Below are 115343 nucleotides of genomic sequence, written 5' to 3'. Positions count from 1 at the left end.
GATCAGGATGAACAGCGGCCCGTACGGCGCCGGCGTGTTCTGCCAGAAGTAGTGGACGTTCTCCGCCACGACGCCGGGCATGACCTCCGGCCCGACGGCGTACGGGTCGAACCCGAACAGGGGCAGCGCCCCCTGCGCGAGGTAGCTGTAGACGTCGCGGGTGAACAGCGGCGGGCCGAACAGCAGCGGGAACGTCCACACCAGCGAGGTGGTGAGCACTGCCCGTCCGCCCGTGCGGCCGGCGAGGACCTCGCGGCCCAGCCGCACCCAGGCCCACAGCATCAGCCCGACCCCCGCGTAGACGAGGATCGCCGCGAGCTGGTAGCCGTGGCCGTACCGCCAGAAACCGAGCGGGGAGTTCGTCAGGATCGGGTCGCGGACGAGCACGCCCCCGGCACCGAACGAGCCGAGCAGCATCATCACGGACGCGACGAACCCGAGCAGGAGCGGACCGCGGGCGGGCCGTCCCAGCCGGTCGTGCCAGGTCCGCGCGACGTCCACCCTGGGCGGCGCCGGCTCGTCGACCGGTGGTGAGGGGCTCATGGCGTGGTCCATGCTGCCACGTCCGCTTTCGGCACCTTTCCCCTGGGGCCGTCCGGCGGTCACCGCCCGGTGATGCGCTGCGCAGCCAGCCTGCCGGAGATCAGCACCGGCGGGATGCCGACGCCCGGGGTCGTCCCGCACCCGGCGAGCACGACGTTGGGCAGTCGCCGCAGCAGGTTGCGCGGCCGGAACGGGCCGGTCTGGGTGGCGGTGTGGGCGAGCGAGAACGGGGTGCCCGCGGACATGCCGACCGCTGCCCAGTCGTCCGGGGTGACGATCCGCTCCACCTCGACGGCGTCGACGACCGCGCCCAGCCCGGGATGGTCGCGCTCGGCCAGGGTGGTGAGCAGGTGGTCGCGGTAGGTCCGCGCCCGGTCTGCCCAGCCGTGCGGCCCGACGGCGGTGTTCGGGCACGGCGCCAGCACGTACAGCTGGTCGGCGCCGTCCGGGGCGAGGCTGGGATCGGTCGCCGTCGGGCGGGTGACCAGCAGCGACGGATCCGACATCGGCCGCCCCTCGGAGACGATCTCGGTGAACGTGCGCTCCCACGCCCGGCCGAAGGAGATCGTGTGGTGGGCGGTGCTGCGCGGCTCGCGCAGCCCCAGGTGCAGCACGACGGCGCTCGGCGCGTAGCGCAGCGGCACCGCACGTCGCGGGGCGCCCCCGGCCAGCGCGTAGCTGGTGGCCAGCTCCGCGGTGAGCACGACGGCGTCGGCCGCCAGCACGTCGGTGTCCGCGGCAGGATCGTCGGAGGGGCGGTGCCGCACCCCGACGGCCCGGCCGTGCGCGCGGGGCAGCCCGACGGCGGTGCGACCGTAGTGGATCACACCGCCGGCCGCCACGACCGCGTCGGCCAGCGCCGCGGCCACGGCCCGCATCCCGCCGCGCGGGAACCACACGCCGGCCACCGTGTCCATGTAGGCGATGACGCCGTACGCCCCGAGCGCGCGGGCCGGCGGCACGCCCGCGTACAGCGATTGGAAGGAGAAGATCCGCTGCAGCCGCTCGTCGGGCAGGAAGGCGGCGATCCGCGGGCCGAGCCTGCCGAACCCGCCGAGCGCGGCCAGCCGCACCAGGTCCGGCCCGAGCAGGCCGAGCGGGGAGTCGTGGTTGGCGCCGATGAACCGGTCGATCTCCACGCGGTACAGCGAGGTCAGCCACTCCCGCAGCCGCCGGTAGCCCGCCACCGCTGCGGCACCGCAGGTGCGGCCGATCTCGTCCGCCATGGCCGCCGGGTCGGTGTGCACGTCGATCGTGCTGCCGTCGGCGAAGTGGGCCCGGTAGGCCGGGTCGAGCCGGACCAGGTCCAGGCGCCGCTCCAGGCAGTCGCCGACGGCGGCGAACGCCTCCGCCAGCAGGTCCGGCATCGTCAGCACGGTCGGGCCGGGGTCCATGCGCCAGGTCCCGCGCGGGCTGATCAGGTCGAGTCGGCCGGCGCGGCCGCCGGGATGGTCGGCGCGCTCCAGCACCGTCACGCGACGGCCGGCACCGAGCAGGTGCAGGGCGGCCGACAGGCCCGCGTACCCGGCGCCGACGACCACGACGTGATCGGTGCGACCCGGAACCCGCCTCACCGCCGCCGTCGAGTGGCCGAGACGGCGAGCTCCGCCAGCCGGGTCGCGGCCGGCTCGGCGACGCGGGCCGCCGAGAGGCAGTCCAGCGCCGACCCGGTGAGTGCCGCGATCCGCTGCTCGACGGCCTGGACGGCACCGAGCTCGGTGAACAGCCCGCGCAGCCGCTCGACCGCGGCTTCGTCCAGGTGCGGGTCGCCCACGGCGCGCACGACGGCGTCGCGGGCGGCGGTGTCGCCGCGCTTCTCCGCCCGCTCGACGGCGAGCGCGACCAGCAGGGTCCGCTTGCCCTCGCGGAGGTCGTCGCCCGCCGGCTTGCCGGTGACGGCCGGGTCGCCGAACGCCCCCAGCAGGTCGTCGCGCAGCTGGAAGGCGACCCCGATCTCGGCGCCGAACCGGCGGTACGCCGTGATCAGCTCCGGCGGGGCGCCGGCGATCGCGGCGCCGAGGTGCAGCGGTCGCTCGACGGTGTACGCCGCGGTCTTGTACCGGTCGATCTGCAGCGCGGCCCGCGTGGAGAGATCGCCCCTGGCCTGGTGGAAGACGTCGAGGAACTGCCCGCCCAGCACCTCGGTGCGCATCGCCTGCCACGGCTCAGCGGCCCGCTCCAGCGCCACCGGGGGCAAGCCGCTGGACCGGAACAGGTCGTCCGCCCAGGCGTGCGCGAGATCTCCCAGCAGCACGGCCGCGGCGGCGCCGAACCGCGCGGGCCGGCCTTCCCAGCCCTCGCGGGCGTGCCGCTGGGCGAACGCGACGTGCACGGTCGGGCGGCCCCGGCGGGTCGCGGAGGCGTCGATGAGGTCGTCGTGCACCAGCGCGCACGCCTGGATCAGCTCCAGCGCGGCTGCGGCGCGCAGCACCGCCTCGGCCTCCGGGGAGTCCTCGGCGCCGCCGGCGCCGCGCCAGCCCCACCACAGGAACGTGGGCCGGATGCGCTTGCCACCGCCCAGGACGAAGCCGGTGAGCTGGTCGACCGCCTCGGCGAACGCGGGGTCGATCGCGGCCGCGCCGCGCCTGCGCACCTCCAGGTACTCGGCGAGGACCGCCTCGATGCGACCGGTCAGCTCGGTGTCCAGCGGGGCGGGCGGATCGGCCGGAGCGGGCTGGTGCCCGGCGCCGACCTGGCCGGCGCGGGTCACCGCCGGGTCTCCGGATCCGTGCCGGTGGGTCGGGGTGCCACGGGCCGAGAGTAGCTGCTCGTGCCGCTCAGCGCGTTGCCGGAAAGCCGCATTCACGCCATGAGCTGGCGCGAGGGCCGTGTTCCTGCCGCGGCGCGCAGCGGCGCCTGTCCTGGGCAGGGCGCCGCACATCATCACTAGGCTGGACCTCTGTGGGGAGGAACGACGACATGACCGTGGACGGCGGCCCCGGGCGGGGCAGACGCGTGACCGAGCGGATCGCGGTCGCCCGGCCCACGTTCTCGGTCGAGTTCTTCCCGCCGAAGAACGCTGCGGGCGAGGTGGAGCTGTGGCAGGCGATCCGCCGCCTGGAGGCGCTGGATCCCGCGTTCGTCTCCGTCACGTACGGGGCCGGCGGGTCCAGCCGCGACCGCACCATCCGCGCCGTCGAGCGGATCGCCACCGAGACCACGCTGGTGCCGATGGCGCACCTCACGGTGGTGTCGCACTCGGTGGCCCAGCTGCGTCACGTCATCGGCTCGTACGCGGCGGCGGGCGTGCCGAACGTGCTGGCGGTGCGGGGTGACCCGCCCGGTGACCCGCTCGGCGAGTGGGTGCCCCACCCCGAGGGCCTGCAGTACGCGAGCGAGCTGGTGGAGCTGCTGCGCGAGCTCGGCGACTTCTGCGTCGGGGTCGCGGCTTTCCCGTACGGGCACCCGCGCTCGCCCGATCCGGAGAGCGACCTGGCCCGGCTCGTCGCGAAGTTCCGCGCGGGCGCCGACTTCGGGATCACCCAGCTGTTCTTCGAGCCTGAGGGCTACCTGCGGCTGCGCGACCGGTTGGCGGCCGCCGGCTGCACCGCCCCCGTCCTGCCCGGGATCATGCCGCTGCTGTCGGTGCGCACCCTGCAGCGCGCCCCGGAGCTGTCCGGCGCCCCGGTGCCGCCGGAGCTGACGGCGGAGCTGGAGCGCTACGCGGACGATCCGGCGGCGTTCCGCGCGGCCGGTATGGAGGCCACTGCCCGGCTGTGCGCCCGGCTGCTCGACGAAGGCGTGCCGGTGCTGCACTTCTACACGCTGAACCGGTCGGGGGCGACGACCGAGCTGGTGCGGATGCTCGGTCTCGCACCGGCCACGGCCGCCGCGGCGGCGGTCAGCGGATAGGCGGACTGACCGGCGGGTTTCGGGTTCGCCGCGCGATCACGACGACCGCGACGCACGCGGCCACGACGAGCAGGGCGAGCAGCAGCGTCCAGTTGAGCGGCGAGGGCGCGTTCGGGTCGGCGAAGGCCACGACGGCGCTCACGTCACCGACCTGGCCGGGGGTGAACACCCAGCTCACGGTGGTGTCGTCGATGTCGCCGTTCGCGTCGACGACGTCACCGGGGAAGCCCATCTTGAGCTGGAAGTCCGCGCGGTCGACGGTGATCGTGGTCAGATCGACCGCGCCGGTGATCAGCACTCGGCCCCCGACCCGGCGGATCTGGAAGTCGACCCGGTCACCGGCCGGGCCCGCCGCCTTCGCCAGCTCCGCCACCTGCTCGAACGTCAGCTTCGAGAACCGCAGCACCGAGCCGGTGTAGCCGTCCTGCCGGTAGCCGGACACGTCGACGCGCTCGGCCAGGTCCTCCGGCAGCGTGATCGACGGACCCTTGTCGTCGGGCGACGCCTCCGGGGTGGCGACGACGATCTCCCCGGTCACGGTGTCGTCGGGCTGCACCGCGAGCGCCGCGCGCACCCGCGCGCACCCGCTCAGCACACCCACGGCGAGCAGTACGACCAGCAGCAGGACGCCCAGGGAGCGACGGTGGTGCGGGGTGGCCGGGGACGGGGGACGCACGGCCACATCGTGCCATCCCGATCAGCCGGTGCTGCCCGGGTCCGGCGGGTCCAGCGGGAGGGTGCGCCCGAGCACGGCGAACGGGCGGGTGTCTCCGGTGAACCGGTGCTCGCGCAGCACGTCGCGGAAGCCGAGCCTGCGGTAGAGCCGCCAGGCTCGGCCCGGCGCGGATCCGCCGTACTCCGGGGTGGACAGCAGCACGTGCGAGCGGTCGGTGCCGGCCACGAGAGCGCGCAGCAGCTGCTCGCCGAGGCCCGCGCCCTGCGCGTCCGGGCGCACGTGCAGCTCGGTCAGCTCGAAGTACTCGTCGAGCCAGCGCAGGTCGCCGCCGGGGGTGCCGCGCAGCCCGCGGCGGACCTCCTCGAACCACCACTGGCCCGGCGCTCCCGGGTAGCCGTAGGCGATGCCCAGCAGCGCCCCGGTCGCGTCGATCCAGCCGACCGCCCGCCATCCGGGCCTGCGGATGTGGTCGAGCCACAGCGCCCGGCGCTGCCGCGCCGTGCTGGGGGGGTAGCCCATCGCCGACACGTAGACGGCCAGCGCCTCGTCGAGCCGCGCGATGAGGTCCTCGGGCCCGAGCTCGACGAGCCGTCGGGCGGGTGCCGTGGTCATGGCGCCACCCCCGGGTCGGCCGGCTCCCGGCGCGGCGCCGGTGCCCTCGTCAGCTCGGTCACGTACCCATCTCACCACGCTTGCGGGGTGTCGGCACGGACGCGTTCGACTTGACCTCGTCCGACCCGGCCGAACACACTTCTTCGAACATTTTTTCGAACTCGTCTTGACGTCCTCGCCCCTGTCGTGGCCTACTGGATGCGTCGAACGTTAGTTCGATCGATGCGGTCCGGTGGGCGGGTGGGGGAAGCGCCCGGCCCACCGGACCGCGTCACCGGAGCACCGGAGAGAGGAAGAGCTGGCCGTGGATGCGTGGGCGCGCATGTTCGGGTCGCGGGGGCCGGTCCCGATCCAGGTCCGGTACCAGGACGGCGAACCTGTGGAGTTCGAACGCCGGCCGGTGCGGCGGGGATCGCGGTTCCTCGTCACCGACGTCCGGCGCCGCTGGATCGAGACCTCGCCGTGGCCGTTCCCGTCGCCCGAGCCGGTCGGGGGCGACCAGCTGCGCTGCTGGCACGTCGTCGCCCGGGTGGCCGACGATCCGAGCGCCGATCCCCGCGAGTTCGTCCTGCGGATGCGTGCGGGGCCGGGGGTGTGGGACCTCGTCCGGGTCCCCGAGTGAGCCGAGTTCCGCCGCCGACGCCCGTCAACCGTCTCCGAGCCTCCCGGAAGGAGGGCCAGATGACCGTCATCGCCTACCGCTCCGCAGTGCCGTCGGCCCAGCCGGCGCCGGTGCCCGCGCCGCGTCGGGCGCCGGCCTCCCCGGTGCGCTCCGGGTCCTCGTCGGCGCGAGCGCCCGCGGCAGCGCACCGGGGCAGCCGGGCGCGGCCGAGCGCACCGCCGGTCTCCCGCAGCGCGCTGGCGTTGCTGCGGCAGGCCGCGGAGGGTCTCGCCGAGGCGCACCGCGACCCGTCACCGCTGGTGCGCTACCCGGCGGCGTACCTGTCGGCGCTGCGCGCGGCCGCCGCCGTCCTGGCGGTCCGGGCCGCCCCCGCCGGGCCGGGGTCCCGGCGCCGCAACCGCAACGTGTGGCAGCTGATGGCGGAGGTCGCGCCGGAGCTGGGGGAGTGGGCCGCGTTCTTCGCCGCGTGCTCGGCCACGCGGGCCGCCGCCGAGGCCGGGATCTCCCGGCTCGTCGGGCAGCGGGAGGCCGACGACCTGCTCCGGCAGGCTGAGGAGTTCCTGGAGCTCGTGCGGTCGACCCTCATCGGGTAGGGCTCGCTGACGACGGCTCACCGGAGATCGGCCATGAGCGGCGGGCCGCGGCCGTGGTCAGCGGGTGTGCGGCGGTGCAGCGACCTCGGCACGGCGCGCAGACCGCAGCAGCCGCCCGAGCAGCCCCGTGAAGATCGCCGAGACCTCACGGGCCCCCGGGGTGTCCCAGCGCTGGATCGGCATGCAGGCGCCCTGTGCCTGCTGGATCGCAGAACGGTCCGGCAGCACCCCGGTGAACACCAGCGGCCCGAACAGCTCGCGCAGCTCCTCCATGCGGAAGGCGTGCTCGGTGTTGCGGGGCCGCACCCGGTTGATCAGCACCCCGAGCGGCTGCAGGTCGGGGTTGCCGCGGGCGCGTTCGGCCTGCACCGCGTCGAAGGCCCGCTGCACCCCGGACACGGCGAACATCGTGGGATCGGTCACCAGCACGGCGCGGTCGGCCGCGGCGAGCGCGCTGCGCGTGAGCTGGCCGAGGGAGGGAGGACAGTCGATGATCACGAGCCGGTAGGGCTCGGAGTCCTCGTCCGGCCCCTCGAGCCGCTCGAGGGCCCGGCGCAGCCGGGTGAGCTGAGTCCCGCTCGGGTCGGGATGGTTGTGCCGCTCGGTCTGCTCGGCGCCGACGAGCACGTCGACCCCCTCGCCCCAGCCGCTCGGGGCGATCGCCCGGCGCACCACCGATGGGCGGGGATCGTCGAGGACGTCGGCCACCGTGGCCGCCGTCGGACCGACGTCGAGCGCGATCGTGGCGTTGGCCTGCGGATCGAGGTCCACCACGAGTGCGGGGACTCCGTGGTGCTGGGCGGCACCGGCGAGGCCGAGCGCGACAGTCGTCTTCCCCACACCGCCCTTGAGGCTCAACGTGGCGACCACCAGCACATGGTCAACGTACTCTGCGGCGATCTGCCCGGGGAGCGCCAGGGCGGGGTACCCGGGCTCCGCCGAAAGCGGCCCACGGCCAGCGGCTCACGCCCTCAGCGGGCGGAGCGACCGGCCAGCTCGTCGAAGCGAAGCAATACGACGGAGCAGCGCCACGAAGCAGCAACACCGTGCGCCTGCCGTCGTCTGTACGGTCGTCTGCCCTAGGCTGCCGCTGTGCAGGCAGGTGAGCACGCCGGGAGCGGCCAGGTGTTCCGCGCGGTGGCCGCTGCCGTGGCATCGGTGCAGGAGCGCAAGCCGGACACGGCGCCGCTGGTGCTCGACGTCGGCGGGGGCAGTGGGGCGTGGGCGGTTCCGTTGGCCCGGCTGGGCTGCGCGGTCACCGTCGTCGACCACAGCCCGAACGCGCTGGCTGCGCTGCAGCGGCGGGCTCGTGAGGCCGGGGTGGCCGAGCTGGTCACCGCTGTCCAGGGCGACGTGGACGCGCTGGCCGACGTCGCCCCGACCGCCGGCTTCGACCTGGTGCTCGGGCACGGCCTGCTGGAGGTCGTCGACGACGCCCGGGCCGCGGTCGCGGCGCTGGCCGCGGCGTGCCGGCCGGGCGGGACGGTGTCGGTGCTCGTCAGCGGGCGGCTGGCGGCCGTGCTGGCCCGCACGATCGCCGGGAAGCTCACGGAGGCGCTGGCGCTGCTGTCGGATCCGGAGGGGCGGCTGGGCGACCGCGACGGGGTCCGGCGGCGCCTCGACGTCGAACCGCTGCGCGCCCTCCTGACCGATGCCGGGCTCGAGATCGAGCTGCTGCAGGGTGACGGGGTGCTGGAGAGCTGGGTGCCCGGGTCTGTCCGCGAGGAGGGATCAGCTGCGGCGGGGCTCGTCACCGAGCTGGAGGCACTGGGCGCCGCCGAGCCCGGGCTGCTCGCGATCGCGCCCCGGCTGCATGCCCTGGGCAAGCGTCCGTGACGGAGGACACTCGTGGCGGCGACGTGATGCCGATCACTGACTGGTGGCGTCATAATGACGTCCGGCGGGTGCCGGCATGACCGCCAGGACCCCGGAACCGGCCACTCGACGAGTCCGGGTAGTCGCATCGCTCTCTGGCTCGTATCCTCTGAAGTAGCCGCCCGTCCGGGGCGGTCGTCGCGTCGTTCCGGCACCAGGGATGATGACCGACTGGACGACACAAGTGCCGGAGGCCAAGCGATGCCCCTCTCCGAGCACGAGCAGCGACTGCTCGAGCAGATCGAGCGCGCTCTCTACGCCGAAGACCCCAAGTTCGCCTCGACCGTCCGCGGGAAGGGGCTCGGCAAACCCACCCGCCGCCGCCGCCTTCAGGGCGCGGCGATCTTCGTAGTGGGGTTGGTCCTGCTCGTCGTGGGTGTGGCGGTCCGTCAGTTGTGGCTGGGCAACCTCCCGGTGCTGAGCATCGTCGGATTCCTCGCGATGCTCGGGGGAGCGGTGCTCGCGGTCACGTCCATCGGCTCCGGCGGTCAGTCGGCCGAGGGCAAGTCGTCCACGGGCAAGGAGCGCGGCGGTTTCACCAACCGCATGGAAGAGCGCTTCCGCCGCCGCTTCGAGCAGGAGTAGCGAACCCCCCAGATCATCGGCAGCGGGCCGTCGCACCGGGAATGACCCGGGTGGCGGCCCGTCGCCGTGCGCCGTGCTCGTGACGTGAGCCCGCGACTGGTCGGGCCCTATCCGGTCGGGCCCTGTCCGGTCGGGGAGGCCTCCTGCGCCGGGTCGTCTTGCGGTGCGGGGGTTCCCCGGCGTCGCATCGACCGGGGGAGCAGCCGTTCGCGCAGCGTCAGCGGCGTGCCGGCGGCGATGCCCTCCCGCACGATCCGCAGCGGCTCGGCCAGCTCGCCGGGCGCCGGGTGCCCGCCGCCGTACCAGCTGGCCTCCACCGCGGTGACCAGGTGCCGCAGCGCCTCCTGGGCCGGCGTGCCGAGGCGATGCTCGCGGATCATCATCCGGGCGGTGCCGCGGACGGTGTCGCTGGGCCGGGCGGCGACGCCCCGGTCGGTCGACTCCGCGAGCAGCTCCTCCCACGCCGCGGCCGCCGCCCCCGGGCCGCCTGCGTCCACGGCGGCGAGGCGGCGAGCGCGCCGGCTGCGGCGCAGGGCGGCCGGCGCCAGCGCTGCCAGGCCGAACCCGCCCAGGGCCAGCAGGACGACGAACGGCCACAGCGGTACCCCACCTCCGGTGTCCGCCGAGACCGGCTCCTCGGGCGTCTCCGGGGTGGGCGTCTCCGGCACCGGCGCGGTCTCGGGACCCTCGTCCGCCGGGAGCTCCTCGATCTCCGGCGCCGATCCACCGCCCGACCGCTCGGCCAGTGCCTCCGCGACGTACGGCGGGGTGGTCGTGCGCCCGTCGGTCAGCGGCGTCGGGTCGAACGCGGTCCAGCCGATCCCGGGGAACCACGCCTCGACCCACGCGTGCGCGTCGGAGGTGCTGATGATCCGACCGTCCCCGTCGGGCACACCCGCGGTGAACCCGACCGCGACCCGCGCGGGCACGTCCAGGGCCCGCAGCATGATCGCCATCGCCGAGGCGTACTGCTCGCAGTAGCCCCGCCTGCCGACGGTGAGGAACTCCACCAGGGCGTCGTCACCGCCGCTGGGTGCGGTGGCGAGGTCGTAGCGGAACTCGCTGCCCGGGCCGGTGAAGAACTCCTGCAGCGCGATCGCCTTGTCGAAGTCGGTCGGCTCGTCGCCCGCGACCTGCTCGGCGATCCGCACGACCCGCGGGTCCAGCCCGCCGGTGGCGAGGAACTCCCGGCCCGGCCCGCGGCCCTCGGCGGCGCGCAGCTGCTCGATGGTCGGCTGCGGGAAGAGCGCACGCTGGGTCCACCCGTCCTCCTGCCGCGGCCGGGCGGTGTAGGCGATGCCGTCGCGCACGTCGAACGACCAGCGACCCGCCTCGAGCCCGTCGACGGCGAGCGGCACCCCGTAGAGCGGGAGCCAGTAATCGCGGAACGCCAGGTTCTCGACCGTGATCTCGGCGACCTCGCCGGGTACGTCCGTACCGGCGGGGACCGAGCCGGGCAGGGCGGGTCCGGAATCGGGCGGGGCCACCGCCCAGCCGGACCGGGGCTGGAAGTCGCGGAGGGTCAGTGCGCGCAGGTAGGTGGGCTGGGGGAGCCCGGTCACCTCGAACAGCTCTGTGGGCGTGCGCTGGGTCAGCTGCCCGCGCAGCGCGGCGAACGGGGACAGGCCCACGCCGGTGGCGGCGCCGGAGCCGCCCGAGCCCTCCAGGTCGGCGAACCGGCCCGCGGTGCCGACGAACCCGGCGGCCTCGCCGACGCCGAGCGCCGTGACCCCGGCGACGGTGACGAGGGCGATGCCGCCCACGAGCTGCCGGCGGGCCCCGCGCCGGGCCACGAGCAGCAGGCCGAACCCGCCCGTTGCGGCGGCCATCGCCCACCACGGCAGCAGCTCCGCCGCGAGCGCCGCGGGCACGGCGAACGTCGCGAGCAACGGGATTCCGGCTGCGGCCGGCGCGCCCAACCCCACCGCGGCCAGGTGCACCGCGGTCGCGACGATCCCGAAGGCCGCGGTGATCAGGAAGAGGATCTCGGGCGTGGCCGGCACCGGGGCGACCGTCGTGCTGATCTGCTCACCCGCCCCGGCCAGCAGCGCCCCCATCCGGCCGAGCGCCGCCGGCCCGGGCAGCACCCCGAACACACCCTCGCCGGAGTACCGCCCGGTGATCAGCAGCAGCACTGCGGCGAGCTGACCGAACACCACCACCGCCGGGCCGGTCCGGTGCAGCACCAGTCCGGTGGCCACGACGATCAGCACGGCGACGACCACCGCGCCGAGCCACGACCAGCCCTGCACGATCGCGGCGAGCGGGGCCGAGGCGAGCACGACCGCGAGGCCCGCGCAGAGCGCGACGGCCCACGGCACGCCCGGCCGCGGCGCGGCGGGCGTCCCGACCGGCGGCCGGGGCTGGACCGCCCGCGTCGACGACGGAACCACCGGGGGAGCGGTCGGGGCGCTCATGCCCGCCCTCCCGCGACGAGGTCGTCCCACACCCGTTCCATCGGGTCGCCGAACCGGGCGACCGCGACCCGCCAGCCCGCGCGGCGCAGCGCTGTTGCCGCCGCTGTGGCCACTGCACCGCCGCTCCCGTGGGCCGCCGGGTCCCACGTGTCGACGTCCAGCAGCACGGCGTGCCCGCCGGTCGCCCTGCGGGCGAGGAACGCGTCGAGCTGGCCGGGCTGCACCGCGCCGAGCACGGCGACGACGTCGCCGGTGCGGTCGAACGCGGGACCGACCAGGTCGGTGCGGGCGGACGCGCGCAGCGAGGCGAGCGCGTCGAGGAGGGGATCGAGGGCGGTGACGTGCCCGACCCCCGCCTCGCCGGGTGGCCGCCCCGCCCCGAGCACCTCCACACCGTCCTCGGTGACGAGGGTGACCGGTTCGCCCGAGCCGATGAGGTGAGCGCAGATGCTGGCGGCGAGGCTCACCGCGTACTCCAGGCTGGAGTCGGCGCCGCGGCCGCGGTGGGCCTCGTCGCGGCGGTCGAGAAGCACGGTCATGCCGCCGCGCCACGGCCGCTCCTCCAGCCGCACCATCAGCTCGTCGTGGCGGGCGGTGCTGCGCCAGTGCACCCGGCGCAGCTCGTCCCCGTACCGGTAGGGCCGGACCAGGACGTCGGAGGTGCCCTGGCCCTGGTGGGCGAGCGCGGCCCCCGGGGTGCCTTCGCCGGCGCCGAGCGCGAGGGGCAGGCCGCGCAGCGGCACGGTGCGGGGCAGCGCGAGCACGGGGGTGGCGCCCGCGAGGTCGCGCTCGAACTCGGCCAGCGCGAGCGGGTCGGTGATGGTGCAGGTCAGCGGGCCGATGCGGTGCACGCCGCGCAGCGCCGGCCGGATCGGGTAGCGCAGCTCGGCGCGGCCGCGGGAGGACAGTCGGTGCACGGTGAACCGGGGCGGGGCTGCGGGGTCCGGCCCGGCCGCGTCGGGCACGGTGTCGATCAGCCGCAGCGCGCCGACCAGGGTGGGCCCGCGCAGCCCGAGCACGACCTGGGCGTCGCCGCCGACGGGCAGGCGCGGGGGGTCGATCATCCGGGTCACGACCACCACCCGCCGCACGCGCGCCGCGAACAGCACGGCGAGCAGCGGCAGCAGTCCCACGAAGGCACCGATGCGCAGCAGGTCGCGCTCGTCGAGCACCAGCCCGCACGCGGCGGTGGCGATACCTCCGGCCACGAGGCAGCGGCCCCGCGTGGTCAGGCCGGTGAGCCGGCCGCGCCGGCTGCCGGCCATGGCCCGCCGGGCCGTGCCGCCCGCGCCCGCCTCGGCGGTCACGTCAGACCGGCCTGCCCGGGGCGGGGACCGGCGCGCGCCCGATGAGCCCGCGGACCAGGTCGGCCGCCGAGCGACGGGCCGCGATCGCCTCGGGCGTGAGCAGCAGCCGATGAGCGAGCACCGGCACGGCGATGGCCTGCACGTCGTCCGGCACGACGAACGTGCGGCCGGAGAGCGCCGCCTGGGCCCGCGCCGCGCGGACCAGCTGCAGGGTCGACCGCGGGGAGGCGCCCAGGCGCACGTCCGGCATCCGGCGAGTGGCGGCGACCAGCTCGACGCAGTACTGGCGCACCTCGGGGCCGATGTGGATGCGCCGCACCAGGTCGACCACGGCGGCGACCCGCCGCCCGTCGGTGACCGGCCGGATCGCGCGCAGCGGGTCGGCAGCGGCGTGTTCGTCGACCATGGCCAGCTCGGCGGCCATGTCCGGGTAGCCGACGCTGACCCGGCAGGTGAAGCGGTCCCGCTGGGCCTCCGGCAGCGGGTAGGTGCCGTCCATCTCGATGGGGTTCTGCGTCGCCACCACCATGAACGGCGTGGCCAGCGGGTAGGTCATCCCGTCGACGGTGACCTGGCGCTCGGCCATCGACTCCAGCAGCGCCGACTGCGTCTTCGGCGACGCCCGGTTGATCTCGTCGGCGATCACGATGTTGGCGAAGACCGGGCCGGGGCGGAACTCGAACTCCGACGTCTGCCGGTTGTAGATCGACATCCCGGTGATGTCACCGGGCAGCAGGTCAGGGGTGAACTGCACCCGGCTCACCGTGCAGTCGATCGCGCGGGCGAGCGCCTTGGCCAGCGTGGTCTTGCCGACCCCCGGCACGTCCTCGACGAGCAGGTGTCCCTCGGCGAGCAGCGTGATCAGCGCGATCCGCACGACGTCGGGCTTACCGACGATGACGCGGCCGACGGTCCCGGCGATGCGGTTGGCCAGGTCGGCGACCTCCGCCAGTGCGCCAGGGGCCAGACCCGCGTCGGGGCCGCCGTCGGTTCCGGCACGGCTGCTCGTCGCGGTCACCCGACCTCCTCGCGTGTCTCCGGTGGCGACACCGGGCCCGGCTCGGTGGTCGGCACACAGCCGGCGTCGCGGTCCAGTCTGTCAAACGGCGGAGGGGCCGGGATCGTCCCCACGTTCCCCCACACCGCCTCGTCGATCCTCCCCACTTCGCCCCACCCCACTGTGCCCCACCCGGCCCCCACGGCGCCCGTGCCGGGGCTCGCCGGTGTCCCGCTGCGTCGATCACGCGGCCGTCGGCCGCCGGCGCGGCACGCCGTCCCCCACTCTCACCCACCCCCTCTGACCTGCGGTTCCGTGCCACGACCGGGGGAAAAGGGGGGAGCTCGTGGTTTGACCGTGGTGGGAAGTGGGGTAATGTGGAGATCGCTGGGGGAACGAGGGGCTCCCAGCCGGCCCGGGGGAGGTGGGGCGGGTGTTCCTCGGCACCTACACCCCCAAGCTGGACGACAAAGGGCGGCTCACGCTGCCCGCGAAGTTCCGGGACGAGCTGCGAGGCGGACTGATGATCACGAAGGGGCAGGATCACTGCCTGTACGTGTTCACCAGGGAGGCCTTCGGCGAGCTCGCCCGGAAGGTCGCTTCGGCTCCGCTCACCAGCGAGTCGGCGCGGGCCTTCCAGCGCAGCCTCTTCTCGGGCACCGACGAACAGGTCCCCGACGGCCAGGGCCGCATCACCATCACCCCGGAGCTGCGGCGCTACGCCGGGCTGAAGAAGGAGTGCGTCGTGATCGGTGCGTACACCCGCGCCGAGATCTGGGACGCCCAAGCCTGGCACGAGTACCAGCAACGGCATGAGGACACCTACGCCCAGGCGCAGGAGGAGGTGTTGCCCGGGCTGATCTGACGGCGGTACGGGCGAACCCGACGTGATGGCGGTGCCTCGACCCGGCAGCCCTGGCGCACCTTCCCCGGTGCCAGGTCTGCCGGGTGGGGGCATCGCCGCACCTGCCGGGTCTCGGCCCCGGCGGATCAGGCATCGGGGGTGACGGCGACACGGGGCTAGGGAGGTAAGGGTGGGACAACACCCTGACGACGGGGCCGTGCCGGCTGGGGCCAGGCACGTACCGGTCGCCCTACCCCGTGTCGTCGAGCTGCTCGGTCCGGCCCTCGAACCGGAGGGGGCGGTGCTCGTCGACGCGACCCTCGGGCTCGGCGGGCACTCGGCGGCGCTGCTGGCGCGCCATCCCGGGCTGAGGCTGGTCGGGCTCGACCGCGACCCCGAGGCGCTCGAGATCGCCCGCCGCCGGCTGGCCGCGTTCGCCGACCGGATCCACCTCGTGCACACCGTCTACGACGGCATCGCCTCGGCACTGGCGCAACTGGGGCTCGCGCAGGTGCAGGGCGTGCTGTTCGACCTCGGCGTGTCCTCCTTGCAGCTGGATGCGCCCGCCCGCGGTTTCTCGTACGCCCGCGACGCCGATCTCGACATGCGGATGGACCCGTCGAGCGGGATGACCGCCGCCGACGTCCTCAACACCTACTCGGTCCCGCAGCTCACCCGGGTGCTGCGCGACTACGGCGAGGAGCGGTTCGCCGCCAAGATCGCCGCTGCGGTCGCGCGCCGCCGCGAGAAGCAGCCGTTCCGCCGCAGCGCGGAGCTGGTCGAGCTGCTCTACGAGGTGGTGCCGGCGGCGTCCCGGCGCACCGGGGGACACCCGGCCAAACGCACCTTCCAGGCGCTGCGCATCGAGGTCAACGGCGAGCTGGACGCGCTGCGCACGGCCCTGCCCGCCGCGCTGGACGCCCTCGCGGTCGGCGGGCGCATCGTCGTGCTCGCCTACCAGTCGCTCGAGGACCGCATCGTCAAGCGCGAGCTGGCCGCGCGCACGACGTCCACCACACCGCCGGGGCTGCCCGTGGAGCTGCCCGGCCACGGACCCGAGTTCGGCCTGCTCGTGCGGGGGGCCGAGCAGGCCAGTGAGGAGGAGATCGCCGAGAACCCGCGGGCCGCACCGCTGCGGCTGCGGGCCGCCGAACGGATCGCCGCGCGCCGCGCGTGAGTGACCAGCGACGACAGGACCAGTAGCCGGACGACCGATCGGGGGATTGATGAGCGCGCCGGTGAGTGAGCGGCCGCGGACGGGGCCACGGACGGTGGCACGGACGGCGACGGTCCCTGCCCAGCGGACCTCGCCGCGCCGGGCCCAGCAGCGCACGGCCCAGCAGCGGGCGGGGCAGCAGCGCGTGGGCCGGCCGAGCACCGCGACGACCCGCGTGGGCGGCGATGCCGCGCCGAAGCCGAAGAAGCGGGCCGCGGAGCGCGCGTACCAGCGGCGCGACGACCGGCTGCGTCGGCTCGGCAACCGCTGGTCGGCTGCGCGGGCGAATGCCGCGCCGGGACGCGCCCCGTTCGTGCTGCTGGTGATGGTGCTGCTGGCCGCCGGGCTGGTCGCGATCCTGTGGCTGTCGACGGCCGCGGCCGCCGACTCGTACCGGCTCACCGATGCCCGGGCCGCCGCTCAGCGGCTGCAGGAGCAGAGCGAGGCGCTGCGGCGCGAGGTGGCGGCCATGGAGTCGGCGCCGGAGATCGCCCGCCGCGCCGAGCAGCTCGGGATGGTGGCGGTGCGCGACCCGGCCCGGCTCGTCGTCGCCCCCGACGGGGCGGTGACGGTGGTCGGGCAGCCGCGCGCCGCCGTCGCCCCCGCTCCGCCCGCACCGCCCGCCCCGGCGGGCGACGACCAGCCCGCGCCCGGTGCGGAGGGCGCGACTGAGGGCACCGAGGGGCAGCCGCCTGCGGAGGGCGGCGAGAACGCCACCCCCGAGAACGCCACCCCCGAGAGCGCCGATCCTGAGGGCGCCGGGGCAGGCGGATCCCCGGCCCAGGAGCAGGCCCTGTCGGCTCAGGAGGGGCAGCCGGACCAGGCCCGGCAGCAGGCACCGGAGCAGCAGGCCCAGCAGCCCCAGGAGCAGCCGCCGGCGGGGGCGGGTACGGACTGATGCCCACCGTCACGACCCGCCGGAGGCCCGTGCGTGCACCGGCTCCGCCCGCGCGCCGGCCCGCTCCGCGCCGCCCGAGCAAGGTCGCCGTGCTGCCCGCGCGGATGCGCGTCGGCCGGATACTGCTGATCGGTGTGCTGCTGGCGGCGACGGTCAAGCTCGTCACCGTCCAGACGATCCAGGCGGGGGAGCTGACCGCGGCGTCGCAGCGGCAAGCCAGTACGGCCATCACGATCCCCGCCGAGCGCGGCGCGATCCTCGATCGCGACGGCAGGCCGCTCGCGTTCAGCGTCGACGCCCGCGCGATCGTCACCAACCCGCTGACGATCGCGAAGGGCCATCCGGACGACCTGCACGAGTACGCCACCCGCATGGCGACGGCCGTGGCCGAGGCGACCGGGCAGGACCAGCAGGCCCTCTACGACCTGATCACCAGCAACCGCGGCTACGTCGTGCTGGCGCGGCTGGTGGACCCGGCGGTGGCGCGGCGGTTGAGCGAGGAGTTCGTCGAGATCGCCGAGGAGCGGCGGGAGGACCGGCAGTACCCGGCTGGGACGCTCGCCTCGACGGTGATCGGAGCCGCGACCTGGGACGCCGACGGGCGCCGGCTGGCCGGCCGGGTCGGGCTGGAGAGCTCGCAGGAGAACGTGCTGGCCGGGTCCGACGGTCTGCAGGTGGTCGACACCGCCGAGGGCAGCAACACGGTGATCCCCGGCAGCACTCGGTTCGAGCGGGCCGCCGTGCAGGGCTCGACGATCCAGCTCACGCTCGACTCCGACCTGCAGTTCACCGTGCAGAAGGCGCTCGCCGACCACGTCGCGCGCACCGGGGCGAAGGGCACGTCCTCGGCGGTGGTGCTGGATGCGAAGACCGGGGAGGTGCGGGCGCTGGCGACCGGGCGGTCGTTCGATCCGCGCAACCTCTCCGCCGCGCAACCGGAGGACCTCGGCAACCCGGCGGTGTCCAGCCCGTTCGAGCCCGGGTCGGTCAACAAGGTGGTGACGATGGCGGCGGCGCTGGAGCACGGCATCGCGCAGCCGGACGACGTGCTCGCGGTGCCGGACAGCATCAAGGTCGCCGATCGCACGATCCACGACGCCTGGGAGCACGGCGTCGAGAACTACACGCTCACCGGTGTGCTGGCGAAGTCGTCGAACGTCGGCACGATCATGACCGCGCAGCGGGTGGGTGAGGAGCGGTTCTCCGAGATGCTCGCCAGGTTCGGCCTCGGCCAGCGCACCGGGATCGAGCTCCCGGGCGAGTCGGCCGGGCGGGTGCCCGCGCGCGAGACGTGGTCGGGCTCGACGTTCGGCAACCTGCCCATCGGACAGGGCCTGTCGATGACCGTGCTGCAGATGGCCGGCATGTACCAGGCCATCGCCAACGACGGGGTGCGCATCCCGCCGCGGATCATCGCCTCGGTCACCGGGCCGGACGGGGTGCGCACCGTGCCGCAGGCCCCGGACGCGGTCCAGGTCATCTCCCCGGAGACAGCGGCGAAGCTGCGCACGATGCTGATCGCCGTCACGCAGAAGGGGCCGCGTGGCCAGTCGCAGCAGACCGGCACCGGCCCGCAGGCGGCCGTGCCCGGCTACGAGGTCGCCGGCAAGACCGGCACGGCCCAGCAGGTGGACCCGAACTGCGGCTGCTACTCGTCGTCGACGTACTGGATCACCTTCGCCGGGATGATGCCCGCGGAGAACCCCCGGTACGTGATCGCGATCATGCTGGACGCCCCGCGGGGCGGCACCAGCGCCGCGCCGCTGTTCCACGACATCGCCAGCTACCTGGGGCAGCGGGACCGCCTGCCGGTCACCGACACGCCGCCGCGCATGCAGACGCTGGTGGTGCCCTGATCCCAGCCGGGGAACGCAACGAACGGCCCTTTCGTCCACCCCGAGTAGACGAAAGGGCCGCTCGTTGCACATCAGGGTTGGTGCAGTCGCGATGACCGTCACCCTTCGCTGTCCCCTCACCACACCGGGTCACCGCGCGATCGCCGGTGCGCCCGAGGGTGCCGAGGGGGGCCTCGGTAGCCTTCCGCCCGTGCCACCCGCGAGCCCGACCACCGTTCCGGCGGCGATCACGCGGCCGCGCACGGTGGTCCCCGCGACGGCTGCCGAGCTGGCCGCCCTGACCGGCGCCGAGGTGCTCGCCACGACGGGCGGGGACGCTGCCCGGGCCCGGGTCCTCGGCGTCACCCTCCGCGCCGCCGACGCCGCCCCCGGTGACCTGTTCGCGGCCCTGCCCGGCACCCGCGCCCACGGCGCCGACTACGTCGGCGACGCGCTCGCCCGCGGCGCCGCCGCGGTGCTCACCGACCCGGCCGGGGTCGAGCGGCTGCCCGCGGACCTCGGTGTGCCGGTGCTCGTCCACGACCGCCCGCGCCGGGTGCTGGGCGTGGCCGCGGCCCGCGTGTACGGCGACCCGACCCGCCACCTCGGCGTCATCGGGGTCACCGGCACGAGCGGCAAGACCACCGTGGCCCACCTGCTGGAGGCGGGCCTCGTCGCGGCCGGTCGGGTGGCGGGCCTGATCGGCACCGCCGGCACCCGCATCGCCGGGCAGCCGGTGCGCAGCGCCCTCACCACCCCTGAGGCACCCGATCTGCAGGCGACCTACGCGGTGATGCGCGAGGCCGGGGTGACCGACGTGGCGATGGAGGTGTCCAGCCACGCGCTGGTGCAGGGCCGGGTCGCCGGCACCCGCTTCCGCGTCGTCGCGTTCACCAACCTGTCGCAGGACCACCTGGACTTCCACCGCGACATGCAGGACTACTTCGAGGCGAAGGCCACCCTGTTCGACGGGCGGGCGCCGCACGCGGTGGTCTGCGTGGACGACGAGTGGGGCCGGATGCTGGCCGAGCGGGTACCCGACGCGATCACGATCACCAGCACTGCCCCGACCACCAGCACTGCCCCGACCACCAGCACTGCCCCCACCACCAGCACTGCCGCGCCCGGCGACGCCGACTGGCGGGCCCGCGACGTCGAGCAGGCCGCCGACGGCACGCAGCGCTTCGTCGCCGAGGGCCCGGACGGGGTCGCGGTGCCGGTCACGCTGCCGCTGCCGGGCCGCTACAACGTGGCCAACGCGCTGGTGGCGCTCGCGTGCCTGGCCGCGGCCGGGATCGACCCGCACGTCGCGGCCGGCGGGTTCGCGCAGGTGCGGGTGCCGGGCCGGATGCAGCGCGTCGACGAGGGCCAGGACTTCCTCGCGGTCGTCGACTACGCGCACAAGCCGGCCGCGGTGGCCGCCCTGCTCGACACGCTGCGCGCACAGGTGCCGGGGCGGCTGCTGGTCGTGCTGGGCTGCGGCGGCGACCGCGACCGCGGCAAGCGGCCGCTGATGGGGGCCGCCGCGGCGGCCAGGGCCGAGCTGCTGGTCGTCACCGACGACAACCCGCGCTCCGAGGACCCGGCCGCGATCCGGGCGGAGATGCTGGCCGGTGCGACGGCCGAGCCGGCGGTGGTGTCGGGGGAGCACGAGGTGCGCGAGATCGGCGACCGGCGCGCCGCGATCGCCGCGGCGGTGGCCGCCGCCCGCCCGGGCGACGCTGTCGTGGTCGCCGGGAAGGGGCACGAGACGGGCCAGGAGGTGCACGGCGTGGTGCATCCCTTCGACGACGCCGCCGAGCTGGCCGCGGCACTGCGGCGCGCGGTGGCACCACAGGAGCACCAGTCATGATCGAGATGCGGCTGGCCGACGTCGCCGCCGTGACCGGAGGCCGGGTGCACCGGGCGAGCGGGGACGAGCTCGTCACGGCCGTGGAGTTCGACTCGCGGTCGGTGAAGCCCGGCGCGCTGTTCCTCACCCTGCCGGGTGCCCGCGTGGACGGGCACGACTTCGTGCCGGCGGCGCTGGCCGCGGGCGCGACGGGCGTGCTCACCGCCCGCGAGCTGGACGCGCCCGGGGTGATCGTCCCGCGCGGGCCCCGCGCCGCAGACACCTACCTGGGTGCCGCCGATCCCGACGGCTCGGGCGCCGGGGTGCTGGCCGCGCTCGCCGCGCTGGCCCGCCACCAGGTGGCGAGCCTGCCCGGGCTGCGGACGGTCGGCATCACCGGCAGCGCCGGGAAGACCTCCACGAAGGACCTGGTCGCCGCCGTCGCAGCAGCGCGCGGGCCCGTGGTCGCGCCGCCCGGATCGTTCAACACCGAGCTGGGGCTGCCGTGGACGGCGCTGCGCGCCGACGCCAGCACCCGCACCCTCGTGCTCGAGTACTCCGCCCGCCGGACCGGGCACATCGCGGGCCTCGCCCGGGCCGTCCCCCCCGACATCGCCGTCGTGATCAACGTCGGCACGGCGCACCTGGGCGAGTTCGGCTCGGTGGCGGGCATCGCGCAGGCCAAGGGCGAGCTGGTGGAGGCGCTCGGCCCGGACGGGGTCGCAGTGCTCAACGCCGACGATCCGCACGTGATCGCGATGGCGGAGCGCACCGCCGGGCGGATCGTCCGGTACGGCCGCGGCCCGGAGACCGAGGTGCGCGCCGCCGACGTCCGCCTCGAGACGGGCCGGGCCCGCTTCACGCTGGTGACGCCGGCCGGTGCGGCGCCGGTGGCGCTGCGGCTGGTGGGCGAGCACCACGTCGCCAACGCGCTCGCCGCCGCTGCCGTCGGCCTGGAGCTGGGCGTGGACGTCGCCGGGATCGCCGAACGGCTGTCCGCGGCCACCGCGGCGAAGTGGCGGATGGAGGTCGGCGAGCGCCCGGACGGCGTCACGGTCGTCAACGACGCCTACAACGCCAACCCGGACTCGATGCGGGCCGGGCTGCGCGCGCTCACCGCGCTGGCCGAGGGCCGACGCACCTGGGCGGTGCTCGGACCGATGGGCGAGCTGGGGGAGGCGGTCGAGGCCGCCTACGCCGAGGTCGCCGCCACCGCGCGGGAGCTGCACGTGGCCGAGTTGGTCGCCGTCGGCGCGCCCGGGTACGCAGCCGGGTTCCCCGGGGCCCACCAGGTCCCCGACGCCGCCGCCGCCGTGGCGCTGCTGCGCGGGGCGCTCCAGCCCGGCGACGTCGTGCTGGTCAAGGGCAGCAGGGCGGCCGGCATGGAGCGGGTCGCCGCCGGGCTGCTCGCCGAGCAGGCACCGGGGGAGGGCGCCGCGTGAGGGGAATCTTCATCGCGGCCGGGGTCGCGCTGGCGGTCGCCATCCTGCTCACGCCGTACCTGATCCGGTTCTTCGTGCGCCAGGGCTTCGGTCAGGAGATCCGCGCCGAGGGCCCGTCCAGCCACCAGGCCAAGCGCGGCACCCCCACGATGGGCGGCGTCGCGATCCTGCTGGCGATCTGGCTGGGCTACCTGGTGGCGCACCTGCTGTCCGGCGAGCCGATGTCGGCCTCGGCGCTGCTGGTGCTCTTCCTGACCACGGCGCTGGGCGTGGTCGGGTTCCTCGACGACTTCATCAAGCTGCGCCGCCAGCGCAACCTCGGCCTGAACAAGACCTCGAAGCTGGTCGGCCAGCTGCTCACTGCGGTGATCTTCGGCGTGCTGGCGCTGCGGTTCGCCAACGCCGACGGGCTCACCCCGGCCTCGACGAACCTGTCGTTCGTCCGGGACATCACGATCCTGTCGTTCGGCGCGGTCGGGTTCGTCGTGTTCGCCTACCTGGTCATCGCGGCGTGGTCGAACGCGGTCAACCTCACCGACGGCCTGGACGGCCTGGCCGCGGGCACGTCCGCGATGGTGCTGGCCACCTACACGATCATCGCGTTCTGGCAGTTCCGCAACAGCTGCGCGATCGTCGCGGCGGCCGGCTGCTACCAGGTCCGCGACCCGCTCGACGTCGCGATCGTCGCCGCGGCCGCGATGGGCGGCTGCATCGGCTTCCTGTGGTGGAACGCCGCCCCGGCGCGGATCTTCATGGGGGACACCGGCTCGCTCGCGCTCGGCGGGCTCATCGCGGGCCTGTCGATGGTCACCCGCACCGAGCTGCTGCTCGTGGTGATCGGCGGCGTGTTCGTCGTGGAGATCCTGTCGGTCGCGCTGCAGATCGCGGTCTTCCGCACCACCCGGCGGCGGGTGTTCCGGATGGCCCCGTTCCACCACCACTTCGAGCTCGCCGGGTGGGCCGAGACCACGGTGATCATCCGGTTCTGGCTGCTCGCCGCGATGTGCGCGGCGCTGGGCCTGGGGCTGTTCTACTCGGAGTGGCTCACGGAATCGGCAGGGTTGTGATGGCTGCGCCGATCTCAGCACCGCAGATCGCAGGCGCCACGGTGCTCGTCGCCGGTGCGGGCGTGTCCGGGCTCGCTGCGGCGGAGGCACTGGTCGCGGCGGGCGCACAGGTCGTCGTCACCGACGCGAACCCGGCCGCGCTGGCCGACCTGCCCGCCGGTGCCGTCCCGGGCGACGACCCGGACGGCGTGCCGCCCGGCACCGCGTTCGTCGTCACGTCCCCGGGGCGGCGGCCCGACCACCCGCTGGTCGCCGCGGCCGCGGCGGCGGGCGTGCCGCTGGTGGGGGAGCCGGAGCTGGCGTGGTGGCTCGGCGCGGCCCGGCCGCAGCCGCCGGAGTGGCTCGTCGTCACCGGGACGAACGGCAAGACGACCACGGTCGGCATGCTGGAGTCGATCCTGCGCGCGGCCGGCCGGGACGCGGTGGCCTGCGGCAACATCGGTCTGCCCGTCGTCACGGCGGTCGCGGCCGGGCACCGGGTGCTGGCGGTGGAGCTGTCGAGCTTCCAGCTGCACTGGTCGCCGTCGATCGTCCCGGCCGCCGGGTGTGTGCTCAACGTCGCCGAGGACCACCTCGACTGGCACGGCGGGATGGCCGCCTACGCCGCGGCGAAGGCCCGGGCGCTGACCGGTCCGGTCGCGGTCGCCGGGGTGGACGACCCGGCCGCCGCGGCGCTGCTCGCCGAGGCGCCCGCGCCGCGCCGGGTCGGCGTGACGCTCGGCCCCCCGAAGCCCGGTCAGCTCGGGATCGCCGGCGGGGAGCTGGTCGACCGCGCGTTCGCCGACGGGGTCGCGCTGGCCGACGCCGCGGCCGTCACCCCGGGCGGCGCGCCCGGGCTCACCGACGCGCTGGCCGCGGCCGCGCTGGCCCGCGCCCACGGGGTCGCCCCGCAGGACGTGGCCGCCGGGCTGGGCGCGTTCCGCCCGGGCGGGCACCGCGGGGCCGTGGTCGCCGAGGCCCGCGGCGTCGTCTACATCGACGACTCGAAGGCCACCAACCCGCACGCCGCCCGCGCCGCGTTCCGCGCCGTCGAGGGCTCCCGGCCCGGCCGGCGCGTGGTGTGGGTGGTCGGCGGGCTGCTCAAGGGCGCGTCCGTCGACGAGCTGGTCGCCGAGGTGGCCGGGCAGCTGCGGGCCGCCGTGGTCATCGGCGTCGACCGATCCGCCGTCCTGGCGGCACTGGCGCGACACGCGCCCGAGGTCCCCGTCCACGAAGTCACCGCGGGTGACGATGGGGTCATGATCGGGGTGATGGAAGCAGCCGTCCGCGCCGCCACGGAGCTCGCCGAACCCGGCGACGCGGTCCTGCTCGCCCCGGCGGCAGCGTCCATGGACCAGTTCCGCGACTACGCCGAGCGCGGTGACGCGTTCGCCGCCGCGGCGCGCGAGACCGCCGCGCGGCTCGGGGTCGGCGCATGACCGCCGCGCCGCCCGCCGCGCGGGAGGGCGTGCGCAAGGCCCGGTACGGCATCGGCCGGGCGCTGCTCGCGGTCCAGCAGTGGCTGCGCCGCCCGCTCACCTCGCTGCACCTGGTCCTGGGGATCTTCGCGATCCTGACGCTCGTCGGCCTCGTGATGGTGCTCTCGGCGTCGTCGGTCGAGGCCTACACGGTCAACGGCTCGTCGTACAGCGTCTTCGTCAAGCAGCTGGCGTTCTGCGTGCCGGGGCTGGCGCTGTTCTGGCTGGGCCTGCGGGTGCCGCCGCGCACACTGCGTTCGTGGGCCCCCGCGCTGCTGGTGATCTCGGTGCTGCTGCTGGTCGCCGTCCTCGTCGTCGGTGTGGAGCGCAACGGGTCGAAGGCCTGGTTCGGCTTCGGATCGTTCACCTTCCAGCCCTCGGAGGGCGCGAAGGTGGCGCTCACCCTGTGGGGCGCGCACGTGCTGGCTGCGCGGCGGGCCGTCATGCACCGCTGGAAGTACGCGCTGTCGCCGGTCGTGCCGGTGACCGTCGTGATCCTCACCCTGCTGGTGCTGCAGCCCGACCTCGGCATGACGATCTCGATGGGCATCGTGCTCATCGCCCTGCTCTTCTACGCCGGGGCGCCGAAGCGGCTGCTCGCCGTGCTGATCGCCGGGGCCACGGTCGGGGCGCTGGCGCTGGCGTTCTCCGCCAGCTACCGGCTCGCCCGGATCACCGCGTTCTTCAGCGACGACACCGAGGAAGCGCTGCGCAGCCGCTACCAGATCAACCAGTCGCTGTACTCGCTCGCCGACGGCGGCCTGTTCGGGGTCGGACTCGGTCAGGGCCGCGCCAAGTACTACCTGCCGCAGGCGCACAACGACTTCATCTTCGCCGTCATCGGCGGCGAGCTCGGCTTCGTCGGCGCGTTCTGCGTGGTGGCGCTGTACGCGTTGCTGGCCTACACCGGCTTCCGCATCGCCGCCCGCAACACCGACCCCTGGCTCAAGCTCGTCGTCGCGACCTGCACGACCTGGCTGGTGGCGCAGGCGGCGATCAACATCTGCTACGTCGTCGGCCTGCTGCCCGTGACCGGCCTGCAGCTGCCGCTCATCTCCTCCGGCGGAACGTCGCTGATCGTGACGATGTTCGTGTTCGGTGTGCTCGCCAACGCGGCCCGGCACGAGCCGGAGGCGATCGCGGCGTTGCGCCAGCAGGACGGCGGGCGCTACACCGGTCGTCTCACCCGGTTGCTGCGGCTGCCCGCGCCGCAGCCCTACAAGGCACCGCCGACCCGGCAGGCGGCCCGTCCGACCACCCGGCGGCAGGCCCCGCGTCCGCCCGCCCAGCGAACGAGTTCTCGGAGGTAGCACCGACATGCCCGTCTCGGTGGTGGTGGCAGGCGGAGGCACCGCCGGCCACATCGAACCCACCCTCGCCGTCGCCGACGCGGTGCGCCGGCTCGTCCCCGACGCGCGGGTGACGGCGCTGGGCACCGAGAAGGGGCTGGACACCACGCTCATCCCCGCGCGGGGCTACCCGCTGGAGCTGATCCCCCCGGTGCCGCTGCCCCGCAAGCCGACCGTCGAGCTGCTGCGGCTGCCCGGCAAGGTGCGCCGCGCCGTCGGTCGGGTGCGGCAGGTGCTGCGCGAGGTCGACGCCGACGTCGTCGTCGGGTTCGGCGGGTTCGTGGCGCTGCCCGCTTACCTGGGTGCCCGTGGGCGGGTCCCGATCGTCGTGCACGAGGCCAACGCCCGTCCCGGGTTGGCCAACCGGATCGGCGCCCGGTTCGCCGCCCGGGTCGCGACCGCCACCCCGGACACCGGGTTGCCCCGCGCCGAGCTGGTGGGCATCCCGCTGCGGGAGTCGATCACCTCGCTGGACCGGGCCGCGCTGCGCGCCAAGGCCCGCGCCGAGTTCGGGCTGCCCGACGAGGGTCCGGTGCTGCTGGTGTTCGGGGGGTCGCAGGGCGCCCGCACGCTCAACACCGCGATCGCGCAGGCCCTGCCCGGCCTGATCGACGCCGGCATCGCCGTCCTGCACGCCTACGGGAAGACGGGCACCCCGGCCCCGGCCACCCCCGGGTACGTGCCGCTGCCGTACATCGACGACATGCCGCTGGCCTACGCCGCCGCCGACGCCGTGCTCGGCCGCGCCGGCGCGATGACCGTCGCGGAGGTCTCCGCCGTGGGGCTGCCCGCGATGTACGTGCCGCTGCCGATCGGCAACGGCGAGCAGGCGCTCAACGCCCGGCCCGTCGTCGCGAAGGGCGGCGGGATCCTCGTGCCGGACGCCGAGTGCGACGGCGACCGGGTGCTCGCCGAGCTGGTCCCGATCCTGACCGATCCGCAGCGGCTCGCGGCGATGGGCGCGGCCGCGCGCGCGTCCGGCCACGCCGACGCCGCCGAGCGGATGGCCCGCATCGTCCTGGAGGTGGCGGGAGCGTGAACGCGACCACGACGCCCGTGCAGCTCACCGACCGCGTGCACCTGATCGGCATCGGCGGGGCCGGGATGAGCGGCATCGCCCGCATCCTGCTCGCCCGCGGGCACACCGTGTCCGGCTCGGACGCGAAGGAGTCGCGCGCGGTGGTCGCGCTGCGCGCCCTCGGCGCCGACGTGTCGGTCGGCCACGACGCCGCGCACCTGCCGCCCGCCCCCGCGACCGTGGTGGTGTCGAGCGCGATCCGCGACACCAACCCCGAGCTGGTCGGTGCCCGCGAGCGCGGCCTGCCCGTGGTGCACCGCGCCCAGGCGCTCGCCGCGCTCACCACCGGTCGGCGGCTGGCCTGCGTCGCCGGCACCGCCGGCAAGACGTCGACCACCTCGATGCTCACGGTCGCGCTGCAGCACTGCGGGCTCGACCCGTCGTTCGCGATCGGTGGCGACCTGACCTCCGGCACCGGTGCGCACGAGGGCAGCGGCGAGATCTTCGTCGCCGAGGCCGACGAGAGCGACGGTTCGTTCCTCGCGTTCACCCCCGAGGTCGCGGTGGTCACCAACCTGGAGCCCGACCACCTGGACCACTTCGGCACGCCGGAGGCGTACGCGGCCGTCTTCCGCGACTTCGCCCGCTGCATCGTGCCCGGCGGCGCGCTCGTGACCTGCACCGACGATCCCGGAGCCGCGGCACTCGCCGAGGACGCCGAGGCCGAGGGGATCCGGGTGCTGCGCTACGGGCGCGGTCCCGGCACAGACGCGACGCTGCTGGCGCACCGCCCCGACGGCACCGGCTCGCGGGTGCTGCTGCGCCACGCGGGGGCCGAGCACCGACTGCGGCTCGCGGTGCCCGGTGAGCACATGGCGCTCAACGCGCTCGGGGCGTTCCTGGCCGGCCTCGAGCTCGGCGCGTCCGTCGAGGGGATGCTCGAGGGCCTCGCGGTGTTCGACGGCGTGCGGCGGCGGTTCGAGTTCCGCGGCCGCGCAGGCGGGGTCGCCGTCTACGACGACTACGCCCACCACCCGGCCAAGGTGGCCGCGCAGCTGCGGGCCGCCCGCGACGTGCTCGGCAGTGCGCGGGGCCGGTTGATCGTCGCGTTCCAGCCGCACCTGTACTCGCGCACCCGTGACTTCGCCGACGAGTTCGGGCGGGCGCTCGGCCTCGCCGACGAGGTCGTCGTGCTGGAGGTGTACGGCGCCCGCGAGGACCCGATCCCGGGGGTGAGCGGCAAGCTCATCGCCGACGCGGTGCCGCTGCCGCCTGAGCGCGTGCACTTCGTGCCCCGCTGGGCCGACGTCCCGGCCGTCGTGGCCGGCCTGGCCCGCCCCGGCGACCTGGTGATCACGATGGGCGCCGGGGACATCACCGTCCTCGGCCCGGAGATCCTGCTCCAGCTGGAGCAGCGCGAGTGATGGCCCGCACCGCCCGCACCTCGGCGCGGGCCTCGACCCGCCCGACCCGCGCCGTGGGCGACGCTGCCGCGGAGGCCGGCCGCGGCGCCGGTGCGCGGCAGCACCGAACCGGGCGGGGCAGGCGGCCGCGACGCGAGGTGCACCCGGGCGTGTTCCGGCGCCGCCGGGTGACCGCGCTCGTGGTGGCGGTCCTGGTGCTGGCCGGGCTGAGCATCGGCGGGCGTGCGCTCGTGTACGACGCCGGCCTGTTCGACGTCGAGGGCGTCTCGGTCACCGGCACCGTCACGCTGTCTCCGGAGGAGGTGATCGCGACCGCAGCCGTGCCCCACGGTGCTCCGCTGGCCGAGATCGACACCGCCCGGATCGCGGCCCGGGTCGCGACCCTGCCCGCCGTCGCGACCGCCGCCGTGGAGCGGTCGTGGCCGCACACGGTGGCGATCGAGATCGTCGAACGGGTCCCCGTCGGTGTGGTCAGCAACGGCGGTGAGGACGCGCTCGTCGACGCGACCGGCGCCGTCTACGCCGGGGTGCCCGCCCCGGACCTGCCGCGGTTCGCCTTCGCCGGGGTCGGCCCCGACGACCCGGCCACCCTCGCCGCCGTCGCGGCGCTCGCCGCGCTGCCCGCCGAGGTGCGCAGCCAGGTGCGCGCGGTGGAAGCAGCGCGGGGCGCCGGCTCACCGCAGATCACCTTCGAGCTCACGGAGGGCCGCCGGGTACGGTGGGGCTCGCCCGACCGCGCAGCGGCCAAGGCGGCCGTGCTGGTGCCCCTGCTGACCCAGCCGGGGCGCGTCTTCGACGTCGCCAGCCCCGATCTGCCGACCGTCATGCGGTGATCGGGCAGCACGTCGCAGGTCGTCGGGACCGGGGGGACAGGGCCGGGAAAGCAGACCACAGAACACGGCTCGCACGGCGCGCCTGGTGGACCCGGGACGGGTCGCGCACCTAGCGTGCGAGTCGGTGGACCGGCCTGCCCCGGGTCGGACATTCGAAAGCGGAGCTGGAAGGTGCCCTCATGACACCCCCACACAACTACCTGGCCGTGATCAAGGTCGTGGGCATCGGTGGCGGCGGTGTCAACGCCGTCAACCGGATGATCGAGGTCGGCCTCAAGGGTGTCGAGTTCGTCGCGGTCAACACCGACGCACAGGCGCTGCTCATGTCCGACGCCGACGTCAAGCTCGACATCGGCCGTGAGCTCACCCGAGGGCTCGGCGCCGGCGCCAATCCCGAGGTGGGGCGCAAGGCCGCCGAGGACCACCGCGAGGAGATCGAGGAGGTCCTCAAGGGGGCCGACATGGTCTTCGTCACCGCGGGCGAGGGCGGCGGCACGGGCACCGGCGGGGCACCCGTGATCGCCTCGATCGCCCGCAAGCTGGGTGCGCTCACCATCGGCGTGGTGACCCGGCCGTTCACGTTCGAGGGGCGGCGGCGGGCCAACCAGGCCGAGGAGGGCATCCAGGCGCTGCGGAACGAGTGCGACACGCTCATCGTGATCCCGAACGACCGGCTGCTGCAGCTCGGCGACGTCGGGGTCTCGCTGATGGACGCGTTCCGCTCCGCCGACGAGGTCCTCCTCTCCGGTGTTCAGGGGATCACCAACCTGATCACCACCCCCGGCCTGATCAACCTCGACTTCGCCGACGTCAAGTCGGTCATGTCCGGCGCCGGCAGTGCGCTCATGGGAATCGGGTCGGCGCGCGGGGAGAACCGCGCGGTCACGGCGGCCAGCAAGGCGATCAACTCGCCGCTGCTGGAGGCGTCGATGGACGGTGCGCAGGGCGTCCTGCTGTCCATCGCGGGCGGCTCCGACCTGGGCCTGTTCGAGATCAACGAGGCCGCGTCGCTGGTGCAGGAGGCCGCGCACCCCGAAGCCAACATCATCTTCGGCACCGTGATCGACGACTCGCTCGGCGACGAGGTGCGGGTCACCGTCATCGCCGCCGGGTTCGAGGCCGGCGGGCCGACGCACAAGAAGCTGGCACCAGAGGCGTTCGGCCGCCGTTCCGGCGGCATCGCACCCGGTGTCGGCGACACCACCGGTGGGCAGTCGTCCGACGCCTCCCGGCCCGCGGGGCAGGGCACGACGACCGGGCAGACCGGCTCGAGCGCGGCGGCGTCCCAACCGAGCCAGAGCACGCCGGGCGCCGGGCCGTCGACGCCGACGGCGAGCACGAGCACGCGCTCGTTCCAGACCGGCACGCTGCCGCCGCCGTCGTACTCGCCGCCGGAGCCGCGCCGGCCCGACCCGAGCCAGGCGGCGCAGTCGGCGCAATCGGCGCAGTCCGTGCAGACCACGCAGGCCTCTCAGCCCGCGGCGGCCACGTCGACCACCTCGCACCCGACCCACTCCGCGACGACCACCGCGCCGGGGTCCGGCACCGGGAGGGTCGATCTCGACGATCTCGACGACGACGTGGACGTGCCGCCGTTCATGAAGCGGTGACCGCGGCGCGCGTGCGCCGGGTGGTCACCACCCGGGTCGGTGGCCGGTCGCGGCCGCCGTTCGCGAGCTTCAACCTGTCCGCGGGCGTGGGCGACGACCCGGCAGCGGTCCGCGCGAACCGGGCTCGGCTGCGCCGCGAACTCGGCGTGCCGGTGACGTTCCTGCAGCAGGTGCACGGCACCGTCGTGGCGACCGTGAGCGAGCCGTCCGCGCTCGACGACCCGGACATCCCCGGCACCGACGCGGCCGTGACCGCCACGCCCGGGCTCGCGCTGGCCGTGCTGGCCGCGGACTGCGTGCCGGTGCTGCTCGCCGACCCGCAGGCGGGCGTCGTCGGCGCGGCCCACGCCGGGCGGGTCGGCGCCGCGGCGGGCGTGGTGCCCGCCACCATCGCCGCCATGACCGAGCTGGGCGCCGACGTGCGCCGACTCGAGGTGCTGCTCGGCCCCGCGGTGTGCGGGGCCTGCTACGAGGTCCCCGCCGCCATGCAGGCCGAGGTGGAGGAGACGCTGCCGGGCAGCGCTTCGCGCACCCGGCGCGGCACCGCGGGCCTGGACATCCGGGCCGGCCTGCACCGCCAGCTCGCGGAGCTGGGGGTGGCGCGGATCGGCGTCGATCCGCGATGCACGATGGAGGACCGTGACCTCTACAGCCATCGCCGCGAGCAGCGCACCGGCCGGCTCGCCGCCGTCACCTGGTTCGATCCGGGCGGGCCGGCGGGGACCGGGGCGGTGAGCCGGGCGTGACGCAGTCACCGGTTTCGGCGTCCCCGGAACGGGTGGCGGAGCTCACCGAGCGCCTGGCCACCGTCCGGGCCCGGATCGCCGACGCGTGCGCCGCCGCGGGCCGGTCGCCGGACTCCGTGGAGCTGGTCGCGGTCACCAAGACGGTGCCCGCTCAGGACGTCGCCGCCCTCATCGACCTGGGCCTTTCCGCCTTCGGCGAGAACCGGATCCAGGAGGCGACGGCGAAGGTCGCACAGGTCGCGCAGCTGCGTCCGGCGGCCCGGGTGCGCTGGCACGTGATCGGCGGGGTGCAACGGAACAAGGTGAAAGCCCTGGTCCATTGGGCCGAACGGGTGGAATCCGTGGACTCCGTGCGGTTGGCCGATGCCCTCGACACTGCCGTTCGGCGCGCCATGGACACCGGTCAGCGCCGTGACCCGTTGTCCGTGTTGATCCAGTACAGCGTCGACGGCGATCCGAACCGCGGCGGGATCCCCCGAGCGGACCTGCTGCGACTCGCCGAGCACGTCAGCGGGTGCGCCGGGCTGCGTCTCGACGGCCTCATGGCGGTCGCCCCGCTCGTCGGGACGCCCACCGAGGAGGCCTTCGCGGACATCGAGAGCGCGGCTGCCGAACTGCGTTCCGAGCACCCGTCGGCGACGGTGTTGTCGGCCGGGATGAGCGGCGATCTGGATGTGGCGATCCGTCATGGTTCGACCGTGGTGCGTGTCGGAACGGCCCTTGTGGGGGAACGCCGGTTAACCTCGCGGTGATCGCTGGCCACCTCGCGGGGGTGGTCGGCCGGCGAGGCGTCGATGATGGGAGCGCAATGGGCGCGATGTACCGGCTCAAGGCTTATTTCGGCATGGTTCCCGCCGACGAGATGGGGGAGTACGTCGACGGGGAGTACGAGCCGGGGTACGCCCACTCCCGCCACGACGAACGGTCGACGCGGGACGGCGCGGACGGCTGGGACGAGCGTTCCGACCGTCGCTGGGCCGACGACGAGCGGGCGTCCTACGACGACGAGTGGGACCGCCGGCCGGCCCGCGGAGGGCGTTCCGAGCGCGGCGGGGAGCGTGCCGGGACCACCGTCCGCGACCACGTGCGGGCGGCCGGTGCGGGGGCGGGCTCCGGTGGTGGCGGGACGAGCACCCGCGGGGCGCTCGCGATCGACGGCGACAGCCCGCGGGACCGGGAGTTCTCCCTGCACGAGGGCGGTTCGCGGGAGGTCGGCGGCCGCCCGGTCCCGGTGGCCGCGGTGCCCGAGCAGCGCGACCAGCCGACGCCCCGCGCGGCGGCCTCGCCCGCCCGGATCGTGACCCTGCACCCGCGCAGCTACACCGAGGCGCGCGCGATCGGGGAGCGGTTCCGCGACGGCATCCCGGTGATCATGAACCTCACCGAGCTCGACGCGGCGTCCGCCAAGCGGCTGGTCGATTTCGCCGCCGGACTCGTCTTCGCCCTCCGCGGCGGATTCGAGAAGGTGACGAATAGGGTGTTCCTGCTCACGCCGGCCAATGTGGAGGTCTCGGCCGACGACGCCCGCATGCTGGCAACTCGATCGGTGAGCAGCAGCGTGGGTGCGACAAGGGTGGATGCGGATCGCGTCTCGTTCCGTCAGGATTGAGGCGTGCCGCTGCCCCTCCAGTTCGCGATCTACTACGCGCTGTTCTTCTTCTGGTTGCTGCTGACCGCGCGCATCGTCGCGGAGCTGGTTCGTGCGTTCGCGCGTCAGTGGGTGCCGGCCGGGCCCAGCGCCGTAGCTCTCGAGCTGATCTTCACGATCACGGATCCTCCCGTGAAGCTGTTGCGGAGAGTGATCCCCGTCGTGCGGATCGGGGGCGTCGGACTGGACCTGTCGATTATGGTTCTGTTGCTGGTCGTGTTCATACTGATGAACGTTGCCCAGCCGGCTTAGTCGCGAGCCCCAGTCGCACCAAGCCGCCGCCGAGGACTGCATGAGGTGATCCGATGCCGCTGACTCCCGCCGACGTGCACAACGTGGCGTTCAGCAAGCCCCCGATCGGGAAGCGGGGGTACAACGAGGACGAGGTCGACGCGTTCCTCGACCTGGTCGAGGCCGAGCTGGCCCGGCTGATCGAGGAGAACGAGGACCTGCGCGAGCAGGTCGCCGACCTCGAGCAGCGCCTCGGAAACGCCCAGGCAGACCTCGAGGAGGCGCGTTCGCGCGCCCCGCAGCAGGCCCCGGTCTCCCCGCCCACCCAGCAGATCCGCTCGGTGGACGGCCCGCGGCCGATGGACCAGCGCGGCCCCGGCGCGGACGGCGAGTCGGGCGACCACCACGTCCAGGTGGCCAAGGTCCTGTCGATGGCCCAGGAGATGGCCGAGCGGCTCACCGCCGAGGCCAAGTCCGAGGCCGACGCCATGCTGACCGAGGCGCGCACCAAGTCGGAGCAGCTGCTCTCCGAGGCCCGCACGAAGGCCGACGCCCTGGTCAACGACGCGCGCTCGCGCGCCGAGACGATGCTCAACGACGCCCGCACGCGGGCCGAGACGCTCGAGCGGCAGTCCCGCGAGAAGGCGGCCTCGCTGGTGGGCGACGCCGAGCGCAAGCAGGCCGAGATCATCGGCTCCATCACGCGCGACAAGTCGGTGCTCGAGAAGAAGATCGACGAGCTGCGCACGTTCGAGCGTGAGTACCGCACCCGCCTCAAGACCTACCTCGAGTCCCAGCTGCGCGACCTCGGGGAACGCGGCTCCGCCGCGCCGACCGAGACCCGAGCGAGCTCCAACGGTGGCTACGCGGCCTCGGGCTACGGCCCGCGTGCCGACGCCGGCAGCTGACAACCGCCGCCCAACCACATCCGGCGGCCGGGCCGGCCACGGTGAGGTCGTCGCGCCGCCGCACCCGGAGTGAATCGTGCTGCTGCTGGTCCTGATCCTGGTCCTGGTCGCGTTCGGCCTGCTGGTGTTCGCGCTGCAGGCGCAGAGCGTGGTCTGGGCCCTGGTGTCGGTGGGGGTCAGCGTCGTCGCCGGTCTGGTCCTCCTCGTCGACTGGCTGCAGCGCCGGGCCGAGACCCGGGCGGGCGTGGCGTCGCTCGAGGCGGCGGGCACCCGCCCACCCAGCCCGGACCAGCAGCCCGAGCCGGAGCCCGCCACCGAGGTGCTCCCGGTGGTCCCGCCCGCGGGAGCCCCGCCGGGTGCGGAGGCCCCGACCGCCGTCGCCGCCCGGCCCACCGCGGGTGCGGCCGACGACGTCGACGACAGCGAGCAGACGGTCCTGATGCCGGTCGTCGAACCGTCCGGCTCACCCGCGCGACCGTCCGGCGCTCCCGACGGAACCACCGGATCGAGCGAATCTTCGTCACGCAGCGTGACCGACGGTCCGTCGCGGGCCGGTGCCGACATCCCGGCCGGGAGCACTGGCGCGGCGTCGGACCCCGCGGCCGGTGACACCGACGGCGACGGTGAGGTCGCTGCCGAGGACGCTGGGCCGGAAGGCGGCGCGGCCGGCGGTGAGCCGGCTGCGGGCAAGGTCGACATCCGCAAGCGGCCCTCCGGGGAGAAGGCGGCCGAGGAGGACGAGACGGCCGAGGAGGCCGCAGCGTCGGCCCCGGCCGCGGCGGAGGCGGGGGAGGAGCCCGCCGACAGCGGTTCCGGGCAGCCCGCCGCGGCGAAGGACGAGCCCGCGGTCGCAGCCCAGCAGCCGGGCGCCCGGTCCGGCGACAGCAACCTGTCCGGCCCCGACCTCTTCGGCTCGGGGGAGCTGCCGCAGCAACCGGCACAGCACGCGCCGCAGCAGCCGGTCGAGCAACCCCCGCAGCAGTTCGCCCAGCAGCCCCCGAACGGCCAGTGGGGTCAGCCGCCCGCGGGCGGCTGGCCGCCGCAGCAGCAGGCAGCTGCCGAGGTACCGCTCGACCCGCCACCCCCGTACGTGCCGGAGCCGCCGCTCGAGGTGAGCGAGCCGGCCGAGGCCGCGCTCGTGGCGACGCTGGAGGACGAGGTCGTCGTCGTCGACGAGCAGCCCCGCTACCACGTTCCCGGCTGCGAGGCGCTGAACGCGCAGGAGCCGATCCCGCTGCCGGCCCGCGAGGCCGTCGAGCTCGGGTTCACCCCGTGCGGCTGGTGCCGTCCGGACCACACACTGGCCTCCCGCTACCCCGCCCACACGCGCTGACCCCTGCGGTCCGGCGCGTCCGACGTGGGCCGGGGAACAAACCGGTCGTGCTCGGCGCTACCCTTGTGCGCACAGGCACTGATCCGGCCATCACCGGGGAGCCTCCGGAAGAAACGGGCCCGTCGGGCCCGGAGTAGAACCGGACGGGTGGGCCCGTCACAGCCCTAGTCGAGTGGCCGCGTGGAGCACACCCCGCGCGGCAAGCGGGGTGGTACCGCGGCGACCCTGAGTGTCGTCGTCCCCGTGCAGGCAGGAGCTACGAGCCGCACGAGGAGCGCCATCGCATGGCCAGCACCGATCCCGAGCACCGGTACCCGCAGGTCCCCGCGCACCCGTCGTTCCCGGCGCTGGAGCGCGAGGTCCTCGACTTCTGGGCCGCCGACGACACGTTCCGCGCGTCGGTCGAGGCGCGGCCCGCGGGGGAGAACGGCAGCAACGAGTTCGTCTTCTACGACGGGCCGCCGTTCGCGAACGGGCTGCCGCACTACGGGCACCTGCTCACCGGCTACGTCAAGGACGTGATCCCGCGCTACCAGACGATGCGCGGCAAGCGCGTCGAGCGCCGGTTCGGGTGGGACACCCACGGCATGCCCGCCGAGACAGAGGCGGAGCGCCAGCTCGGGCTGAAGGACAAGACCGAGATCGACAAGATGGGCGTGGCGGCGTTCAACGCCGCCTGCAAGGAGTCGGTGCTGCGCTACACCGACGAATGGCAGGCCTACGTCACGCGCCAGGCCCGCTGGGTCGACTTCGAGAACGACTACAAGACCCTCGACCTCTCCTACATGGAGAGCGTCATCTGGGCGTTCAAGCAGCTCTACGACAAGGGCCTGATCTACCAGGGCTTCCGCGTCCTCTGGTACTGCTGGCACGACGGCACGCCGCTGTCGGCCACCGAGACCAAGATGGACGACGTCTACCAACCGCGGCAGGACCCGGCGGTGACCGTGGGGCTGCGGCTGTCCGCCCCGGGCTCCCAGCTCGACGGTGCGCTCGCCCTCATCTGGACCACCACGCCGTGGACGCTGCCGTCGAACCTCGCGATGGCCGTCCACCCCGAGGTCGCGTACTCCCTGGTGTCTGCCCGCGGCGAGAAGTGGCTGCTCGCCTCTGCCCGCGTGGCCGCCTACGCGCGCGAGCTGGGCAACGCCGACGGCGAGGTGGAGGTGCTCGCCGTATTCCGCGGCAGTGACCTGGTGGGGCTGTCGTACACGCCGCCGTTCGACTTCTTCGTCGGCCACCCGAACGCCCACAAGGTCCTCGCGGCCGACTACGTCACCACCGACGACGGCACCGGGATCGTGCACATCGCGCCCGCGTTCGGTGAGGAGGACAAGGTCGTCACCGACGCGGCCGGCATCGAGGTCGTCGTGCCGGTCGACTCGGCCGGCAAGTTCGACTCGACCGTGCCGCCGTACGAGGGCATGCAGGTCTTCGACGCGAACGCGCACATCATCGAGGACCTCAAGCACGGCTCCAAGCCGTACGTGCACGGCGTGCTGCTGCGCCGGGAGACCTACGACCACCCGTACCCGCACTGCTGGCGCTGCGGCAACCCGCTGATCCAGAAGGCGGTCGACTCCTGGTTCGTCAAGGTCACCGCCATCCGCGACCGCATGGTCGAGCTGAACCAGCAGATCACGTGGGTGCCGGAGCACATCAAGGACGGCCAGTTCGGCAAGTGGCTGGCCAACGCCATCGACTGGTCGATCTCCCGGAACCGGTACTGGGGCAGCCCGATCCCGGTGTGGGTGTCCGACGACCCGAACTACCCGCGCATCGACGTGTACGGCTCGCTCGACGAGCTGGAGCGCGACTTCGGGGTGCGCCCGAAGGACCTGCACCGACCCTACATCGACGAGCTGACCCGGCCCAACCCGGACGACCCGACGGGCCGCTCCACGATGCGGCGGGTGCCCGAGGTGCTCGACTGCTGGTTCGACTCCGGGTCGATGCCCTACGCGCAGGTGCACTACCCGTTCGAGAACCGCGAGTGGTTCGAGCACCACTACCCGGGCGACTTCATCGTCGAGTACAACGGGCAGACCCGCGGCTGGTTCTACACGCTGCACGTGCTGGCCACCGCGCTGTTCGACCGACCGGCGTTCTCGTCCTGCGTGGCGCACGGCATCGTGCTCGGCGACGACGGGCAGAAGATGTCCAAGTCGCTGCGCAACTTCCCGGACGTCAACGAGGTGTTCAACCGCGACGGCTCCGACGCCATGCGGTGGTTCCTCATGTCCAGCCCGGTGCTGCGCGGCGGCAACCTCATCGTCACCGAGCAGGGCATCCGCGAGGGCGTCCGGCAGGCGATCCTGCCGCTGTGGAACACCTGGTACTTCCTGTCGCTCTACGCCGGGGCGGCCGGGACCACCGGGCGGTTCCGCACCGACTCGCAGCACGTGCTCGACCGGTACATCCTCGCCCGCACCGCGGCGCTGGTCGACGAGCTGACCCGGCGGCTGGACGTCTACGACATCGCCGGTGCCTGCGAGGCGGTCCGCGACCACGCCGAGACGCTGACCAACTGGTACGTGCGCCGCTCGCGCCAGCGGTTCTGGGACGGGGAGCAGGACGCGATCGACACCCTGCACACCGTGCTGGAGGTGACCGCCCGGCTGGCCGCGCCGCTGCTGCCGCTGACCATGGAGAAGCTGTGGCAGGGGCTCACCGGCGGGCGCTCGGTGCACCTCACCGACTGGCCGGAGCCCGATCTCCTGCCGCACGACGCCGCGCTCGTCGAGGCGATGGACCGGGTGCGGCAGGTCGCGTCGGCGGCGCTGTCGCTGCGCAAATCCGCGGGCCTGCGGGTGCGGCTGCCGCTCGCATCGCTGACCGTCGCGGCGCCCGAGGTGGAGTCGCTGCGGCCGTTCGCTGACATCCTGCGCGACGAGGTCAACGTCCGCGAGGTCGTGCTCACCACCGACGTCCAGGCACACGGCCGGTTCGACGTGGCCGTCAACGCCCGGGCGTGCGGGCCGCGGCTCGGTCCCGACACCCAGAAGGTGATCCGGGCGGTCAAGGCCGGCGAGTACGAGCGGACCGAGGACGGGCTGGTCGCTGCCGGGATCGCCCTGCTGCCGGAGGAGTACACGACCAAGCTGGTGGCGGTCGACCCGAACTCGACCGCAGCCCTGCCCGGCAACACCGGCCTGGTGGTGCTGGACACCGACGTGACGCCGGAGTTGGCGGTGGAGGGCACCGCCCGCGACGTCGTCCGCGTGGTCCAGCAGGCCCGCCGCGACGCCGACCTCGACGTGACCGACCGGATCACGCTCGTCGTCGACGGTCCCGCCGCGGTGCTCGACGCGATCGCCGCGCACGAGGACTTCGTGAAGGGCGAGGTGCTCGCCACCACGCTCACCCGGGGCCCGGTCGAGCAACCGACCCGCACCGGCTCGGTGATCGACCCGTCGGGCACGTCCACCGAGATCCGCGTGGCGGTCGCCCGCGTCTGACCCCGCGAGTCCCGAGGCCCGCGGGCCCGGAGTCGCTGAACCGGCGGATCCGGACCCGCGGGCCGTTCCGCTGCAGGAACGAGGTGCCATGCGGTTCGCCATCCACGTCCGGCCCGGCGCGGGCAAGGACCAGGTCGGTGGCTCACGCCCGGGCCGCGGCGGCCCGGCGCTGGTCGTCGCCGTGAAGGCCCGGGCGGTGGACGGGGCGGCCAACGCCGCCGTCGTCCAGGTGCTGGCGAACGCCCTCGGCGTGCGGCGCAGCGACGTCGAGATCGTGAGCGGGCACCGCGGGCGGGACAAGATCGTCGAGGTGGACGGGGCGGATCCGGAGCTGGTGGCCCGGCTGCGGGACGGTTGACCCGGGCCGCCGCCTCCGTCCGACGCGCGCGAGCTGCTGGACTGCGCTCTGCTCCTTCGGCGCGGAGCGCGGCTCGTGCGCCGTTGAGCCGACAGCAGTGCACCCGATCGGGCTCGCGGCCTGGTGAGTCGTCCGCTCGCGCGGTGCTCACACCCTCGTTCCTCGGGCGCTGCGCGCCTCCTCCGCCGTCGTCGACGCGCGCGAGCTGTGTGGGATTGCGCTCGGCTCCTGCGTCGCCGAGCGCGGGCTCGCGCGCCTCGGGTGTCGACGACGGCTCATGCGGTGCTCGCGCCCTCGTTCCTCGAGCGCTGCGCGCCTCCTCCGCCGTCGTCGACGCGCGCGAGCTGTGTGGGACTGCGCCGTGGCCACCGTGCGGTGGTGCTCGGTCGGGGGCGGTGGGGCAGTCCGGGGACGAGGCCGGGGCCGCGGTTGAGGGGGACCCGCGTCCGCAGGCGCAGCTCTCCGTCGTCACCGGCCGAACCGCGGACCCGGACTCACCGGCACCGAGCTCCCGACCCGCGGCTACCGTGACGATCGTGGGGGAGGCTGCGACGCGCTGGGCCCGGCTGCAGGCGGGCCGGGACATCCCGCCGGAGATCCGGGCGAAGGCGGCGGCCGATCCGTGGGCCTTCGACCCGGACGCGTTCCGCGCTCCTGCCGTCCCGGTCGACACCCCGTCCCGGGCGGCCGGGCTCGCCCTGCTCGGCGCCGGCGGCACAGTGCTCGACGTCGGCTGCGGCGGCGGGGACGCGGCGTTCGCACTCGCCGAGCGGGCCACGCACGTCACCGGGGTCGACGCCCGGCAGGAGATGCTCGATCTCTTCGCCGCCGATGCCGCGGCCCGCGGTGTCCCGCACCGTGCGGTGCTCGGTGCGTGGCCGGGCTCGGCTGCTGAGGCGGGGCGGGCGGACGTCGTCGTCTGCCACCACGTGCTGCACAACGTCGTGGACCTGCCGCCGTTCCTCACCGCGCTGACCGCGGCCGCCCGCCGCGGCGTCGTCGTGGAGATGCTCCGCCAGCACCCGATGGCGTGGCTGGACCCGTTGTGGGAGCGGTTCCACGGCCTCGTCCGCCTCCCGCCCGCCACCGACGAGGACGCGATCGCGGTGCTGCGCGAGCTGGGCATCGAGCCGGAGGTCCGGCGCTGGGAGCGGGTGCCGCGGCCGTCCGCCGACCCGGTCTGGGTCACCCGGCGGCTGTGCCTGCCCGCCGATCGGACGTCGGAAGTGGCTGCCGCGCTCGCCGGCCTGCACCGTCCCAACGATCTCACGACGATCACGTGGACGACCTGACCCGACCGTCTGCGGGCCGCCCGACCTGCGCCGATAGAGTCGTGTCCTGAGCTGAGACGCTCGGGCCGACGCCCGGCGCCCGGGCGGCGGTGCGTCGTCGCCCTGTGCTTCCCGCCAGGACGGATCCGTCTCAGCCCCGTCCTCCCGGGAGGTGGAATGACGAGCTTGGCGGCGACCCTCGGGATCGCTTCCGCCGTCGTGCTCGTCGGGGTGTTCGCCGTGCGGGCCTCCGTCCGCATCGGACTGCCCTCGCTGCTGATCTACCTCGGGATCGGGGTGCTGCTCGGCGAGTCCGTGCTGGGCATCGAGTTCTCCGACACCGAGCTCGCCGAGTCGCTCGGTTGGGCCGCCCTGGTGCTGATCCTCGTCGAGGGCGGGATCACCACGCGGTGGAAGGCGGTGCGCCCGGCCCTGCACATCGGGGTCGCGCTCGCCACGGTCGCGGTCGCGGTCAGCATCACGGTCGTCGGGGTGTGCCTGCACGTGCTGCTCGACCTCGACTGGCGCACTGCGTTCCTGTGGGGCGCGGTGCTGACCTCCACCGACGCGGCCGCCGTGTTCAGCGTGCTCCGCAGCCTCGGTGTGGGGCGGCGGCTGGTCGGGGCGCTGGAGCTGGAGTCGGGCCTCAACGACGCACCGGTCGTCATCGCCGTCGTCGTGCTCGCTTCCGACGAGGCGATCACCTGGGTGCAGCCGCTGCTCGTGCTCTACGAGCTGGGCGCCGGTGCGGTGATCGGGATCGTGCTGGGCTGGGTGGGCGGCTGGGCGCTGTACCGGATCGCCCTCCCCTCGACCGGCCTGTACCCGCTGGCCGCGATCGCCGCGTGCGTGCTCGCCTACGCCACCGCCTCGGCGGTGCACGCGTCCGGGCTGCTGGCCACCTACGTGGCCGCACTCGTGCTGGGCAACTCCCAGCTCCCGCACCGCGACGCCGTCCGCTCGTTCGCGGAGGGCACCGGTTGGCTCGCCCAGATCGGGCTGTTCGTGATGCTCGGGCTGTACGTCTCGCCGTCCCGGCTGCTGCCGGCACTGCTCCCCGCCCTGGTCGCCGGGGCCGTGCTGCTGTTCCTGGCGCGGCCGATCTCGGTGTTCTTCGCCACGGCTCCGTTCCGCGTGCCGTGGCGGGAGCAGGCGTTCCTGTCGTGGGCCGGGTTGCGCGGGGCCGTGCCCATCGTGTTCGCGCTCATCGCGCTGATGCAGGGAGCGCCGAGCGGGCAGACCCTCGTCGACGTCGTCTTCGTGCTGGTGGTGGTGCTCACCGTGCTGCAGGGCACGACCCTGCCGTGGGTCGCCCGGCTGCTGGGGATCGCCCGGCAGGCCGAGCCGCGCGAGGTGGATGTCGACGCCGCCCCGCTCGACGAGCTCGGCGCCGATCTCCTGCAGGTCACCGTGCCGGTCGGCTCTCGGCTGCGCGGCGTCTACCTGCGCGAGCTGCGGCTGCCGCCCGGAGCGACGGTGAGTCTGGTGGTGCGCGACGGCGAGGCGTTCACACCCACGATGGAGACGCGGTTGCGCGAGGGTGACCAGTTCCTCGTGGTGACCACGCAGGCGGTGCGGGAGGCCGCGGAGGACCGGATCCGCGCCGTCGACCTGCACGGACGCCTCGCCAGGTGGAAGACCGAACGGCCCGGGCCGGACGGGGGTGACCGGCGGCCCCGCGGAGGAGGCCGGGGTGGATGACCGCCGGTACGGGATGATGGTCCGGTGACGACCGATCCCCCCGCCACCACCACCGCTCCCGGACCGACCAGGGTCGTCCTGCTCTCCGTGATCGCCGCAGTGGTGCTGGCCCTCGACGTCGTCACCAAGGTGATCGCCGTCGCCCAGCTCGAGCACCGCCCGCCGGTGGAACTGCTGGGCGGGCTGGTCTACCTGCAGCTGATCCGCAACCCCGGCGCCGCGTTCTCCCTCGCCACCGGCTACACGTGGGTCCTCACGGTCGTTGCGATCATCGTGGTGGTGGTGATCGTGCGGGTGGCGCGGCGGCTGCGCTCGGTCGGCTGGGCCGTCGCGCTGGGGCTCGTGCTGGGCGGGGCGCTGGGCAACCTCGGCGACCGGCTGTTCCGCTCGCCCGGGCCGCTGCAGGGGCACGTCGTGGACATGGTCTCGGTCTTCGCCCCCGACGGGCGGGTGTGGCCGGTGTTCAACGCGGCCGACTCGGCGATCGTCTGCGGCGGGATCCTGCTCGTGCTGCTCGCGCTGACCGGCCGCGAGCTGGACGGCCGCAGAACCCAGGAGAAGGCGCGCGACAACGGGGAGGACGAGGATGCCTGACACCCGGAGCCTGCCCGTCCCCGACGGGCTCGACGGGATGCGTGTCGACGCCGGTCTCGCCCGCCTGCTCGGCCTGTCGCGCACCGTGGTCGCGGCGCTGGCCGAGCAGGGCCGCGTCGAGCTGGACGGGCGCAGCGCGGGCAAGTCGGACCGGCTCACCGCAGGTGCGTGGCTCCAGATCCAGCTGCCCGACCCGGAGCCGCCCGCGCCCATCGCCGGCGCGCCCGAGAAGGTCGCCGGGCTGAAGGTGCTGCACGCCGACGACGACATCATCGTCGTCGACAAGCCGGTCGGCGTGGCCGCCCACCCCAGCCCCGGGTGGACCGGTCCCACGGTCACCGGCGGGCTGGCCGCGCTCGGCTACCGGGTGGCCACGTCCGGGGCCGCCGAGCGGCAGGGGATCGTGCACCGCCTCGACGTCGGCACCACCGGCGTCATGGTCGTCGCCGCCTCCGAGCACGCCTACAGCGTGCTCAAGAAGGCGTTCAAGGAGCGCACCGTCGACAAGCGCTACCACGCCATCGCACAGGGCCACCCCGACCCGACCCGCGGCACGATCGACGCCCCGATCGACCGGCATCCCCGCCACGACCACCGGTTCGCCGTCGTCGCCGGCGGAAAGCCCAGCATCACCCACTACGACACGATCGAGGCGTTCCCGGCTGCGACGCTGCTGGACGTGCACCTGGAGACCGGCCGCACCCACCAGATCCGGGTGCACTTCTCGGCGATGCGGCACCCGCTCGTCGGCGACCTCGTGTACGGGGCCGATCCGACGCTGGCCGACCGGCTCGGGCTGACCCGGCAGTGGCTGCACGCGCGGTCGCTCGGGTTCGCCCATCCCGCCGACGGCCGGTGGGTCGAGTTCACCAGCGAGTACCCGGCGGACCTGGCCGAGGCGCTGGACAGGCTGCGGGTCCACTAGGGGGTCAGGTGCGCGGGTGGCGAACCGCCGTGCTCGTCGCATGCGTCGTGGTGGCGCTGGTGACGGCGTGGTTCGCGGGTGCGGAGGCCGGCGGTCCGAGTGCGGCCCCCCCTGCGGGATCGGTGCGGCTCGGTCCGGAGGCGGGGGAGGAGGTCGCGGCCTACCTGGGGCGCGTCCCCGCCGATCTTCCCCCGCCGGGCACGAGCACGCTCGCGCTGGTGCAGTACGCGGAGCACCTGCCGGCCGCCGGTGCGCTGGCCGCCACGGCCGGCACCGAGGCGGTGACGGCCGTGTTCCAGGTGCCCATCCGGCGGGTGCAGACCGCGCTCGCGTTCGAGGACCTCGAACCCCGGGTCCCCGCCGGCGCCGCGATCCGGTCGGCCCAGGCGCGGGCGGCGCGCGCCGCGGCCGCCCGGGAGACCGTCGGCACCGACCGGCAGCGCGCGATCGCCGCCGCCGAGCGCGCCGCCCTCGACCACCCGGACTGCGCCTGCGTGGTCGCGGTTCTGGTCCGCGGTGATCGGGCGGCGCTCGAGCAGGTCGCCGCGCAGCCCGGGGTGCGGGCGGTGCACGCTGCACCGGCCGGCACGACGCGGGTGGAGCTCGCCCTGGCCCCGCTGCTGCCCGGGCAGACGGAGCGGGTCGACCCCCTGCCGGACGACGGGCCCGTACCGCCTTGATCCCCGGCTCGGGGTGGCCGGAGGACCACGGCGTTGCTCGCGCGCTCCCCGCGCCGACGTCGGCTCTGCACCGGATCGCTGCTCACGGCCAGCGCTGCGCGTCTCCTCCGCCGTCGTCGACGCGCGCGAGCTGTGTTGATTGCGCTCGGCTCCTCCGTCGCCGAGCGCGGGCCCGCGTGCTCGTGCGTCGACGACGCGCACGAGCGCTGTGGCCACCTCGCGGTAGTGCTCGGCCCGGCGCGGTGGGGCGCAGCTCGGAGCGCGAGGTCCCGGGCGCCGTGGAGGTGGATCACCGTCGCGGCTTCCCTGCCGAAGATCCGCGCCCTCCCACCACCCCTACCGCCCACCCCGGATCGGGGTTGGGGAAAACCCCCGCCCTTCTGGGTGGTTCACCTGATTTCCGCGGCCGGTGCCGGCTGGCACGGTGAGTCCATGGCACAGGGGGTGGGGGCGAGCGCCGGGGGCGTGGAGAGCGCGGTCGTGGCGGCCGCCGTGGGGGTCGCCGCGGTCACCGCGGGGGTCCTGCACGTGGCCGGATCCGGCCCTGTCGATCCACTGCGCACGGTGATCAGCGATTATGTCGTGGTGCCCGGGGGATACGCGATGCTCGCGCTGACCGCCGCAGCGCTGGCGGTGGCCTGCGTCGCGTTGGCCGCCGGGTTGCACCGAGCAGGCCTGCCACGGCCCGCGTTGCCGATGACCGCGCTGGTCACGGCCGCGGTGGCGCTCGCCGTCGCGGGCGCGGTACCCACGAACCCGCCCGACGAGCCGATCGACCTCGCGGCTGTGGTGCACCGGATCGCCGGCGGGGTCGCCTTCGTGGCGCTGCCGTTCGCGGCCTGGTGGATCGCCCGCCGCGCCGTCGCCGGACCGGGGGAGTGGGCGGCCCGCGCGGCGGTGCTGCGCCGGTGCGCGCTCGCCTCAGCCACGCTCACGGCGGGCTTCCTCGCCGTCCAACTCCCGATCGTTATCGGGGCTTCACCGATATTTCCTTTTGTCGGAGGCGCAGAGCGGCTCGTCTGTGCCACGGTGATGGTGGTGTTGGTGACGACGGCGCGGGTGATGCGGACGGCCACGGCCGGTACCGCAGGTACGCCGCGTCCCCGTACACCGGACGCGTTGCCGGTCGGGCTGGGGCAGGCGGCATGAACACCCTGCACCAGGCGATGGCTCATCCCGGCATCGCCATCGGCCTGGCCGCACTGGCCGCGGTCTGCTTCGCCGGCGCCGCGGTCCTGCAGCACCGTGCCGTCACCGCTGAGCACACACCCGGCGGGCACGTCGATCCGCACTCCCGAGACGGACTGACGCGGGCCGGGCTCGTCGCCGCGGCCCGGACACCGGGCTGGCTGTTCGGGCTCGCCCTGGCGGCGGGCGGCACCACCCTGCACGCGCTGGCCCTCGTGCTGGCACCGCTCTCGGTCGTGCAGCCGATCGGGGTGCTGGCCGTCCCGATCGCGGTCCTGATCAGCATGCGCCGCACGCACCGCAGGCCCACCGCAGGCGTGGTGGTGGGGGTGGTGCTGGCCGTCACCGGCGTCGCGGTGTTCGTGCTCACCGCGGCCGGCAGCGCCACCAGCACCCCGGCCGCCGACAGCGCCATGGCGCTCGCCGGGGCGATCGTCGCGCTGGTCGTCGTCGCGTTCGCCGCGCTGGGGCTGGCCCGCAGCGGCTGGGTGCGCTGCGTCGCGCTGGCCACCGGAGGGGCGGTCGCGTTCGGCCTGGTCTCCGCGCTCATGCGGGCGGTCTCGCAGCTGGTCACCACCGGTGCGTCCGCGATCATCTCCCCGGCGGTGCTGACGGCGCTGGGTGGACTGGTCGCCGCGCTGCTCGCCGGTGGCTGGCTCGTGCAGCAGGCGTTCGCCGCCGGCGCCCCGGAGGTCGTCGTCGCCTGCATGACCGTCGTGGACCCGATCGTCGCCGTCCTGCTCGGTGTGGTGCTCCTCGGTGAGGGAGCCTCCACCCCCGTCGTGATCTGGTTGCAGCTGCTCGTCGCCGCCGGCCTCGCCGTCGTCGGCGTCGTGGCGCTGGCCAGCCACCACCCCGACGCGCTGGCCCGCCGGGAGGCGGCCGCGCTCGCGGGCGTGCCGGCCACCCGGCCCGCTCCCCGTTCCGCCTCGCGTTCCTCGGTCGGGTCCGGGAGCCGGCGCGAGCACGTGCTGCACCGCCGGTGACCGTCGCGCTCGTCGGCACCGGACGACCGCCGTCCCCTGCAGAGAGGACCGTTCCGTGAGCTCGCTGCGCATCCTGATCGGCGCCGAGACCTATCCGCCCACCGTCAACGGGGCCGCCAACTTCGCCGAGCGGCTCGCCGTCGGACTGGCCGGTCGCGGCCACGAGGTGCACGTCGTCGCCCCCTCGCACGCCGGGCGGCCGGCCGTCGAGGTCCGCGACGGGGTGACGGTGCACGGCGTGAAGTCGGTGCGCTACCCGTTCCACCCGGACTTCCCGATCAGCATGCCCTGGCGAGCGCTCCCGGCTACCCGCCGGCTCGTCGAGGCACTGCGCCCCGACGTGATCCACACGCAGGCGCACATGGTCGTCGGCCGCGGCGTGGTGAAGGCCGGGAAGCGGGCCGGGCTGCCGGTCGTCGCCACCAACCACTTCATGCCGGAGAACCTCACCGCGCACGTCCCGCTGTCGAAGTACGTGCTGGGCCCGGCGTCGAAGCTCGCCTGGCGCGATCTCGGTCGGGTGTTCGGGAAGGCCGACGCAGTCACCGCGCCCACCCCGCGCGCGGTCGAGCTGCTGGTCCGCGGGGCCGGGCTGACCGACGCGTTCCCCGTCTCGTGCGGGATCGACGCCGACCGCTACGCCGTCCCCGCTCCGCCGCACGACGTGCCATCGGTGCTGTTCGTCGGCCGGCTGGACCAGGAGAAGCGGGTCGACGACCTGATCCGGGCGTTCGCGGCGCTCCCCGCCGGGCTGCCCGCGCACCTGGACATCGTCGGGGACGGCGCCAAGCGCGGGGAGTGGACCGCGCTCGCCGCCGGGCTCGGCATCGCCGGCCGGGTCACGTTCCACGGGTTCGTCTCCGAGGAGGAGCTGATCACCCGGTACGCGACCGCGGACGTGTTCTGCATGCCCAGCATCGCCGAGCTGCAGAGCCTGGCCACGCTGGAGGCGATGGCCGCCAGCACCCCGGTGGTGCTCGCCGATGCGATGGCGCTGCCGCACCTGGTGCGCCCGGGCCGCAACGGGTGGCTGTTCCCCCCGGGGGACGTGGCCGAGCTGAGCAGGCGGCTGGCCACCCTGCTCGCCGACGCCGCTCTGCGCGCCCGCATGGGCGCGGTGAGCCGGGAGCTGGTGGCCGAGCACGCGTTCGACGCCACGCTGGACCGGTTCGAGGGCATCTACCGGCAGCTGATCTCGGGGGAGCAGCCGCAGGCCCGCGCCGCGTGACTCAGCGTCTCGCGAGCTCTTCCAGCAGCTCCAGCAGCACCTCGGCCGAGCGCTCCCACGTGTAGTGCTCGGCCCGCCGCCGGGCGGCCGCGCTCGCGGCGTCCCAGCGCTCCTCCAGCTCCCGCACGGCCGCGGCGAAGCCCTCGGCGTCGTCCGGCGGCACGTAGACGGCGGCGCCCTCGGACCCGCCCACCTCGCGGAACACCGGGATGTCGCTGACCACCAGCGGGGTGCCCACGGCCATCGCCTCGACCAGCGGGATGCCGAACCCCTCGTCGCGCGACGCCGACACCAGCGCGGTCGCCCCGCGCAGCACCTCGACGTAGGTCTCGTCGGTGGCGCCGTCGTGGAAGACGAGCGTGCCCGGCCCGGCGGCCGCGCGCAGCCGGGCCCGCTGGGCGTCGGAGACCCGGCTCATCAGGTGCAGCTCGTGATCGGGCAGCAGCGCCATCGCCCGCGCCAGCGTCTCCACGTTCTTGTAGGGCATGAACGAGCCCATGTAGACCAGCGCCTTCGTGCGCGGCAGCCGCGACGGGTCGGGCACCGGGTCGGGCGCGTTCGGCACCACCGTCACCGGGCGGCGGGTGAGCCGGTGCTGGGCGATCAGCGCCTTCGTCGTCTCCGACACGGTGACGACGGCGTCGGCTCGGTTGAGCAGCACCCGCTGCGGCCACCAGGCCGTGTGGTAGAGCCGCCAGAGCAGCCGGACCGGCCAGGCGAACTCCGGTGGCGGGGTGGGGTGGCGGTAGTAGATGAGGTCGTGGACGGTGAGCACCAGCGGGTAGGTGCGGCCCCAGCTGCCCATCGTCTGCATCGGGGTGAACACCACGTCCGGGCGCAGCCGGTTGACCTGCCGAGCCACGAACGGTTCCCGGATGCTCGTCGGCGCGCTCACCAGCACGTGCGGGCACGGCGGCAGGTGGGCGAGCTGGCGCTCGTCGCTGATCAGCATCGTGAGCGGGCGGCGCTCGGCCAGCGCCGTCACCAGCCCGGCGGTGTAGCGGCTGATCCCGTCGTGGCGCTCGATGCGGGTGTAGCGGCAGTCCACGACGATCTTCACGGAACCACCTCGGCCAGTGCCGCCGCGATCTCGGCCGGCTGCTCGTAGTGGGCGAGGTGCCCGGTGCCGGGCAGCAGCACCAGCCGGGCGTCCGGGAAGAGGGGGAGCAGGGCCCGCTGCGCGTCGGCCGGGGCGAGGTCGTCGCGCTCCCCGGCGATCAGCAGCACGGGCACCTTCACCGCGGGCGCGTACTGCGCCACGTCGTGACCCACGGACGCCTCGAACGCCTCCAGCAGGACCGCGCGGTTGGCGAAGCCCGCGAAGTACCGACCGTGCTCGGCGTGGATCCAGCGGCGCAGGTCGCGGTCGCGGGTGGTCATCAGCGCCAGCCCGGAGATCCGGCCGACCAGTGGGTGGCGCAGCAGGGCCTCGCCCACCGGCTCGGGCAGCGCTCCGGCCAGCCGGTGGAACGCCGCGGTGATCCACCGGCTCGCCGCGCGCGGGCCTTCGAGCGCGCGGCTCGCGATCGGGTTGACCAGCACGAGCGCCGCGATCCCGGTGGCGTCCTCGGCCGCGGTCGCCGCCGCCACGATCGAGCCGAACGAGTGCCCGGCCAGCACGACGTCGCCGTCGAACGCCGCCATGAGCTCGCGGGTCCAGCGGGCGTAGCCGTCGACGTCGTGGCGCTCGCTCGGCAAAGGCGGCGTGGCGCCGAACCCGGGCAGGTCGGGGACGAGCACCCGCAGTCCCGCGTCGGCGTCGACGAGGTGCGCGACGATCGGCTCCAGGCCGTGGTGGTCGCCGCGGAACCCGTGCAGGAACACGATCGTCGAGCGGGGCTCGACCGCGCCGTAGCGCCACACCGTGGTGGGCGTACCGCGCACGGTGACGGTGATGGCGTCGACGGGCGCGCGGGCGACGATCTCGCCGTACGGCGTGCGGTCGGCGGGCACCTCAACAGCCTAGGGCAGCCCTGGTCCGGCGGCGGTCGGCGACGGTCCGGACACCGTGGGTACCCGCCTTCGGCGCACGGTCGCGGCGTGTCGGCGAAGCCACCGCCGGAGTCGGCGTGCCGGGTTCGGAGCGTCGCGGCGGGAGGAGCACGATGGGGACCTCCGGACAACCATCGGCGCCCCGCGCTCGTTGGCCCCTGCGGGCCGCGGGCGTGGCGAACGTCGGTGCGCCGGAGTAGAACGGTTGTTCGAAGCTCGACCAGTTTGGGGGCGACGTGGCGGATTCCTTCGTCCACCTGCACGTGCACACCGAGTACTCGATGCTCGACGGCGCGGCGAAGGTCAACGCGCTGTTCGACGAGGTCGAGCGGCTCGGTATGCCTGCGGTGGCGATGACCGACCACGGCAACATGTACGGCTCTGCGGAGTTCTTCCGGCGCTCCCGGAAGAGCAGCGCCAAGCCGATCATCGGCATCGAGGCCTACCTCGCGCCGCTGTCTCGCCACCACAAGAAGCCCGTGTTCTGGGGGCAGTCCAACCAGCGCGGCACCGACGAGTTCGGTGAGGGCGGCGACGTCTCCGGCGGCGGCGCCTACACCCACATGACGATGGTCGCGCGCAACGCGCGCGGGCTGCGCAACCTGTTCAAGCTCTCCAGCCTGGCCTCGTTCGAGGGCTACTACCGCAAGCCGCGCATGGACCGCGAGCTGATCGCGCAGTACGCCGAGGGGATCATCGCCACCACCGGGTGCCCGTCCGGCGAGGTGCAGACCCGGCTGCGACTGGGTCAGCCGGAGGAGGCCCTGAAGGCGGCGGCCGACTACCGCGACATCTTCGGTCCGGAGAACTTCTTCCTGGAGCTGATGGACCACGGGTTGTCCATCGAGCGCAGCGTCCGCGACGGGCTGCTGGAGATCGCCCGCAAGCTCGACCTCAAGCCGCTGGCCACCAACGACTCGCACTACGTCACGAAGGACCAGGCCGACACGCACGCGGCCCTGCTGTGCGTGCAGTCCGGCAAGACCCTCGACGACCCGAACCGGTTCAAGTTCGACGGCGACGGCTACTACCTCAAGAGCCCCGAGGAGATGCGGGAGTACTGGGACACCGCGGTGCCCGGGGCCGCCGACAACACCCTCCTCGTCGCGGAGATGGTCGAGCCCTACGACGAGGTGTTCGCCGAGGTCGACCGGATGCCGCGGTTCCCGCTCGAGCCCGGCCAGACCGAGAACGACCTGCTGCGGGCCGAGGTCGAGAAGTACATCCCGTACCGGTTCCCGAACGGGCTCACCCAGGAGTACCGCGACCGCATCGAGCACGAGCTCGCGGTCATCGCGAAGATGGGCTTCCCCGGCTACTTCCTGGTCGTCGGTGACCTGGTGCGGTGGGCGAAGTCGCAGAAGATCGCCGTCGGCCCCGGCCGTGGCTCGGCCACCGGGTCGCTGCTGGCGTACATCCTGCAGATCACCGACCTCGATCCGATCGAGCACAGCCTGCTGTTCGAGCGGTTCCTCAACCCCGAGCGCGTCAGCCCACCCGACATCGACCTCGACTTCGACGAGCGTCGGCGCGGGGAGGTCCTGCGCTACACGATCGACAAGTGGGGCGAGGAGAACGTCGCCCAGGTCATCACGTTCGGCACCATCAAGACGAAGGCCGCGATCAAGGACGCTGCGCGCGTCCTGCACGGCCAGCCCGGCTTCGCGATCGCCGACCGGATCTCGAAGACGCTGCCGCCGCCGATCATGGCCAAGGACATCCCGCTCTCGGGCATCTTCGACCCGAGCCACGAGCGGTACGCGGAGGCGGCCGAGGTCCGGGCGCTGACCGAGTCCGATCCCGAGGTCGCGCGGATCATGGACACCGCGCGCGGGCTGGAGGGCCTGATCCGCAACGCCGGCGTGCACGCCTGCGCGGTGATCCTGTCGTCGGAACCGCTGCTCGACGTCATCCCGCTGTGGAAGCGCGAGGACGGCGCGATCATCACCGGCTGGGACTACCCGTCGTGCGAGGAGGTCGGCCTCCTCAAGATGGACTTCCTGGGCCTGCGCACGCTGACCGTCGTCGACGACACGATCAAGGCGGTCAAGGCCAACCACGGCATCGAGATCGACACGGCCACCCTGCCGCTCGACGACAAGAAGACCTACGAGCTGCTCTCCCGCGGCGACACGCTGGGCGTCTTCCAGCTCGACGGCGCGGGCATGCGCACGCTGCTCAAGGCCATGGAGCCCAGCCACTTCGGTGACATCGCCGCTGCGCTGGCGCTGTACCGACCGGGCCCGATGGCGGCGAACGCGCACATGGACTACGCCGAGCGCTCGAACGGTCGGCAGAAGTGCACCCCGATCCACCCCGAGCTCGAGGAGGCGCTCGAGCCGATCCTCGGTGAGACCTACCACCTGCTCGTCTACCAGGAGCAGGTCATGGCGATCGCGCAGCAGCTGGCGGGCTACACGCTCGGCCAGGCCGACCTGCTGCGCCGCGCGATGGGCAAGAAGAAGAAGGAGATCATCGAGAAGGAGTTCGAGAACTTCAAGGCGGGGATGCTCAGCAAGGGCTTCTCCGAGGAGGCCTGCCAGACGCTGTGGGACGTGATGCTGCCCTTCTCCGGGTACGCGTTCAACAAGTCCCACACCGCCGGGTACGGGCTCGTCTCCTACTGGACGGCCTACCTCAAGGCGAACTACCCGACCGAGTTCATGGCCGCCCAGCTGACCTCGATCGGGGACAACAAGGACAAGTCGGCGGTCTACCTGGCCGAATGCCGCCGCATGGGCATCCGGGTGCTGCCGCCCGACGTCAACGACTCCGACCAGTGGTTCCGCGCCGTCGGCAAGGACATCCGCTTCGGCCTGGGCGCGATCCGCAACGTCGGCGCGAACGTCGTCGAGTCCATCATCGCCACGCGCGAGGCGAAGGGCCGGTTCACGTCGTTCACCGACTTCCTCGAGAAGATCGACCTGGTCTGCTGCAACAAGCGCATCATCGAATCGCTGATCAAGGCGGGCGCCTTCGACTCCTTCGGCCACCCCCGCCGGGCGCTGATGGAGATCCACGAGGAGGCCGTCGACGCGATCACCGGCATCAAGCGCAAGGAGGCTGAGGGCCAGTACGACCTGTTCGGTGCCGTCGACGACGAGCCGGCCGCGCCGGAGCACTCCCCGCTCGCCGGCATCAAGATCGGCACCGAGGAGTGGCCGATGAAGCAGAAGCTCGCGTTCGAGCGCGAGATGCTCGGCCTCTACGTCTCCGCGCACCCGCTCGACGGCGCCGAGAAGATCCTGCGCAAGCACGCCCCGAAGTCGATCGCCCAGCTCATCGACGAGCAGCAGAAGGAGGGCGAGATCGTCGTCGCGGGCATGATCTCGTCGGTCGACCGGCGGGTGAACAAGAAGGGCGAGCCCTGGGCGATCGTCACGATCGAGGACCTCGACGCCTCGATCGAGGTGCTGTTCTTCCCCAAGGCGTACGCGATGATGTACGAGGAGCTCGTGCCCGACTCGGCGGTCGCCGTGAAGGGCCGGGTGAACTGGCGCGACGAGCGGATGTCGGTGTTCGCGTCCGGGATCATCACGCTCGACATCTCCGCGGCGCAGAACAACCCGGGCGCCGAGCCGCCGCTCGTGCTCAAGGCCGACGCCACCCGCATCGACGAGGCCGTCGTGGCGGAACTGAAGTCGGCGCTCACCGCGCACCGCGGCGACACGCCGCTGCAGCTGGTGCTCTGCTACAAGAACCGGGAGACGGCGCTGGCCGTCGACGAGAAGTTCTCGGTCAAGGTCTCGTCGGCGCTGCTCGGCGAGCTGAAGAGCATCCCGGGGATCGCGGTGGCCAGCTGATCAGGTGCCCGTCGGCATGCGGGGGAGCGCGGCGGCGGTGGCCGCTGCGGTGAGCACCGCCAACGCGACCGCGGCCGCCGCGAACCCGGCGGCTCCGGTCGCGGTCCCGCCGACGAGCGGGCCGACCGTCATGCCGCCGGCGTAGGCGGCGTTGAACACGGCGTAGGAGCCGCCGAGCGCCGGCGGCACGGCCCGCTCGCCCTGGTGGCCGATGAGCGTGGTGGCCGGCGCGAGCAGCAGCGCGTTCGCGATGCCGAGGGCGACCAGCGCCGCGACGACCACCCACAGCGGCGCGGGCAGGCCGAGCGCGGCCAGCGCGACCGCCGCGAACGCACCGCCCGCGCCGATGAGCAGGCGGGCGTCGACGCGGGTGACGAGCGCCCCGGCGAACGGGTTGGCCACCGCCCCGGTCAGGACCAGCACGCCGAACAGCACGCCGATGCCGAGCGGACCGACGTCGTGGACCAGCTGCAGGTGCAGCGGCAGCACGGGTTCGATCGCGGCCAGCGTGCCGGCCCCGATGAGCACGGCCGCCAGCACGCTCCACGTGCCCGGCACGCGCAGGACGGCGAGCGGGCCGGCGGCGTCGTCGGCGGCCGGCGGGTCCGTGCGGACCAGCACCCAGCGGGCGATCCCGTCGGCGATGGCGAACGCAGCGGCGACGAGGAACGGGGCCCGTGGGCCGAACGCCTCCACCAGCACCCCGCCCAGCGGTGGGCCCACGAGGACGCCGATCGACACCATGCTCATCGCGATGCCCATCGACCGGCCCCGGGTGGCCATCGGGGTGCTCGCCGCGATGAGGGCGAGGCCGGCGACCCAGGAGAAGCCCGCGGCCACGCCCTGCAGCGCCCGCGCGACCAGCAGCAGCGCGAACGTCTCGGCGAACGCGAACAGCAGGGTGGCGGCGGCCAGCCCGAGCATCCCGTAGAGGAGGGGGCGGCGCGGGCCGGTCCGGTCGACCAGTCGGCCGGCGAGCGGGGTGACGGCGAGCGTGGCCAGTGCGTAGGCGGCGAACAGGAAGCCGGTCGCGGCGGGCCCGGCCGCGACGGTCGTGGGCAGCAGCGGCAGCACCGGGATGGCGATGCCGTAGACGAGCATGTCGGTGAACAGCGCGATGCAGGAGACGACGACCGCCGCCCGCGGGCTGGTGGTCCGGCTACCGGTCACGTGCGCTCCGGGGAGTCGGGGTGGTGGGGCCGCGTCGGGAACGACGCTGCTGGTGGTCGAGACGCCTCGCGATCACGGCGACGGCGTTCTCCACGAAGGGAGCGCGGGGGAGAGCACGGCGCGGATCACGACGAGGCGACCATGCGCTGCCACTGCTGCTGGGCTGCGCTCTCCCAGCGCTGGTGCAGCCGGTCGAACAGCTCCGCGGCGCGCGCGCCCACCCACTCATCGGGCAGCAGCTCGCCGGGCAGCTTCGGGTCCAGGAACGGGAACCGCCGCCACGCGTGCACCAGGTGGATCTGGTGGGTGAGGGTGTCGGCGGGCCCGGTGGGCTCCGCGTCCTGGAACTCCTCGAGGAACGCCACGTAGGCCTTCTCCACCTCGGCGAGGTCCCACGCCTGCTCCACCACCTGCTGCGGGTTTCCGATGTCGCCGAACTCGCCGACGAACGAGGAGGCGACCCCGGACAGGCCGAGGTCGGAGATGACCTCCGCGACCTCCGGCTGCTTGCTCGGGTCGGGGGTGAGCCACACGCCGGGCGCGGGGGAGCCGAGGCCGGCCCACGCCAGCCGCGTGCGCAGCCGGTGCCGCAGCTGCCGGCGCGACTCCGGGACGCTGACCAGCAGCACCAGCCACCGGCCGTCCCACGGGCGGGCGGGAGCGCTGAACCCGTAGATGCGGGCGGCACCGTCGGAGAGCAGCCGCCTGCCCTGGTCCGACAGCGACCAGCGCACTCGCCGGCCGGACCGGTCGGACACCAACAGGCCCTCGGCGGCGGTGCGGGCCAGCGCCTGACGCGCGGACTTCGACTCCACCCCCAGCCCGCCGAGCACGTCGAGCAGCACCTGGGTCCACACCGGTTCGCCGTGGGGAAGCACGAATTCGCCGAGGACGGTCAGCAGCAGCGACCGCGCGCTGGTGGCACCGAGCCCGCGCCGGCGCGACAGCGCCGGATGGGCGTTCGCGACCTCGGCAGCGGACATGACCGGAGCCTATACAGGCAGGTGACGGTGACCGAGGGTGGACGCACCGGTGTGTGGATCTTGCCAGGAGGTCGGGTCGGCCCCCACTCGATCGGGTAGAACCGCCGAAGCGGACGGAACGGACGAACGGTGTGGAACCGTTCGGAGCATTGTGATCTTGACGACCGACCCGCCCGCGGTCCCGCCGCAGACCGCCGCCCGCGCGCCGCGCCGCCGACCCCCCTGGACCACCCTGCGCGCCGATCTGGCCGCCGATCTCGGCGCGTCGCTCGTCGTCTTCCTCGTCGCCGTGCCGCTGTCGCTCGGCATCGCGCTGGCCTCCGGCGCGCCGATCATGGCCGGCCTGATCGCCGCGGCCGTCGGCGGCGTGGTGGCCGGCGCCCTCGGCGGCTCCCCGCTGCAGGTCAGCGGGCCGGCGGCCGGCCTGGCGGTGGTCGTCGCGGAGCTGGTCACCCGCTTCGGGTGGGGCGTGACCTGCGCGATCACGGTCGGCGCCGGGCTGCTGCAGATCCTGTTCGGCGTCACCCGCGTGGGCCGGTTCGCCCAGGCCGTGCCGCCAGCCGTCGTGCACGGGATGCTCGCCGGCATCGGCATCACGATCGCGCTGGCGCAGCTGCACGTCGTGCTCGGCGGCAGTCCGCGCGCCGGGGTCGTCGAGAACCTGCTGGCGCTGCCGGCGCAGGTGGTGGCGCACGTGACCGGGGCGGCGGCCATCGGGCTGCTCACGATCGTCGTGGTCGTCGCCTGGCCGCTGCTCGGGCTGCCGCGCGCGGTGCCCGCCCCGCTGGTCGCGGTCGTGCTCGCGACGGCCGTCGGTGGGTTCTTCCCCGCCCTCGAGCGCGTCGACCTGCCGGGCGGGATGCTGGAGTCGATCACCCCGCCGCTGCTGCCGCGAGGTGACTGGGCGGGCGTCGCCGGGGCCGTGCTGACGGTGGCGCTGATCGCGAGCGCCGAGAGCCTGCTGTCGGCTGTCGCGGTGGATCGGATGCAGCCCCGCCTGCGCACGGACGTGGACCGCGAGCTGGTCGGGCAGGGCGCCGCCAACGCCGTGTCCGGGCTGCTCGGCGGGCTACCGGTCACCGGGGTGATCGTCCGCAGCGCGGCCAACGTCGCCGCCGGTGCCCGCACCCGGGCGGCCACGGTGCTGCACGGCGTGTGGGTCGCGGTGTTCGCCGCCGCCCTGGTGGCGGTGATCGAGCTGGTCCCGCTCGCCGCGCTCGCCGGGCTGCTGGTCGTGGTCGGCGCGAAGCTCGTCCGGCCCGAGGACGTGCGCACCGCCCGTCAGCACAGCGAACTGGCCGTCTACCTGGTGACGCTCGGTGGGGTGCTGCTGGTGAACCTGCTGGCCGGCGTCGGGGCGGGCCTCGCGGCCGCGGGCGTGCTCATGCTGCGCCGGTCCGCACGGTCGCGGGTGCGCCTGGAGACGCCGCCGGACGGGCCGCGCCGGGTCGTGGTCGGCGGCACGCTGTCGTTCCTGTCCGTGCCGCTGCTGGCGCGGGTGCTCGCGCGAGTTCCCCCCGGGGTGCCCGTGCACGTCGATCTCGTCGTGGACTACCTCGACCACGCTGCGTACGACCACCTCGACGCCTGGGTGCGCCGGCACCGCGCCACCGGGGCGTGGGTGCGGGTCAGCGAGCCCGGGGACCGCGCCGAGCCCGTCGCGGGCCGGTTCGCGACGTGGAGCCACTGGCAGGCCACCGACGCCCACCACGCGCCGCGGGTGCGGGAGCCGGCCGGCCTGCTGTTGGGCTGCTCCGACGCCCGCGCGGTGCCGGACGTGATCACCGCCGGTGCGTCGGGGGACCTGTTCACCGTGCAGAACGTCGGCAACCTCGTCACGGACACCGGGGCGCGGGCGGCCGTCGAGTACGCGGTGGACGTGCTGGGTGTCCCGGTGATCGCGGTGTGCGGGCACTCCGGCTGCGGGGCGATGCAGGCGCTGCTGACCGGTGCGGCCCCGGACAGCTCGCTCGAACGCTGGCTCCAGCCCGCCCGGCGCAGCCTCGCCGCGCTGCGGGAGGGGCACCCGGTCGGGCGGGCGGCGCTGCGGGCCGGGCGGTCCGAGGTGGACGCGCTCTCGATGGTCAACGTGGCCCTGCAGCTGGAGCAGCTGCGCGAACTGGGCGTGCCCGCTGAACTCACGGGTGTGTGGTTCGACGTCCCCGCCGGGACGGTGCACGTGCTGGAGAACGACGAATTCCGGTCGCTGCGGTGACGCGGTGGCTCTACCGTGCCCCGCATGGTCGCGACGGCCCTGTTGACCTGGCGCCCGCTGCGCGTCGACGACGTGCCGGCGTGGGCCCGGCTGTTCGCGGCCGCGGAGGAGGTCGACGACACCGGCGAGCTGTTCTCCGAGGAGGACCTGCGGGACGACCTGGCCGACCCGGCGCTCGACCTAGCCGCCGACTCGGTCGCCGTGCTCGACGGGGACGAGCTCGTCGCCTACCAGATCACGCTGCCCCCGGCCGACGCCGCGGGCGTCGGGCCGGTCGTGGCGAGCCACGGGGTGGTGCACCCGCGCTGGCGGCGGCGCGGCATCGGCACCTCGCTCCTGCGCCGTGGGCTGGAACGGGCCGGGGACGCGGGCGCGGCGCTGATGGTGCGAGTCCCGGAGCGCGACGCCGGGGCGGCCGCGGTCTGCGCCGCGGCGGGCATGCGGCCCGCGCGGTGGTGGTCGGACCTGCGGCTCGACCTCGCCCGCCCGCTCGCCCCGGCACCGGCGCCGGCGGGTGTGGAGATCGTCGCGCTCGGTCCCGGCTACGACCACGGCCGCTGGGACGAGCCGCTGCGCGCCGCGCACAACGCGGCGTTCGCCGATCACTGGGGCTCGGCCGCCGTCGGCGCCGACACGTGGCGGGCCATGCGCACCGGGGCGGCGGCGTTCCGCCCGGCGCACTCGGCAGTGGCCTGCGCCGACGGGGAGATCGTCGCGTACGTCCTCGGCTACGAGTACCCGTCGCCCGGGCCGGGGCGAGAACTGTACGTGGGGACCGTCGGCACGCTGCCGGCGTGGCGCGGCCGGGGCCTGGCCCGGGCGCTGCTGACGCACGTGCTGCAGTCGGCGCAAGCCGCCGGGTTCGCCACGTCGGTGCTCACCGTCGACAGTCAGAACGCCACAGGGGCGCTCGGTGTCTACGAACGGGTGGGATACGTGCCGCACCGCCGGTCGGTGACGTGGCTGCGCTGATCCCGGTGCGACGATGACGGGCATCCTGCGCAGGACCGTCGTCCCGTTCCTCTCCCGCGCCGCTCGCGCGTGGGCGCAGTCGACACGGTCGTCGTCCCGAGCGCCCGCCGCTGGAGGCGTGTGCAGCGCCCCGACCCGTGCGCGGGCCCGGCAGATCGTCTACCAGCCGGATCTCGACGGCGCCGCCGATCCGGGCGAGATCGTGTGGGCGTGGGTGCCGTACGAGGAGGGCGACGGGCGTGGCAAGGACCGCCCGCTCCTCGTCGTCGGGCGGGACGGGTCGGGGACGCTGCTCGGCCTCATGCTGTCGAGCCAGCGGGACCGGGCTGACGACCGCGACTGGGTCTCGGTCGGCACCGGTGCGTGGGACCGGCAGGGCCGGGAGTCGTTCGTCCGGCTCGACCGGGTGCTGGAGGTCGCCGAACGCGGCATCCGCCGGGAGGGCGCCGTGCTGCCGCGGGATCGGTTCGACCGGGTGGCGAGGATCCTGCGGGAGAGGTACGGCTGGACCTGAGCCCGCGAGTCGCGGTTTCACGACGGCGGGTCGGGGTTCGCGTGACGGCGGGTCGCGGCACGGGCCGCCGAGGTGCGGTTCCGGCGACGCGAGTTGCCCCGCGCGGCAGGGCGAGTTGCCCCGCGCGGCAGGGCGAGTTGCCCCGCGCGGCAGGGCGAATTCCCCGCACGGGGAGGGCGAGTTGTCCCAACGGGGCCGGCGAGTTCTCCTGGCCGGGGCCGTGAGTCGCTCGAGCGGGACGGGCCACGACGCTCACCCGTGACCCTCGCTGACCCGCCTGGGGCAACTCGCCGACCCGCGCGGGGCAACTCACCCTGCTGCGCGGGGCAACTCGCCGATCCGCGCGGGACAACTCGGCCTGCTGCGAGGGGCAACTCGCCGATCCGCGCGGGACAACTCACCGGCCTGGATGGGCAACTCACTGCGGTGAGAGCCACGACTCGCCGTCGCGGAAACCGCGACTCGCCGTCGTGGCGACCGAGACCCGACGGGGTCCGAGCTCAGTTGTGCCCGTGCTCCACCCCGTACGCGGTGAGCGGGGCGGGGACCGCGCGCAGCTTCGTCAGCAGCCCGGTCTCGCGCACGAGGAACCGGCGCACCATCTTCAGCCGCTCGGCGGGGGAGACCTCCTCGAGCAGGGCCTGGCGGTCGGACATGGGCAGCAGGCAGTCGGCGGCCAGCAGGTGGGGGAGGACGGCCGGGTCGATGTCGTCGGTCGGCTCCACCCAGTCGTCCTTGTGCCACGCCGTCGCGCAGTAGCGCCGGTGCGCGTCCCGCGCGGAGGCGGCGAGCGCGTGCAGGTGGTCGGGATCGTCCGGTTCGGTGTCGGGCAGGAACTCGACGGCGGCCATGAAGTACGGCTTGCTGGTCGCGTCGATGTCGAGCAGCCGGAAGCGGCGCGCGCCACGGGTGACGATGTCGTAGCGGCCGTCCGGGAGCCTGCGCACCTCCCGCAGCTCGGCGGTGCAGCCGACGGGGTGCAGCGCGTCCGGCACGTCGTCGGGGCTGCAGCCCTCGCGCACCGCGATCACGCCGAACTGCTTGTCGGGCACCGCGCCGGTGATCAGGTCGACGGTCAGCTGGCGGTAGCGCGGTTCGAAGATGTGCAGCGGCAGCGGCGCCCCCGGCAACAGCACCGTTCCCAGCGGGAACAGCGGAACGGTCTCGGCCACCGCACTACGGTACGGCGGCGCGCGGCTCGTCGCTCTCCATGTTCCCGCCGGAGTCCTTCGCCGGTCGCGTCTCCCCGGGCGGGCGCAGCACCGCGAACGCGTCGGTGACGCGCAGCGACCGCTCGGCGAACCGGAACAGCGCCGCCGGCCGCCCGCCCGACGGCCCGGGCGGGGCCAGTTCGCCGGTCGGAGCGAGCACCGCGCGGCGGGTCAGCACGCGCTGCAGGTTGGTCGCCGAGACCGGGTGGCCGAGCGCCGCCACGTAGAGATCGCGCAGCGCCGAGATCGTGAACGTGCGCGGGGCCAGCGCGAACCCGAGGTTGGTGTACGACAGCTTGGCGCGCAGCCGCTCGCGGGCCGCCTCGACGATCGCGGCGTGGTCGAACGCCGTGGGCGGCAGGTCGGACAGGGGGTGCCACGCCGTGTCGGCGGGGATCGCGGGATCGACGTCCGACGGGACGAGCCCGAGGAACGCGGTTGCGATCATGCGCCGCGGGCCGGGCACCCGGTCGGGGCGGGAGAACACCGCGATCTGCTCGACGTGGGTGACCTCCCGGACGTCGACCTTCTCCGCGAGCTGGCGCAGGACGGACTGCTCGACGTCCTCGTCGGGGCCGAGCCGGCCGCCGGGCAGCGCCCACTTCCCGGCGTCGGGCGGCAGCGCCCGCTGCCAGAGGAGGGTGGAGAGGGTGCCGTCGCGGACGGCGAGCACGGCCGCGAGGACCTCGTGGTCGGTGGCGGTGGTGCTCACGCAGACGAGCCTAGTGTGCGCACCAGGTGAACGGCGGATGTCGTGCAGGTCACGAGAAGGGTGTGCCGGACGGGGTCGCACTGATAGCATCCGGCCTGTTTACGACTCATAGTCGAAAACAGGAGGACGGGATGACGGTCATGACAGCGGCCCCCGAAGGACTGCAGGCGTGGGCCGAGGAGGTGCGCGACCTGGCCCGTCGGCGCGACGCGGTGCTGCTCGCGCACAACTACCAGCTGCCGGAGATCCAGGACGTCGCCGACCACACGGGCGACTCGCTGGCCCTCTCCCGGATCGCCGCGGCCTCGTCGGCGTCGACGATCGTGTTCTGCGGCGTGCACTTCATGGCCGAGACTGCCAAGATCCTCGCCCCGGACAAGACCGTCCTCATCCCGGACGCCGCGGCCGGGTGCTCGCTGGCCGACTCGATCACCGTCGACCAGCTGCGCGCCTGGAAGGCCGAGCACCCCGGCGCGGTCGTCGTCTCCTACGTGAACACGACGGCGGCGATCAAGGCGGAGACCGACATCTGCTGCACGTCGTCCAACGCGATCGACGTGGTGGCCTCGATCCCGGCCGACCGCGAGGTGCTGTTCCTGCCCGACCAGTTCCTCGGCGCGCACGTGCGGCGCACGCTGAAGCGGGAGAACATGCACGTCTGGGCCGGGGAGTGCCACGTGCACGCCGGCATCAACGGCGCGACGCTCACCCAGCAGGCCAAGGAGCACCCCGACGCCGAGCTGTTCGTGCACCCCGAGTGCGGGTGCGCCACCTCGGCGCTCTACCTGGCCGGCTCGGGCGCGGTGCCCGAGGACCGGGTGAAGATCCTGTCCACCGGCGGGATGGTCGACGCCGCGCGTGCCAGCAAGGCCAAGCAGGTGCTCGTCGCCACCGAGGTGGGCATGCTCCACCAGCTGCGCCGGGCCGCCCCGGAGATCGAGTTCCGGGCCGTCAACGAGCGGGCCTCCTGCCGCTACATGAAGATGATCACTCCCGAGAAGCTGCTGCGCGCGCTGCGCGAGGGCCGCGACGAGGTGCACGTCGATCCCGAGCTCGCCGCCCGCGGGCGCGCGGCCGTGCAGCGGATGATCGAGATCGGGCAGCCCGGGAGCGGGGAGTGACGGGCCGTCCGGCCGGAGAGGAGGGGCGATGACCGCCTCGGGATGGTCGGCGGAAGCTGATCTCGTCGTCGTCGGCTCCGGCGTCGCGGGGCTCACCGCGGCGCTGGAGGCCGCCGAGCTGGGCCTGCGCGTCGTCGTCGTGACGAAGGACGCCGCGGACTCCGGCTCCACGCGCTGGGCGCAGGGCGGCGTCGCGGTCGTGCTCGGTGACGTGCCGGGCGACTCGGTCGACGCGCACGTCGCCGACACCCTCACCGCGGGCGCCGGGCTGTGCGATCCCGCCGCCGTCGCGTCGATCCTGGCTGACGGACCGGCCGCGGTCGCGGCGCTGCGGGCCCGTGGCGCGACGTTCGACGCCGACGCCACCGGTCGCCCGGAGCGCACCCGCGAGGGCGGGCACTCCGCCTTCCGCGTCGTGCACGCCGGGGGCGACGCGACCGGCGCCGAGATCGAGCGCGCCCTCGTGGCGACCTCGGTCGGCGCGGGCCTGCCGCTGCTCACCGGGCACGTCGCCGTCGACGCGCTGCGCGACGAGCGCGGCGCGGTCGCGGGCCTCGCCGTGCTCGACGACCACGGCCGCCCCGGTGTCCTGCGCGCCCCCGCGGTGCTGCTGGCCAGCGGCGGTTACGGCCAGCTCTACGCGTCCACCACGAACCCGGAGACCTCCACCGGCGACGGGATCGCGCTCGCCCTGCGCGCCGGCGCGAGCGCGGCCGACCTGGAGTTCGTGCAGTTCCACCCGACCGTCCTCTACGACGGCCCGGCCACCGGCCGCCGCCCGCTGGTCACCGAGGCCGTCCGCGGTGAGGGCGCGGTGCTGCTCGACCGCGCCGGACGCCGGTTCATGACCGACGTCCACCCGCTGGCCGAGCTCGCCCCGCGCGACGTCGTCGCCGCGGCGATCACCCGCAAGCTCGCCGAGACCGGGGCCGAGTGCGTCTACCTCGACGCCCGCGGGTTGGACGGGTTCGCCACCCGCTTCCCGACCGTGCACGCGGCGTGCCGCGCGGCGGGCATCGACCCGACCCGCGAACCCATCCCCGTCACGCCCGCGGCGCACTACGCGTGCGGCGGCGTGGTCACCGACCTGGCCGGCCGCACCGCCGTCCCCGGCCTGTACGCGGCCGGTGAGGTCGCCCGCACCGGGCTGCACGGCGCCAACCGGCTCGCCTCCAACAGCCTCCTCGAGGGGCTCGTGATGGGCACCCGGGCGGCCCGCGCCGTCGCCGCCGATCTCGCCCAGCTACCCCCGCCCGCCCCGGTCGTCGCTCCGAGCCCGGCGATGCGGACCGCACCGCGGTCCGTCGTGCAGCGGGCGATGAGCAACGCCGCCGGCATCGGGCGCGACGCCGCAGGCCTGGCCGCCGCGTCCGACGCGATCGAGGCCGCGACCGAGCTCGGCGTGCCGCTGGATCGGGCAGGCGTCGAGGACGCGGCGCTGACGCTGCTCGCGCAGGCCGTCCTCGCCGCCGCGGGGACCCGCACCGAGAGCCGCGGCAGCCACATCCGAACCGACTTCCCGGAGCGTGACGACGTGTGGCAGGCGCACAGCATCGAGATCGTCCTGAACGACGCCGACCAGCCCGTGGTGCGGCAGGAGTCCGCGGTGGGGGCGGCATGAGCACCGCCACCGGAGCCACGGACGAACAGGCGATCGCCCCGCCCGATCCCGAGGACCTGCAGCGCGTGGTCGACACCGCGCTCGACGAGGACCTGCGCTACGGCCCGGACGCGACGACCGCCGCGACCGTGCCGGCCCACCTCGTCGCCACGGGCACCTTCGCCGCACGCGCGCCGGGCGTGCTCGCCGGTCTGCCCGCGGCGCGGAAGGTGCTCGACACGGTCCTCGGCGCCGACGGCTACCAGGTGCTCGCCCAGCGCCGCGACGGCGACCGACTCGCCGCGGGCGATGCCGCGCTCGTCGTGCGCGCGCCCGTGCGGGGCCTGCTGACCGCCGAGCGGACCGCGCTCAACCTGCTCTGCCACCTGTCCGGAGTGGCGACGGCGACGGCCGCGTGGGTCGACGCCGTCGCCGGCACCGGCGCCCGTATCCGTGACACCCGCAAGACGCTGCCCGGGCTGCGGCTGCTGGAGAAGTACGCGGTGCGCTGCGGTGGCGGGGTCAACCACCGGCTCGGGCTCGGCGACGCGGTGCTGATCAAGGACAACCACGTGGCCGCGGCCGGGTCGGTCTCGGCCGCGCTGGCCGCCACCCGCAAGCTGGCGCCGCACCTGCCGTGCGAGGTGGAAGTGGACTCGCTGGACCAGCTCGACGAGGTCCTCGCCCTGGACGCCGAGCTGGTGCTGCTGGACAACTTCACCGTCGAGGACACCGCTGAGGCGGTGCGGCGGCGGGGGAACCGGCCGACCGAGCTGGAGTCGTCCGGCGGGCTCACCCTCGACGTCGCCCGTGCCTACGCCGAGACCGGGGTCGACTTCCTGGCGGTGGGTGGGCTCACCCACTCCGTCACGGCGCTGGACATCGGGCTCGACCTCGAAGCGAACCTGCAGTAGCGGTGCGCCGGGACTCCGGCTCCGCCACGAACGGCCCTTCCGTCAGCACCGTTCCTGGCGAAAGGGCCGTTCGTGGCGAACAGCGTCGGGGTGAGGGCCGTCGCACGGGATATGCGCACGTCGGTGCGCTGCCGCCGTCTACCCTTGCGGCATGCTCCGCCGTCTCGACCTGCGCTCCGGACTGCCTCGAACCGCCGAGCTGCGAGGCCTTCTGCCTCGTGCGGCGGTGGACGTCGACGCGGCGGTGGAGCAGGTGCGGCCCATCGTCGAGGCCGTCCGAACCGGCGGTGCCGCGGCGGCGCTGGACCTGTGCGAGAAGTTCGACAAGGTCCGCCCCGAGCAGGTGCGCGTGCCCGCGCAGGCGCTCGCCGACGCGCTCGCCGCGCTGGACCCCGCGGTCCGCGAGGCGCTGGAGATCTCGATCGAACGGGCCCGGAAGGTGCACGCCGACCAGGTCCGCCGCGACGTGACCACCAGCGTCGTGCCCGGTGGCACTGTCACCGAGCGGTACCTGCCGGTGCGCCGCGTCGGTCTCTACGCGCCCGGCGGCCTGGCGGTCTACCCGTCCAGCGTCGTCATGAACGTCGTGCCCGCGCAGGCGGCGGGCGTGGAGTCGTTGGTGCTGCTCTCGCCGCCGCAGGCCGAGCACGGCGGCCTGCCGCACCCGACCGTGCTGGCCGCTGCTGCGCTGCTCGGCGTGGACGAGGTGTGGGCCGTCGGCGGGGCGCAGGGCGTCGCGCTCGCTGCGTACGGCGACGGCGACGTGGAGCCGGTGGACATGGTCACCGGCCCGGGCAACATCTACGTCACCGCCGCGAAGCGGTTGCTGCGCGGCCTGATCGGCATCGACGCGGAGGCCGGCACCACCGAGATCGCGGTGCTCGCCGACGACACGGCCGACCCGGTCCACGTCGCCGCCGACCTGATCAGCCAGGCCGAGCACGACCCGAACGCCGCGTCGGTGCTGGTCACCGACTCCGAAGAGCTGCTGGCCGCGGTCGAGGCCGAGCTGGAGCGCCAGGTCGCGGCCACGAAGCACCACGAACGGATCAAGATCGCGCTCACCGGCCCGCAGTCCGGCGTGGTGCTGGTCGAGGACATCGACGACGGTGTGCGGGTCGTCGACGCCTACGCCGCCGAGCACCTGGAGATCCAGACCCGCGACGCCCGCGACGTCGCCCACCGCGTCCGCAACGCCGGCGCGATCTTCGTCGGGCCGTGGTCGCCGGTGTCGCTCGGCGACTACTGCGCCGGCTCCAACCACGTCCTGCCCACCGGCGGCTGCGCGCGCCACTCCGGCGGACTGTCCGTGCAGACGTTCCTGCGGGGCGTGCACGTCGTCGAGTACACCGAGGAGGCGCTGCGCGACGTCGCCGACGCGGTGGTCACCCTCGCCACCGCCGAGGACCTGCCCGCGCACGGGCAGGCGATCACCGCGAGGTTCGGCCGGTGACCATCGGCGACTCCGTCACGCTCGACCAGCTGCCCCTGCGCGACGACCTGCGCGGCAAGAGCCCCTACGGCGCCCCGCAGCTCGACGTCGCGGTGCGGCTGAACACCAACGAGAACCCGTACGCGCCGCCGCCCGAGCTGGTGGCGGACCTCACCAAGGCGATCGACGAGATCGCGGGGGAGCTGCACCGCTACCCGGACCGCGACGCCGTCGCGCTGCGCGAGGACCTCGCCGCGTACCTCGCCGGCAGCACGGGCGTCCCGCTGACCAGGGAGAACGTGTGGGCGGCCAACGGGTCCAACGAGGTGCTGCAGCAGATCCTGCAGGCCTTCGGCGGCCCCGGCCGCACCGCGCTCGGGTTCGAGCCGTCGTACTCGATGCACCCGATCATCGCCAGCGGCACCCGCACCGAGTGGGTCCCGGCGCCGCGGCGCGCCGACTTCGCGATCGACGTCGACGCGGCGGTGGCGCTCCTGGCCGAGCGCAAGCCCGACGTGCTGTTCCTGACCAGCCCGAACAATCCCACCGGACAGTCGCTGGAGCCCGTTGAGCTGTCCCGGCTGGTCGCCGCGGCCCCCGGCATCGTCGTGGTCGACGAGGCCTACGCCGAGTTCTCCGACCGGCCCTCGGCGGTCACGCTGCTCGCCGAGCACCCGCACAAGCTGATCGTGTCCCGCACGATGAGCAAGGCGTTCGCGTTCGCCGGCGGCCGCCTGGGCTACCTCGCCGCCGCGCCCGCCGTCGTCGACGCGTTGCTGCTGGTCCGGCTGCCCTACCACCTCTCGTCGCTCACCCAGGCCGCCGCGCGGGCGGCGCTGCGGCACGCCGCCGCCACCCTCGGGTCGGTCGCCACACTCCGTAGCGAACGCGCCCGCGTCGTGGCAGCATTGACCGATCAGGGCTACGACGTGGTGCCCAGCGACGCGAACTTCGTGTTGTTCGGCCGATTCACGGATGCAGCGCGGGCGTGGCGGGCGTTCCTCGACCGCGGCGTGCTGATCAGGGACGTGGGCATCCCCGAACGGCTCCGGGTCACCGTGGGTACACCGGAGGAGAACGACGTGTTCCTCGACGTCGCGGCGTCCCTGGTGCCGGGTGAGCTGAAGAGGGAGCAGAGCGCGTGACACGAGTCGGCCGGGTGGAGCGGATCACGAAGGAGACGAAGGTCTTCGTCGAGATCGACCTCGACGGGACCGGGGTCACCGACATCTCCACCGGGGTGCCGTTCTACGACCACATGCTCGACGCGTTGGGTAAGCACGGCGCGTTCGACCTGACGGTGCGCGCCTCGGGCGACGTCGACATCGACGTGCACCACACCGTCGAGGACGTGGCGATCGTGCTCGGCCAGGCCCTGCGCGAGGCGCTCGGCGGCAAGAAGGGCATCCGCCGCTTCGGCGACGCCCTGATCCCCATGGACGAGTCGCTGGCCCAGGCCGTCGTCGACGTGTCCGGCCGCCCCTACACCGTGCACACCGGCGAGCCGGAGTCGATGGTGGGCTTCGTCATCGGTGGGCACTACCCGACGGTGCTCAACCGGCACGTGTTCGAGTCGCTGGCTTTCCACGGCCACCTCGCGCTGCACGTGCGCGTGCTCGGCGGGCGCGATCCGCACCACATCACCGAGGCCGAGTTCAAGGCGGTCGCGCGGGCGCTGCGCGCCGCCGTCGAGCCGGACGGTCGGCTGGCCGGGATCCCGTCCACCAAGGGCGCGCTGTAGTACCGCCGGGTCGGTCTGCGCCGCCCCGTATCCTGGCTGCATGCCGCGCATCGTCGTCCTCGACTACGGGTCGGGGAACCTGCGCTCGGCCGAACGGGCGCTGCGCCGCGTCGGGGCCGACGTGACCGTCACATCCGATTTCAAGGCCGCACTGGATGCCGACGGCCTCGTGGTGCCCGGGGTGGGCGCATTCGCCGCGTGCATGGCCGGGCTGAAGGCCGTCGACGGCCCGCGGATCATCGGCCGGCGCCTCGCCGGTGGCCGTCCCGTGCTCGGCATCTGCGTCGGCATGCAGGTGATGTTCGACGAGGGTGTGGAGTGGGGCGAGCGCACCGAGGGCTGCGGCCAGTGGCCCGGCACGGTGGAGCAGCTCAAGGCCGACGTGCTGCCGCACATGGGGTGGAACACCGTCCGCGCACCCGTCGGGTCCACCCTGTTCGCCGGGCTCGACGCCGACACCCGCTTCTACTTCGTGCACTCGTTCGCCGTGCGGCACTGGGAGCTGCCCGACAGCGAGCACCCGGGGAACTCGCCGATCCGCCCGCCGGTGGTGACGTGGGCGCACCACGGCGAGGACTTCGTCGCCGCCGTCGAGAACGGCGCGCTCGCGGCCACGCAGTTCCACCCGGAGAAGTCCGGTGACGCCGGGGCGCAGGTGCTGCGCAACTGGCTGCAGGACATCGTCGGGGCATGACCACGAAGCGCCGGCGCACCACCACCGGCCGCTCGTCCCCGCGCCGCCGTACCACCACCCGCCGGACCACCACCCGCCGGACCTCGACGACGCCGCGCAGCACGACGCGGCGGCGCACGTCCACCGCGAGCACGCTGGGCACGGCGGTCGGTGCCGCGCTCGCCGGGGTGATCACCGCGCTGATCGGCCGCCTGCCCTGGTGGGTCTGGGTGCTGCTGATCGTCGGCGGGCTGGTGATCGGGCTGGTCTGGGCAGCGCGCCGGGCCCAGCCCGAGAACAGCACGGCGAGCGGCGCCGCGAGCAGCGCTGAGGTCAGCACCGTCGACGGGACGGACGGTGACCCGGTCGCGTCCGGGTGACCGGACCCCGCTGGGTACCCTCCGACGCGTGACGTTCACGCTCCTGCCCGCCGTCGACGTGGCCGACGGCGCCGCCGTCCGCCTCGTCCAGGGCGAGGCCGGCACTGAGACCTCCTACGGTGACCCCCTGGCCGCCGCGCTCGCCTGGCAGGAGGGCGGCGCAGAGTGGGTGCACCTCGTCGACCTCGACGCCGCGTTCGGCCGCGGCAGCAACGCCGAGCTGCTCGCCGAGGTGGTCGGACGGTTGGACGTGCAGGTGGAGCTGTCCGGCGGCATCCGCGACGACGAGTCGCTGGAGCGTGCGCTGTCCACCGGGTGCGCGCGGGTCAACATCGGTACCGCGGCCGTCGAGAACCCGCAGTGGTGCCGATCGGTGATCGCCCGCTACGGCGAGCGGGTCGCGATCGGGCTGGATGCGAAGATCGGCGAGAAGGGCCCGCGGCTGGCCGCGCGCGGATGGACGAAGGACGGCGGCGACTTCTGGGAGGCACTGGAGCGGCTCGACCGGGACGGCTGCGCCCGCTACGTCGTCACCGACGTCGGCCGTGACGGCATGCTGAACGGCCCGAACATCGATTTCCTGCGTGAGGTGGCCTCCGCGACGAAGGCACCAGTGATCGCGTCCGGTGGGGTCTCGTCCCTCGACGACCTGGTGCAGCTGGCCCGGCTGGCCGCTGACGGTGTCAACCTCGAGGGCGCGATCGTCGGCAAGGCGCTGTACGCGGGCCGGTTCACGCTGCCGGAGGCGCTGGCCGCCGTCGCCGAGGTCGGCCGGGGAGCCGAGCGCAGCGCGGGCTGACCGGGCGGCCGTGACGGCGCGATCGGCGCTCGACGTAGGATTTCGAGGTGCCGGTCGCAGTGCGTGTCATCCCCTGTCTCGACGTCGACGCCGGGCGGGTGGTCAAGGGGATCAACTTCGCGGACCTGCGCGACGCAGGTGATCCCGTCGAGATGGCGGCCCGCTACGACGCCGAGGGGGCAGACGAGCTGACGTTCCTGGACGTCACCGCGTCGTCCGACGACCGCGCCACCATGCTCGACGTGGTCCGCCGCACCGCGGAGCAGGTGTTCATCCCGCTCACCGTCGGCGGCGGGGTCCGATCCGTCGAGGACGTCGACCGGCTGCTGCGCGCCGGCGCCGACAAGGTCGGCATCAACACCGCCGCCGTGCTGCGTCCCGAGCTGCTGGGTGAGGCGGCGCGCCGGTTCGGCTCCCAGTGCATCGTGCTCTCCGTCGACGCGCGCACCGTGCCGCCCGGGCAGAAGCCGACGCCGTCGGGCTGGGAGGTCACCACGCACGGCGGGCGGCGCGGCACCGGCATCGACGCCGTCGAGTGGGCCAAGCGCGGGCAGGACCTCGGGGTGGGCGAGATCCTGCTCAACTCGATGGATGCCGACGGCACCAAAGACGGCTTCGACCTGCGCATGATCGCCGCGGTGCGCAAGGCGGTCACGGTCCCGGTGATCGCCAGCGGCGGCGCCGGCAAGGTCGAGGACTTCCCGGCCGCCGTCGCCGCGGGCGCCGACGCGGTGCTCGCCGCGAGCGTGTTCCACTTCGGCGACCTGCGCATCAGCGAGGTCAAGCAGGCGATGAAGAACGCAGGACTGGAGATCAGATGACGGGGCTGGACCCGGCGATCGCCGCGAAGCTCAAGCGCGACGCCGACGGCCTGGTGTGCGCGGTGGCCCAGCAGCGCGGCACCAACGAGGTGCTGATGGTGGCGTGGATGGACGACGAGGCCCTGCACCGCACCCTCACCACCGGCTACGCCACCTACTGGTCGCGGTCGCGCAAGGAGTACTGGGTGAAGGGCGAGACGTCCGGGCACGTCCAGCGGGTGCACGAGGTGCGGCTGGACTGCGACGGTGACACCGTGCTGCTGACCGTCGACCAGACCGGTGCGGCCTGCCACACCGGCGACCGCACCTGCTTCGACGCGAACGTGCTGCTCGCCGCGTCCTGAGCCACTCCGGGGCCGGCCTCTGCCACCATCCTGAGCGTGGTGCGGGTGCTCCTGGTCGACGACGAGCCCGCGCGGGTGGACCTGCGCGGCGCCCTCGGTCGTGAGCCGGACATCGAGGTCGTCGGCGAGGCCGACGCCGACGCCGACGTGCCCGCCCTGGTGTGCGCGGGCAAACCGGATGTGGTGATGCTGGACGTCCGGCTGCGGGCGGCGGACGGCACGAGCGCCACACACCACCTCCTGCGAACGGTCCCGGACCCGCCGCGCGTGCTGGTGCTCACCGCCTTCGGCAACGACCGGGACGTCTACGACGCGCTGCAGGCCGGGGCTGCGGGGTTCCTGCTCAAGCGAGCCGGACCGGCGGAGGTCGTGCATGCGGTGCGCACGGTCGCGGCCGGGGAGGCGGTGCTGTTCCCGGCAGCGGTCCGCGAGCTCGTCGCGGTCCGGGGTCGGTGCCGACAGGGCGGGCTCGGCGCTGCCGCGCTGACCCCGCGCGAGGGTGAGGTGCTGCGGTGGATGGCTCGCGGACTCTCGGATGCCGAGGTCGCGAGGGAGCTCGCGGTCGGAGTGGAGGAGGCGCAGGCCCACGTCGCTGCAGTGATCGCGAAGCTCGGTGCGCGCGGGCGGGTGCAAGCCGTGATCGCGGCGTACGAGTCGGGGTTCATCGACCCGCGCCGGCCGTTGGACTGAGCTCGGCGAGCTCGTCGTGGAGGTGCGGGTCACCGCGGTTCCGGCGTGCGGTGATCCCGAGGTGGGGTTGGGCTCGCCCAGGGCCGCTGTCCCTTGAGCTCCGCTGGGGCTCGCCGTGGTCCGCGGGGCCAGCCAGGCCGCCCCACCCCGGGCGCAACGAACGGCCCTTTCATCCACTCAGAGTGGACGAAAGGGCCGTTCGTTGCCTCAGCCCGGACCTCAACCCGTGGCGCCAGGTGCCGGAACGGTCGGGGCGCAGCCCACCACCAGCAGCGCCACGAGCCCCAGCGCCCGGCGCACGCGACCTACCCGATGTCGCCGGTGGCGTACCGCTGGATCGTGGGCCCGATCGCCTGGACCAGCTCCGCGGGCGCGGCCGACGCGATCGGCTCCAGCTTCACCACGTACCGCGCCATGCCCAGCCCGATCAGCTGCGAGCCGACGAGGTTGGCCCGCAGCTCTGTGCGGTCCGGCGCGACGGCCTCGATGAGCCGCTTGACCAGCACCCGCGAGACGAGGTCACGCAGCATCTGGGCCGCCTCCTGGTGACTGGTGATGCTCTGGACGAGCGCGGCGAGCTGGCCGCCGCCGGTGGCGTCCCACACGCTGAGGAACGCGCCGATGATGCGTTCGCCGAGCTTCTCCGGGTCGCCGGGCACCACCTGCTCGAGGACCGCGGACGGGTCGACGGGCAGCTGGATGGCCGCGACGAACAGCTTCTCCTTGCTGCCGAACCAGTGGTTGACCATGGCCGGGTCGACGCCGGCCCGCTCGGCGATGCCGCGCACCGTCGCGCCGTCGTAGCCGAGCTCGACGAACGCCGCGCGGGCCGCTTCGAGCAGGGCGCCGCGGGTGTCGGCACCGCCGGGTCGGCGCCCGCGGCGGCGCGGAGCGGCGGACGGGCTGGTGCTCACCCGCCCATCCTGCCGCGCGGCGGTCGCGCCGGACACGCCGCCTGAGAGAATGCGCCCATGGTTGCCCCCGTGAGCTCCCCGGCCGGCGCGCTGGGCGAGATCGTGCCCGGTCGCGAGGAGTTCCGCGCGCTCGCCGCCGGTCATCGGGTGATCCCGGTGACGCGACGCCTGCTCGCCGACGACGAGACGCCGGTGGGGGTCTACCGCAAGCTCGCCGGCGACCGGCCGGGCACGTTCCTGCTGGAGTCCGCGGAGAACGGCCGCTCGTGGTCGCGGTGGTCGTTCGTCGGCGCCCGCTCAGCGGCCGCGCTGACCGCGGTCGACGGGCAAGCGCGCTGGATCGGCGAGGTGCCGGTGGGTCTTCCGCAGGACGGGGACCCGCTCGGCGTCCTGCGCGCCACCCTGGAGTGGCTGCGCAGCGAGCCGCTGCCCGGGCTGCCGCCGCTCACCGGCGGCATGGTCGGCTACCTCGGCTACGACGTGGTGCGACGGCTGGAGCGGCTGCCCGAGCACGCCGTCGACGACCTGGGGATCCCCGAGCTGGTGATGCTGCTGGCCACCGACCTGGCCGCCGTCGACCACCACGAGGGCTCCATCACCCTGATCGCCAACGCGATCAACTGGGACAACACCGACGAGCGGGTCGACGAGGCCTACGACGACGCCGTGCGCCGGCTCGACCGGATGACCGCCGAGCTGGCCGCCCCCGCACCCTCCACCGTCGCCACCTACCGGGCTGTCGAGCCGCAGTTCGTGCGCCGCCGCAGCCCGGAGGAGCACCACGCCGCTGTGGAGGCCGCCAAGGAGCAGATCCGCGCCGGCGAGGCGTTCCAGGTGGTGGTCTCGCAGCGGTTCGAGACGCCGTGCCCGGCCGATCCGCTCGACGTCTACCGGGTGCTGCGCGCGACCAACCCGAGCCCGTACATGTACCTGCTGCGGCTGGAGTCCGCGGCGGGGGAACGGTTCGACATCGTCGGCTCCAGCCCGGAGGCGCTGGTCACCGTGCGGGACGGGGTGGCGACCACGCACCCCATCGCCGGCACCCGCTGGCGGGGCGCCGACGAGGAGGAGGACCAGCTCCTCGAGAAGGACCTGCGCACCGACGAGAAGGAGCGCGCCGAGCACGTCATGCTCGTCGATCTCGGTCGCAACGATCTCGGCCGGGTGTGCGCGCCGGGCACGGTGAAGGTGTCGAGCTTCTTCGCCGTCGAGCGCTACAGCCACGTCATGCACCTGGTGTCCACGGTGACGGGCCGGCTGGCGCCCGGGCGCACCGCGTTCGACGCGGTCACCGCCTGCTTCCCGGCCGGCACGCTGTCCGGTGCGCCGAAGCCGCGCGCGATGGAGATCATCGACGAGCTCGAGCCCACCCGCCGGGGCCTCTACGGCGGCGTGGTGGGCTACCTCGACTTCGCCGGGGACGCCGACACCGCGATCGCGATCCGCACCGCGCTGGTGCGGGGCGGTGTCGCCTACGTGCAGGCCGGCGGCGGGATCGTCGCCGATTCCGACCCGGAGGCCGAGGACCGGGAGTGCCTCAACAAGGCGCGCGCGGTGCTGTCCGCCATCGCCACCGCGGCCACGATCACACCCCCGCCGCCGGCGTCGCGGCGGTGAGCACCCCGGAGGGGCCGGCACCCGGTGCCGGGCGCCGGCTGGCGGTCGCGGCCGCCGGGCTGGCGCTCGCGGCTGTGGCGCTGTGGGGCGGCGGAGCCCTCGACCGGCCTGAGGATGCGCCGTCCTGGACGGGCGGGGTGGCGCTGCTCGCGCTCGCCGGCATCGCCGGGATCGTCGCCACCGCGGGTGTGCTGCGGCGGATCGTCGGCGGGCTCCTCGCCGTCGCCGGGTGCGGGGTGGCGGTGGCCGCCGCGGCGCAGTTCGGGGCGGCTCCGCTGGGAGCGCTCGTGCTGCTCGCCGGGGGGCTGCTGCTGGTCGCCGCAGGCGTACTGGTCGCCGTCCGTGAGCCGGGGCTGGCCCGCTTCGGCGCGCGCTACTCCCGCACGGCCGGGACGGCGGCGGATCCCGACCGGGCCGCCTGGGACGCCCTCGACGCCGGCCTCGATCCCACGACGGCGCCCGACCCACCGGGACCCTGCCGGAACTGCGGCAACGCGGTCGTCGAGCCGGTGTTCGCGGCCGCGACCGGCGACGACTCCGTGCTGGTCGGGATCTGCCCGGCCTGTGGAACCGGGGAGGCCAGACACCGCAGCGCCACCGCCGTGGTCGCCGCGACCGTGCCCGCCGACGACGCGGCGCGGCTGCGCGGCGCCCTCGCCGACTGCCCGGATCCGCTGCGCGAGGACTGCCCGTGCGCGGTGCACGAGGGCCTGCGGACGTTCCCCGGCGGCACCCGGATCGACGCCGCCCGGGCGGGGGAGCGGCTGCCGGAGATCGGCGTCGCGCTCGGTGCGGGTGGCGCACCCCACTTCACCTGAACGACCCTGTACGCCCGGCCCGACCTGGGAGCAGGCGGGCGAACGGGGATGTCTAGCATGGGATCCATCCCAGCGCCGGCCGAGAGGAGCAGGACCGCATGGACCAGCGCGGCGGCAGCGTCCTCGACTCCATCGTGCAGGGCGTCCGGGCCGACCTCGCGGTGCGCGAGTCCGAGGTGGACTTCGCCGAGATCAAGCGTCGCGCCCAGAAGGCGCCTCCGCCGATCGACGCGTTGGCCCGGCTGCACGAGCCCGGGATCGGGGTGATCGCGGAGGTGAAGCGGCGCAGCCCCTCCAAGGGCGCGCTGGCCCCCATCGAGGATCCCGCGGAGCTCGCCGAGGCGTACGCCGAGGGCGGTGCCCGGATGATCAGCGTGCTCACCGAGCAGCGCTACTTCGGCGGCTCGCTGGCCGACCTCGCGGCGGTGCGTGCCCGGGTCGACGTGCCGATCCTGCGCAAGGACTTCATCATCTCGCCGTACCAGGTGCACGAGGCCCGTGCCTACGGTGCCGACGTGGTGCTGCTGATCGTCGCGGCGCTGGAGCAGAACGTGCTCGACGCGCTGCTCGACCGGGTCGAGTCGCTCGGGATGACCGCGCTGGTCGAGGTGCACACCGAGGACGAGGCCGACCGGGCGCTCGAGGCGGGCGCCAAGGTGATCGGCGTCAACGCGCGCAACCTGCACACGCTGGAGGTGGACCGGTCGATCTTCGGCCGGATCGCGCCCGGCTTGCCGTCGGACGTCATCCGCGTCGCCGAGTCGGGTGTGCGCGGGCCCGGTGACCTGCTCACCTACGCCGGCTGGGGCGCCGACGCGGTGCTCGTCGGCGAGGGCCTGGTGACCAGCGGGGACCCGCGTGCGGCGGTGCGATCGCTGGTGGCCGCGGGCTTCCACCCGTCGTGCAGCAGAATAGCCCGGTGACGTCCATCGTCCCCACCAGCAAGGCCAGCGACGGCATCCGCACACCGTCCGGGCACGAACCCGATGAGCGCGGCCACTTCGGCCGCTACGGCGGGCGGTTCGTGCCGGAGGCGCTGATCGCCGCGCTCGACGAGCTCAGCGTCGTCTACGACAAGATCCGCGGGGACCGCGAGTTCCTCGACGAGCTCGACCGGCTGCACCGCGACTACACCGGCCGGCCGTCGCCGCTCACGGACGCCTGGAAGCTGGGGGAGCACGCCGGTGGCGCGCGGATCCTGCTCAAGCGCGAGGACCTCAACCACACCGGCTCGCACAAGATCAACAATGTGCTGGGCCAGGCTCTGCTGACCAAGCGCATGGGCAAGACCCGGGTGATCGCCGAGACCGGGGCGGGCCAGCACGGGGTCGCCACCGCGACCGCGTGCGCGCTGCTCGACCTGGAGTGCGTCATCTACATGGGCGAGGTCGACACCGAGCGGCAGGCGCTCAACGTCGCCCGTATGCGGCTGCTCGGCGCCACCGTGATCCCGGTGAAGACCGGTTCGCGCACGCTCAAGGACGCGATCAACGAGGCGCTGCGCGACTGGGTCACCAACGTCGACACCACCCACTACGTGCTCGGTACGGTCGCCGGGCCGCACCCGTTCCCGACGATGGTGCGCGACTTCCACCGCATCATCGGGCTGGAGGCGCGCGAGCAGGTCCTCGATCGGGTCGGGCGGCTGCCGGACGCGGTCGCGGCCTGCGTCGGCGGGGGCTCGAACGCGATCGGGATCTTCCACGCGTTCCTCGACGATCCGTCGGTGCGGCTGGTCGGCTTCGAGCCCGGCGGCGAGGGGGTGGCGACCGGCCGGCACGGGGCCACGCTCAGCGAGGGTTCCCCGGGCGCGCTGCACGGGGCGCTGTCGTACCTGCTGCAGGACGAGGACGGCCAGACCAAGGAGTCGTACTCGATCTCCGCTGGGCTGGACTACCCGGGCGTCGGGCCGGAGCACGCGCTGCTGAAGGACCTCGGTCGGGCCACGTACGAGCCGGTCACGGACGCCGAGGCGATGGAGGCGTTCGCGCTGCTGTCGCGCACTGAGGGGATCATCCCGGCGATCGAGTCGGCGCACGCGGTCGCCGGTGCGCTGCGGCTGGGCCGCGAGCTGGGTCCGGACGCGGTGATCCTGGTGAACCTGTCCGGCCGCGGAGACAAGGACGTGGACACCGCGGCGCGGTGGTTCGGCATGATCGGCGAGGGCGAGAGCGCGGCGGAGGCGAGCGGTACTCGGATCGCCGAAGGGTCGCCCGCGGGCCCGAGCGATGAGGCCGCAGGGTCGCTCGCGGGCCCGAGCGATGAGGCAGCAGGGTCGCTCGCGGCCCCGAGCGACGGCACGGCAGGGGGGCACGAGTGAGCGTCGCCGAGGTGTTCGCCAAGGCGAAGGCGGACGAGCGAGGTGCCCTGATCGGCTACCTCCCGGCCGGGTTCCCGACCGTCGACGAGTCGGTCGAGCTGCTGAAGGCGCTGGTCGATGGCGGCTGCGACATGCTCGAGGTCGGGGTTCCGTACTCCGATCCGGTCATCGACGGTCCGACGGTCGCCGGTGCCACGGACGTGGCGCTGCGCGCGGGTACGCGGCTGCGGGACGTGTTCTCCGTGGTGGAGCGGGTGACTGCAGCCGGGTGCCCGGCGGTGGTGATGACGTACTTCAACCCGGTGCTGCGCTACGGGGTGGACGCGTTCGCGCGGGACCTGGCGAACGCGGGCGGACTGGGGATGATCACCCCGGACCTCATCCCGGAGGAGGCCGACGAGTGGCTGGCCGCCTCCGAGGCGCACGGGCTTGACCGGATCTTCCTGGTGGCGCCGTCGTCGTCGGAGGAGCGGATCGCGAAGACCGTGGCGGCGTGCCGCGGGTTCGTCTACGCCGCCTCGACGATGGGGGTCACCGGCGCGCGGGACACGGTCGCGTCGGCGGCGCCCGCGTTGGTCGCCCGGACCCGGGCGCACACCGATCTGCCGATCGGCGTCGGGCTGGGCGTGCGGTCGCGGGAGCAGGCGGCCGAGGTGGCCGGGTTCGCCGACGGGGTCATCGTCGGTTCGGCGTTCGTGACGGCCGCGGCGCAGGGGCCCGCGCGGGTCCGGGCGCTGGCGGCGGATCTCGCGGCTGGGGTGCGCGACCGGTAGCGCGTCGAGAACGACGTTGTGGTGATCAACAGGGCTTTTTGATCACCACGGGTTCGTTCTCGACGGGGTTGCGCGGCAGTACTGGGCCGGGGCGATAGCGTGACGCCGTGAGCACCGCCGTCGCGACCACCGTCCTGGCGTACCTGCCGAGCCCTGATCGCGGGGTCTGGTACATCGGGCCGCTGCCGATCCGGGCCTACGCCCTGTGCATCATCGCCGGCATCGTCGTTGCGGTGCTGTGGGGTGAGCGCCGCTGGACCGCCCGCGGCGGCGCCCGCGGCCAGGTCATCGACATCGCTGTGTTCGCGGTGCCGTTCGGTCTGGTCGGTGGCCGGCTCTACCACGTGGCCACCGACTGGCAGACCTACTTCGGCCCGAACGGCAACCCGGTCGACGCGCTGAAGATCTGGCAGGGCGGCCTCGGCATCTGGGGCGCGATCGCGCTCGGCGGGGTCGGTGCGTGGATCGGGTGCCGGCGACGCGGCATCCCGTTGCCCGCGTTCGCCGACGCCGTCGCGCCCGGCATCGTCGTGGCGCAGGGGATCGGCCGGCTGGGCAACTGGTTCAACCAGGAGCTCTACGGCGCGCCCACCACGGTGCCGTGGGGGCTGGAGATCTACCGGCGGGTGGACCCGGTGACCGGTGCGCCGGATCCGCTGGGCGGGGTCGCGCTCGATCTCACCCCGGTGGAGATCGTGCACCCCACGTTCCTGTACGAGCTGCTGTGGGACCTGATCGTCGCGGGGATCGTGGTGTGGGCGGACCGGCGGTTCCGGCTCGGCCACGGCCGCGCGTTCGCGCTCTACGTGGCCGGGTACACGGCGGGCCGGTTCGTGATCGAGCAGATGCGCACCGATCCCGCGACCCGGGTGCTGGGCGACCTGCGGATCAACGTGGTGGTCGCGGCGATCGTGTTCGTCGCGGCGGCGTTCTACGTGGTGCTGGCGAAGAAGGGCCGGGAGGTGCTGTCCGAGGGCCGGCCGGTGCCGGCCCGGACGCCGGTGGCCGCGGCCGTGGCGGCCGGGGCGGTGACGGTCGGCGCCGCGGTGGCGGAGTCCGCGTCGTCAGGGGGTCGGGGTGGTGCCGGCGAGCCCGGGGGATCCGGAGAACCGTCCGGGGAGGCGGCCGGGGAGAGGGCCGACGAGCCTGCCGAGGAACCGGCGAACGACGCAGAGCAGGGCGACGCAGAGCGGGATGCCGACGGCGACGCGAGCGGGGACGGCCCCGGGGCCACCGACCCGGAGGCCACCGGTCACGAGGCCGCCGCTGCGGCGCGCGAGCCCGCGGAATCCACTGGACCGGGCGAGTCGGACTCCGCGCCGGGCGCGGGCGCGGTGGAGGCGGGGGACGGCTCGTCGTGACGCGCTTCGCCGGGTTCGGCGAGGCCGCGGTCGACTTCTACGACGGCCTGGAGGCCGACAACTCGAAGGCGTACTGGACCGATCACCGCCACGTCTACGAGTCGGACGTGCGGGCACCGATGCAGGCGCTGCTCGCCGAGGTGGAGGACGAGTTCGGGCCGACGAAGCTCTTCCGCCCGTACCGCGACGTGCGGTTCTCGGCCGACAAGACCCTGTACAAGACGCACTGCGGCGCGATGGCCGGCCGGTTCTACGTCGAGATCGGGCCGGCCGGGCTGATGGCGGCGGGCGGCTACTACCGGATGGCCCCGGACCAGCTGGCCGCGTACCGCACCGCGGCCGCCGAGGACCGTCGCGGCGGCGACCTGGCCCGCGTGGTCGCGAGGCTGCGGCGCAGGGGCATCGAGATCGGGGGAGAGCGGCTCAGGACCCGGCCGCGGGGGATCGCGCCGGACCATCCCCGGGTCGAGCTGTTGCGTCACAAGGGGCTGTACGGGTGGCGGCGCTGGCCACCGGATGACGTGCTCCATGAGCGGGGTGCGCTGGAGCGGGTGGTGAGCACGTGGCGGGAGCTGCGCCCGCTGGTCGACTGGCTGACGGAGCACGTGGGCCCCAGCACCCTGCCTCAGCGCCGATGACGCTGATGGCGACGAACGGCCCTTTCGTGCACTCCGAGTGGACGAAAGGGCCGTTTGTCGCGCTCAACAGGTGTCTGTATCGATCCAGAGATCGATCAACCTGTGCACTGTTGCTCACGGCGCGTCCGAAAACCCCTGGTGAGCGAGGGTGGATCGGCGGGTGTGACCGACTTTGCGCGCCCCGGCTTCCTAATCGTTCCAGACGGAGGTCTAGACTGGCTCACTGTGAGCCGTCGCACAAAGATTGTCTGCACCATCGGGCCTGCCACGGCGTCGCCCGAGCGGATCCGCGAGCTGGTCCAGGCCGGTATGGACGTGGCCCGGCTCAACTTCAGCCACGGCACCCGGGAGGACCACAAGCGGGTCTACGAACTGGTGCGGCAGGCCGCCGACGAGCAGGGCCGTGCGGTCGGCATCCTCGCCGACCTGCAGGGCCCCAAGATCCGGCTCGGCCGGTTCGCCAACGGCCCCGTCGAGTGGCGCACCGGCGAGGAGGTGCGGATCACGGTCGACGACGTGATGGGCACCCACGACCGCGTCTCCACCACCTACAAGGGGCTGGCCGACGACGCCCGGCCGGACGACCGCCTGCTCGTCGACGACGGCAAAGTGGCGCTGCGGGTCACCCAGGTCGAAGGCATGGACGTCGTCTGCCGGGTCACCGAGGGCGGACCGGTCAGCGACAACAAGGGCATCTCGCTGCCCGGCATGAACGTGTCCGTGCCGGCGCTGTCCGAGAAGGACATCGCCGACCTGGAGTTCGCGCTCGACCTGCGGGTCGATCTCGTCGCGCTGTCGTTCGTGCGCAGCCCCGCCGACATCGACCTCGTCCACAAGGTCATGGACGCCAAGGGCGCCCGGCTGCCGGTGATCGCGAAGCTGGAGAAGCCGGAGGCCGTCGACAACCTCGAGGCGATCGTGCTGGCCTTCGACGGCATCATGGTCGCCCGCGGCGACCTGGGCGTCGAGCTCCCGCTGGAGCACGTGCCGCTGGTGCAGAAGCGGGCCATCCAGATCGCTCGCGAGAACGCCAAGCCGGTGATCGTCGCGACGCAGATGCTCGAGTCGATGATCACCAACTCGCGGCCCACCCGCGCGGAGGCCTCCGACGTCGCCAACGCCGTGCTCGACGGCGCCGACGCGGTGATGCTCTCCGGCGAGACCGGCGTCGGCCGCTACCCGATCAAGGCCGTGCGCACGATGGCGCAGATCGTGGAGGCCGTGGAGAGCGGGCCGGTCATGGTGCCCGCGCTCAACCACGTCCCGCGCACCAAGCGCGGGGTGATCTCCTACGCCGCCCGCGACATCGGCGAGCGCCTGTCCGCCCGGGCGATCGTGGCGTTCACCCAGAGCGGCGACACCGTGCGCCGGCTCGCCCGACTGCACACCCGGCTGCCCCTGCTGGCGTTCACCCCCGCTCCGGAGGTGCGCAGCCAGCTGGCGCTGACCTGGGGCGTCGAGACGTTCCTGGTGCCCTACGTCGACTCGACCGACGCGATGGTCGACCAGGTCGACCAGGCCATGCTCGCCCTCGACCGGTTCCAGCCGGGAGATCTCGTGGTCATCGTGGCCGGTAGCCCGCCTGGCACGGCCGGCTCGACGAACCTGATCCGCGTGCACCGGCTCGGCGAGGACGACCACGGCTGAGCTGCTCCCGATCGAGAACCGGGTCCGCCGGCTGACCGTCGCCGACACGGCCCTGCTGCGCCGGTTGCGGCTGGCCGCGCTGCGCAACGCCCCGACCGCCTTCGCGTCCACCTACGCGCGCGAGATCAGGCTCTCCGACGACGAGTGGCGGGCCCTCCTCGGCCCGGACCGCGCGTGGTTCGCCGCGGGTGAGGTCGGTCTGGCCGCCGGGCATCCGTCGTGGACCGGTGTGCCCGGCCGGGTCGACCTGGTCTCGATGTGGGTGCATCCCGATCACCGCGGCCGCGGCCTGGCCGGTGAGCTGGCCGCAGCGGTGCTCGGCTGGGCCCGCTCGGTGGGCGCGGCCGAGGTGGAGCTGTGGGTCGTGGACGGCAACGACGCCGCGGCCCGCGCCTACGCGAAGGCCGGGTTCGCCCCGACGGGCCGCAGCCAGCCACTGCCGAGCCACCCGGAGCTCACCGAGCGGGAGTGGTTGCTCCGGCTCTGATCACCTGGCCCTCTGATCACCTGGCCGCGCGGAGCCGCTCGCAGCGCTCTCCCCGGCCGCGCCGGACCGGGAGTGACAGTGCGCGACGGGGCCGGTCGATCATCGTGCCCGTCCTCTCCTGCCGCCCGCGGCGCAGCATCGGCCTGCGATCTCCTCGAGGACGCCGCGGCGGACCTCCACGACCCGGTCGGGCCCCAGGCCGGTCGCGTCGAACACACACGGTGGCGGATCGCGCACATCGCCAACCCGTCCTGAACCGCCGGCGCGCAGCGCGGGTGGGAGTCGGCGGGGATGCGTGCGTCGAGCAGCTCACGGAGCCCGAACCGGCCTGGTGCAGGTGCGTGCGCAGCTCGTTCAGCCGCTCGACGTGGCGCATCCCCTGGCTGATCCGCACCGGCGCGGGTTCGGTGTGTCGGGTGTTCGTGCAGCTGCGTCGTGTCGGATGCGCATCCCCTGGCTGATCCGTATCGGTGCGGGTTCGGTGTGTCGGGTGTTCGTGCAGCTGCGTCGTGTCGGATGCGCATCCCCTGGCTGATCCGTATCGGTGCGGGTTCGGTGTGTCGGGTGTTCGTGCAGCTGCGTCGTGTCGGATGCGCATCCCCTGGCTGATCCGTATCGGTGCGGGTTCGGTGTGTCGGGTGTTCGTGCAGCTGCGTCGTGTCGGATGCGCATCCCCTGGCTGATCCGTATCGGTGCGGGTTCGGTGTGTCGGGTGTTCGTGCAGCTGCGTCGTGTCGGAAGCGCCTCGGTGCGGGGCCGGCGTTCTCGTGCGGCTGTCAGACTGATCGACGTGACCGACTCCGTGCCCCCCGAGTACCTCGCGGTCGACGGTGTGCCGCGCGGGCAGTACGCGCTGGACCGCCTCGTGCGCCTGCTCGACCTGGAGCGGCTGGAGGTCAACCTCTTCCGCGGATACAGCCCGGCGCACAGCCCGGTGCGGGTGTTCGGCGGGCAGGTGGCGGGCCAGGCGCTGGTGGCGGCTGGACGCACCGTCCCTCCGGACCGGATGGTGCACTCGCTGCACGCCTACTTCATCCGGCCCGGCGACCCCAGCGTGCCGATCATCTACGAGACCGAACGAGTGCGCGACGGGCGCTCGTTCACCACCCGTCGGGTGCTGGCCATCCAGCACGGCGAGGCGATCTTCTCCCTGGCGGCGTCGTTCCAGCTGCCGCAGGAGGGGCTGGAGCACACCGAGCCGCCGCCGCAGGGCGTGCCCGAACCCGAGTCGCTGATGGACCTCGGGCAGCGCGTGCTCGCGGGGGCCGACGTCAGCTGGATGGGCAAGGCCGAACGGCCGATCGACATCCGGTTCGTCGACGACCCGACGATCACCCGCGCCGAGCGCCCGGGGTCGGATGAGCCCGTGCACGTCTGGATGCGCGCCGACGGGACGCTGCCCGACAACCCGCTGCTGCACGTGTGCCTGCTGACCTTCGCAAGCGACCTGACCCTGCTCGGGTCGGTGCTGGCCCGGCACGGGAACGTGCCGGACACCGTGCAGATGGCCAGCCTCGATCACGCCATGTGGTTCCACCGACCGTTCCGCGCCGACGAGTGGTTCCTCTACACCTGCTACTCGCCCACGGCGTCCGGTTCGCGCGGCCTGGCCACCGGGAAGTTCACCACCCGAGACGGCACCCTCATCGCCACGACCGTCCAAGAGGGACTCGTGCGGCTCCCCGGCCGCTGACCAGGTCGGCTACCGTCCCCGGCGTGCAGACCGAGATCCGCTTCCCGGCGGGGAACACCACACTGCCCGGGGTGTTCACGCTGCCCGACGGCGAGGGTCCCTTCCCGGGCCTGGTGATGATCTACGAAGCGTTCGGGATGACGGACGAGATGAAGCGGGTGGCCCGCGATCTCGCCGCCGACGGCTACGCCACGGTCATCCCCGACCTGTTCGCCCGCGGTCTTGTGCGCCCGCTCTGCGTGGCCCGGGTGCTGCGCACCGTCTTCACCGGGCGCGGCCAGGCCCTCGACGACCTGGAGGCCGCTCGCCGCTGGTTCGCCGCCAGGCCGCAGATCGACGCGGACCGGATCGGCACCATCGGCTTCTGCATGGGCGGCAGCTTCGCGCTGCTGCTCGCCCGCACCGGCCTCTACAAGGTGAGCGCGCCGTTCTACAGCACCGCGGTGGACGTGCCGCGCGCCTGCCCGGTCGTGGCGAGCTACGGCGGCCGGGACCGCCTGACCCGCGGGGTGCCGGAGAAGCTCTCCGCCCAGCTCACCGCGCTCGGCGTGCCGCACGACGTCGAGGTCTACCCGGACGCCGGGCACTCGTTCTACACGCGGACCCCGGGGCTCATGGGCGAGCTGGCGAAGCGGTCGCCGCTGCGCGCGGAGTACCACGAGCCGAGCGCACAGGACGCGCACCGGCGGATCGTGACGTTCTTCCGCGAACACCTCTAGATCGGGCGGCCCCCCTTGCCCGGCGCTCGCCGATGCGTTACGACTGAGGGGTGCCGGTTCCGATCCTCCTGCTCGTGCGCCGCCGGCACGTCGACTTCGCACTGGTCGCCAGCTGCGCGTGTCCGGGTTCCCGCTGATCATCCCGACCCAGCACCCGACACCCGTACTCATCGACCACCCGGAGTCTTCTCATGTCTTCTGCTGCCCCGACCCGTGACGAGGCCCTGCGCGCGATCGTCTCCGCCACCACGACCGCCGTGACCGACGACCCCGCCAAGGGCCACGTCGTGTTCCGCGTGAACGGCACCGGCGGCGAGGGCGTCCGCACGCACGTCCGGATCAACGGCCACAGCCTCCTCGTCGACGAGCCGCCGGCGCTCGGCGGTGAGGACGCCGCTCCCAACCCCGTCGAGACCGCGCTGGCCGGGCTGCTGTCCTGCCAGGTCGTCACCTACCGCTTCTGGGCTGCCGAGCTGGGCATCCCCCTCGACGACATCACGATCGACGTCGAGGGCGATCTCGACGTGCGCGGCTTCTTCGGCGCCGACGACTCGGTGCGGCCCGGTTTCGGCGAGGTCCGCGTCGTCGTCACGCTGTCCGGCCCGGCGGGGGAGGAGCGCTACCGCGAGCTCGCCGCCACCGTGGACGCGCACTGCCCGGTGCTGGACCTGTTCCGCAACCCGACCCCCGTGACCACCACCCTGCGTGTGGCCTGAGTCCCGGAAAGGCAGGATGGAGGCATGAGCGATCGCCCGGGAGCCGATGAGCGGCCCGTCGACCGGCAGTGGGGGTTCCGCACCCGCGCCGTCCACGCGGGGGCGGTGCCCGACTCCGCGACCGGCGCCCGGGCCACGCCCATCTACCAGTCCACGAGCTTCGTCTTCAACGACACCACCGACGCCGCGACGCTGTTCGCCCTGCAGAAGTACGGCCTGATCTACAGCCGGATCGGCAACCCGACGGTGTCGGTGTTCGAAGAGCGCATCGCCAGCCTGGAAGGCGGCCTCGGTGCGGTCGCCACCGCCAGCGGGCAGGCCGCGGAGTTCCTGACCTTCGCGGCGCTCGCCGGCGCGGGCGACCACATCGTGGCCGCCGCCGGCCTCTACGGCGGCACGATCACCCAGCTCGACGTCACGCTGCGCCGGTTCGGCGTCGACACGGTGTTCGTGCCGGGCGGGCGGCCCGAGGACTTCGCCGCCGCGATCACCCCGCGCACCAAGCTGGTGTTCGCCGAGGTGGTGTCCAACCCGTCGGGCGAGGTCGCCGACATCGCCGGGCTCGCCGAGGTCGCGCACGACGCGGGCATCCCGCTGGTCGTCGACTCGACGATCGCCACCCCCTACCTGTGCCGGCCGATCGAGCACGGCGCCGACATCGTGATCCACTCGGCGACGAAGTTCATCGGCGGGCACGGCACCACGATCGGCGGCATCGTCGTCGAGGCGGGCCGGTTCGACTGGGGCAACGGCAAGTTCCCGCTGATGACCGAGCCCGTCCCGTCGTACGGCGGGCTGAACTGGTGGGGCAACTTCCAGGAGTACGGGTTCCTCACCAAGCTGCGCGCCGAGCAGCTGCGCGACATCGGCGCCACGCTGTCGGCGCACTCGGCGTTCCTGCTGCTGCAGGGCGTCGAGACGCTGCCGCAGCGGATGGACGCGCACGTGGAGAACGCCCGCATCGTCGCCGAGTGGCTGGCCGCCGATCCCCGCGTCACGTACGTGAACTGGGCGGGCCTGCCGGACCACCCGCACCACGAGCGGGCGAAGACGTACCTGCCGAAGGGCCCCGGCGCGGTGTTCTCCTTCGGCGTCGTCGGCGGCCGGGAGGCCGGGCAGCGGTTCATCGAGTCGGTGCAGCTGGCCAGCCACCTCGCCAACATCGGCGACGCGCGCACGCTGGTCATCCACCCGGCGTCGACCACCCACCAGCAGCTGTCCGACGAGCAGCTGCGCGACGCCGGCGTGCCGCCGGACCTGGTGCGCATCAGCGTCGGTCTGGAGGACCCGGACGACATCCTCTGGGACCTGGACCAGGCGCTCGCCGCTGCCACGAAGGAGTCGTGACCATGGGCTGGGAGAACCCGCCGGCGGTCCGCCGCCAGCAGATCCTGCGCGCCACCCGCACGGTCGCCGTCGTGGGCGCTTCGCCGAACCCGGCGCGGGCCAGCAACTTCGTGGCCACCTACCTGCTGGCCAGCACGTCGTACGACGTGTACTTCGTCAACCCCAACGCCTCCGAGATCCTCGGGCAGCCCGTCTACAAGACGCTGGCCGACCTGCCGGTCGTGCCGGACCTGGTGGACGTCTTCCGCCGCAAGGAGGACCTGCCCGGCGTGCTCGACGAGGTGCTGGCGCTGGGGGAAGGCGTGCGCACGTTCTGGCTGCAGTTCGGGCTGTGGGACGAAGACGTCGCGCGCCGGGCCGAGGCCGCTGGGCTGGAGGTCGTCATGGACCGCTGCCTGAAGGTGGAGCACGCCCGGTTCCACGGCGGCCTGCACCTGGCCGGGTTCAACACCGGTGTGATCAGCTCGCGGCGGCGCGCCGGCTGATCACGGCAGGACCCCGGACACCAGCCACGCGAGCACCGCGAGCGGCGCGGCGCCCAGCACGAGCTGCCAGAACCGTGCGGCGCGCCGACGCAGCGCGAGCCACAGCGCCACCGCGGCCGTGATCGCGAGCCCGGTGAACACCGCCACCTCGGCGGGCGAGCGCGCCAGGGCGAGCGAGAGCACGAGACCGGCCACCCACCACACCGCCGTGGCGGCGAGCATCTTCGGGAACCCGGCGCCGGGGCGCGGTCCGGGGGCGAGGTCCGGTGGCGGTGCGGCTGGGTAGGGCGGCGCTCCGGGCATCGGTGCGTGCGGCGCCAGGCCCTCGGGCACCCGCTGATAGCCGGGCCGCGGCGGCGCCGGATCGGGTTCCGGCGCGGGTTCGTCGGCCGGGTGGTAGCCCGGCGCGCCCGCCCACGACGGCGGGTCGGTCCGGTCACCGCCGGTCTGGTCACCGTCGATCCGGTCATCGTCGGGGCGGCTCATGGCGGGCACCGTAGCGCGGCGTCAGCGGTGCGGGCCGTACGTCAGTCGGCGCAGCAGCACCTCGGCCGGGCCGCGCGTCCCGCGCCGCTCGCTGACGTCGGCGATGACGAGGATGACCAGCCACGCGCTGAACCCGATCAGCGCCGCCTGCCACAGCCCGATCCGCGAGCCGACGCCGAACGTCCACGCCGGGAGGAAGGCGAAAGCCACCGACTGGGCGAGGTAGCAGGACAGCGACCGGCGGCCGCAGGCCAGCAGCGCCCCGCTCACCGCGCCGCCGCCGGTGGCGGTGACCCGGATCGCGAGCAGCCCGAACGCGGCGGCGTAGCCGATCCCGCCGAGGTAGCCGCCGAACCCGTGCGCGATGCCCGCGAGCAGGACGACACCGAGGTCCGGGTGCCACAGCTGGGCGCCCATCAGCGCCAGCGGCAGCCCGAGCAGAGCGGCACCGGCGATCCCGAGCACCGCCGCCCGCACGAGCAGCGCGCGGTGGCGCTGCGGATCGTCGAGGACCCCGGTCCGGGCGGCGACGACGCCGATCGCGACCGGCCCGAGCAGGCTCGCGGCCTGCAGCGGCGTGCTCGACGTGCCCCACTCGGCGAGGCGGATCAGCGCGGCCGTGAACGGGTCCGGTTCCGTCATCGAGGCGAGGAACGCATCCCCGGGAACGGGCACGCCGCTACCGGCGTAGACCAGCGACATCACGGCGATCGCCGCACCCGCGAGGACCTTCAGCGCGCGGTCGGACGCACGGACCAGCGGACCGGCCAGCAGCAGCGCCAGCAGGCCGTACGCGCCGACGATGTCGCCCGACCACAGCAGCGCGGCGTGGCCGGCCCCGATGAGGATCAGCCACGCGCCGCGGCGGCGCACGATGTGCACGACCCGGGCGGCGGGTGCACCGGCGGCGAAGCGGCGTCGCGCCAGCTGGGTGACGCCGTAGCCGAACAGCAGCCCGAAGAGCGGATACGCCCGCCCGTCGACGAACATCAGCTGGACGAGCACCACCACTCGGTCGGCGGGGGAGAGTTCGGCCGGGTAGCCGCGCGGGCCGATCGGCGCGCCGTAGAGGTAGACGTGGACGTTCGCGAGCGCGATGAGCAGCAGCATGCCGCCGCGCGCGAGATCGGGAGCCGGGCGGCGCTCGGCGAGCGGAGTCGCACCGAGGTCGGGCGATACGGCCATCGCGCCACCGTAGCGGCGGATGTGATCCACCCCGTAACGCGAAACGTGCTCCCCGTCGCAGCGCGGTGACATCGAGAGGATTAACCTGCGCCTCGTGTCTACGTCGACAGCCACCCCCGTCACCGTCACCGTCACCGGAGCCGCCGGCCAGATCGGCTACGCGCTGCTCTTCCGCATCGCTTCCGGCCAGCTGCTCGGGGCCGACGTCCCCGTCACGCTGAACCTGCTGGAGATCCCGCAGGCGGTGAAGGCGGCGGAGGGCACCGCGATGGAGCTCGACGACTGCGCGTTCCCGCTGCTGCGCGGCATCAACATCTACGACGACGCCAAGAAGGCGTTCGAGGGCTGCAACGTGGCGCTGCTCGTCGGTGCCCGGCCGCGCACCAAGGGCATGGAGCGCGGTGACCTGCTCGAGGCCAACGGCGGCATCTTCGCCCCGCAGGGCAAGGCGATCAACGACGGGGCGGCCGACGACATCCGCGTGCTGGTCGTGGGCAACCCGGCCAACACCAACGCGCTCATCGCCCAGCACGCCGCTCCCGACGTGCCGGCCGAGCGGTTCACCGCGATGACCCGCCTCGACCACAACCGCGCGATCGCGCAGCTGGCGAAGAAGCTGAACGTGCCCCTGACCGAGATCAAGAAGATGACGATCTGGGGCAACCACTCCGCCACCCAGTACCCGGACCTCTACAACGCCGAGGTCGGCGGCAAGATCGCCGCGGAGCAGGTCGACGAGACCTGGCTGAAGGAGGAGTTCATCCCGACCGTCGCCAAGCGCGGCGCGGCCATCATCGAGGCCCGCGGTGCGTCGTCGGCGGCGTCGGCGGCGAACGCGGCCATCGACCACGTCTTCGACTGGGTCAACGGCACCCCTGAGGGCGACTGGACCTCCGCGGCGATCCCGTCCGACGGCTCCTACGGCATCCCCGAGGGCATCATCTCGTCCTTCCCTGTGGTGTCGAAGAACGGGAAGTGGGAGATCGTCCAGGGCCTGGAGATCAACGAGTTCTCCCGGCAGAAGATCGACGCGAGCGTCGCGGAGCTGCTCGAGGAGCGCGACGCGGTCAAGTCGCTCGGCCTGATCTGAGCCATCCCTGGCCCGGCCCCGGCCACCGGTAGGTGGTCGGGGCAGAGCCATGCCCGGGTTGCTGCGCCGAGAACGAAGCTGGGGCGTTTTCGAATCGTTTCGGTCCTCGGTAACGTCGTTCTCGACATCGCACTCACCGCAACCCGAATCCGCCGTCCACGCCGAGTACCTGGCCGGTGATCCAGCCGGCGGCGGGGTCGGCGAACGCCACCACCCAGCGGGCCACGTCCTCGGGCGTCCCGCGCCGGCCGAGCGGCACCCGGCTGCGCTCCACGGCCTTGATCCGTTCGATCACTTCGTCGGGCAGCCCGGTGCGGGCCAGCGCCTCGCTCTCCGTGGGGCCGGGGGCGATCGCGTTCACCCGGACCCCGCGGTCGGCGAGCTCGAGCGCCCAGCTGCGGGTGAGCTGCTCCAGTGCGGCCTTGCTGGCGCCGTACAGGCTCGCGCCAGGCGCAGGCCGGGAACCGAAGCTGCTGGACACGTTGACGATCGCGCCGCGGGCGGCGGCCAGGTGCGGCAGCGCGGCCTTCGCCAGCAGCGCGGGCGCGAGGATGTTGGTGCGCCAGACCTGCTGCGCGGCGTCCTCGTCGATCTCCTCCAGCGGAGCGGGGACGAGGATCGCGGCGTTGTTGACCAGGACGTCGAGCCGACCGTGCGCCTCCACGGCGGCGTCGACGGCCGCTTCCGCTCCGGCCGTGGTGCTCACGTCGGCGACGAGGTGGCGGATCCCGGGGTGCGCCGCGGCGGTGTCCCGCAGCGGCTGCTCCCGGCGGCCGACCACGAGGACGTCGTGCCCGGCGGCGGCCAGGGCCAGCGCCGCCGCCCGGCCGATGCCTGAGCCACCGCCGGTGACCAGCGCGGTCCGAGGTGTGGAGTCTGCGGTCATGACCCGGACGCTAGGACCCTGCCACTGGTGGCAGGGTCAAGTAGCGAGATCAAGTTGCAGGGTCAATGGCAAGGTCGAGTGGCAGGATCAAGGGCAAGGTCGAGTGGCAAGGTCGAGTCGACCTCGCGTCGGGAAGGGCGGTGATCATGCGGATCGGCGAGCTGGCCGAGCGCACCGGGGTGAGCCAGCGCTCGCTGCGGCACTACGAGCAGCACGGGCTCCTGCACTCGACGCGGACCGCCAACGGCTGGCGCGACTACGACGAGCCCGCCGTCCGCCGGGTCCGCGCCATCACCGCCCTGCTCGCGAGCGGGCTCAACCTCGCCGACGTCGCCCGTCTCTCTCCGTGCCTCGACGCTGTTCCCGGCGAGCCCTGCGCGGATCCCGAGCCGGCGCGGCGCACCTACGCCGAACGCCTCGCCGCGCTCGACCGGCGGATCACCGAGCTGCACCGCCGCCGTGCGGAACTGGCCCGCACGATGAACGCCCTGGGTGAAACCTGAAAGCCGGGGTTCACGCCGAGAACGAAGTCGTGGTCGATCGAAACGATTCGAAATCGCCGGAACCTCGTTCTCGACGCGGCCTCACTTCCCCAGTCGCAGCTCCCGCACCAGCTCCACGAGCTCCTGCAGCCGCCGGTAGTCCGCGATGTCGACGATCGCGGCGACCGCCCGGCCGTCGTCGGTGAGCAGCGCAGGCCGCCCGGTGCGAGCCACCTCCCGCACGAGCGCCGCCGCCCGTGGGCCCAGCCGCTCCAGGCCGTGCGCGGCCGCTTCCTCGTCCAGCTCGCCCAGGGGATCGACGCCGGTCCTCCCCGTCGACCCGAGCAGCGCCCGCAGGTCGGCCCGCGCGACCGCCCCATCCGACCGGGCCACGTCCACGGCGATCACCGGGGCGATCCGCCGCAGCGCATCGACGGTACCCGGTTGAGCGAGATCGTGCCGCCCCTCCCGACAGCCGGTGATCACGGCGTCCGGCCGCAGGGCGGCCACCCGCGCGGCGTCGGGCCGGCGGGCCTCGCCCACCGACGGCACGTCACCGAGCCGCCCGGCGCACCCGACGACGGCTGCCCCGATCTCGAGCAAGAGCGCGCCCACCGAGGGATCGCTCGCCACGACCCGCCGGACGGGCCCGCGCAGCGGCACCGGGGCGCCCGTCGCGTCGACGAACGTGCGCCCGCCGCCGAACGCCGGGCCGATGCTCATGCCACCATCACCACCGCGAACCGCTCCGGCCCCATCGTGATCGCGTCACCGAGCGCCTCCACCGGCTCCGAGGCCAGCAGGATCCGCTCGATCCGCTGCCCCAGCTCGAGGGTGACCTCGGCCTGCCCCAGGTTGCACAGCAGCCGCAGCCGCCCGCGGTGCAGCACCACCGTGCGGTCCCCAGTGCCCTCGGAGACGTCCACCTCGACGTCGTCCAGCCACGGGTCGGACAGCTCGGGGAACCGCTTCCGCAGCGCGATCAGCTCGATGTACAGCTGCAGCAGGGTGGCGTGCGGCTCCTGGTTCAGCTCGTCCCAGTCGAGTTTCGAGTCGCGGAACGTCGCCTCGTCGTTCGGGTCGGGTACCTCGACGTCGCCCCAGCCGTGCTCGGCGAACTCCGCGAACCGCCCCTCCCGCACGGCGTTGCGCAGGTTCTCGTCGGGGAAGTACGAGAAGAACTGCCACGGGGTGCGCGCGCCCCACTCCTCACCCATGAACAGCATGGGGGTGAACGGTGAGCACATCAGCAGCGCCGCTCCGCACGCCAGCAGACCGGGGGAGAGGGTGTGGGTGAGCCGGTCGCCGGTGGCGCGGTTGCCGATCTGGTCGTGGTTCTGCAGGTAGGCGACGAACCGGTGACCGGGGATGCGCCGGGTGTCGACCGGGGCGCCGTGGTTGCGCCGCCGGAAGCTCGACCAGGTGCCCTCGTGCAGGAACGCGCGGGTGAACACGTGCGCGAGCCCGGCGAGATCGGCCGCGGCGAAGTCCGCGTAGTAGCCCTGCGACTCCCGGGTGAGCACTGCGTGCAGGCTGTGGTGGACGTCGTCGCACCACTGCGCGGTCAGCCCGTAGCCACCGCCCTCCCGCGCGGTGATCAGCTTCGGGTCGTTCAGGTCCGACTCGGCGATCAGCGACAGCGGCCGCCCGAGGTGCACCGACAGCGCCTCCACCTCGACGGCCAGCTGCTCCAGCAGGTGCTGGGCGCGGGTGTCGCGCAGCGCGTGCACCGCGTCGAGCCGCAGCGCGTCGACGTGGAAGTCGCGGAACCACATCAGCGCGTTGTCGATGATGTAGCGGCGCACCACCTCCGAGCCCGGCCCGTCGAGGTTGACGGTCGGGCCCCAGATGTTGTTGCCGGCGAAGTACGGCCCGAACCGGTCGAGGTAGGCGCCGGACGGACCGAGGTGGTTGTAGACGACGTCCAGGCAGACGCCCAGCCCGCGCACGTGGCAGGCCTCCACGAACCGCTTGAACGCGTCCGGCCCGCCGTAGTTCTCGGTGACCGCGTACCAGCCGACGCCGTCGTAGCCCCAGTTGCGCGGCCCGTCGACGGCGTTGACCGGCAGCACCTCGACCATGTCGATGCCCAGCCGCACCAGGTGGTCGAGCTTCTCGATCGCCGCGTCGAACGTTCCCTCGGGGGTGAACGTGCCGATGTGCATCTCGTAGAGCACGCTGCCGGCCAGCTGCTTCCCGGTCCAGCCGAGATCGGCCCACAGGTGCGCGTTCTGGTCGTAGACGCGCGACGCACCGTGCACGCCGTTCGGCTGCCACAGCGACCGCGGATCGGGCAGCGGATCGGGCTCGTCGTCGAGCAGGAACGCGTACGCGCTACCCGGTCCGGCGTCGGCGACGGAGGCGTGCCACCAGCCGGCGCCGTCGCGCCGCATGGGGTACGCCGTTCCGTCGACGAGTACCTGAACCTTCTCCCGCGCAGGGGCCCACACCGCGAAGTCCGTCACCCCGTGATCGTGCCGAACGCTCGCCGCCCGCGCTCGCCAGGGGGCGGTGTGCGCGACGGCGGTCGAGTGCGGGCCGGTGCGCTCAGAGCGGGCGGGCCAGCAGCGCCACCGGGTAGCGGCGCAGCAGCTCGGCCAGCCGCGGGCAGCTGCCCGCCACCGGCTCGTCGGTGATCATGTCGTGCCAGTCGTCGGCGCCGCCGGGCAGCGGCAGGACGGTGTCGCCCCAGCCGCCGCGCCGCTCCAGCCCCACCGGCAGCCGGGTAGCCACGGCGACCAGGTGGGACGAGCGCGCGAACGCGACCGCGTGCTCGGCCGCCTCGCCCTCCGCGTACACGGGCCGGTATCCGGTGAACACCTCGGGCCGGAACCGGCGCAGCCGCAGTGCGGTGGCCGTGACCAGCAGCTTCGCCGCGCCGGACGCGTCGATCTCGGGCAGTTCGCCGGCGTCGATGCGGTCCAGCAGCTCCGTGCGCCGCGCCCAGTCGACCGGGCGCCGGTTGTCCGGGTCGACGAGCGAGTACTCGAACAGCTCGGTGCCCTGGTACACGTCGGGCACCCCCGGCCCGGCGATCTGCAGCAGCTTCTGCGCCAGCGAGTTCGACCAGCCCGGCCCGGCGATGCGCGCCACGAACTCCTCGATCTCGGCCACCAGCTCCGCATCGGCGAGCACCTCGCCCGGCCAGGCCGCGATCTGCTCGTCGGCTTCCTCCGACGGCTCGACGTGGCTGGTGACGAGCTTGGCCTCCTTCGACGCCTTGCGCAGGTAGTCGACCAATCGCTGCTCGGGGATCGGCCAGGCCCCGACGACGGTCTGCCAGGCCAGCAGCTCCAGCGAGCGCTCGGGCAGCGGGTGCCGGGCGGCCCAGCGGCGCATCCGCTCGATCCACTCCCCGGGGATCTCCGCGAGCACCGCCAGCCGCGCCCGCACGTCCTCGGAGCGCTTGGTGTCGTGCGTCGACAGCGTGGTCATCGTGGCCGGCCACGACGCCGCGCGGGCGGCCTGGGCGGCGTGGAACTCGGCGAGGGAGCAGCCGAACCGGTCCGGTGCCCCGCCGACCTCGTTGAGCGCGATGAACCGGTTCCAGCGGTAGAACGCGGTGTCCTCCACGCCCTTGGCCATCACCATGCCGGACGTCTGCTGCACGCGGGTGGCCAGCGGCCCGTCCGGGTCGGTGACCATCCCGGCGTGGATGGCGCGCAGGACGTCGGCCAGGTCGGGGCGGCGCACCCGGGCCGCCGACACGGCGACGTCCAGCGCCTCCCGCCCCTCCGGCAGGTACGAGCGGTACACCGGGTAGCAGGCCAGCAGCTCCGCGACGGCCTCCCGGTTGCGCTCGATCCCGTCCGCGGTGCCGTCGTCGGGCAGCAGCGCGGCGATCCGGCGGACCTCGGCCTCCAGGATCGTGCGCGCCACCTCCAGCTTGGCGTCGTGCTCGACCGTGTGCAGAGCCTGCTTGCCGCCGGTGTGCTCGGCGGCGAACTGGGTGAGCAGCCCCGCGCCGGACGGGTCGACCAGCACCGCTTGGATCTCGCGCAGCGCCTCGTACCCGGACGTGCCGTCGACCGGCCACGACGTCGGCAGCTGCTCGCCGGGGCCCAGGATCTTCTCCACCAGCAGCCAGCGGTCCGGGCCGAGCGCCGCCCGCAGCCGCCGCAGGTAGCCGCCGGGATCGGCCAGCCCGTCCGGGTGGTCGACGCGGATGCCGTCGACGTCGCCCTCGGCCACCCAGCGCAGGATCTCCCGGTGGGTCGCCTCGAACACCTCCGGGCGCTCCACCCGCACCGCCGCCAGCGCGGAGACGTCGAAGAAACGCCGGTAGTTCAGCTCCGCCGCGCCGCGTTTCCACGAGGCGAAGCGGTAGTGCTGGCGCTCGTGCACCTCCTGCGGGGTGCCGCCGCCGGTGCCGGGGGCGACGGGCGCGGCGTGCTCGTAGTAGTGCAGCTCGGTGCCGTCGGGGGAGAGGGTCAGTTCGGCGAGCGCCTTCTCCTCGTCCGCGTCCAGCACCGGCAGCAGGATCGGTCCGGCCGACCAGTCGATGTCGAAGAAGTCCGCGTACGGCGACTCGCGCCCGAGCCGCAGCACGTCCCACCACCACGGATTGATCTTCGGTACCTGGACGCCGACGTGGTTGGGCACGATGTCGAGCACGAACCCCATGCCGTGGCTGCGCACCGCGTCGAGCAGCGCGCGCCTGCCCTGTTCGCCGCCGCGCTCGGCGGACGTCCGGGTGGGGTCGACGACGTCGTAGCCGTGGTTGGACCCGGGACCCGCCTCCAGCAACGGCGACGCGTACAGCGCCCCGACGCCCAGCGCGTGCAGGTACGGCAGCAGCTGTACGGCGTCGGCGAAGGTCTGGTCCTTCGAGAACTGGTAGCGGTAGGTCGAGCTCGGGACCACGGGCGGGCTCCTGCGGGTCGGGGCCTAGTTGAGGCGCTGGAGGACGAGGAGGGAGCGGGCGCCGACGGACACCGTGGCCCCACCGGGGTACGTCACCGGATCCTTGCCCGCCGAACCCCGGGCTTGCGTGAGGGTGACGACAGTGCCCTCCGCCGTGTCGACCACCACCGCCCACGTCCGGCCGTAGCCGGGCGGGAGGGTGACGTCGATGTCCTCGTAGTGGGCGTTGAACGCCACGAGGAACGAGTCGTCGACGACCTTGTTGCCGCGTGGATCGGGCTCGGTGATGCCGTCGCCGTTGAGGAACGCGGTGACGCACTTGCCGAAGCCGGAGTCCCAGTCCTGCTCGGTCATCTCCTCGCCGGACGGGGTGAACCAGGCGATGTCGGGTAGCGCGTTGCCGCGGCTGCGGGCGATGGGGCGGCCGTCGAAGAACCGGCGGCGGCGGAACACCGGGTGCGCGGCGCGCAGCGCCACCATGTCCGAGGTGAACTCGAGCAGTTCGGAGTTCTTCGTGGCCTGCGTCCAGTCCACCCAGGACAGCTCGTTGTCCTGGCAGTAGACGTTGTTGTTGCCCTGCTGGGTACGGCCGAGCTCGTCGCCGTGCAGCAGCATCGGCACGCCCTGGGAGAGCATCAGCGTGGCGATGAAGTTGCGCTGCTGGCGGGCCCGCAGGGCCAGGACGCCCTCGTCGTCGGTCGGGCCCTCCACCCCGCAGTTCCACGAGCGGTTGTGGCTCTCACCGTCGTTGCCGCCCTCGCCGTTGGCCTCGTTGTGCTTCTCGTTGTACGAGACGAGGTCGGCGAGGGTGAACCCGTCGTGCGCGGTGACGAAGTTGATCGACGCGTACGGGCGGCGGCCGTCGTTCTGGTAGAGGTCGGAGCTGCCGGTCAGCCGGGAGGCGAACTCGCCGAGCGTGCCCGGCTCGCCGCGCCAGAAGTCGCGCACGGTGTCGCGGTACTTGCCGTTCCACTCCGACCACAGCGGCGGGAAGTTGCCCACCTGGTAGCCGCCGGGCCCGACGTCCCACGGCTCGGCGATGAGCTTCACCTGGCTGATCACGGGGTCCTGCTGCACCAGGTCGAAGAACGCCGACAGGCGGTCGACGTCGTAGAACTCCCGCGCCAGCGTGGAGGCCAGGTCGAACCGGAACCCGTCCACGTGCATCTCGGTCACCCAGTAGCGCAGCGAGTCCATGATCAGCTGCAGGGTGTGCGGGTTGCGGACGTTCAGCGAGTTCCCGGTGCCCGTGTAGTCCATGTAGTACCGCCGGTCGTCCTCGACCAGGCGGTAGTAGGCGGCGTTGTCGATGCCGCGCATCGACAGCGTCGGGCCCATGTGGTTGCCCTCGGCGGTGTGGTTGTAGACGACGTCGAGGATCACCTCGATGTCGGCGTCGTGCAGGTCGCGGACCATCGCCTTGAACTCGTGCACCTGCGCACCGGGTCTGCTGCCCGCGGTCGCGTAGGCGTGGTGCGGGGCCAGGTAGGCGATGGTGTTGTAGCCCCAGTAGTTCGACAGGCCCTTCTGCTGCAGGTGGTGGTCGTTGAGGAACTCGTGCACCGGCATCAGCTCGATGGCGGTGATCCCGAGCCGCTTGTAGTGCTCGATCATCACTGGGTGCGCGAGGCCGGTGTAGGTGCCGCGCAGCTCGGGCGGCAGCCCCGGGTGCTGCATGGTCAGCCCGCGCACGTGCGCCTCGTAGATCACCGTCTCGTGGTAGGGGACGCGCGGGGCGCGGTCGGTGCCCCAGTCGAAGAACGGGTTCACCACCACCGACTTCGGCACGTACGGTGCCGAGTCGGCGTCGTTGCGCTCGTCGGGGGAGCCGAACCGGTAGCCGAACACCGCCTCGTCCCACTCCACGGGGCCGGACAGCGCCTTGGCGTAGGGGTCGATGAGCAGCTTCGCCGGGTTGCACCGGTGGCCCGACGCCGGGTCGTAGGGGCCGTGCACGCGGTACCCGTAGCGCTGGCCGGGCTCGATGCCCGGCAGGTAGCCGTGCCAGACGAAGCCGTCGACCTCGGTCAGCTCCACCTGCTCCTCGTTGCCGTCCTCGTCGAACAGGCAGAGCACGACGCGGTCGGCGACCTCGGAGAACAGCGCGAAGTTGGTACCGGAGCCGTCGTAGCTGGCGCCGAGCGGGTAGGCGTGGCCGGGCCACGGCCGCATGGGGTCCTCCGAGTGGTCAACAGGTCAGCGGGCCCGGCGGGAACCGTCGAAGGTACCTACCGAGCCCGTCGGGAGAGGTTACCGGTGGGAACACTGGCGGATCGGAGCAGCGGATCGGAGCGGCGGACCGGAACGACGGACCAGAGCCGCGTCACGCCAGCCGCGGCGGGAACCCGCCGGTGGCGATCGGCCCCCAGCGCTGCGGCGTGATGCGGATCAGCGCCTTGCCCTGCTCCACCATCGCCTCCCGGTACTCGGCCCAGTCCGGGTGCTCGCCGGAGATCACCCGGAAGTACTCGACGAGGGGTTCCAGCGCGTCCGGCAGCGTGACCAGCTCCGCGGTGCCGTCGACCTGCACCCACGGGCCGGCGAACTGATCGGACAGCGCGATCACCGAGGCCCGCCCGTCGCGGGCGACGTTGCGCGCCTTCGCCCGCTCCGGGTAGGTGGCGATCACGATCCGGCCGTCGCCGTCCACGCCGGCCGTGACCGGTGAACCCTGGATCCCGCCGTCCCTGCGGTGGGTGAGCAGGATCATGCGGTGCCGGTCGCGCAGGAACTCCAGCAGGCCGGTGCGATCGACCTCGGTGGTGGTGGCGATGGTCCGTCCCATGCCACGAACCCTAGGCCGAAGGAGTGGTGACCGGGCTCACTTCGGTACGCAGCCTGCTGCTCCGGCCCGCTCGGCGGAGCCCGCATCCCCGCTGCGCAGCGGGCCCGCCCCGTGTCCGCGGTGCCGTCGCGATGGCAGGATCGCAGGGTGACCACGATCTTCACCAGGATCATCGAGGGCGAGCTGCCCGGCGACTTCGTCTGGTCCGACGACCGCTGCGTCGCGTTCCTCTCGATCAACCCGCTGGGCCCGGGCCACACGCTGGTGGTGCCGCGGCAGGAGGTCGACCACTGGCTCGACGCGGAGCCGGACCTGATGGCCCACCTCACCACGGTCGCGCACACCATCGGCACGGCGATGCGCACGGTGTACTCCCCGCCGCGGGTGGGGCTGATCGTCGCCGGGTTCGAGGTGCCGCACCTGCACGTCCACGTCTTCCCGGCGAAGGACATGACGGCGTTCGACTTCGCCAACGCCGCGCCGAGCGTCGACCGCGCCGAACAGGCTCGCCACCGCGAGTCGCTGCGGTCCGCGCTGCGCGCGGCCGGGCACGGCGCCCACGTCCCGGACTGAGCCGCATGCACCTGGTCCTCGTCCGGCACGCGCTCCCCGAGCGGATCGACCCGGACGCCGTCGATCCGCGCACCGGCAAGGCCGATCCGGGTCTCACCGAGCTGGGGCGGCGGCAGGCCGAGCGGCTGGCGAAGGCGCTCGCCGAGCCCGCCCCGGACGCCGTCTACACGAGCACGATGACGCGGGCGGTCGAGACGGCCGCCCCGCTCGTCGACGCGCTCGGCACCACCGCGGTCGCGCGGCCCGACCTGTGCGAGTACGACGCCGAGGCCGGCTTCTACATCCCCGTCCACGAGATGGCCCGCTCCCACCCCGAGGTGTGGGAGCGGATGCGGGCGGGGCACCTGCCCCCGAGCGTGGACGTGCCCGCGTTCAGCGCCCGGGTCGGCGCCGCCATGGAGGAGATCATCGCCGCGCACCCGGGGCGGGCCACCGCGGTCGTCGTCGCGCACGCCGGGGTGATCAACGTGTACCTGGCGCGGCTGCTCGGCATCGACCGGCCGCTCGCGTTCCCCCTCGACTACACCGGCATCACCCGGGTGATCGCCTCCCGCGACGGACTGCGCAAGGTCCGCACCGTCAACGAGATCGCCCATGTGGCGGACCTGCTGGACCCGGTCGCCGGGAACCGCTGGTCCGGACGGTAGCCCCGCAGTGGGATCCACCGCGTACTGAGCGTTCCGGCCGGTGGAGGGACCGAACGGGACGTGCGTCGCGCCAGCCTGCACCCGGTCCTGCGCACCGGCGAGTTCCGAGCGGTCTGGACGGCCGAGTTCCGCTCCTTCGCCGGTGACCAGCCGGCCCGGGCCGCGGTCGCCGTGCTCGTCTTCGAGCGCACCACGTCGGCGACGGCGGCGACAATCACCTCCGCGCTGACGATCGTGCGGCGGGGCTCGGCGGCGTGCGCTCGCCGTGGACGTGGCCGACCTGGTCCGGGCCGCGCTGGTCGCGGTGATCACCCTGCCCGGCCAGCCCGTGGCGGTGATCGCGACCCTGCTGGTGGTCGTGGTGGTGACGCGGGCCCCGCACACCGCGGCCCAGGGGCGGTGCTGCCGCAGATCCTCGGGGAGCGCTACGAGCAGAGCTGGTCCTGCGCCAGATCACCAACCAGGTGGCGCAGGTCGGCGGGTTCGCGCTCGGCGGGATCGTCGTCGCCTGCTCTCCCCGCCTGGGCGCTGCTGATCGACGTGGCGACGTTCCTCGTGTCCGCCGCGCTCGTGCGGTTCGGCACCGCCGCCCGTCCGCGCCCCACGAGGTCGAGCTGCTGATGGCGGCCGACCCGCTCGCGGGCGTCGTCGCGGCCTGGGCGTTCGTGCGGTTCGTCGCCTGACGGCCCGGGAGCGGGCGCTGGGCCCTGCTCGCGGCACTGGCCGGGCTCCCGCCGCTGCCGGTGTCGCCGGTCCGCTGGGTGGCGTGCGGCGCCTTCGCGACCGCGCACGTGCTGCAGGGCCACGCCGGCTTCGTCCGCCGCACCCCGGGACGCTGAGCGCGGCCAGGCGCTCGGTGCGGCCTCGGCGGCGATGACCGCGACGCAGGGGGCTCGCGATCGTGCTCGCCGGGATGGTCGTCGGTGGTCGTCGAGGTGGTCGCTGACCGCCACCCCGGGCCGTCGCTCGCGGTCGCCGTGGGCGGGGTCGTCGGGCTGCTCACCGGGCTCGGCGTGGTCGCGCTCCCACAGCGCCGCGGTGGCCGTCGAGGAGCCGCAGCACCCCTGAACTCGGGCGACTCGGCGACCACAGTGGAGGCGCGACCGATCGATCACACAGCGTGTCCGGCGCGGTCGTCGAGACCACCCCGATGTGCGACCGCCCTCCCCCTGACATGCATCTGGGGCCTCACTAACCTCGCTGTCAGTCCGGCACGGCACGACGGCGGCGCGGGGAGGAGGCTCGCATGGGCGACACCGCGGCCACTCCGGTCCCGGAGACCGACCCCGGGCCCGCGCTCCGCCGCCTGCCCCGGCGCGCAGTGGCCGGCGTGCTTGCCGTGGAGGCGATCGCCGTCCTGCTCGTGATCGCTGCGGGGTTCACCGCGCCGGCGCCCGAGCACGCCGGCTACGCGCTGCTGCTCGTCGCCCTCTCCGTCGTGCACACCGAGCTGGCCACCGGCATCGAGCGGGTGCGCAGGCGGATCGGCGCGACCTCGTACTTCGACCTCAGCTCGGTGTGGACGTTCGCGGCCGCGATGCTGCTGCCGCCGCTGCCGGCCGCGCTGGTCATCGTCGTGGTCTACGCCCACCTGTGGAAGCGGGTGTGGCGGCCGGCGCGGGTGCCGCTCTACCGGCACGTCTACACCACCGCCACCGTGGTGCTGGCCGCGCTCGCCGCCCAGGCAGTGGTGCACGCGTTCGGGGGCTTGCCGGCCAGCGCCGACGATCCCGTGGGCGTCCTCGGCCTGGCGCTGGCCGTGCTGGTGTACGAGCTGGTGAACACCTCGCTGGTGGCGCTGGCGATCGCGCTGTCGGCCCGCGGCGAGCAGACCGTCGCCCTGCGGCGGCTGCTCGGCCAGTGGGACGACAACGTGCTGGAGCTCGCCACGCTGTGCATGGGGGCGTTGGCCGCCGTCGCGCTCGCGCACACGCCGTGGCTGGCCGTGCTCGCCCTGCCACCGATCCTGGTGCTGCACCGCGCCGTGCTCGTCCGCCACTACGAGACCGCTGCCAGCACTGACGGCAAGACCGGCCTCTACAACGCCGCCAGCTGGCAGGGGCAGGCGCGTCGGGCCATGCGCCGCAGCGAGCGATCCGGTACCGCCGTGGGCGTGCTGATCCTCGATCTCGACCACTTCAAGAACGTCAACGACCGCTACGGCCACCTGGCGGGGGACCAGGTCCTGGCGTCGGTGGCCGCAGTGCTGCGCTCGTGCGTCCGCGACGACGACGTCGTGGGCCGCTTCGGCGGCGAGGAGTTCGTCGTGCTGCTGCCCGGACTGGACCCGGGCGCGCAGGGGCGCGCCGAGCTGCTGGGCGTCGCCGAACGGCTGCGCAGCCGCGTCGAGGAGCTCGATCTGGCGGTCGACACGCCCGACGGGCCGATGACGCTCGACTCGATCACGGTGTCGGTCGGCGCGGCGCTGTCCGGCGGACCGACGAGCGTCGAACACCTCCTCAAGGCGGCTGACGGGGCGCTCTACGCGGCCAAGCGCGGCGGCCGCAACCAGGTGCGGGCCGCGGGCGCGCTGCTGGTCGGGCCGGACATCGCGGACGCGCGGCACCACGGCGCGCCCACCATCCCGGCACCGCGCACCCCGGACGAGGCACCCCCGGCCGGGGCTCGCCGGCGGGCGGGCTGACGATCGCCACACCCCAGGGGGTGGGGCCCGACCGCCTAGACTCGGCCGGGTGAGCCTCTTGCGCAGCGTCCGGAGCCCGGCCGATCTCAAGCGGTTGGATCCGGGTCAGCTCGACGAGCTGGCCGCCGAGATCCGCGCCGAGCTGATCAGCAGCGTCTCCCGCACCGGTGGTCACCTCGGCCCGAACCTCGGCGTCGTGGAGCTGACGATCGCGCTGCACCGGGTGTTCCGCTCGCCGCACGACACGATCATCTGGGACACCGGGCACCAGGCGTACGTGCACAAGATGCTCACCGGCCGCCAGGACGGCTGGGACCGGCTGAAGAAGACCGGGGGGCTCTCGGGGTACCCCAGCCGGGCGGAGAGCGAGCACGACCACGTCGAGAACAGCCACGCGTCGACGTCGCTGTCCTGGGCCGACGGGATCTCCCGCGGCTACCAGCTGACCGGGCAGGCCGACCGCACCGTCGTCGCGGTGATCGGGGACGGCGCGCTCACCGGCGGCATGGCCTGGGAGGCGCTCAACAACATCGCCGCCGACCACACCCGCAACCTGATCATCGTCGTCAACGACAACGGCCGATCCTACGCGCCGACCATCGGCGGGCTCGCCGACCGGCTCGCCTCGCTGCGGCTGCAGCCGGGCTACGAGCGGCTGCTGGAGAGCGGCAAGCGCACCCTGCGCCGCACCCCCGTCGTCGGGCGCCCGCTGTACGCAGCGCTGCACGCGGTCAAGGCCGGCATCAAGGATGCGCTGAGCCCGCAGGAGCTGTTCGGGGACCTCGGGCTGACCTACCTCGGACCGGTCGACGGGCACGACATCGCCGCCATGGAGTCCGCGCTGCGCCGGGCCGCGCGCGCCGGGCGCCCCGTCGTCGTGCACGCCGTCACCCGCAAGGGCAACGGCTACCCGCCCGCCGAGAACGACGTCGCCGAGCAGATGCACAGCCCGTCGGCGTTCGACCCGGCCACCGGGCTGCCCACCGGGCCCGCCTCGATCGGCTGGACCAGCGTGTTCTCCGAGGCGATCGTGGAGCTCGGTGCGCGGCGACCGGACATCGTCGCGATCACCGCCGCCATGCTCGGCCCCACCGGGCTGGCGAAGTTCGCCGCCGAGTACCCCGAGCGCTGCATCGACGTCGGCATCGCCGAGCAGCACGCGCTCACCTCGGCCGCGGGTCTCGCGCACGCCGGACTGCACCCCGTCGTCGCGGTCTACTCGACGTTCCTCAACCGCGCGTTCGACCAGCTCCTGCTCGACGTGGCGCTGCACAACGAGGCCGTCACCCTGGTGCTCGACCGGGCCGGCATCACCGGCAACGACGGTCCCTCGCACAACGGCATGTGGGACTTGTCGATCCTGGGGATCGTGCCCGGCATGCGGGTGGCCGCCCCGCGCGACGCCGCGACCCTGCGCGAGGAGCTCGACGAGGCCGTGGCCGTGGACGACGGCCCGACCGCGCTGCGGTTCCCGAAGGGCGCGGTGATCGAGTCCGTGCCGGCGGTGCGCGGCGTCGGCACCGGGTTCGACCGCGTCGACGTGCTGCACGAGCCCGCCGAGGGGGCCACCGTGCTGCTGCTGACCGCGGGCGCGTTCGGCGAGCTGGGCGTCGTGGTCGCGCAGCGGCTGCAGCAGCAGGGGATCGGCGTCACCGTGGCCGACCCGCGCTGGGTCCTGCCCGTCTCACCGACCGTCGTGGAGCTGGCGCAGCAGCACCAGCTCGTCGTCACCCTGTCCGACTGCGGCCGCCACGGCGGCTTCGGCTCCGCCGTCGCCGACGCGCTGCGCGCCGTCGAGTGCGACGTGCCCCTGCGCGACCTCGCCGTGCCGCAGGAGTTCCTGGAGCACGGCAGCCGCGCCGACGTGCTCGCCGCCGTCGGGCTCACCGCCCAGGACGTCGCCCGCCGGGTCACCGAGTGGGCCGTGGCGCAGTGCGGCGTCGTCCCCACCCTGAGCGAGACCGAGGAGCACACCTGATGCGGGTCCTCGTCGTCGAGGACGAGCACGCCCTCGCCGACGCCGTCGCGCGCGGGCTGCGGCGCGAGGGGATGGCCGTCGACGTGGCCTACGACGGCGACACCGGTTGGGAGAAGGCCAGCATCACCCGCTACGACGTGGTGGTCTTGGACCGTGACCTGCCCGGCATGCACGGCGATGAGCTGTGCGGGCAGATCGTGTCGGCCGGCGGGACCACGCGGGTGCTGATGCTCACCGCCAGCGGCACCCTCGCCGACAAGGTCGACGGGCTCTCCCGCGGCGCCGACGACTACCTCGCCAAGCCGTTCGACTTCCCCGAGCTCGTCGCCCGCTGCCGTGCCCTCGGCAGGCGCGCCACGCCCGCCGTGCCGCCGCAGCTGGTCGCCGGGGACGTAGTGCTCGACCCTGCGCGGCGCACCGTCACGAGGGCCGGGCGGCCGATCGAGCTCACCCGCAAGGAGTTCGGAGTCCTGGAGGTGCTGCTGGCCGCCCGCGGGGCCGTCGTGTCCAGCGAGGAGCTGCTGGAGCGGGTCTGGGACGAGAACGCCGACCCGTTCACCACGACCGTGCGGGTGACCGTCATGACGCTGCGGAAGAAGCTCGGCGAGCCCGGCGTGATCGAGACGGTCGTCGGCGCGGGCTACCGGGTGCCGGCCGCGGGCGGATAGGCCGCCGGAGATGGGCACAGGGTGCTGAACGGGCTGCGCCCCCGCCTGACGCTGCTGGCCACCGGGCTGGTCGCCCTGGTGAGCGTGGTGCTGCTGTGGCTGGGCTGGCTGCTCGTCGGCGGAGTGGCCCGCTCGGTACCGGCGCTGCCGCCCGGCAGCACGGTGCGCGTGGGGGAGCAGGTCGTGCCGGCCGAGCAGTTCGCCGAGGCCGTCGGCGAGTCCGCGCGACGCGAGGTGCTCTCCGCGGGGCTCGTGGCGTTCCCGCTGGCGGTGCTGGCCGCCGCGGTGCTGTCGTGGTGGCTGGTCGGCCGGGTGCTGGGACCGCTCCACGAGGTCACCGCCACGGCGCGGCGGCTGTCCGCCGATTCGCTGGACACCACGCGGACCGGGGTGGCCGACGCGCGCGGCGAGGTCGCCGAGCTGGCCGCCGGGTTCGACGCCATGCTCGACCGGCTGCAGGCCGCGTTCGACGCCCAGCGGCGGTTCGTCGCCAACGCCAGCCACGAGCTGCGCACCCCGCTCGCCGTGCTGCGCACCGAGGTCGACGTGACCCTCGCTGATCCCGACGCCGACGTCGCCGAGCTGCGCCGGATGGGCGAGGTGGTCCGCGACGCCACCCGCCGCGCCGATGACCTCATCGAGGGCCTGCTGCTCATCGCCCGCACCGAGGGCACCCAGCTGGCCTCCGTCGTCCCCGTCGACCTGGCGGCGTTCGTGGGGCCGGCCCTGGCCGCCGTGGAGGCCCAGGTCGAGGAGGCCGGCCTGTCCGTCGCCCTGCACACCGCGCCCGCCCCCTCCCGCGGCGACGTGGCGCTGCTGGAGCGGGTCGTCGGCAACCTCGTCGAGAACGCCGTGCGGCACAACGTCCCCGGCGGCTGGATCGACATCACGACCGGCCCCGGGCAGCAGCCCGGCACCACGCTGCTGCGGGTGGCCTCCAGCGGCCCGGACGTGCCCTCGGACCAGGTGGCGGAGCTGTTCGAGCCGTTCCGTCGGGGCCGGGTCGAGCGCACCGCGGCCAGCGGGGCGGGGTTGGGCCTGTCGATCGTCCGGGCCGTCGTGCGGGCGCACGGAGGGAGCGTCGCGGCCGAACCCGTGCCGGGCGGCGGCCTCGCCGTGACGGTGCAGCTGCCGGCCTGACCCACCACGAGTTGTCCCGTGCGGTGCGGCGAGTTGCCCTGTGCGGTGCGGCGAGTTGTTCCGTGCGGTCGGGCGAGTCGCGTGCTCCGCACGTCGAGTCGCCTCTCGCCCGACGCGGTTCGGCGCACTCGCCGGGCAAATTCGGGGAACTCGCGATACCGATCCGGGCAACTCGCCCTGCCTCGCGGGGGAACTCGCCCTGCCCCGCGGGGCAACTCGCCGAGCCCGCCGGGGTCAGGGGCGGGCGGCCAGCGCCTGGGTGAGGACGTCCGTCAGCAGCTCGATCTGCCACTCCCGCGCCCCGCCGCGACGGAGGTAGCCCGCCACGTCGCCGTCCTCGGGTGGGGACCAGCACAGGCGGCGCAGCAGGTCGGGCAGCAGCAGGTTCTCGACGGGCACGTTGTGCTCGGAGCCGATCCGGGAGAGCGCGGCGCGGGCGGCGGCGAGCCGGGCGGCGGCGGCCGGGTCCCGGTCCACCCACCGGGAGACCGGCGGGGGACCGTCGCCGGGTGTGGAGGCCGCGGGTAGCTCGGCCGGGTCGAGGCGGCGGGCCTTCTCGATCGCCGCCCACCAGTACGAGGTGAGCCGGCGCTGGGCGCGGCCGCGGAAGACCGGCATGGCGGCCAGCGCCTGCGGGGACGCCGGCGGGTTCGCGGCGGCGTCGATGATCGCGGAGTCCGGCAGCACCCGGCCGGGGGCGATGTCCCGCTCGGCGGCGAGCGCGTCGCGCGCCTCCCACAGCGCCCGCACGATGGCGAGCGCAGCGGGCTTGCGGATGCGGTGGATGCCGGACGTGCGCCGCCACGGTTCGGCGCGCGGCGCGGGTGGGGGTGCCGTGCGGACGGCCTCGAACTCCTGCAGGGCCCACTCGAGCTTGCCCTGCTCGGCGAGCATCCTGGTGAGGACGTCGCGCAGCTCGACGAGCACCTCGACGTCCAGGGCGGCGTAGACGAGCCAGTCCTCGGGCAGCGGTCGGCGGGACCAGTCGGCGGCGCCGTGGCCCTTCTCCAGCGACAACCCCAGCAGCTGCTCGACCATCGGCCCGAGCCCCACACGGGGCAGCCCGGCCAGGCGGCCGGCCAGCTCGGTGTCGAACAGCTTGCCGGGGACCAGCCCGGCCTCGGCGAGGCAGGGCAGGTCCTGGTTGGCGGCGTGCAGCACCCACTCGGCGTCGGCGAGCGCGGGCGCGAGCGGGCTCAGGTCGCCGCCGAACGGCACCGGGTCGATCAACGCCGTGCCGGCCCCGGCCCGGCGCAGCTGCACGAGGTACGCGCGCTGCGAGTACCGGAAGCCGGAGGCTCGTTCGGCGTCGACGGCGATCGGCCCGGTGCCGCCGGCGACGGCGCGAGCGGTCTCGGCCAGCGCCTCGGGTGTCGTGACGACGGGCGGTAGCCCGTCGGCAGGCCGCAGCAGCGGGACCGGGCCGGTGCGGTCACCGGTTCCCGCTGCTGCAACGGGGTCGTGCTGGGTCAGCGGATGACCCCGGCGCGCATCGCGAGGGCGACCATCTGCGCGCGGTCGCCCGTGCCGAGCTTGCGGCCGATCCGCGACAGATGGCTCTTCACGGTGAGCGCCGACAGCGACAGCGCCTCACCGATCTCCTTGTTCGACTGCCCGTCGGCCACCAGCTGGAGCACCTCGACCTCGCGGGCGGACAGCTCCCGCGGGGTGTTGTCGGTCCCCGGCACGCGCGTACCGGTGGCGAGCAGCGGGGCGACGGTCGGGTCGGCGTAGACCCCGCCGTCGAGCACCCGCTTGACGCCGTCGGTGACGATCGCCGGCGAGGCCGACTTGAGCAGGTACGCCTGCGCGCCGGCCTGGAACGCCGAGCGCACCGCGTACGGGTCGTCCGACGACGCGAGCACGACCAGCCGGTTCCAGCCCAGGGTGCGCAGCTCGGTCACGAGATCGAGCCCGCTGCCGTCGGGCAGACCGAGGTCGAGGATCGCGAGGTCACACGGCCCGTTGGCGTGAGCACGAGCGCGGGCCTCGGCGATCGAGGCTGCCTCGTAGACGGTTCCCGCGCCCATCGAGCGCAGACGCGCGGCGATCGCCTCGCGCAGGAGCGGGTGGTCGTCGACCACCAGCACCGAGAACAGCTCTTCCCGCGGGTGCGGAACCATCGCGGGCGACAGCACTGCACCGGGTGTACCGCGCACTGGTGTGCCCTGGCCCACAACGGCCACGTCACTACCTCCCTGGAGTCGGTCGTTGCCCCCCGACCGGCACCGGGTCGCCGGTGTCGGCCAAGAAGTGTCGCCCGACCGCCCGGGTAGGTGTCGTGGAGGAAGAGTAGCCCCCCAAGCGGTCTAACGTCGTGTGTCGATTCGGAGTTTGCCCGAGGAAAGTTACAGCCTTGTCGGCGGGTGTCCACACGATCGTGTGACGGACTGCCTCACCGTTGGCGTAGAACCCCCAGGTAGGCGCCGAGTTCTGTGCCGCGTTCTGTGACATCGTCCTCATCTCGTCACACCGTCCGACGGCCGAGGGGGACTGTGCCAACGGGTGGCAACCCGGCGGCTACGGCGACCAGTTGGCAGAACGCATCCGCGTGCCGGGACAGGTCCGGACCGGACGCATCTCCCACGGGCGTCCAGGACGCCCGGATCTCCACGTCGTCGTCGCGGGCCGGGCCGGCGATGTCGCCGAACCGGACGGACGACGTCTGCGTGACCGTGCCGCCGAGCGCCACGTACTCCGCTCGGCTGCCCTCCAGCGCCTCGGTCAGCCACGACCAGGACACCTCCGGGAACATCTCGTCGCCGAGCTGCTCGCGTTCGAGGCGTGCCTGGACGAAGCACACCAGCCGGAACGTCCCCTCCCAGGCGTCCTGTCCTGCTGGGTCGTGCAGCAGGATGAGCCGGCCCGAGGTGTCCGGTTCGTCGAGGTCCGTACCGGTCGGGTAGGCGGCGTCGGCCTCGACCTGCAGAGCCCACGTGTACGGGGCCAGCCGCGGCGGCGCGTCCAGTGCGGTCACGTACAGCTCCGGACGTAGCCGTCCGGCGACCATGCTTGCGCTGAGCGTGGCCACGGCGCGCCGGAACTCCGGCGGAGGGGCAGTGGCTGCGGTCACGGGAGAAACCATATGTCGCCCACACGGGCGGTGACACGAGGCGCGCCGCACGAGTGATCACTCCGTGTGGTCATCGCCGGTCATCGGCGTGGCGCGGTTGCGCCGATGCGGCTTTGGTGGCAGGTGCGGGCTCACACGACCCGCGGTCTCGACACGTGGGATGATGGGGGTCTGATGACGACCACACCCGCGACCGCCGTGCCGGTCCCTGCGCCCCCGTCCCGACGCCGTGACCTGCGGGACGCCCCGTTCCTCGTAGCCGCGAACGGCGGGCGGCCGGAGCGCCTGCCGGTGTGGTTCATGCGCCAGGCGGGCCGTTCGCTGCCGGAGTACCGGGAGCTGCGCGCGGACACCGCGATGCTGCAGGCCTGTGACACCCCGTCGATGATCGCCGAGATCACGATGCAGCCGGTGCGCCGGCACGGGGTGGACGCGGCGATCCTCTTCTCCGACATCGTCGTCCCGCTGCACGCGGCGGGGATGGGCGTCGAGATCGTGCGCGGCACCGGGCCGGTGGTGGAGAAGCCGGTCCGCACGATGGCCGACGTCGAGCGGATGCCGCAGCTGCTGCCCACGGCGCTGCGGCCGGTCGCAGAGGCGATCGGCATGCTGCTCGACGAGCTGGGGGAGACCCCGCTCATCGGGTTCGCCGGCGCGCCGTTCACGCTGGCGTCCTACCTCGTGGAGGGCGGTCCCAGCCGCAACCACGAACGCACGAAGGCGATGATGCGCGCCCAGCCCGAGGTGTGGCACCGGCTGATGAGCGCGCTCGCCGACATCACGATCACGTTCCTGAGGGTCCAGGTCGACGCGGGGGTCGACGCGATCCAGCTGTTCGACTCCTGGGCCGGGGCGCTGTCCGAGGCGGACTACCGCCGCTACGCGCTGCCGTACTCGGCGCGGGTGCTCGGCGCGTTCGAGGACGCCGGGATCCCCCGGATCCACTTCGGGGTGGGCACCGGCGAGCTGCTCGGCGCGATGGCCGAGGCGGGCGCGGACGTCGTGGGCGTCGACTGGCGGGTCCCGCTCGACGAGGCCGGGCGCCGGGTCGAGCGCGCCGTGGGAGGGCCGCGGGCCCTGCAGGGCAACCTCGATCCCGCGGTGCTGTTCGCCGATCGCGACTCGATCGAGGCCGAGGTGCGCCGGATCGCCGCCGAGGGCCGGGCCGCCGGCGGCGGGCACGTGTTCAACCTGGGTCACGGAGTGCTGCCCAGCACGGATCCCGACGTGCTCTCCTGGCTCGTCGAGCTGGTCCACGAGCTTCCGGGGTGAGCGCCAGGGTCGCGGTCGTCGGCGGCGGCATCTCCGGCCTGGCCGCCGCCCACCGCCTGCGTGCGCTGCTCGGCCCGGACGTCGGGATCGTCGTGCTCGAGCAGCGGGACCGCACCGGCGGTGTCCTGCACACGGTCGATCTGGCCGGGGTGCCCTACGACGTCGGCGCGGAGGCGTACCTGGCCCGCCGGCCCGAGGTGGGGGAGCTGCTCGCCGAGCTGGGTCTGTCCGATCGGATCGTGCACCCCACGAGCGCGCCCGCGAGCGTGCGCGCGGCCGGGCGCACCCAGCCGTTGCCGGCCGGCACCCTGATGGGTGTCCCCACCAGCGCCGCGAAGCTCGACGGGCTGCTCTCGCCTGACGGGCTGGCCGCCGTCGCGGAGGAGCCGCAGCTGCCGCTGACCTGGGAGCGCGGCGGCGACGCGGCACTCGGCCCGCTGCTGCGCGAGCGGTTCGGCCCCGAGGTGGCCGACCGCCTGGTGGACCCGCTGCTCGGCGGCGTGTACGCCGGGCGCGTCGACTCGCTCGGGCTGCGCGCGACCGTGCCCGCGCTGGCTGCCGCGCTCGACGCCGGTGCGCCGAGCCTCACCGCCGCCGCCGACCGCGCCACCGCCGGGGTCCCCGCCCCGGCGGGCGGGCCCGTGTTCGGTGCGATCGAGGGCGGTTACCGGGTGCTCATCGACGCGCTCGTCGCGGCGTCCGGAGCTGAGGTGCGGTTGGGCACCACCGTCCGGGCGGTTGAGCGCACCCCGGACGGGTGGCGGCTCACCACCGGGTCGGTGCCCGACCCGGCCCACCTCGACGTCGACGCCGTGGTGCTGGCCGTTCCCGCCCCCGCGGTGGCCCGTCTGCTCGCCGACGTGGCCCCGGCCGCGGCCCGCGCGGCGGGGGAGATCGAGCTGGCCTCGTCGGTGGTCGTCGCGCTGGCGTACCGGGCTGAGGACGCGACGCTGCCGGGCACCTCCGGCGTGCTCGTCGCGAGCGACGAGCCGCTGGCGATCAAGGCGGCCACCTACTCCACCGCCAAGTGGCCCCACCTGTCCCCGGACGGGTTGGTGCGGCTGCGCGCCTCGCTGGGCCGCTTCGGCGAAGTCGTCGACCTGCAGGTCGACGACGCCGAGCTGGTCGCGCGGGTGCGGGCCGATCTGGCCACCCTCACCGGCACCACGGCCGAGCCCGTGGCCGCGTACGTGCAGCGCTGGGGCGGCGGCCTGCCCCAGTACGCGCCCGGCCACCTCGACCGGGTCGCCACGATCGAGCAAGGCCTGCCGGAGGGGCTCGCGGTCGCCGGGGCCGCCCTGCACGGCGTCGGCGTGCCGGTGTGCATCGCGACGGCGCGGACGGCGGCCGAGCGGGTGGCACAGGCGGTCGCCGGCCGGGGTGCGCCATCCGCGCCGTGACCATTCCCGCCGTGGTGATCCACGGGGGGACCATCCGTGAGCGTCCGTAGGATCGACAGGTGTCCGCACGCATCGTCGCGGAGGCTGCGCGTAGGCGCACCTTCGCCGTCATCTCCCACCCCGACGCCGGCAAGTCGACCCTGACCGAGGCGCTCGCCCTGCACGCCGAGGTGATCGACACGGCGGGTGCGGTGCACGGCAAGGCCGGCCGGAAGGGCGTCACCTCCGACTGGATGGAGATGGAGCGCAAGCGCGGCATCTCCATCACCTCGGCGGTGCTGCAGTTCGCCTACCGCGACTGCGTGATCAACCTGCTGGACACCCCCGGCCACGGCGACTTCTCCGAGGACACCTACCGCGTCCTGGCCGCCGTCGACGCCGCGGTGATGCTGCTGGACGCCGCGAAGGGCCTCGAGCCGCAGACGCTCAAGCTGTTCGACGTGTGCCGATCCCGCGGTGTCCCGGTCATCACGTTCGTCAACAAGTGGGATCGGCCCGGCCGGGAGCCCCTCGAGCTGCTCGACGAGGTGGAGCAGACGATCGGGCTGCGGCCGATGCCGCTGACGTGGCCGCTGGGCCCCGCGGGCGACCTGCGCGGCATGATCGAGCTGTCGACGGGGGAGCTGCACCGCTACGGCCGCACGGCGGGCGGTGCGACGAAGGCGGAGATCGAGGTCGTGCCGCCGGAGGTGGCCGCCGAGCAGGAGCCGCAGCACTGGCCGGTCGCGCAGGAGGAGATCGAGCTGCTGGGCGAGATCGGTGCGCAGTTCGACGAGAAGGACTTCCTGGCCGGCATCGCCACGCCGGTGTTGTTCGGGGCCGGTCTGATCGGGGTCGGCGTCGGGCGGTTGCTCGACGCGCTGGTCGATCTCGCCCCGGCCCCGTCGGCGCGCGAGGACGTCGACGGCAACCCGCGCCCGATCGACCGCCCGCTGTCCGGGCTGGTGTTCAAGGTGCAGGCCGGGATGGACCGCAATCACCGTGACCGGATGGCGTTCCTGCGGATCTGCTCGGGCCGGTTCGAGCGCGGCATGGTGCTCACCCACGCCGCGACCGGGCGGCCGTTCGCCACGAAGTACGCGCAGGCGGTGTTCGGGCAGGAGCGCACCACCGTCGAGGAGGCGTTCCCCGGCGACATCGTCGGGCTGGTCAACGCTGGGGCGCTGCGGCCGGGTGACACGCTCTTCGCCGAGGACGAGGTGGTGTTCCCGCCGATCCCGAGCTTCGCCCCTGAGCACTTCGCGGTCTGCCGCGGGAAGGACTCGGGCCGGTTCAAGCAGTTCCGCCGCGGCATCGAGCAGCTCGACGGCGAGGGCGTCATCCAGGTGTTGACCTCGGACCTGCGCGGTGACCAGGCGCCGGTGCTCGCCGCGGTCGGGCCGCTGCAGTTCGAGGTGGTCACCGAGCGGATGGCGAACGAGTTCGGGGCCGCGGTCACCCTCGAGCCGCTGAACTACTCCGTCGCCCGCGTCACCGACGAGGAGAGCGCGCCGCTGCTCGACGGCCAGTCCGAGGTCGAGGTGCTCCGGCGCCGCTCGGACGGGGTGCTGCTCGCGGTGTTCGTGAACAAGTGGCGGCTGGAGACGGTGCGGCGCAAGTTCCCCGACGCGAAGCTCGAACCGCTGCTGGCCGGCACCGTCGAGCGCTGAGGAAGGGGTCAGCGCCGCAGGAGGCTCGCGTAGACGTCCTCCTCGGTGATCGTCCACGCCGCCGAACCGAGGGGGATGCGGATCTGGATGGTCCCGTCGTCGTGGTGGCGCAGGGCCAGCGGGAACGTCGTGCGCACCAGTTCCAGCATCGCCCGGTTCTCCGGCAGCACGCTGCCGTGCAGCTCGCCGATCCCGGCGCGTTCGGCGAGGCCGACCGCGGCCGTCACCAGCCGTCTGCCGAGCCCGCGCCGCTGCCACGCGTCGACGACCGCGGCCGCGAGGTCCGCGGAACCGGGGCCGGTGCGGGTGATCCGGGCGATGCCGAGCGGTTCGTCGCCGCACCAGGCGGCCACGGCCATCCGGCGCTCGCCGTCGATCGGGACCAGTGCCCGGCGCAGGGCGGGTGTGAGCGCCCGGACGGGGGAGTGGAAGCGCAGGAACCGGCTGCGCGGGGACAGCCCGGCGAAGACGGTGTCGACCACGAGATCGGACTCGCACCGCTCAACAAAACGAACGATCGTGCTTTTCTCGATGCAGGCGGTCACGTTCTCCTCCGGGCGGTGCTCGGGCCGGCGGCTAGCTGTACTGACCCGGGAGGTTGTTGACAGTTAGGCGGCGAGTCGGGTGGCTGGGGGTCGGCCACCGAGAGCGGAGTGGGCGCGTCGAGTGTTGTAGCGATCGACCCAGGTGTCGAGGGCGGTGTGTCGTTCGTGGTTGGACAGCCAGGGTTGGGCGTAAGCGA

Annotated in this window: 105 protein-coding genes (1 of these 105 running past the window's edge); 76 read left to right on the top strand and 29 right to left on the bottom strand. The window is 73.9% G+C overall.

The annotated features are described in order from the left end of the window. The 3 genes in view from mptB to BUE41_RS17485 are tightly spaced (at most 59 nt apart) and all read right to left on the bottom strand, a layout consistent with a single transcriptional unit that may run on beyond the window. On the bottom strand, positions 1-543 hold the start of the coding sequence (mptB, locus tag BUE41_RS17495) for a polyprenol phosphomannose-dependent alpha 1,6 mannosyltransferase MptB (protein ID WP_234997358.1). The gene continues 1164 nt to the left of window position 1, outside the view; 543 of the gene's 1707 nt are visible here — the first part of the coding sequence; the start codon lies at positions 541-543; the stop codon falls past the left edge of the window. A 59-nt stretch (positions 544-602) separates the two neighbouring features. Beyond that, entirely contained in the window at positions 603-2117 is a 1515-nt protein-coding gene (gene crtI / locus BUE41_RS17490) for a phytoene desaturase family protein (protein WP_073458194.1), read from the bottom strand. Then, complete coding sequence (locus tag BUE41_RS17485) at positions 2114-3253, bottom strand: polyprenyl synthetase family protein (RefSeq protein ID WP_407691675.1); 1140 nt, start codon at positions 3251-3253, stop codon at positions 2114-2116. The genes crtI and BUE41_RS17485 overlap by 4 nt, the downstream gene beginning before the upstream one ends. 209 nt (positions 3254-3462) lie before the next feature. On the opposite strand from BUE41_RS17485, the gene metF reads away from it, so the two are divergent. After that, complete coding sequence (gene metF / locus BUE41_RS17480; RefSeq protein WP_073458193.1) at positions 3463-4395, top strand: methylenetetrahydrofolate reductase [NAD(P)H]; 933 nt, start codon at positions 3463-3465, stop codon at positions 4393-4395. Here the strand turns inward: metF and BUE41_RS17475 are convergent. Beyond that, on the bottom strand, positions 4385-5071 hold the full coding sequence (locus BUE41_RS17475; RefSeq protein WP_234997356.1) for an LppM family (lipo)protein: 687 nt from the start codon (positions 5069-5071) through the stop codon (positions 4385-4387). The two genes, metF and BUE41_RS17475, sit on opposite strands and share 11 nt — an antisense overlap. A gap of 21 nt (positions 5072-5092) precedes the next feature. Beyond that, positions 5093-5683, bottom strand: a complete 591-nt coding sequence (locus tag BUE41_RS17470) for a GNAT family N-acetyltransferase (protein WP_073458191.1) — start codon at positions 5681-5683, stop codon at positions 5093-5095. A gap of 304 nt (positions 5684-5987) precedes the next feature. Between BUE41_RS17470 and BUE41_RS17465 the strand changes: the two genes are divergently transcribed. Together BUE41_RS17465 and BUE41_RS17460 are read left to right on the top strand one after the other, a co-directional pair. Next, positions 5988-6305, top strand: coding sequence for a hypothetical protein (locus BUE41_RS17465; RefSeq protein ID WP_234997354.1), 318 nt, complete (start codon positions 5988-5990; stop codon positions 6303-6305). A gap of 59 nt (positions 6306-6364) precedes the next feature. After that, a complete protein-coding gene (locus BUE41_RS17460) occupies positions 6365-6898 on the top strand; it encodes an SAV_6107 family HEPN domain-containing protein (protein WP_073458189.1) in 534 nt (177 codons plus the stop codon). A 57-nt stretch (positions 6899-6955) separates the two neighbouring features. Here BUE41_RS17460 and BUE41_RS17455 read toward each other — a convergent pair whose 3' ends face one another. Next, positions 6956-7774, bottom strand: coding sequence for a ParA family protein (locus BUE41_RS17455; RefSeq protein WP_073458188.1), 819 nt, complete (start codon positions 7772-7774; stop codon positions 6956-6958). A 216-nt stretch (positions 7775-7990) separates the two neighbouring features. Between BUE41_RS17455 and BUE41_RS17450 the strand changes: the two genes are divergently transcribed. Both BUE41_RS17450 and BUE41_RS17445 read left to right on the top strand, forming a co-directional pair. Continuing rightward, complete coding sequence (locus BUE41_RS17450; protein ID WP_084755273.1) at positions 7991-8734, top strand: class I SAM-dependent methyltransferase; 744 nt, start codon at positions 7991-7993, stop codon at positions 8732-8734. 240 nt (positions 8735-8974) lie between these two features. Beyond that, complete coding sequence (locus BUE41_RS17445; RefSeq protein WP_073458187.1) at positions 8975-9358, top strand: DUF3040 domain-containing protein; 384 nt, start codon at positions 8975-8977, stop codon at positions 9356-9358. A 107-nt stretch (positions 9359-9465) separates the two neighbouring features. On the opposite strand, the gene BUE41_RS17440 is transcribed toward BUE41_RS17445, so the two are convergent. Genes BUE41_RS17440 through BUE41_RS17430 form a run of 3 tightly spaced genes read right to left on the bottom strand, consistent with a single transcriptional unit; the run spans position 9466 to position 14100 of the window. Continuing rightward, positions 9466-11775, bottom strand: coding sequence for a transglutaminase TgpA family protein (locus tag BUE41_RS17440; RefSeq protein WP_073458186.1), 2310 nt, complete (start codon positions 11773-11775; stop codon positions 9466-9468). Next, positions 11772-13082 (bottom strand): DUF58 domain-containing protein, encoded by a 1311-nt coding sequence (locus BUE41_RS17435; RefSeq protein WP_234997353.1) that lies wholly within the window; start codon positions 13080-13082, stop codon positions 11772-11774. The genes BUE41_RS17440 and BUE41_RS17435 overlap by 4 nt, the downstream gene beginning before the upstream one ends. 1 nt (position 13083) lies before the next feature. Beyond that, a complete protein-coding gene (locus BUE41_RS17430; protein WP_073458185.1) occupies positions 13084-14100 on the bottom strand; it encodes an AAA family ATPase in 1017 nt (338 codons plus the stop codon). Between the two features lie 412 nt (positions 14101-14512). Between BUE41_RS17430 and mraZ the strand changes: the two genes are divergently transcribed. From mraZ to BUE41_RS17285, 29 genes are all read left to right on the top strand, one after another. Continuing rightward, the gene (gene mraZ, locus BUE41_RS17425) at positions 14513-14944 is read left to right on the top strand and encodes a division/cell wall cluster transcriptional repressor MraZ (protein ID WP_073458277.1); all 432 of its coding nucleotides are present in this window, start codon (positions 14513-14515) and stop codon (positions 14942-14944) included. Between the two features lie 169 nt (positions 14945-15113). After that, positions 15114-16100 (top strand): 16S rRNA (cytosine(1402)-N(4))-methyltransferase RsmH, encoded by a 987-nt coding sequence (rsmH, locus tag BUE41_RS17420; protein ID WP_073458184.1) that lies wholly within the window; start codon positions 15114-15116, stop codon positions 16098-16100. A gap of 94 nt (positions 16101-16194) precedes the next feature. Beyond that, complete coding sequence (locus BUE41_RS17415) at positions 16195-17037, top strand: cell division protein FtsL (RefSeq protein WP_073458183.1); 843 nt, start codon at positions 16195-16197, stop codon at positions 17035-17037. Between the two features lie 29 nt (positions 17038-17066). After that, on the top strand, positions 17067-18893 hold the full coding sequence (locus tag BUE41_RS17410; protein ID WP_234997351.1) for a peptidoglycan D,D-transpeptidase FtsI family protein: 1827 nt from the start codon (positions 17067-17069) through the stop codon (positions 18891-18893). Positions 18894-19083: 190 nt separating this feature from the next. Beyond that, positions 19084-20724, top strand: coding sequence for a UDP-N-acetylmuramoyl-L-alanyl-D-glutamate--2,6-diaminopimelate ligase (locus BUE41_RS17405; protein WP_073458181.1), 1641 nt, complete (start codon positions 19084-19086; stop codon positions 20722-20724). Continuing rightward, entirely contained in the window at positions 20721-22145 is a 1425-nt protein-coding gene (locus tag BUE41_RS17400; protein ID WP_073458180.1) for a UDP-N-acetylmuramoyl-tripeptide--D-alanyl-D-alanine ligase, read from the top strand. The genes BUE41_RS17405 and BUE41_RS17400 overlap by 4 nt, the downstream gene beginning before the upstream one ends. After that, positions 22142-23212 carry a phospho-N-acetylmuramoyl-pentapeptide-transferase gene (gene mraY / locus BUE41_RS17395; protein WP_073458179.1) on the top strand — a complete coding sequence of 357 codons (1071 nt, stop codon included), beginning with the start codon at positions 22142-22144 and terminating at the stop codon, positions 23210-23212. Before BUE41_RS17400 ends, mraY begins: the two co-directional genes overlap by 4 nt. Next, a complete protein-coding gene (gene murD, locus BUE41_RS17390) occupies positions 23212-24630 on the top strand; it encodes a UDP-N-acetylmuramoyl-L-alanine--D-glutamate ligase (protein WP_073458178.1) in 1419 nt (472 codons plus the stop codon). Before mraY ends, murD begins: the two co-directional genes overlap by 1 nt. Next, positions 24627-25979 (top strand): putative lipid II flippase FtsW, encoded by a 1353-nt coding sequence (ftsW, locus tag BUE41_RS17385; protein WP_073458177.1) that lies wholly within the window; start codon positions 24627-24629, stop codon positions 25977-25979. Before murD ends, ftsW begins: the two co-directional genes overlap by 4 nt. Before the next feature lie 7 nt (positions 25980-25986). Next, positions 25987-27057 (top strand): undecaprenyldiphospho-muramoylpentapeptide beta-N-acetylglucosaminyltransferase, encoded by a 1071-nt coding sequence (murG, locus tag BUE41_RS17380; RefSeq protein ID WP_073458176.1) that lies wholly within the window; start codon positions 25987-25989, stop codon positions 27055-27057. Between the two features lie 65 nt (positions 27058-27122). Then, positions 27123-28460: a UDP-N-acetylmuramate--L-alanine ligase gene (murC, locus tag BUE41_RS17375; RefSeq protein WP_084755299.1), complete on the top strand. Its 1338-nt coding sequence runs from the start codon at positions 27123-27125 to the stop codon at positions 28458-28460. After that, complete coding sequence (locus tag BUE41_RS17370; RefSeq protein WP_073458174.1) at positions 28460-29293, top strand: cell division protein FtsQ/DivIB; 834 nt, start codon at positions 28460-28462, stop codon at positions 29291-29293. Before murC ends, BUE41_RS17370 begins: the two co-directional genes overlap by 1 nt. Before the next feature lie 179 nt (positions 29294-29472). Continuing rightward, positions 29473-30903, top strand: a complete 1431-nt coding sequence (gene ftsZ / locus BUE41_RS17365; protein WP_073458173.1) for a cell division protein FtsZ — start codon at positions 29473-29475, stop codon at positions 30901-30903. Continuing rightward, the gene (pgeF, locus tag BUE41_RS17360; RefSeq protein WP_073458172.1) at positions 30900-31649 is read left to right on the top strand and encodes a peptidoglycan editing factor PgeF; all 750 of its coding nucleotides are present in this window, start codon (positions 30900-30902) and stop codon (positions 31647-31649) included. The genes ftsZ and pgeF overlap by 4 nt, the downstream gene beginning before the upstream one ends. 32 nt (positions 31650-31681) lie before the next feature. Then, positions 31682-32401, top strand: coding sequence for a YggS family pyridoxal phosphate-dependent enzyme (locus BUE41_RS17355; RefSeq protein WP_234997350.1), 720 nt, complete (start codon positions 31682-31684; stop codon positions 32399-32401). Between the two features lie 56 nt (positions 32402-32457). Further along, the gene (locus BUE41_RS29750) at positions 32458-33258 is read left to right on the top strand and encodes a cell division protein SepF (RefSeq protein WP_084755269.1); all 801 of its coding nucleotides are present in this window, start codon (positions 32458-32460) and stop codon (positions 33256-33258) included. A 9-nt stretch (positions 33259-33267) separates the two neighbouring features. Continuing rightward, positions 33268-33549, top strand: coding sequence for a YggT family protein (locus BUE41_RS17345; protein ID WP_073458276.1), 282 nt, complete (start codon positions 33268-33270; stop codon positions 33547-33549). A gap of 53 nt (positions 33550-33602) precedes the next feature. Then, on the top strand, positions 33603-34436 hold the full coding sequence (gene wag31, locus BUE41_RS17340) for a DivIVA-like cell division protein Wag31 (protein WP_073458170.1): 834 nt from the start codon (positions 33603-33605) through the stop codon (positions 34434-34436). Between the two features lie 76 nt (positions 34437-34512). Then, on the top strand, positions 34513-35769 hold the full coding sequence (locus tag BUE41_RS17335; RefSeq protein WP_073458169.1) for a hypothetical protein: 1257 nt from the start codon (positions 34513-34515) through the stop codon (positions 35767-35769). Positions 35770-36053: 284 nt separating this feature from the next. Continuing rightward, positions 36054-39227 carry an isoleucine--tRNA ligase gene (gene ileS / locus BUE41_RS17330; RefSeq protein ID WP_073458168.1) on the top strand — a complete coding sequence of 1058 codons (3174 nt, stop codon included), beginning with the start codon at positions 36054-36056 and terminating at the stop codon, positions 39225-39227. 88 nt (positions 39228-39315) lie between these two features. Next, positions 39316-39585 carry a DUF167 domain-containing protein gene (locus tag BUE41_RS17325; protein ID WP_073458167.1) on the top strand — a complete coding sequence of 90 codons (270 nt, stop codon included), beginning with the start codon at positions 39316-39318 and terminating at the stop codon, positions 39583-39585. Positions 39586-40121: 536 nt separating this feature from the next. After that, positions 40122-40877, top strand: a complete 756-nt coding sequence (locus BUE41_RS30830; RefSeq protein WP_159444928.1) for a class I SAM-dependent methyltransferase — start codon at positions 40122-40124, stop codon at positions 40875-40877. 156 nt (positions 40878-41033) lie between these two features. Further along, a complete protein-coding gene (locus BUE41_RS17315) occupies positions 41034-42557 on the top strand; it encodes a potassium/proton antiporter (RefSeq protein ID WP_073458165.1) in 1524 nt (507 codons plus the stop codon). Between the two features lie 24 nt (positions 42558-42581). Beyond that, positions 42582-43151 carry a signal peptidase II gene (gene lspA / locus BUE41_RS17310; protein WP_073458164.1) on the top strand — a complete coding sequence of 190 codons (570 nt, stop codon included), beginning with the start codon at positions 42582-42584 and terminating at the stop codon, positions 43149-43151. Next, entirely contained in the window at positions 43144-44076 is a 933-nt protein-coding gene (locus BUE41_RS17305; RefSeq protein WP_073458163.1) for an RluA family pseudouridine synthase, read from the top strand. The genes lspA and BUE41_RS17305 overlap by 8 nt, the downstream gene beginning before the upstream one ends. Before the next feature lie 29 nt (positions 44077-44105). Next, the gene (locus tag BUE41_RS17300) at positions 44106-44756 is read left to right on the top strand and encodes a hypothetical protein (protein ID WP_143172210.1); all 651 of its coding nucleotides are present in this window, start codon (positions 44106-44108) and stop codon (positions 44754-44756) included. A 432-nt stretch (positions 44757-45188) separates the two neighbouring features. Next, positions 45189-45905 carry a DUF998 domain-containing protein gene (locus tag BUE41_RS17295; RefSeq protein ID WP_143172209.1) on the top strand — a complete coding sequence of 239 codons (717 nt, stop codon included), beginning with the start codon at positions 45189-45191 and terminating at the stop codon, positions 45903-45905. Then, complete coding sequence (locus BUE41_RS17290) at positions 45902-46930, top strand: DMT family protein (protein WP_084755262.1); 1029 nt, start codon at positions 45902-45904, stop codon at positions 46928-46930. The genes BUE41_RS17295 and BUE41_RS17290 overlap by 4 nt, the downstream gene beginning before the upstream one ends. A 55-nt stretch (positions 46931-46985) precedes the next feature. Beyond that, positions 46986-48158: a glycosyltransferase gene (locus tag BUE41_RS17285; protein ID WP_143172208.1), complete on the top strand. Its 1173-nt coding sequence runs from the start codon at positions 46986-46988 to the stop codon at positions 48156-48158. 1 nt (position 48159) lies between these two features. Here BUE41_RS17285 and BUE41_RS17280 read toward each other — a convergent pair whose 3' ends face one another. Together BUE41_RS17280 and BUE41_RS17275 are read right to left on the bottom strand one after the other, a co-directional pair. Further along, on the bottom strand, positions 48160-49218 hold the full coding sequence (locus tag BUE41_RS17280) for a glycosyltransferase family 4 protein (protein ID WP_073458160.1): 1059 nt from the start codon (positions 49216-49218) through the stop codon (positions 48160-48162). Beyond that, positions 49215-50111 carry an alpha/beta fold hydrolase gene (locus tag BUE41_RS17275; protein WP_073458159.1) on the bottom strand — a complete coding sequence of 299 codons (897 nt, stop codon included), beginning with the start codon at positions 50109-50111 and terminating at the stop codon, positions 49215-49217. The genes BUE41_RS17280 and BUE41_RS17275 overlap by 4 nt, the downstream gene beginning before the upstream one ends. Positions 50112-50386: 275 nt before the next feature. Between BUE41_RS17275 and dnaE the strand changes: the two genes are divergently transcribed. After that, entirely contained in the window at positions 50387-53953 is a 3567-nt protein-coding gene (gene dnaE / locus BUE41_RS17270) for a DNA polymerase III subunit alpha (protein WP_073458158.1), read from the top strand. Here dnaE and BUE41_RS17265 read toward each other — a convergent pair whose 3' ends face one another. Together BUE41_RS17265 and BUE41_RS17260 are read right to left on the bottom strand one after the other, a co-directional pair. After that, the gene (locus BUE41_RS17265) at positions 53954-55123 is read right to left on the bottom strand and encodes an MFS transporter (protein WP_073458157.1); all 1170 of its coding nucleotides are present in this window, start codon (positions 55121-55123) and stop codon (positions 53954-53956) included. 125 nt (positions 55124-55248) lie between these two features. Then, positions 55249-56106, bottom strand: a complete 858-nt coding sequence (locus BUE41_RS17260) for a PaaX family transcriptional regulator (RefSeq protein WP_073458156.1) — start codon at positions 56104-56106, stop codon at positions 55249-55251. A gap of 157 nt (positions 56107-56263) precedes the next feature. Here BUE41_RS17260 and BUE41_RS17255 point away from each other — a divergent pair, with 157 nt between their 5' ends. From BUE41_RS17255 to BUE41_RS17245, 3 genes are read left to right on the top strand one after another with little or no spacing between them, the layout of a single operon-like run. Further along, positions 56264-58321 (top strand): SulP family inorganic anion transporter, encoded by a 2058-nt coding sequence (locus tag BUE41_RS17255; protein WP_234997348.1) that lies wholly within the window; start codon positions 56264-56266, stop codon positions 58319-58321. Between the two features lie 24 nt (positions 58322-58345). Beyond that, positions 58346-59293, top strand: coding sequence for a GNAT family N-acetyltransferase (locus tag BUE41_RS17250; protein WP_073458155.1), 948 nt, complete (start codon positions 58346-58348; stop codon positions 59291-59293). A 13-nt stretch (positions 59294-59306) separates the two neighbouring features. After that, a complete protein-coding gene (locus tag BUE41_RS17245; protein ID WP_073458154.1) occupies positions 59307-59807 on the top strand; it encodes a type II toxin-antitoxin system PemK/MazF family toxin in 501 nt (166 codons plus the stop codon). A 500-nt stretch (positions 59808-60307) separates the two neighbouring features. Here the strand turns inward: BUE41_RS17245 and BUE41_RS17240 are convergent, their stop codons facing one another. Together BUE41_RS17240 and BUE41_RS17235 are read right to left on the bottom strand one after the other, a co-directional pair. Next, on the bottom strand, positions 60308-60979 hold the full coding sequence (locus tag BUE41_RS17240; protein ID WP_073458153.1) for an LON peptidase substrate-binding domain-containing protein: 672 nt from the start codon (positions 60977-60979) through the stop codon (positions 60308-60310). Between the two features lie 4 nt (positions 60980-60983). Then, a complete protein-coding gene (locus BUE41_RS17235) occupies positions 60984-61730 on the bottom strand; it encodes an NUDIX hydrolase (protein ID WP_073458152.1) in 747 nt (248 codons plus the stop codon). Positions 61731-61861: 131 nt separating this feature from the next. On the opposite strand from BUE41_RS17235, the gene nadA reads away from it, so the two are divergent. The 12 genes from nadA (at position 61862) to BUE41_RS17175 (ending at position 72245) form a co-directional block, all read left to right on the top strand. Beyond that, on the top strand, positions 61862-62851 hold the full coding sequence (gene nadA, locus BUE41_RS17230; RefSeq protein WP_073458151.1) for a quinolinate synthase NadA: 990 nt from the start codon (positions 61862-61864) through the stop codon (positions 62849-62851). Between the two features lie 28 nt (positions 62852-62879). Then, positions 62880-64472 carry an L-aspartate oxidase gene (locus tag BUE41_RS17225; protein ID WP_073458150.1) on the top strand — a complete coding sequence of 531 codons (1593 nt, stop codon included), beginning with the start codon at positions 62880-62882 and terminating at the stop codon, positions 64470-64472. Next, positions 64469-65365 carry a carboxylating nicotinate-nucleotide diphosphorylase gene (gene nadC / locus BUE41_RS17220; protein WP_073458149.1) on the top strand — a complete coding sequence of 299 codons (897 nt, stop codon included), beginning with the start codon at positions 64469-64471 and terminating at the stop codon, positions 65363-65365. The genes BUE41_RS17225 and nadC overlap by 4 nt, the downstream gene beginning before the upstream one ends. Before the next feature lie 151 nt (positions 65366-65516). Beyond that, the gene (gene hisD, locus BUE41_RS32015) at positions 65517-66818 is read left to right on the top strand and encodes a histidinol dehydrogenase (RefSeq protein ID WP_073458148.1); all 1302 of its coding nucleotides are present in this window, start codon (positions 65517-65519) and stop codon (positions 66816-66818) included. Next, the gene (locus tag BUE41_RS32010; RefSeq protein WP_073458147.1) at positions 66815-67942 is read left to right on the top strand and encodes a histidinol-phosphate transaminase; all 1128 of its coding nucleotides are present in this window, start codon (positions 66815-66817) and stop codon (positions 67940-67942) included. The genes hisD and BUE41_RS32010 overlap by 4 nt, the downstream gene beginning before the upstream one ends. After that, positions 67939-68538, top strand: coding sequence for an imidazoleglycerol-phosphate dehydratase HisB (gene hisB / locus BUE41_RS17205; RefSeq protein WP_073458146.1), 600 nt, complete (start codon positions 67939-67941; stop codon positions 68536-68538). Before BUE41_RS32010 ends, hisB begins: the two co-directional genes overlap by 4 nt. 40 nt (positions 68539-68578) lie before the next feature. Then, positions 68579-69232 carry an imidazole glycerol phosphate synthase subunit HisH gene (gene hisH / locus BUE41_RS17200; protein ID WP_073458145.1) on the top strand — a complete coding sequence of 218 codons (654 nt, stop codon included), beginning with the start codon at positions 68579-68581 and terminating at the stop codon, positions 69230-69232. Then, positions 69229-69591 carry a hypothetical protein gene (locus BUE41_RS17195; RefSeq protein ID WP_073458144.1) on the top strand — a complete coding sequence of 121 codons (363 nt, stop codon included), beginning with the start codon at positions 69229-69231 and terminating at the stop codon, positions 69589-69591. The genes hisH and BUE41_RS17195 overlap by 4 nt, the downstream gene beginning before the upstream one ends. A gap of 28 nt (positions 69592-69619) precedes the next feature. Then, a complete protein-coding gene (gene priA / locus BUE41_RS17190) occupies positions 69620-70390 on the top strand; it encodes a bifunctional 1-(5-phosphoribosyl)-5-((5-phosphoribosylamino)methylideneamino)imidazole-4-carboxamide isomerase/phosphoribosylanthranilate isomerase PriA (protein WP_073458272.1) in 771 nt (256 codons plus the stop codon). Positions 70391-70437: 47 nt separating this feature from the next. Beyond that, positions 70438-71211, top strand: a complete 774-nt coding sequence (hisF, locus tag BUE41_RS17185) for an imidazole glycerol phosphate synthase subunit HisF (protein ID WP_073458143.1) — start codon at positions 70438-70440, stop codon at positions 71209-71211. Further along, positions 71208-71555 (top strand): phosphoribosyl-AMP cyclohydrolase, encoded by a 348-nt coding sequence (gene hisI, locus BUE41_RS17180; RefSeq protein WP_073458142.1) that lies wholly within the window; start codon positions 71208-71210, stop codon positions 71553-71555. Before hisF ends, hisI begins: the two co-directional genes overlap by 4 nt. Positions 71556-71585: 30 nt before the next feature. After that, positions 71586-72245 carry a response regulator gene (locus BUE41_RS17175; RefSeq protein WP_200803977.1) on the top strand — a complete coding sequence of 220 codons (660 nt, stop codon included), beginning with the start codon at positions 71586-71588 and terminating at the stop codon, positions 72243-72245. Between the two features lie 305 nt (positions 72246-72550). On the opposite strand, the gene BUE41_RS17170 is transcribed toward BUE41_RS17175, so the two are convergent. Continuing rightward, the gene (locus tag BUE41_RS17170) at positions 72551-73159 is read right to left on the bottom strand and encodes a TetR/AcrR family transcriptional regulator (protein WP_073458140.1); all 609 of its coding nucleotides are present in this window, start codon (positions 73157-73159) and stop codon (positions 72551-72553) included. Positions 73160-73228: 69 nt separating this feature from the next. Between BUE41_RS17170 and BUE41_RS17165 the strand changes: the two genes are divergently transcribed. The 14 genes from BUE41_RS17165 (at position 73229) to BUE41_RS17100 (ending at position 87780) form a co-directional block, all read left to right on the top strand. Then, positions 73229-74776, top strand: a complete 1548-nt coding sequence (locus tag BUE41_RS17165) for an anthranilate synthase component I (protein ID WP_407691674.1) — start codon at positions 73229-73231, stop codon at positions 74774-74776. Then, complete coding sequence (locus BUE41_RS17160) at positions 74773-75594, top strand: Trp biosynthesis-associated membrane protein (RefSeq protein WP_073458138.1); 822 nt, start codon at positions 74773-74775, stop codon at positions 75592-75594. The genes BUE41_RS17165 and BUE41_RS17160 overlap by 4 nt, the downstream gene beginning before the upstream one ends. Positions 75595-75692: 98 nt before the next feature. Further along, positions 75693-76517 (top strand): indole-3-glycerol phosphate synthase TrpC, encoded by an 825-nt coding sequence (gene trpC, locus BUE41_RS17155; RefSeq protein WP_073458137.1) that lies wholly within the window; start codon positions 75693-75695, stop codon positions 76515-76517. After that, positions 76514-77914: a tryptophan synthase subunit beta gene (gene trpB / locus BUE41_RS17150; protein ID WP_084755256.1), complete on the top strand. Its 1401-nt coding sequence runs from the start codon at positions 76514-76516 to the stop codon at positions 77912-77914. Before trpC ends, trpB begins: the two co-directional genes overlap by 4 nt. Then, the gene (gene trpA / locus BUE41_RS17145; protein WP_073458136.1) at positions 77911-78687 is read left to right on the top strand and encodes a tryptophan synthase subunit alpha; all 777 of its coding nucleotides are present in this window, start codon (positions 77911-77913) and stop codon (positions 78685-78687) included. The genes trpB and trpA overlap by 4 nt, the downstream gene beginning before the upstream one ends. Before the next feature lie 107 nt (positions 78688-78794). Then, positions 78795-80048 (top strand): prolipoprotein diacylglyceryl transferase, encoded by a 1254-nt coding sequence (gene lgt, locus BUE41_RS17140; protein WP_084755255.1) that lies wholly within the window; start codon positions 78795-78797, stop codon positions 80046-80048. Beyond that, the gene (locus BUE41_RS17135) at positions 80045-80686 is read left to right on the top strand and encodes a DUF2461 domain-containing protein (protein WP_073458135.1); all 642 of its coding nucleotides are present in this window, start codon (positions 80045-80047) and stop codon (positions 80684-80686) included. The genes lgt and BUE41_RS17135 overlap by 4 nt, the downstream gene beginning before the upstream one ends. Before the next feature lie 225 nt (positions 80687-80911). Then, entirely contained in the window at positions 80912-82333 is a 1422-nt protein-coding gene (gene pyk / locus BUE41_RS17130) for a pyruvate kinase (RefSeq protein WP_073458134.1), read from the top strand. 64 nt (positions 82334-82397) lie between these two features. Continuing rightward, positions 82398-82820, top strand: coding sequence for a GNAT family N-acetyltransferase (locus tag BUE41_RS17125; RefSeq protein WP_200803970.1), 423 nt, complete (start codon positions 82398-82400; stop codon positions 82818-82820). A gap of 784 nt (positions 82821-83604) precedes the next feature. Then, on the top strand, positions 83605-84513 hold the full coding sequence (locus tag BUE41_RS17120; RefSeq protein ID WP_407691677.1) for an acyl-CoA thioesterase: 909 nt from the start codon (positions 83605-83607) through the stop codon (positions 84511-84513). Between the two features lie 23 nt (positions 84514-84536). Further along, positions 84537-85232 carry a dienelactone hydrolase family protein gene (locus BUE41_RS17115; RefSeq protein ID WP_073458131.1) on the top strand — a complete coding sequence of 232 codons (696 nt, stop codon included), beginning with the start codon at positions 84537-84539 and terminating at the stop codon, positions 85230-85232. A gap of 191 nt (positions 85233-85423) precedes the next feature. Further along, positions 85424-85948, top strand: coding sequence for an OsmC family protein (locus BUE41_RS17110; protein ID WP_073458130.1), 525 nt, complete (start codon positions 85424-85426; stop codon positions 85946-85948). Positions 85949-85972: 24 nt separating this feature from the next. After that, positions 85973-87295, top strand: coding sequence for an O-acetylhomoserine aminocarboxypropyltransferase/cysteine synthase family protein (locus BUE41_RS17105; protein WP_073458129.1), 1323 nt, complete (start codon positions 85973-85975; stop codon positions 87293-87295). Between the two features lie 2 nt (positions 87296-87297). After that, positions 87298-87780 carry a CoA-binding protein gene (locus BUE41_RS17100; protein ID WP_073458128.1) on the top strand — a complete coding sequence of 161 codons (483 nt, stop codon included), beginning with the start codon at positions 87298-87300 and terminating at the stop codon, positions 87778-87780. Here BUE41_RS17100 and BUE41_RS17095 read toward each other — a convergent pair whose 3' ends face one another. Both BUE41_RS17095 and BUE41_RS17090 read right to left on the bottom strand, forming a co-directional pair. Then, positions 87781-88266 (bottom strand): hypothetical protein, encoded by a 486-nt coding sequence (locus tag BUE41_RS17095; RefSeq protein WP_073458127.1) that lies wholly within the window; start codon positions 88264-88266, stop codon positions 87781-87783. A 21-nt stretch (positions 88267-88287) separates the two neighbouring features. Further along, a complete protein-coding gene (locus tag BUE41_RS17090; protein ID WP_073458271.1) occupies positions 88288-89451 on the bottom strand; it encodes a DUF418 domain-containing protein in 1164 nt (387 codons plus the stop codon). A gap of 94 nt (positions 89452-89545) precedes the next feature. On the opposite strand from BUE41_RS17090, the gene BUE41_RS17085 reads away from it, so the two are divergent. Beyond that, on the top strand, positions 89546-90541 hold the full coding sequence (locus tag BUE41_RS17085; RefSeq protein WP_073458126.1) for a malate dehydrogenase: 996 nt from the start codon (positions 89546-89548) through the stop codon (positions 90539-90541). Between the two features lie 133 nt (positions 90542-90674). Here the strand turns inward: BUE41_RS17085 and BUE41_RS17080 are convergent, their stop codons facing one another. Beyond that, positions 90675-91427, bottom strand: coding sequence for an SDR family NAD(P)-dependent oxidoreductase (locus BUE41_RS17080; protein ID WP_073458125.1), 753 nt, complete (start codon positions 91425-91427; stop codon positions 90675-90677). Positions 91428-91573: 146 nt separating this feature from the next. Between BUE41_RS17080 and BUE41_RS17075 the strand changes: the two genes are divergently transcribed. Beyond that, positions 91574-91930 carry a MerR family transcriptional regulator gene (locus tag BUE41_RS17075; protein WP_073458270.1) on the top strand — a complete coding sequence of 119 codons (357 nt, stop codon included), beginning with the start codon at positions 91574-91576 and terminating at the stop codon, positions 91928-91930. Between the two features lie 81 nt (positions 91931-92011). On the opposite strand, the gene BUE41_RS17070 is transcribed toward BUE41_RS17075, so the two are convergent. The 5 genes from BUE41_RS17070 to BUE41_RS17050 all read right to left on the bottom strand — a co-directional run bounded on the left by BUE41_RS17070 (position 92012) and on the right by BUE41_RS17050 (position 99557). Continuing rightward, complete coding sequence (locus BUE41_RS17070; protein ID WP_073458124.1) at positions 92012-92632, bottom strand: type II toxin-antitoxin system prevent-host-death family antitoxin; 621 nt, start codon at positions 92630-92632, stop codon at positions 92012-92014. After that, positions 92629-94374 (bottom strand): malto-oligosyltrehalose trehalohydrolase, encoded by a 1746-nt coding sequence (gene treZ / locus BUE41_RS17065; RefSeq protein ID WP_073458123.1) that lies wholly within the window; start codon positions 94372-94374, stop codon positions 92629-92631. The genes BUE41_RS17070 and treZ overlap by 4 nt, the downstream gene beginning before the upstream one ends. Positions 94375-94456: 82 nt before the next feature. Then, entirely contained in the window at positions 94457-96772 is a 2316-nt protein-coding gene (gene treY, locus BUE41_RS17060) for a malto-oligosyltrehalose synthase (RefSeq protein ID WP_073458122.1), read from the bottom strand. Positions 96773-96796: 24 nt separating this feature from the next. Beyond that, positions 96797-98944 carry a glycogen debranching protein GlgX gene (gene glgX / locus BUE41_RS17055; protein WP_073458121.1) on the bottom strand — a complete coding sequence of 716 codons (2148 nt, stop codon included), beginning with the start codon at positions 98942-98944 and terminating at the stop codon, positions 96797-96799. Between the two features lie 151 nt (positions 98945-99095). After that, complete coding sequence (locus BUE41_RS17050; protein ID WP_073458120.1) at positions 99096-99557, bottom strand: PPOX class F420-dependent oxidoreductase; 462 nt, start codon at positions 99555-99557, stop codon at positions 99096-99098. A 147-nt stretch (positions 99558-99704) separates the two neighbouring features. On the opposite strand from BUE41_RS17050, the gene BUE41_RS17045 reads away from it, so the two are divergent. From BUE41_RS17045 to BUE41_RS17015, 7 genes are all read left to right on the top strand, one after another. Further along, complete coding sequence (locus BUE41_RS17045; protein ID WP_073458119.1) at positions 99705-100130, top strand: HIT family protein; 426 nt, start codon at positions 99705-99707, stop codon at positions 100128-100130. A gap of 5 nt (positions 100131-100135) precedes the next feature. Further along, entirely contained in the window at positions 100136-100777 is a 642-nt protein-coding gene (locus BUE41_RS17040) for a histidine phosphatase family protein (protein ID WP_073458118.1), read from the top strand. 464 nt (positions 100778-101241) lie between these two features. After that, positions 101242-101460 carry a hypothetical protein gene (locus BUE41_RS17035; protein ID WP_073458117.1) on the top strand — a complete coding sequence of 73 codons (219 nt, stop codon included), beginning with the start codon at positions 101242-101244 and terminating at the stop codon, positions 101458-101460. A gap of 563 nt (positions 101461-102023) precedes the next feature. Continuing rightward, positions 102024-103421: a GGDEF domain-containing protein gene (locus BUE41_RS17030; RefSeq protein ID WP_073458116.1), complete on the top strand. Its 1398-nt coding sequence runs from the start codon at positions 102024-102026 to the stop codon at positions 103419-103421. A 49-nt stretch (positions 103422-103470) separates the two neighbouring features. Further along, complete coding sequence (gene dxs / locus BUE41_RS17025) at positions 103471-105399, top strand: 1-deoxy-D-xylulose-5-phosphate synthase (RefSeq protein ID WP_073458115.1); 1929 nt, start codon at positions 103471-103473, stop codon at positions 105397-105399. After that, positions 105399-106067 carry a response regulator transcription factor gene (locus tag BUE41_RS17020; protein ID WP_073458114.1) on the top strand — a complete coding sequence of 223 codons (669 nt, stop codon included), beginning with the start codon at positions 105399-105401 and terminating at the stop codon, positions 106065-106067. Before dxs ends, BUE41_RS17020 begins: the two co-directional genes overlap by 1 nt. Before the next feature lie 21 nt (positions 106068-106088). Next, positions 106089-107207 carry a HAMP domain-containing sensor histidine kinase gene (locus BUE41_RS17015; RefSeq protein WP_073458113.1) on the top strand — a complete coding sequence of 373 codons (1119 nt, stop codon included), beginning with the start codon at positions 106089-106091 and terminating at the stop codon, positions 107205-107207. A 234-nt stretch (positions 107208-107441) separates the two neighbouring features. Here BUE41_RS17015 and BUE41_RS17010 read toward each other — a convergent pair whose 3' ends face one another. The 3 genes from BUE41_RS17010 to BUE41_RS17000 form a co-directional block, all read right to left on the bottom strand. Next, positions 107442-108680, bottom strand: a complete 1239-nt coding sequence (locus BUE41_RS17010) for a ribonuclease D (protein ID WP_073458112.1) — start codon at positions 108678-108680, stop codon at positions 107442-107444. Beyond that, a complete protein-coding gene (locus BUE41_RS17005; RefSeq protein WP_143172220.1) occupies positions 108677-109330 on the bottom strand; it encodes a LuxR C-terminal-related transcriptional regulator in 654 nt (217 codons plus the stop codon). The genes BUE41_RS17010 and BUE41_RS17005 overlap by 4 nt, the downstream gene beginning before the upstream one ends. A 344-nt stretch (positions 109331-109674) precedes the next feature. After that, the gene (locus BUE41_RS17000) at positions 109675-110280 is read right to left on the bottom strand and encodes a DUF3000 domain-containing protein (protein ID WP_143172206.1); all 606 of its coding nucleotides are present in this window, start codon (positions 110278-110280) and stop codon (positions 109675-109677) included. A gap of 174 nt (positions 110281-110454) precedes the next feature. Here BUE41_RS17000 and hemE point away from each other — a divergent pair, with 174 nt between their 5' ends. Genes hemE through BUE41_RS16985 form a run of 3 tightly spaced genes read left to right on the top strand, consistent with a single transcriptional unit; the run spans position 110455 to position 114601 of the window. After that, positions 110455-111552 (top strand): uroporphyrinogen decarboxylase, encoded by a 1098-nt coding sequence (hemE, locus tag BUE41_RS16995; protein WP_073458109.1) that lies wholly within the window; start codon positions 110455-110457, stop codon positions 111550-111552. Next, positions 111549-112952 carry a protoporphyrinogen oxidase gene (gene hemG / locus BUE41_RS16990; protein WP_073458108.1) on the top strand — a complete coding sequence of 468 codons (1404 nt, stop codon included), beginning with the start codon at positions 111549-111551 and terminating at the stop codon, positions 112950-112952. Before hemE ends, hemG begins: the two co-directional genes overlap by 4 nt. 59 nt (positions 112953-113011) lie before the next feature. Next, positions 113012-114601 (top strand): peptide chain release factor 3, encoded by a 1590-nt coding sequence (locus tag BUE41_RS16985; RefSeq protein WP_073458107.1) that lies wholly within the window; start codon positions 113012-113014, stop codon positions 114599-114601. An 8-nt stretch (positions 114602-114609) separates the two neighbouring features. Here BUE41_RS16985 and BUE41_RS16980 read toward each other — a convergent pair whose 3' ends face one another. Continuing rightward, a complete protein-coding gene (locus tag BUE41_RS16980) occupies positions 114610-115146 on the bottom strand; it encodes a GNAT family N-acetyltransferase (protein ID WP_143172205.1) in 537 nt (178 codons plus the stop codon). Between the two features lie 63 nt (positions 115147-115209). Further along, positions 115210-115323, bottom strand: coding sequence for an integrase core domain-containing protein (locus BUE41_RS32950; protein ID WP_084754869.1), 114 nt, complete (start codon positions 115321-115323; stop codon positions 115210-115212). Positions 115324-115343 lie beyond the last annotated feature (20 nt).

The sequence above is a fragment of the Pseudonocardia thermophila genome, assembly GCF_900142365.1.
Taxonomy (GTDB): domain Bacteria; phylum Actinomycetota; class Actinomycetes; order Mycobacteriales; family Pseudonocardiaceae; genus Pseudonocardia; species Pseudonocardia thermophila.
The sequence above is the reverse complement of the archived record's forward strand: the minus strand, read 5'-3'. Positions and strand labels throughout refer to the sequence as shown.

What these genes read in the sequence shown, in the direction of transcription:
- ftsZ (WP_073458173.1), top strand. Translation starts at nt 29,473, where the DNA reads ATGACACCCCCACACAACTACCTGGCCGTGATCAAGGTCGTGGGCATC.
- BUE41_RS17260 (WP_073458156.1), bottom strand. Translation starts at nt 56,106, where the DNA reads ATGTCCGCTGCCGAGGTCGCGAACGCCCATCCGGCGCTGTCGCGCCGG.
- metF (WP_073458193.1), top strand. Translation starts at nt 3,463, where the DNA reads ATGACCGTGGACGGCGGCCCCGGGCGGGGCAGACGCGTGACCGAGCGG.
- murG (WP_073458176.1), top strand. Translation starts at nt 25,987, where the DNA reads ATGCCCGTCTCGGTGGTGGTGGCAGGCGGAGGCACCGCCGGCCACATC.
- BUE41_RS17370 (WP_073458174.1), top strand. Translation starts at nt 28,460, where the DNA reads ATGGCCCGCACCGCCCGCACCTCGGCGCGGGCCTCGACCCGCCCGACC.
- ftsW (WP_073458177.1), top strand. Translation starts at nt 24,627, where the DNA reads ATGACCGCCGCGCCGCCCGCCGCGCGGGAGGGCGTGCGCAAGGCCCGG.
- BUE41_RS17440 (WP_073458186.1), bottom strand. Translation starts at nt 11,775, where the DNA reads ATGAGCGCCCCGACCGCTCCCCCGGTGGTTCCGTCGTCGACGCGGGCG.
- BUE41_RS17295 (WP_143172209.1), top strand. Translation starts at nt 45,189, where the DNA reads ATGGCACAGGGGGTGGGGGCGAGCGCCGGGGGCGTGGAGAGCGCGGTC.
- BUE41_RS17040 (WP_073458118.1), top strand. Translation starts at nt 100,136, where the DNA reads ATGCACCTGGTCCTCGTCCGGCACGCGCTCCCCGAGCGGATCGACCCG.
- BUE41_RS17105 (WP_073458129.1), top strand. Translation starts at nt 85,973, where the DNA reads ATGAGCGATCGCCCGGGAGCCGATGAGCGGCCCGTCGACCGGCAGTGG.
- BUE41_RS17445 (WP_073458187.1), top strand. Translation starts at nt 8,975, where the DNA reads ATGCCCCTCTCCGAGCACGAGCAGCGACTGCTCGAGCAGATCGAGCGC.
- hisH (WP_073458145.1), top strand. Translation starts at nt 68,579, where the DNA reads ATGCCGCGCATCGTCGTCCTCGACTACGGGTCGGGGAACCTGCGCTCG.
- BUE41_RS17090 (WP_073458271.1), bottom strand. Translation starts at nt 89,451, where the DNA reads ATGGCCGTATCGCCCGACCTCGGTGCGACTCCGCTCGCCGAGCGCCGC.
- murC (WP_084755299.1), top strand. Translation starts at nt 27,123, where the DNA reads ATGAGCGGCATCGCCCGCATCCTGCTCGCCCGCGGGCACACCGTGTCC.
- BUE41_RS17075 (WP_073458270.1), top strand. Translation starts at nt 91,574, where the DNA reads ATGCGGATCGGCGAGCTGGCCGAGCGCACCGGGGTGAGCCAGCGCTCG.
- BUE41_RS17005 (WP_143172220.1), bottom strand. Translation starts at nt 109,330, where the DNA reads ATGGTTCCGCACCCGCGGGAAGAGCTGTTCTCGGTGCTGGTGGTCGAC.
- BUE41_RS17400 (WP_073458180.1), top strand. Translation starts at nt 20,721, where the DNA reads ATGATCGAGATGCGGCTGGCCGACGTCGCCGCCGTGACCGGAGGCCGG.
- BUE41_RS17470 (WP_073458191.1), bottom strand. Translation starts at nt 5,683, where the DNA reads ATGACCACGGCACCCGCCCGACGGCTCGTCGAGCTCGGGCCCGAGGAC.
- BUE41_RS17250 (WP_073458155.1), top strand. Translation starts at nt 58,346, where the DNA reads ATGGTCGCGACGGCCCTGTTGACCTGGCGCCCGCTGCGCGTCGACGAC.
- BUE41_RS17070 (WP_073458124.1), bottom strand. Translation starts at nt 92,632, where the DNA reads ATGAGCATCGGCCCGGCGTTCGGCGGCGGGCGCACGTTCGTCGACGCG.
- trpC (WP_073458137.1), top strand. Translation starts at nt 75,693, where the DNA reads ATGGACCAGCGCGGCGGCAGCGTCCTCGACTCCATCGTGCAGGGCGTC.
- BUE41_RS17325 (WP_073458167.1), top strand. Translation starts at nt 39,316, where the DNA reads ATGCGGTTCGCCATCCACGTCCGGCCCGGCGCGGGCAAGGACCAGGTC.
- BUE41_RS17095 (WP_073458127.1), bottom strand. Translation starts at nt 88,266, where the DNA reads ATGAGCCGCCCCGACGATGACCGGATCGACGGTGACCAGACCGGCGGT.
- BUE41_RS29750 (WP_084755269.1), top strand. Translation starts at nt 32,458, where the DNA reads ATGGGCGCGATGTACCGGCTCAAGGCTTATTTCGGCATGGTTCCCGCC.
- BUE41_RS17195 (WP_073458144.1), top strand. Translation starts at nt 69,229, where the DNA reads ATGACCACGAAGCGCCGGCGCACCACCACCGGCCGCTCGTCCCCGCGC.
- BUE41_RS17245 (WP_073458154.1), top strand. Translation starts at nt 59,307, where the DNA reads ATGACGGGCATCCTGCGCAGGACCGTCGTCCCGTTCCTCTCCCGCGCC.
- BUE41_RS17110 (WP_073458130.1), top strand. Translation starts at nt 85,424, where the DNA reads ATGTCTTCTGCTGCCCCGACCCGTGACGAGGCCCTGCGCGCGATCGTC.
- glgX (WP_073458121.1), bottom strand. Translation starts at nt 98,944, where the DNA reads ATGCGGCCGTGGCCCGGCCACGCCTACCCGCTCGGCGCCAGCTACGAC.
- hisD (WP_073458148.1), top strand. Translation starts at nt 65,517, where the DNA reads ATGCTCCGCCGTCTCGACCTGCGCTCCGGACTGCCTCGAACCGCCGAG.
- BUE41_RS17050 (WP_073458120.1), bottom strand. Translation starts at nt 99,557, where the DNA reads ATGGGACGGACCATCGCCACCACCACCGAGGTCGATCGCACCGGCCTG.
- BUE41_RS17460 (WP_073458189.1), top strand. Translation starts at nt 6,365, where the DNA reads ATGACCGTCATCGCCTACCGCTCCGCAGTGCCGTCGGCCCAGCCGGCG.
- BUE41_RS17030 (WP_073458116.1), top strand. Translation starts at nt 102,024, where the DNA reads ATGGGCGACACCGCGGCCACTCCGGTCCCGGAGACCGACCCCGGGCCC.
- ileS (WP_073458168.1), top strand. Translation starts at nt 36,054, where the DNA reads ATGGCCAGCACCGATCCCGAGCACCGGTACCCGCAGGTCCCCGCGCAC.
- BUE41_RS17020 (WP_073458114.1), top strand. Translation starts at nt 105,399, where the DNA reads ATGCGGGTCCTCGTCGTCGAGGACGAGCACGCCCTCGCCGACGCCGTC.
- BUE41_RS17080 (WP_073458125.1), bottom strand. Translation starts at nt 91,427, where the DNA reads ATGACCGCAGACTCCACACCTCGGACCGCGCTGGTCACCGGCGGTGGC.
- nadA (WP_073458151.1), top strand. Translation starts at nt 61,862, where the DNA reads ATGACGGTCATGACAGCGGCCCCCGAAGGACTGCAGGCGTGGGCCGAG.
- BUE41_RS17100 (WP_073458128.1), top strand. Translation starts at nt 87,298, where the DNA reads ATGGGCTGGGAGAACCCGCCGGCGGTCCGCCGCCAGCAGATCCTGCGC.
- wag31 (WP_073458170.1), top strand. Translation starts at nt 33,603, where the DNA reads ATGCCGCTGACTCCCGCCGACGTGCACAACGTGGCGTTCAGCAAGCCC.
- murD (WP_073458178.1), top strand. Translation starts at nt 23,212, where the DNA reads ATGGCTGCGCCGATCTCAGCACCGCAGATCGCAGGCGCCACGGTGCTC.
- BUE41_RS17315 (WP_073458165.1), top strand. Translation starts at nt 41,034, where the DNA reads ATGACGAGCTTGGCGGCGACCCTCGGGATCGCTTCCGCCGTCGTGCTC.
- BUE41_RS17305 (WP_073458163.1), top strand. Translation starts at nt 43,144, where the DNA reads ATGCCTGACACCCGGAGCCTGCCCGTCCCCGACGGGCTCGACGGGATG.
- hemE (WP_073458109.1), top strand. Translation starts at nt 110,455, where the DNA reads ATGACGACCACACCCGCGACCGCCGTGCCGGTCCCTGCGCCCCCGTCC.
- hisI (WP_073458142.1), top strand. Translation starts at nt 71,208, where the DNA reads ATGACGGGGCTGGACCCGGCGATCGCCGCGAAGCTCAAGCGCGACGCC.
- nadC (WP_073458149.1), top strand. Translation starts at nt 64,469, where the DNA reads ATGAGCACCGCCACCGGAGCCACGGACGAACAGGCGATCGCCCCGCCC.
- BUE41_RS17290 (WP_084755262.1), top strand. Translation starts at nt 45,902, where the DNA reads ATGAACACCCTGCACCAGGCGATGGCTCATCCCGGCATCGCCATCGGC.
- BUE41_RS17225 (WP_073458150.1), top strand. Translation starts at nt 62,880, where the DNA reads ATGACCGCCTCGGGATGGTCGGCGGAAGCTGATCTCGTCGTCGTCGGC.